Origin of the sequence: Klebsiella planticola, from assembly GCF_000783935.2 — a bacterium.
GTDB lineage: Bacteria > Pseudomonadota > Gammaproteobacteria > Enterobacterales > Enterobacteriaceae > Klebsiella > Klebsiella planticola.
In genome coordinates, this window is the sequence record NZ_CP026047.1 from 2012136 (window position 1) to 2127478 (window position 115343).

Sequence of the window (115343 nt, forward strand, 5' to 3'; positions counted from 1 at the left end):
GACCGACGAAGAGCTCAAAGAGAACCCGGCGGTTGAGCAAGAATGGGATATTCAGTGGGAAATTTTCCGTCTGCTGGCCGAGTGTGAAGAACGCGATATTGAACTGATCAAAGGGCTGCGCGCAGACCTTCGTGAAGCCGGCGAGAGCAATATTGGTATAAATTTTCAGCAGTGAGACCAGAAAACGTGATTTACCGCCTGAATTGTAGCGTCTGAAGGCTTCCATTCCGCCCCCCGTCTGGTCTACATTTGGAGGGCGAAAAAAAGTGGCTATCGGTGCGTGTATGCAGGAGAGTGCTTTTCAGGCATTTCCGTCGCACTCGGTGCTTAGCAAGCGATAAACACATTGTAAGGATAACTTATGAACAAGACTCAACTGATTGATGTAATTGCGGACAAAGCTGACCTGTCCAAAGCACAGGCAAAAGCTGCCCTGGAATCTACCCTGGCTGCAATTACTGAGTCTCTGAAAGAAGGTGATGCTGTTCAACTGGTTGGTTTCGGTACCTTCAAAGTGAACCACCGCGCTGAGCGTACTGGCCGCAACCCGCAGACCGGTAACGAAATCAAAATTGCCGCTGCTAACGTGCCGGCGTTTGTTTCTGGTAAAGCACTGAAAGACGCAGTTAAGTAAGACCGCGTGGCAGTGTACAGTTTTAACGAAGGGGCCTTAAAGCCCCTTTTGTCTATCTGGCGTCGCGTATTGATGCTGGCAGGCGTCGTGCTGATCTCTGCCTGTAGCCATGATTCTTCTGTCCCGCCTTTTACCGCCAGCGGGTATGCGGACAACCAGGGCGCGATGCGTATCTGGCGTCTGGACTCCAACGGCGAAGTACATCTGCTTGCTGCCTTTAGCCCGTGGCGTCACGGCAATACTTCAACCAGCGAATACCGCTGGCAGGGTGACCGACTCACGCTTATCGAGCTCAACGTCTACGGCAAACCGACGGAACACATTCGCGCCCGTTTTGATGACCAGGGCGAGCTGAGCTTTATGCAGCGCGAAGTGGACGGACAAAAGCAGCAGCTTTCCAGCGATCAGGTGGCGCTTTACCGCTACCGGGCAACGCAAATTCGCCAGACCAGCGATGCATTGCGGCAAGGACGCGTTGTTCTGCGTCAGGGGCGCTGGCATGCCAACCAGACGGTGACGACCTGTGAAGGGCAAACCGTGAAGCCGGATCTGGATGCCCGGGCCTTAGCCCATATTGAACGCCGCCAGAATCACTCCTCCGTTGAGGTGAGCGTGGCGTGGCTGGAAGCCTCAGACGGCGCTCAGCTTTTGCTGGTGGCCAATGAAGACTTCTGTACCTGGCAGCCGCAGGAAAAAAACTTCTGACCTCCGGTCAGAGCCGCTTCGCGCTATCAGCGCGGTTACCATTCCCTCTGTCCTTTTCCACCATACGCTTCTCTGAGGCGCGTAGCCGCATATCCTCCGCGACAGGATGGCGGGCTGACAATAAAAAACGGGCGACTCCAGAATGAAGCCGCCCGTCAATGAGGCCTGTTATGAGGTCTCGCTCAGGCGCTAGCGTTGCTCGCGGGCAATAGCGCGCCAGCCAATATCGCTACGGCTGAAGCTTCCTTCCCAATGAATACCGGTCAGGAGTTCGTAGGCGCGCTGCTGCGCCTGGGCTACGGTGTCGCCCAACGCCGTCACGCACAGTACGCGGCCGCCGTTAGTCACCACGCGCTGGTCGTCGGCAAGCTTCGTCCCGGCATGGAAGACCTTGCCATCCACCGCTTCTTCCTGCGGCAGGCCGAAGATTTCGTCGCCGGTGGCGTAGCTGCCCGGATAGCCGCCTGCGGCAACCACGATGCCCAGCGAGGCGCGATCGTCCCACTCGGAGGTTTTCTCATCCAGCTTACCGTCACAGGCGGCGAGGCACAGCTCCACCATGTCGGATTTCATACGCAGCATAATGGGCTGCGTTTCCGGATCGCCGAAACGACAGTTGAACTCGATGACTTTTGGATTGCCCTGTTTGTCGATCATCAGACCGGCGTACAGGAAGCCGGTATAGGTATTGCCTTCCGCCGCCATGCCTTTGACCGTTGGCCAAATGATGCGATCCATGGTGCGCTGATGCACCTCATCCGTGACCACCGGGGCGGGTGAATAGGCGCCCATACCACCGGTGTTCGGTCCGGTATCGCCATTGCCTACGCGTTTGTGGTCCTGGCTGGTGGCCATCGGCAGAACGTGCTCGCCGTCGACCATGACGATAAAGCTGGCCTCTTCACCATCGAGGAACTCTTCAATCACGATCCGATGGCCCGCGTCGCCAAAGGCGTTGCCGGCCAGCATATCCTGAACCGCCTCTTCCGCTTCTTGCAGCGTCATCGCGACAATCACGCCTTTACCGGCCGCCAGACCGTCCGCCTTGATAACAATCGGGGCGCCTTTTTCGCGCAGATAGGCCAGTGCAGGTTCGACTTCGGTAAAGTTCTGATATTCCGCGGTCGGAATGTTATGCCGCGCGAGGAAATCTTTGGTAAAGGCTTTTGAGCCTTCCAGCTGGGCGGCGCCTTCGGTCGGGCCGAAGATTTTCAGGCCCGCAGCGCGGAACGCATCGACAATGCCAATCACCAGCGGCGCTTCCGGGCCGACGATGGTCAGATCGATCTTCTCGCGCTGGGCAAAGTCCAGCAGCGCCGGAATATCGGTCACGCCGATATTGACGTTTTGCAGCGCAGGTTCCAGGGCTGTGCCGGCGTTACCCGGCGCCACGTAGACGGTATCAACCAGCGGAGACTGTGCCGCTTTCCATCCCAGCGCGTGCTCGCGGCCGCCGTTGCCAATCACTAATACTTTCATGTTCTGCTCCGTGAATTAATGGCGGAAGTGACGCATGTCGGTGAAGATCATCGCAATGCCGTGTTCGTCAGCTGCGGCAATGACTTCGTCGTCACGGATAGAGCCGCCAGGCTGGATAACACAGGTAATGCCCACTGCAGCAGCAGCGTCGATACCGTCACGGAACGGGAAGAAGGCGTCAGAAGCCATTGCCGAGCCTTTCACTTCCAGACCTTCATCGCCCGCTTTGATACCGGCAATTTTCGCCGAGTAAACGCGGCTCATCTGGCCTGCACCTATCCCGATGGTCATGTTCTCTTTTGCATAGACAATGGCGTTGGATTTCACGAACTTCGCCACTTTCCAGCAGAACAGCGCGTCACGCAGTTCCTGCTCGGTAGGCTGGCGTTTCGTCACCACGCGCAGATCGCCCCCGGTGACCATGCCCAGGTCGCGATCCTGAACCAGCAGGCCGCCGTTAACGCGTTTGAAATCGAGCCCCGGAACGCGTGCCGCCCACTCGCCGCAGGTCAGAACGCGGACGTTCTGCTTGGCCGCAGTAATCTTCAGGGCCTCTTCGCTGGCGGATGGCGCAATGATCACTTCAACAAACTGGCGAGAAATGATGGCCTGTGCGGTTTCCGCATCCAGTTCGCGGTTGAAGGCGATAATGCCGCCGAATGCGGAGGTCGGGTCGGTTTTGTAGGCGCGATCGTAAGCATCCAGAATTGAGTCGCTGACCGCAACGCCGCACGGGTTGGCGTGTTTAACAATCACGCAGGCCGGTTCGCTGAACTCTTTCACGCACTCCAGCGCCGCATCGGTATCCGCGATGTTGTTATAAGAAAGGGCTTTGCCTTGAACCTGAGTGGCGGTCGCCACCGACGCTTCTTTAATGTCTTCTTCTATATAGAAGGCAGCCTGCTGATGGCTGTTCTCGCCGTAGCGCATATCCTGCTTCTTAATGAAGTTCAGGTTCAGCGTACGCGGGAAGCGGCCGGAGGCTTCCTGAGTCTCACCATGATAGGCCGGAACCATGCTGCCGAAGTAGTTGGCAATCATGCTGTCGTAGGCAGCGGTGTGCTCAAAAGCTTTAATGGCGAGATCGAAGCGGGTTTCCAGAGTCAGGGAACCGTCGTTCGCATCCATCTCTTTAATAATGGCGTGGTAGTCATGGCTCTTCACGACGATAGCCACGTCTTTATGGTTCTTGGCTGCGGAGCGCACCATGGTCGGGCCGCCGATATCGATATTCTCCACCGCATCTTCCAGCGAGCACCCTTCGCGGGCGACGGTCTGGGCAAACGGATAAAGGTTAACAACAACCATATCGATAGGAGAGATCGCGTGCTGGGCCATGATCTCGTCATCCTGGCCGCGACGGCCGAGAATGCCGCCGTGTACTTTTGGATGCAGGGTCTTAACGCGTCCATCCATCATTTCCGGGAAACCGGTGTAGTCAGAGACTTCGGTTACCGGCAGACCTTTCTCAGCCAGCAGGCGTGCGGTACCACCCGTAGACAGTAGCTCAACACCACGAGCGGAAAGAGCCTGCGCGAATTCGACGATACCGGCCTTGTCAGAAACACTGAGCAGAGCGCGGCGGACTGGACGACGTTGTTGCATGGTATTAAATCCCCAGGATTTGAACATTACAGAGAGCGTTAGGTGAGTTTTTGTCTAAAAACTCACCTAACGCACCCAACCGGGCATCCTTGTCATAGCGCGGCATTGTAACGAAAACGTTTGCGCAACGCTCGCGAATTTTTATCTTTCTCTTTTTGCCGATCTCTTCTCTATATAGAAGGGGCTTTTGACGGCCTTTATCAGCTAAGAACAGGCGTGGTCTGTGGATAATTCTGTGTGTAACAGGGTATAAAGCGGGGTTTTGCTGGGGAATGCAGCAGTCAGTCATTTTTCTGCAATTTTTCTATTGCGGGCGCTCGAGAACTCCCTATAATGCGCCTCCATCGACACGGAACAACGGCAAACAAGCCGCCGGGTTGAAAGAGAAAACTTCTGAAATTCAGGGTTGACTCTGAAAGAGGAAAGCGTAATATACGCCACCTCGCGACAGAGCGCTCAGCGCCGTCGCACTGCTCTTTAACAATTTATCAGACAATCTGTGTGGGCACTCAAAGTGACATGGATTCTTAACGTCCTCGGACGAAAAATGAATACCAAGTCTCTGAGTGAACACGTAATTCATTACGAAGTTTAATTCACGAGCATCAAACTTAAATTGAAGAGTTTGATCATGGCTCAGATTGAACGCTGGCGGCAGGCCTAACACATGCAAGTCGAGCGGTAGCACAGAGAGCTTGCTCTCGGGTGACGAGCGGCGGACGGGTGAGTAATGTCTGGGAAACTGCCTGATGGAGGGGGATAACTACTGGAAACGGTAGCTAATACCGCATAACGTCGCAAGACCAAAGTGGGGGACCTTCGGGCCTCATGCCATCAGATGTGCCCAGATGGGATTAGCTAGTAGGTGGGGTAATGGCTCACCTAGGCGACGATCCCTAGCTGGTCTGAGAGGATGACCAGCCACACTGGAACTGAGACACGGTCCAGACTCCTACGGGAGGCAGCAGTGGGGAATATTGCACAATGGGCGCAAGCCTGATGCAGCCATGCCGCGTGTATGAAGAAGGCCTTCGGGTTGTAAAGTACTTTCAGCGAGGAGGAAGGCATTAAGGTTAATAACCTTAGTGATTGACGTTACTCGCAGAAGAAGCACCGGCTAACTCCGTGCCAGCAGCCGCGGTAATACGGAGGGTGCAAGCGTTAATCGGAATTACTGGGCGTAAAGCGCACGCAGGCGGTTTGTTAAGTCAGATGTGAAATCCCCGGGCTCAACCTGGGAACTGCATTTGAAACTGGCAAGCTTGAGTCTTGTAGAGGGGGGTAGAATTCCAGGTGTAGCGGTGAAATGCGTAGAGATCTGGAGGAATACCGGTGGCGAAGGCGGCCCCCTGGACAAAGACTGACGCTCAGGTGCGAAAGCGTGGGGAGCAAACAGGATTAGATACCCTGGTAGTCCACGCTGTAAACGATGTCGACTTGGAGGTTGTTCCCTTGAGGAGTGGCTTCCGGAGCTAACGCGTTAAGTCGACCGCCTGGGGAGTACGGCCGCAAGGTTAAAACTCAAATGAATTGACGGGGCCCGCACAAGCGGTGGAGCATGTGGTTTAATTCGATGCAACGCGAAGAACCTTACCTACTCTTGACATCCAGAGAACTTAGCAGAGATGCTTTGGTGCCTTCGGGAACTCTGAGACAGGTGCTGCATGGCTGTCGTCAGCTCGTGTTGTGAAATGTTGGGTTAAGTCCCGCAACGAGCGCAACCCTTATCCTTTGTTGCCAGCGGTTCGGCCGGGAACTCAAAGGAGACTGCCAGTGATAAACTGGAGGAAGGTGGGGATGACGTCAAGTCATCATGGCCCTTACGAGTAGGGCTACACACGTGCTACAATGGCATATACAAAGAGAAGCGACCTCGCGAGAGCAAGCGGACCTCATAAAGTATGTCGTAGTCCGGATTGGAGTCTGCAACTCGACTCCATGAAGTCGGAATCGCTAGTAATCGTAGATCAGAATGCTACGGTGAATACGTTCCCGGGCCTTGTACACACCGCCCGTCACACCATGGGAGTGGGTTGCAAAAGAAGTAGGTAGCTTAACCTTCGGGAGGGCGCTTACCACTTTGTGATTCATGACTGGGGTGAAGTCGTAACAAGGTAACCGTAGGGGAACCTGCGGTTGGATCACCTCCTTACCTGAAAGAACCTGCCTTTGTAGTGTCCACACAGATTGTCTGATGAAAAGTAAATAGCAAGGCGTCTTGCGATTGAGACTTCAGTGTCCCCTTCGTCTAGAGGCCCAGGACACCGCCCTTTCACGGCGGTAACAGGGGTTCGAATCCCCTAGGGGACGCCACTTGCTGGTTTGTGAGTGAAAGTCACCGGCCTTAATATCTCAAAACTGATTCTCAGGAATCACGTTTGAGATATTTGCTCTTTAAAAATCTGGATCAAGCTGAAAATTGAAACGACACACTGTTTCCTTTCTCCGTAAACAAGAAAGGAAAAATGGTGTGTTCGAGTCTCTCAAATTTTCGCAACGCGACTGTTTTACGAAACAGTTTCGGGTTGTGAGGTTAAGCGACTAAGCGTACACGGTGGATGCCCTGGCAGTCAGAGGCGATGAAGGACGTGCTAATCTGCGATAAGCGTCGGTAAGGTGATATGAACCGTTATAACCGGCGATTTCCGAATGGGGAAACCCAGTGTGTTTCGACACACTATCGTTAAGTGAATACATAGCTTAACGAAGCGAACCGGGGGAACTGAAACATCTAAGTACCCCGAGGAAAAGAAATCAACCGAGATTCCCCCAGTAGCGGCGAGCGAACGGGGAGGAGCCCAGAGTCTGAATCAGCGCGTGTGTTAGTGGAACGGTCTGGAAAGTCCGGCGGTACAGGGTGATAGCCCCGTACACTAAAATGCACACGTTGTGAACTCGAAGAGTAGGGCGGGACACGTGGTATCCTGTCTGAATATGGGGGGACCATCCTCCAAGGCTAAATACTCCTGACTGACCGATAGTGAACCAGTACCGTGAGGGAAAGGCGAAAAGAACCCCGGCGAGGGGAGTGAAAAAGAACCTGAAACCGTGTACGTACAAGCAGTGGGAGCCTCTTTATGGGGTGACTGCGTACCTTTTGTATAATGGGTCAGCGACTTATATTCTGTAGCAAGGTTAACCGTATAGGGGAGCCGCAGGGAAACCGAGTCTTAACTGGGCGTTAAGTTGCAGGGTATAGACCCGAAACCCGGTGATCTAGCCATGGGCAGGTTGAAGGTTGGGTAACACTAACTGGAGGACCGAACCGACTAATGTTGAAAAATTAGCGGATGACTTGTGGCTGGGGGTGAAAGGCCAATCAAACCGGGAGATAGCTGGTTCTCCCCGAAAGCTATTTAGGTAGCGCCTCGTGAATTCATCTTCGGGGGTAGAGCACTGTTTCGGCTAGGGGGTCATCCCGACTTACCAACCCGATGCAAACTACGAATACCGAAGAATGTTATCACGGGAGACACACGGCGGGTGCTAACGTCCGTCGTGAAGAGGGAAACAACCCAGACCGCCAGCTAAGGTCCCAAAGTCATGGTTAAGTGGGAAACGATGTGGGAAGGCACAGACAGCCAGGATGTTGGCTTAGAAGCAGCCATCATTTAAAGAAAGCGTAATAGCTCACTGGTCGAGTCGGCCTGCGCGGAAGATGTAACGGGGCTAAACCATGCACCGAAGCTGCGGCAGCGACATTATGTGTTGTTGGGTAGGGGAGCGTTCTGTAAGCCGTTGAAGGTGGCCTGTGAGGGTTGCTGGAGGTATCAGAAGTGCGAATGCTGACATAAGTAACGATAAAGCGGGTGAAAAGCCCGCTCGCCGGAAGACCAAGGGTTCCTGTCCAACGTTAATCGGGGCAGGGTGAGTCGACCCCTAAGGCGAGGCCGAAAGGCGTAGTCGATGGGAAACAGGTTAATATTCCTGTACTCGGTGTTACTGCGAAGGGGGGACGGAGAAGGCTATGTTAGCCGGGCGACGGTTGTCCCGGTTTAAGCATGTAGGCGGGAAGTTTAGGTAAATCCGGACTTCTTTTAACGCTGAGGTGTGATGACGAGGCACTACGGTGCTGAAGTAACAAATGCCCTGCTTCCAGGAAAAGCCTCTAAGCATCAGGTAACAACGAATCGTACCCCAAACCGACACAGGTGGTCAGGTAGAGAATACCAAGGCGCTTGAGAGAACTCGGGTGAAGGAACTAGGCAAAATGGTGCCGTAACTTCGGGAGAAGGCACGCTGATGGTAGGTGAAGTGACTTGCTCATGGAGCCGAAATCAGTCGAAGATACCAGCTGGCTGCAACTGTTTATTAAAAACACAGCACTGTGCAAACACGAAAGTGGACGTATACGGTGTGACGCCTGCCCGGTGCCGGAAGGTTAATTGATGGGGTTATCCGTAAGGAGAAGCTCTTGATCGAAGCCCCGGTAAACGGCGGCCGTAACTATAACGGTCCTAAGGTAGCGAAATTCCTTGTCGGGTAAGTTCCGACCTGCACGAATGGCGTAATGATGGCCAGGCTGTCTCCACCCGAGACTCAGTGAAATTGAACTCGCTGTGAAGATGCAGTGTACCCGCGGCAAGACGGAAAGACCCCGTGAACCTTTACTATAGCTTGACACTGAACATTGAGCCTTGATGTGTAGGATAGGTGGGAGGCTTTGAAGCGTGGACGCCAGTCTGCGTGGAGCCAACCTTGAAATACCACCCTTTAATGTTTGATGTTCTAACGTAGACCCGTGATCCGGGTTGCGGACAGTGTCTGGTGGGTAGTTTGACTGGGGCGGTCTCCTCCCAAAGAGTAACGGAGGAGCACGAAGGTTAGCTAATCCTGGTCGGACATCAGGAGGTTAGTGCAATGGCATAAGCTAGCTTGACTGCGAGCGTGACGGCGCGAGCAGGTGCGAAAGCAGGTCATAGTGATCCGGTGGTTCTGAATGGAAGGGCCATCGCTCAACGGATAAAAGGTACTCCGGGGATAACAGGCTGATACCGCCCAAGAGTTCATATCGACGGCGGTGTTTGGCACCTCGATGTCGGCTCATCACATCCTGGGGCTGAAGTAGGTCCCAAGGGTATGGCTGTTCGCCATTTAAAGTGGTACGCGAGCTGGGTTTAGAACGTCGTGAGACAGTTCGGTCCCTATCTGCCGTGGGCGCTGGAGAATTGAGGGGGGCTGCTCCTAGTACGAGAGGACCGGAGTGGACGCATCACTGGTGTTCGGGTTGTCATGCCAATGGCATTGCCCGGTAGCTAAATGCGGAAAAGATAAGTGCTGAAAGCATCTAAGCACGAAACTTGCCCCGAGATGAGTTCTCCCTGACTCCTTGAGAGTCCTGAAGGAACGTTGAAGACGACGACGTTGATAGGTCGGGTGTGTAAGCGTAGCGATACGTTGAGCTAACCGATACTAATGAACCGTGAGGCTTAACCTTACAACGCCGAAGCTGTTTTGGCGAAGAGAGAAGATTTTCAGCCTGATACAGATTATGTCGCTGCGCAGAAATGCGGGGTGATAACAGAATTTGCCTGGCGGCGATAGCGCGGTGGTCCCACCTGACCCCATGCCGAACTCAGAAGTGAAACGCCGTAGCGCCGATGGTAGTGTGGGGTCTCCCCATGTGAGAGTAGGGAACTGCCAGGCATTAAATAAAAGCGAAAGGCTCAGTCGAAAGACTGGGCCTTTTGTTTTATCTGTTGTTTGTCGGGAAACGCTCACCGGGAGCAGGACAACATCGCCGGCAACGCTGTTGAACCGCCGGAGGCCGGCCCCGGAGGGGGGAGCATCAGTGATACGACGACGCATGCACCGCGGCCAGCCATCAGTTCAGTAAGAAGCCCGTCCTCACCGACGGGCTTTTTGCGTTTCAACGCGCGTCATAACGCAAATGCAGCAGCGGGTAGGGGCGGCCATGGTCATCATGAGCGGATCGCCCGCTAACCACAAACCCCATATTCGCGTAAAACCCTACCGCCTGCGCGTTCTGCTCATTCACATCGGTTGTGAGTCGGGGGATCAATTCCAGAGCATACATGACTAACTGGCGACCCACGCCCATACCGCGAAAGTCAGGATCAACAAAAAGGGCTTCCAGATGCCGTTCAGACAGCAGCATCAATGCGCAGGGCTTGTCCTCATTCGTGACCGCAACCCATAGCGGCGCCTGAGGAAAAAATGCGCACACCTGCCGCTCAATTTCCCTTCGGTCCTGCGCTGAAAGAAAGTGATGCGTTGCATCGACGGAACGACGCCAGATTTCAATCAGTTGTTCGCTCTCATCACTGCGCGAACGTCGAATCACTATATTCATGATATTTCCTTGCGATTAACCGCTGTATTCTATCCTGGAGATGGTTGAAACTTTCTCACCTTCCGCTTGCAGACTCGACATTTTCATTATTCCTGGTTATTGTTAGCTGTCTGGATGTCTAAACGTTTATACGTATGCTATGAGGTAATCAAGTTATGCCGATTCGGGTGCAGGACGAGCTACCAGCCGTCAATTTCTTGCGTAGTGAGAACGTCTTTGTGATGACCACTACGCGTGCAACAACTCAGGAAATTCGTCCGCTGAAGGTACTTATCCTTAACCTGATGCCGAAAAAAATCGAGACGGAGAATCAGTTCCTGCGCCTGCTTTCGAACTCTCCGCTGCAGCTTGATATCCAGCTTCTACGTATCGATGCGCGTGAATCCCGCAATACGCCAAGTGAACACCTGAATAACTTCTACTGTAACTTCGACGATATTTGCGACCAGAACTTTGACGGCCTGATCGTCACCGGCGCCCCGCTGGGGCTGGTTGAATTTAACGATGTTGCCTACTGGCCGCAGATCAAGCAGGTGCTGGAGTGGGCGAAAGATCACGTCACCTCTACGCTTTTTGTCTGTTGGGCGGTACAGGCCGCACTCAATATTCTGTACGGCATTCCTAAGCAGACCCGCGCAGAAAAAATTTCCGGCGTCTATGAGCATCATATTCTGCATCCTCACGCGCTGCTGACCCGCGGTTTTGATGACTCTTTCCTCGCCCCGCACTCTCGCTATGCGGATTTCCCGGCGGCGCTGATTCGCGACTATACCGATTTAGAGATCCTGGCAGAAACGGAAGAGGGTGATGCCTACCTGTTTGCCAGCAAAGATAAGCGAATCGCCTTTGTGACCGGCCACCCGGAATACGACGCCCACACCCTGGCCAGCGAATTTTTCCGCGATGTGGAAGCCGGCCTGAGTCCGGACATTCCGTATAATTATTTTCCGCAAAACGATCCGCAAAACAAACCGCGGGCCACCTGGCGCAGCCATGGAAATCTGCTGTTTGCAAACTGGCTTAACTATTACGTCTACCAGATCACTCCATACGATCTGCGGAATATGAATCCGACTTTGGATTAATCCTCCAGATAACGCGATCCTAAAGCGTTTCAGCATTTTGCCTCTGGCACCTTCGGGTGCCTTTTTTGTTTCCGAAATTCAACTCACGATAAAGAATAACTTTAACTTCAATGTTATCAATATGTTGATTGTATATTAAATTAAAAATGGAAATTGTTTTTGATTTTGTAATTTTATTGAGTAGTCTTAATTGTGTTGAGCGAAAACCAGACAACGATCGTTCACTCGCGCCAACTGGATCAACCAATAGGAGCTACAAAATGACGCAACAGGCGACAATAACTGACGAACTGGCCTTCAGCCGGCCTTATGGCGAGCAGGAAAAGCAGATTTTAACGCCTGAGGCGGTAGAGTTTCTGACGGAACTGGTGAGCCGCTTTACGCCTGAGCGCAATAAACTACTGGCGGCACGTATTCAGCAACAGCAGGCGATTGACGCAGGAAGACTGCCTGATTTTATTTCGGAAACGGATTCCATTAGAAATGATGACTGGACGATTCGCGGTATTCCCGCCGATTTACAGGATCGTCGGGTGGAAATCACCGGACCGGTAGAGCGCAAAATGGTGATTAACGCCCTCAACGCCAATGTGAAAGTCTTTATGGCAGATTTTGAGGACTCGCTGGCCCCGGACTGGAACAAAGTCATTGATGGCCAGATTAATCTGCGCGATGCGGTGAATGGCACCATCAGCTACACCAATGAATCCGGCAAGATTTACCAGCTGAAGCCCAATCCCGCGGTACTGGTATGCCGCGTGCGCGGCCTGCATCTGCCGGAAAAGCATGTGACGTGGCGCGGCGAGTCGATTCCCGGCAGCCTGTTTGATTTCGCGCTCTATTTTTTTCACAACTACAAAAACCTGCTGGCAAAAGGCAGCGGTCCTTACTTCTACCTGCCGAAAACCCAGGCCTGGCAGGAAGCGGCATGGTGGGGCGATGTCTTTAGCTATACCGAAGACCGGTTTGGACTGCCGCGCGGCACGATTAAGGCCACGCTGTTAATTGAAACCCTGCCAGCGGTGTTCCAGATGGATGAGATTCTGCATGCGCTGCGGGACCATATCGTCGGTCTGAACTGCGGACGCTGGGATTACATTTTCAGCTATATCAAAACATTAAAAAATCATGGCGACCGCGTCTTACCCGACCGTCAGGTTGTCACGATGGATAAGCCGTTCCTCAGCGCCTATTCGCGTCTGTTGATTAAGACCTGCCATAAACGCGGCGCGTTCGCGATGGGGGGAATGGCGGCGTTTATCCCCAGCAAAGATGCCGACCGTAACCGCCAGGTCCTCGCCAAAGTTACCGCAGATAAAGAGCTGGAAGCGAAAAATGGCCACGACGGCACCTGGATCGCGCATCCGGGGCTGGCGGATACCGCCATGGCCGTCTTCAACCAGGTCCTGGGCGAACGCCCTAACCAGCTGTTCGTCAGCCGGGAAGACGATGCTCCGATAACCGCCGACCAGCTGCTGGCGCCCTGTGAGGGCGAACGTACGGAGGCGGGGATGCGCGCCAATATTCGTGTTGCGGTGCAGTATATCGAAGCCTGGATCTCCGGTAATGGCTGCGTCCCGATTTACGGTCTGATGGAAGATGCGGCGACCGCCGAAATTTCGCGGACCTCCATCTGGCAATGGATTCACCATCAGAAAACCCTCAGTGACGGCACGCCGGTCACCAAGACGCTGTTTCGTCAGTGGTTAGCGGAAGAGCTGATGGTCATTCAGGAGGAGCTCGGCGAACACCGCTACAGCAGCGGACGTTTTGACGATGCCGCACGCCTGATGGAACAGATTACCACCTCAGAGGAGTTAATCGACTTCCTGACGCTGCCGGGCTACCGCCTGCTGGCGTAACCAGCGGGCAACTTGGTTTGTCTTTTTGGCCGCGGCCAAACTGCTTTCACCGATAACGCCTGGGAAGCCAGGAGAAAATAATGGAGCATCTGCACATGAAAACCCGTACCCAACAAATCGAAGAATTAAACAAAGAGTGGACACAACCGCGTTGGGAAGGCATTACCCGCCCCTATAGCGCTGAGGACGTGGTGAAATTGCGTGGCTCAGTCAATCCGGAATGCACGCTGGCGCAGCTTGGCGCGGCCAAAATGTGGCGGCTGCTGCATGGCGAAGCGAAAAAAGGCTACATCAACAGCCTCGGCGCGCTGACCGGCGGGCAGGCATTGCAGCAGGCGAAAGCCGGGATTGAGGCGATTTATCTCTCCGGCTGGCAGGTGGCGGCGGACGCCAACCTCGCCTCCAGCATGTACCCGGATCAATCGCTGTATCCTGCAAACTCGGTACCTGCGGTGGTCGATCGGATCAACAACACCTTCCGTCGCGCGGATCAGATCCAGTGGTCGGCGGGGATTGAACCGGGCGATCCGCGCTATACCGACTATTTTCTGCCGATCGTGGCGGATGCCGAAGCGGGTTTTGGCGGTGTGCTTAACGCGTTCGAGCTGATGAAATCGATGATTGAGGCCGGTGCAGCGGCCGTTCATTTTGAAGATCAGCTGGCTTCGGTGAAGAAGTGCGGCCATATGGGCGGCAAAGTGCTGGTGCCGACGCAGGAAGCCATTCAGAAACTGGTCGCGGCGCGTCTGGCCGCGGACGTGACGGGCGTACCGACGCTGGTGATTGCGCGAACGGATGCCGATGCTGCCGATCTGATTACGTCTGATTGCGATCCGTACGATCGCGAGTTTGTCACCGGCGAACGCACCAGCGAAGGATTTTTCCGTACTCATGCCGGTATCGAACAAGCAATCAGTCGCGGTCTGGCCTATGCGCCGTACGCGGACCTGGTGTGGTGTGAAACTTCGAAACCCGATCTGGAGCAGGCGCGCCGATTTGCCGAGGCGATTCACGCGCGTTTCCCGGGCAAGCTGCTGGCCTACAACTGTTCGCCGTCGTTCAACTGGAAGAAAAATCTTGATGACAACACCATCGCTCACTTCCAGCAGTCGCTGTCTGATATGGGTTACAAATACCAGTTCATCACGCTGGCGGGGATCCACAGCATGTGGTTCAACATGTTCGACCTGGCCCATGCCTATGCGCAGGGCGAAGGCATGAAGCACTACGTTGAGAAAGTGCAGCAGCCAGAGTTTGCCGCGGCTAAAGATGGCTACACCTTTGTCTCTCATCAGCAGGAAGTGGGCACCGGCTACTTTGATAAAGTGACCACTATTATCCAGGGCGGGGCTTCCTCGGTAACGGCGTTGACCGGTTCAACGGAAGAAGAGCAGTTCTGATTGCTGCCCGGTGGCGCTGCGCTTACCGGGCCTACGAAAGCGGTAGGCCGGATAAGCGAACGCGCCATCCGGCATGAGCGGATGCCGGATGGGGAAAAGCGATGACGCGTGGCCTGGAATTATTGATTGCACAAACGATTTTACAGGGTTTCGACGCGCAGTACGGGCGTTTTCTGGAAGTGACTTCAGGCGCGCAGCAGCGGTTTGAACATGCCGACTGGCATGCGGTTCAGCAGGCCATGAAGCAGCGAATTCACCTTTATGATCATCACGTCGGGCTGGTGGTGGAACAGCTGCGCTGTATTACCGAAGGTAAAAGCACCGACGTGGATTTTTTACTGCGGGTGAAAGAGCAGTACACGCACCTGCTGCCGGATTACCCTCGCTTTGAGATTGCGGAGAGCTTTTTTAATTCTGTCTATTGCCGGTTGTTTGACCACCGCTCGCTGACACCCGAGCGGCTTTTTATTTTCAGTTCTCAGCCGGAGCGCAGCTTTCGTTCCCTGCCACGACCGCTGGCGAAAAACTTCTTTCCCGATCGCGGCTGGGAGACGCTGTTAAGCAAGGTTCTCACCGACTTACCCCTGCGTCTGCCGTGGCAAAACAAGGCGCGCGACATCGGCTACATTAGCGCCAGTCTGCAGGAGGCGCTGGGAAGCGAGATGTTATCCCGCTCCCACTTGCAGATCGCGAACGAACTCTTTTACCGCAATAAAGCCGCCTGGCTGGTGGGTAAGCTGGTTACGCCGGTGGCAACCCTGCCGTTTTTGCTGCCTGTCCATCGCAGCGAGGAGGGCGAACTGTTTATTGATACCTGTCTGACGACTCACGCCGAAGCCAGCATCGTGTTTGGCTTCGCCCGTTCTTATTTTATGGTCTACGCGCCGCTGCCCGGTGCGCTGGTGGAATGGCTGCGCGACATTCTGCCGGGTAAAACTACCGCCGAACTGTATATGGCGATTGGCTGTCAGAAGCATGCGAAGACGGAAAGCTATCGCGAATACCTGCACTATATTGCCCGCAGCGATGAGCAGTTTATTGAGGCGCCGGGCATCCGCGGCATGGTGATGCTGGTCTTTACTCTGCCGGGATTTGACCGGGTATTTAAGGTGATCAAAGACCGCTTTGCGCCGCAAAAGGAGATGACCGCGGCCCACGTCCGTGCCTGCTATCAGCTGGTAAAAGAACATGACCGCGTCGGGAGAATGGCCGATACCCAGGAGTTTGAAAACTTCGTGCTGGAAAAACGGCAGATTGCCCCGGCGCTGATGGCATTACTGCAGACGGAAGCCGGCGCAAAAATCACCGATCTAGGCGATCGCATTGTCATCAGCCATCTCTATATCGAACGCCGGATGGTCCCGCTGAATATCTGGCTGGAGCAGGTGAGTGGCCAGGCGCTGCGCGATGCGGTGGAGGAGTATGGCAACGCGATTCGCCAGCTTGCCGCCGCCAATATTTTCCCCGGCGATATGCTGTTTAAAAATTTCGGCGTGACCCGCCATGGCCGGGTGGTGTTCTATGATTACGATGAAATTTGCTACATGACCGAAGTAAATTTCCGCGACATTCCGCCGCCGCGCTATCCGGAAGATGAGCTGGCGAGCGAACCGTGGTACAGCGTGTCGCCGGGAGATGTCTTCCCGGAAGAGTTTCGCCACTGGCTGTGCGCTGATCCGGGTATCGGGCCGCTGCTTGAAGAGATGCATGCCGATCTGCTGCGGGCAGACTACTGGCGAGAGCTGCAGACGCGCATTCGTCACGGCCATGTAGAGGATGTCTATGCCTACCGGCGCCGTCAGCGTTTTTGCGTGCGCTACGGCGCGTTGCAGCAGGCGGGGTAGGCGTGCTGTTCAGGCCGCCTCGATCACGGCAAACTCTTCGTACACCAGCTCCATATCCGGCGCCCAGCTGCCCTCTCGTTCAAAGAAGGCCCGATGTGCCGATTGCCAGTAAGCCAGGCTCAAATCGCCTTCGCCTTCCAGCGCGGCGAGCTCCGGGCTCATTTCGTTAAAACGGATGAGCCTGAGCGCCAGGGTACGTATCACACATACCGCTTTTCCTTTGCCATCCAGCACAATGTGGTATGCCCCTGGCGTCACGGGCGGCTGCTCTTGCTGATAGCTGAAAAGCGAGCTGCAGGTGCCTCGCTTTTTCCCCGCGACGACCAGGGCCGCCAGTTCGTCGGCCAGCTCAGGTGAATCGCCGAAAGACCAGCAGAAAGCAGAAGGGTATTTATCCTGCCAGTATGACTTCAGATCGCTCATTTATCGCATCCCGCCGTAGGCCAGCGTCACTTCTTTCGCCGCTTTAATCACCAGCGCCCCCAGTTCGGTGACGCGATCGTCGGTCATCCGGGAAATCGGCCCGGAAATAGAGATAGCGGCAAACGGTTCGCGGTGTTCGTCATAAATACATGAGGCGACGCAGCGTAAACCGAGGGCATGTTCTTCATCATCAAATGAGTAGCCGCGCTTGCGCGTCTGGGCTAAATCCTCTTTCAGATGGACCGGGGAGACCAGCGTGGCGTGAGTATAAGCATGTAGCCCTTTGCGATGCAGCAGACCGGTGACCTGCTCTTCGCTGAGCTGTGACAGGAATGCTTTACCCGCGCCGGAGGCGTGCATCGGGAGCTTGCCGCCAATCGGCGCCGACATGCGCATCAGCTGCGTACACTGCACCTGATCAATAATAATCGCCTGGTGATCGCTTTGATCCAGCACCGCCAGATTGACGGTTTCACCGGAGTCTTCCATCAGCTGGCGCAGGATCGGGTGGACGATTGCCAGCAGGTTGCGGCTTTGCAGGAAGCTGCTGCCGACCACAAAGGCATGTGCGCCCACGGACCAGTGGCCCAGCTCACCCACCTGGCGGACAAAGCCCAGCTGCTGCATGGTCGTCAGCAGACGATGGGTGGTGGAGTTGGGCAGCCCGGCCTGCTGGGCCAGTTCAGTCAGCGCCACGCTGCTGTGAGACTCAGCAATCCATTCAAGCAATTTTAATCCACGGGTGAGCGACTGAACCTGGCCGCCAGCCTGGGGGGCGGCGGGCGTCGCGGGTTTTCTGCCGCGCTTAGCGGGAACGGGAGTAGCCATCGCAGATTCCTTTTTTCTGTATCGTGGAAATAGTTTTCATTTTATTTTTCGGATTTGCAATCACAACCGGACTGATCGGAGGAGTGAAGCTGAACATGTCTCATATTGCCCGTCGTTCTCTTTTCCGCTCTGGTGCTTTATGCCAGTATGGTCCGTTGAGTTTTTTCGGTCTGGTTGAGCGTTGTCGGGAGCGAGTGTGAGCAGCAAAGTTGAACAACTGCATCAGCAGTTAAAAAAACGTATTTTGGTTCTGGATGGGGGCATGGGCACCATGATCCAGGGCTATCGTCTGAGTGAAGAGGACTTCCGCGGCGAACGCTTTGCCGACTGGCCATGCGATCTGAAAGGCAATAACGATCTGCTGGTGCTCAGTAAGCCGGATGTGATAACCGCTATCCATGACGCCTACTTTGAGGCGGGGGCGGATATCATTGAAACCAACACCTTTAACTCGACCACTATCGCGATGGCGGATTACCAGATGGAATCCCTGTCGGCGGAAATCAATTTTGTCGCGGCAAAGCTGGCGCGCGCCTGCGCCGATGAGTGGACTTCCCGCACGCCGGAAAAACCGCGCTACGTCGCGGGCGTGCTCGGCCCGACCAACCGCACCGCCTCTATTTCCCCTGATGTTAACGACCCAGCCTACCGCAATATTACCTTTGATGGGCTGGTGGAGGCTTACCGCGAGTCCACCAAAGCGCTGGTGGAAGGGGGCGTTGACCTGATTCTGATCGAGACCGTGTTCGATACCCTGAATGCCAAAGCGGCGATCTTCGCCGTGAAAGAGGAGTTTGAGGCGCTGGGCGTTGAACTGCCGATCATGATCTCCGGTACCATCACCGACGCCTCCGGGCGTACGCTCTCCGGGCAAACCACCGAAGCCTTTTATAACTCCCTGCGTCATGCCGATGCGCTCACCTTCGGCCTGAACTGCGCGCTGGGGCCAGATGAGCTGCGCCAGTACGTGCAGGAGCTGTCGCGCATTGCCGAATGCTATGTCACTGCGCACCCCAATGCCGGGCTGCCGAACGCCTTTGGTGAATACGATCTGGACGCTGACACCATGGCGGCGCAGATTCGCGAATGGGCGGAGTCTGGCTTCCTGAACATCGTCGGCGGCTGCTGCGGCACTACGCCGGAACATATCGCCGCCATGACGCGCGCCGTTACGGGCCTCGCGCCGCGCGCGCTGCCGGAGATCCCGGTCGCCTGCCGTCTGGCCGGCCTGGAACCGCTGAATATCGGCGACGACAGCCTGTTTGTTAACGTCGGTGAGCGGACCAACGTGACCGGCTCAGCCAAATTCAAGCGCCTGATTAAAGAAGAAAAATATAACGAAGCGCTGGACGTTGCCCGCCAGCAGGTGGAAAGCGGCGCGCAGATTATCGATATCAACATGGATGAGGGGATGCTCGACGCGGAAGCGGCGATGGTGCGTTTCCTTAATCTGATCGCCGGCGAGCCCGACATTGCCCGGGTGCCGATTATGATCGACTCCTCGAAATGGGATGTCATCGAAAAGGGTCTGAAATGTATTCAGGGCAAAGGTATCGTCAACTCCATCTCAATGAAAGAGGGCGTAGAGGCCTTCGTTGAGCATGCGAAGAAGGTGCGTCGCTACGGTGCTGCCGTGGTGGTGATGGCCTTTGATGAAATGGGCCAGGCCGATACCCGGGCGCGGAAAATTGAAATTTGCCGCCGGGCATACAAGATTCTGACCGAAGAGGTGGGATTCCCGCCGGAAGATATTATTTTTGACCCCAATATCTTCGCTGTCGCCACCGGTATTGAAGAGCACAACAACTATGCGCAGGACTTTATCGGCGCCTGTGAAGACATTAAACGCGAACTGCCCCACGCGCTGATTTCCGGCGGCGTCTCAAACGTCTCCTTCTCGTTCCGCGGCAACGATCCGGTTCGCGAAGCGATTCACGCCGTCTTCCTCTACTACGCCATCCGTAACGGCATGGATATGGGGATCGTTAACGCCGGTCAGTTGGCGATTTATGACGATCTGCCGGCTGAGCTGCGCGATGCCGTCGAAGACGTGATCCTTAACCGTCATGCTGACGGCACCGAGCGTCTGCTGGAGCTGGCGGAAAAATACCGCGGCAGCAAAACGGACGACTCCGCCAACGCCCAGCAGGCGGAATGGCGCAGCTGGGACGTGAAAAAACGGCTTGAATACTCGCTGGTAAAAGGCATTACCGAGTTTATCGAGCTGGATACCGAAGAGGCGCGCCAGCAGGCCGCTCGGCCGATAGAAGTGATTGAAGGCCCGCTGATGGACGGGATGAACGTGGTCGGCGACCTGTTCGGCGAAGGTAAAATGTTCCTGCCGCAGGTGGTGAAGTCGGCCCGGGTGATGAAACAGGCGGTCGCCTATCTGGAGCCGTATATTGAAGCCAGCAAGGAAAAGGGCTCCAGCAACGGCAAGATGGTCATTGCGACCGTGAAAGGCGACGTCCACGACATCGGTAAAAATATCGTTGGCGTGGTGCTGCAGTGCAATAACTACGAAATTATCGATCTTGGCGTGATGGTGCCGGCGGATAAAATCCTCAAAACCGCCCGCGAAGTGAATGCCGATCTGATTGGCCTCTCCGGGCTGATTACCCCGTCGCTGGACGAGATGGTTAACGTGGCGAAAGAGATGGAACGCCAGGGCTTTACCATTCCGCTGCTGATTGGCGGGGCCACGACGTCGAAGGCCCATACGGCGGTCAAAATCGAGCAGAACTACAGCGGCCCGACGGTCTATGTTCAGAACGCCTCGCGCACCGTGGGCGTGGTCTCGGCTCTGCTCTCCGATACACAGCACGATGATTTTGTTGCGCGCACGCGTCGCGAGTATGAAACCGTGCGTATCCAGCACGCGCGCAAGAAACCACGCACGCCGCCGGTGACCCTGGCTACCGCTCGTGAGAACGATCTGGCCTTTGACTGGGCCAGCTACACGCCACCGGTTGCCCATCGTCTGGGCGTGCAGAGCGTGGAAGCCAGCATCGAAACCCTGCGCAACTACATCGACTGGACGCCATTCTTTATGACCTGGTCGCTGGCCGGGAAGTATCCACGCATTCTGGAAGACGAGGTAGTCGGCGAAGAGGCGAAGCGGTTGTTCCACGATGCTAACGAGATGCTGGATAAACTGAGCGCAGAGAAGACGCTGAATCCGCGCGGCGTGGTGGGGTTATTCCCGGCCAACCGGGTGGGGGATGACATTGAAATCTACCGCGATGAAACCCGTACCCATGTGCTGACGGTCAGCCACCATCTGCGTCAGCAGACGGAGAAAGTCGGCTTTGCCAACTACTGCCTTGCCGATTTTGTGGCGCCGAAGCTCAGCGGCAAAGCTGACTACCTCGGCGCATTTGCGGTGACCGGCGGTCTGGAAGAGGACGCGCTGGCGGAAGCGTTTGATGCGCAGCACGATGATTACAACAAGATTATGGTCAAAGCCATCGCCGACCGTCTGGCGGAAGCGTTTGCCGAATACCTGCATGAACGCGTGCGTAAGGTCTACTGGGGCTATGCGGCGAATGAGAACCTCAGTAACGAGGAGCTGATCCGCGAAAACTACCAGGGGATTCGTCCCGCGCCGGGCTACCCGGCCTGTCCAGAGCACACGGAAAAAGCGGTGATCTGGGAACTGCTGGATGTCGAGGCGCATACCGGTATGAAGCTGACCGAGTCGTTCGCCATGTGGCCGGGCGCATCGGTTTCCGGCTGGTACTTCAGCCATCCGGACAGCAAGTATTACGCGGTGGCGCAAATTCAGCGCGATCAGGTGGAAGATTATGCCCAGCGGAAAGGGATGACGCCTGCGGAAGTTGAACGCTGGCTGGCGCCAAACCTGGGATATGACGCGGACTAGAACGCGACCTGTCACAAATCCGTCATCTTAGCTTACAACTTACAGGGCGCCATCAGGGCGCCCTGTCTCTTTATTGTGGTTAAACCCTTATACTGGAGTATTGATCCACAACGGCCGGCATCGCCTGATATCGCTCCGGACGATATCGCCCGGATAAGTCCGGCGCGTTCAGGACGGGTTATCGGTATATATCCGTCGGGTAATAAGGAGAATAAGAATCCGTGTTAACTCTGCTGCATCTGCTGTCTGCTGTTGCCCTGCTGGTCTGGGGCACCCACATCGTTCGTACCGGCGTGATGCGCGTATTTGGCGCGCGCCTGCGTTCCGTCCTCAGTAGTAGCGTTGAGAAAAAACCGCTCGCCTTCTGCGCGGGGATTGGCGTCACGGCTCTGGTCCAGAGCAGTAATGCCACCACCATGCTGGTGACCTCATTTGTCGCTCAGGATCTGGTCGCGCTGACGCCCGCGCTGGTGATTGTGCTGGGGGCCGATGTGGGGACCGCATTGATGGCGAGGGTGCTGACCTTCGATCTGTCGTGGCTGTCGCCGCTGCTGATTTTTATCGGCGTGATTTTTTTCCTCGGACGCAAACAAACGCGTGCCGGCCAGCTCGGACGGGTGGGGATCGGCCTGGGGCTGATTCTGCTAGCGCTGGAACTGATTGTGCAGGCGGTTCATCCCATCACCCAGGCAAATGGCGTGCAGGTGATTTTCGCCTCGCTGACCGGCGACATTATGCTCGACGCGCTGATTGGCGCCATGTTTGCCATCATCAGCTACTCCAGCCTGGCGGCCGTGCTGTTAACGGCAACCCTGACTTCCACCGGGGTGATTTCGTTTCCGGTGGCGCTGTGCCTGGTGATTGGCGCCAACCTCGGTTCGGGGATTCTGGCGATGATCAACAACAGCGCCGCCAACGCTTCTGCGCGCCGCGTGGCGCTCGGCAGTCTGTTGTTCAAGCTGGTGGGGAGTCTGATTATTCTGCCGTTTGTGCATGTGCTGGCCAATACGATGCACCGTATGCCGCTGCCGGAATCGGAACTGGTTATCTACTTCCACGTCTTCTACAACCTGATTCGCTGCGTGGCGATGGTGCCCTTTGCCGAGCCCATGGCCAGACTCTGCAAACGGATGATTCGTGAGGATCCCGAGCAGGACCTCCATCTCAAACCAAAACATCTGGATACCACGGCGCTGGATACGCCGGCGCTGGCGTTGGCGAATGCCGCACGCGAAACGTTGCGCATTGGCGACGCGATGGAGCAGATGCTCGAGGGGCTGCACAAGGTGATGCACGGCGAGCCGCGGGAGGAGAAAGAGTTGCGCAGGCTGGCGGACGATATCAACGTGCTCTACACCGCGATCAAGCTCTATCTGGCCCGCATGCCGAAAGATGAGCTGGCCGAAGAAGAGTCCCGCCGCTGGGCGGAGATCATCGAAATGGCGCTCAATCTGGAGCAGGCTTCCGATATCGTCGAGAGAATGGGCAGCGAAATCGCCGATAAATCGCTGGCGGCGCGCCGCGCCTTTTCGGTGGAAGGGCTGAAGGAGCTGGACGGGCTGTACGAGCAGCTGCTCAGCAACCTACAACTGGCGATGTCGGTCTTTTTCTCCAGCGATGTCCCGAGCGCCCGACGCCTGCGCCGCAACAAGCATCGTTTCCGCATCCTGAACCGCCGCTACTCGCACGCGCACGTCGACCGTCTGCATCAGCAGAACGTGCAGAGTATCGAGACCAGCTCGCTGCATCTGGGGTTACTGGGGGATATGAAACGCCTGAACTCGCTGTTCTGCTCGGTGGCTTATAGCGTGATGGAGCAGCCGGATGAAGATGACGATCGGGATGAATACTAAGTCGTTCTCCTGCCGTCGGCGGATTAACCGGTCACGGGGGCGATATCCCGGCGACGACGCTGACGCCGCAAGCCGGGAACCGTCATCTTAAAAGCGGTGACCGGCCTGCAGAGGCACCGCTTCCTCACCGGCTTTAAACAGCAGCGTCGGGTTCGGGCCGCCGAGGGTGGCCTGCCCCTGTGTCACCTGAATCCAGTTGCCTTCCGGTAGGCCGACGATCGTCAGCTCCGGGGCCACGACCAGCAGTTCGCGAATACGCTGCTCACGGGTTTCGCCCTGATGTCCTTCCGGCAGCGCGTTGGTAAAGTGCGGGTTAATCTGCAGCGGGAACAGCCCCAGCGCGTCAAAACCCTGCGGATCGACAATCGGCATATCGTTGGTGGTGCGGATGGTCGGGCAGGCGAGATTTGCCCCCGCGCTCCAGCCGATGTACAGCGCGCCACGCTTCACAACCTCCACAACTGGCGCCAAAAGCCCGCGTCCACGGCACTCTTTCAGCAGCTGAAAAGTATTACCGCCGCCGACAATCACCACTTCAGCGGCGGCAATCGCCGCCACCGGGTCGGCGACGCGGTGAATACCGGTGACGGAAACGCCAAGCGGGGCGAGCACCCCGGCGGCTTTGGCCGTGTAGTCATCCCAGGTTTGCGTCACCCCGGCAAAGGGGATAAACACCGCGGAACGGCGTCCGTTTAGCTGTCCGGCAATCAGCGGCAGCGCATGTTCCAGCCATGCTTTGCCGGGTAGCGACGAGTTACTCAATAACAGCAGTTCCATCTTTTCTCCATTTAGCCAGGTTACAGAGTCGCAGGCGATCCTACCACCGGTTGCCCGCAGGCTCACTGATATGGCTCACGATGTTGCAAGGTGGCGGCGCGACACCGGGTCTCTTGCTGTTGTGACGAGTGAGAAGAGGGGAACGGTGAAGGGGAGGCAAAGAGTATGAAACCAGGACACCGGGTAAGAGCGCCCTCCCTGGCGCTCAGGCTTACCCCGCCCGCGCAAATGCCGCAGCCTCGTTGACGAGATCGGCATCCGGACGTACGCCGGTATAAAGCGCGAATTGTTCCACCGCCTGCAGCGCAATCACCTCCGCGCCGCTGATAATCTGCTTATCCAGCCTCTGCGCCAGACGAATCAGCGGTGTTTGCGACGGCAGGGCCACCACGTCGAACACGACCTGAGCCTGCCCAACCATCGACTGGCTGAATGCCAGGGCGTCGCTTTGCGTACCGCCGGCCATGCCGAGCGGTGTGACGTTGACCAGAATATCGGCCCTGATCCCTTCAGGCTGCGGCTGCCACTGAAAACCGTACTGTTTCGCCAGCGCCAGGCCGCTGTCGCGATTGCGGGCGGCGATAACCACATCGCGAAAGCCGGCGTCGCGAAAGGCGGCGATAACCGCTTTCCCCATGCCGCCGCTGCCCTGAATCATCACGCTGGCATGGGTATCCAGCTGGTGGCTGTCGATCAGGCTCTTCACCGCGATATAGTCGGTGTTGAGTCCGGTCAATCTGCCGTTGTCGTTAACGATGGTATTGACGGAATCAATTACCCTGGCCGAAGGATCGATGGCGTCAAGGAAGGGCATGCAGCTCTCTTTAAACGGCATCGAGACCGCGCAACCGCGAATCCCCAGCGCCCGTACCCCTCCCACCGCGGCGGCGATATCCTGCGTGGTAAAGGCTTTATAGATAAAATTCAGCCCCAGCTTCTCATACAGATAGTTGTGAAAACGGGTACCGAAGTTGCCTGGCCGGCCGGCCAGCGACATGCAGAGCTGAGTTTCGCGATTAATCATGAGCAATGTCCGGTGCGTGGGCCAGCAGGTACCGTTCCGCTTCGGCGGACCAGATCCCGTGATGACGCGCCATAATGGCCGCCAGTTCAGGGTCAGCAATGGCGCCAAGAGGGGTCAGGGGAAGCGATTTTTCGGTATACACCAGCTTTTTGCCGCCGCCGACGGCCGGTAAATCGAGGGTAGTTTCACCCGCCGCATTGAGTCCGAGAATATGGGTCACCACTTTCGCCGCCTGGACTTTTTTCGCCTGCATCAGCGCCACGGCGGCCCGCATATCGTCAGTATTGCCGCCGGAAGTACCGACGTAATGCGTAAAGGCATAATGCACGTCGTAAAAGTTTACCGGAGCGCTGAACTGCTTATCCTGCGGGCCGGCAAAGAAGTTCAGACAGCCGTCGGGGGCCAGCAGCGAAGAGGCCATGGTAATCAACTCCTCTTTCGGCACGAAGACGAAAATATCGTCAAAGCCGTGGCCGCCGCTCAGCGCCATCAGCGTCTCGCGTCCGGCATCGTGCCCGTCGAGGTAATGGATCAGCGTTTGCGGTTCTGACGGATAATGCTGGCGGGCATAGCTCAGCTTCGGTTTGTTGGTATCGGTCACCACCAACAGGGAAGGGTTGACCGGCCCATGCAGGGCGTAGTCGATCGCCAGCAGCCCCATGGGGCCGGTACCGCCGAGGATCAGCGTGCGGCCCTGAGGTCGGATCCCCATCACATGGTTATAGCTCCCTTCCTGCAGATGATAGTTGGCGTTGAATGCACCGATCACGCAGGAGAGCGGTTCGACCAGCGAGCCTTCAAACCAGGTATCGCCTTCCCAGGTGAGCAGACAATCTTGCGTCATGACCTCATCCGGGATCACCACGTGAGTCGCTTCGCCACCGATCCACGGGAAGGAGTAGCCGGGGCAATCGGGGCGATCCGGCAGCTGCAGGTTGGCCTGAATCACATAGCGCTGACCGGCCTGGAATTTATGCTGCCACTTTTTCCCGACCGCGAGGATTTCACCGCAGAATTCATGGCCGATAATGATCGGGTTCACCGCCACGTCGTCCGGCACCTTTTTATGGTTTTCCCCCTGGTTGGCCTCTTTCCAGGAAGAGAGGCACAGGCTATCGGTGACCACGCGGGCCAGGATCTCGTCATCCTGCATTTCCGGGAGTGCAAAGGTTTCCAGACGCAGGTCGCGTTTACCGTAAAGGCGTAGAGCTGTCGTTTTCATGTTTACCACCTCATCCCCTTTTACTACGGGGTTAGCTTATTGAAGTGGCCCCGGTGCGACCGGGGCCGAATAATCAGGACAAGAAGCCCAGCGCGTTACCGATAATCCCCAGACCAAACAGGGCAAAGATCAGCCATACCGGGTTAACTTTTTTATTGAGCAGACGCACCATCAGCAGCGTCAGGCCCAGCGCCAGCAGGCCGGGACAAAGCTGGTCGAGGATGTTTTGTACGGTCATGGTGACGGTGGTGCCGTCGGCGCCTGGCGTTTGCGACACCACCAACGGCACGTGGATGGTGGTCCACCTGGTGACCAGCACGCCCATCACGAAGAGACCCAAAATAGAGGCCCCTTCGGTCAGTTTTTGCAGCAGGTTACCGCCCATATCGCTGACGATATTGACCCCCTTACGGAAACCGAGCTGCAGGCCGTACCATTTCATTGCCAGGCGTACTGCATTGAAAATAAAGAAAAAGAGAAGTGGCCCAAGAAGATTCCCGGAGAGCGCGAGCGACGCGCCGAGCGCCGCGGTAATCGGGCGCAACGTGCCCCAGACCAGCGGATCGCCGACCCCGGCCAGCGGCCCCATCAGGCCAACTTTGATGCCGTTAATCGCCCCATCGTCGATGGCCGCGCCGTTGGCTCGCGCTTCCTCCATCGCCGCCGTTACGCCCAGCACCGGGCCGCAGACGGCGGGGGTGGTATTGAAGAACACCAGATGGCGTTTTAGCGCCGCCACCTGATCCTCTTTTAGCGGATAGAGACGCTTGATCGCCGGGATCATGTCGTAGCAAAAGCCGAGACCATGAATGCGTTCAAAGTTGAAGGAGGCCTGCTGCAGGTTGGAGCGCAGAAAGATGTTAACCAGGTCGCCTTGGGTGAGTTTTTTCGGTTCCATAACGGGCTCCATCAGTCGTCAAGTTGGTCAAGGGCGGTGGAAGAGGCGGCGGTCTGCTGGGGCTCGGCCTTGCGCCATTGCGGGTTCAGCTGGATATAAATCAGCGCGATAATGACGCCCACGCCGCCGAAGGCCAGCAGGCTGAAATCGAGATAGCCTCCCGCCAGAAAACCGAGGAAAAAGAATGGCATCAGGTATTTGACGCCCATCATGCGCAGCACCATGGCGTAGCCCACCACCACAATAAAACCACCGGCGATTTGCAGGCCGCGGGTGACAAATTCCGGGATGGCGTTCAGCATGTTGCTGACCATGTCGGCGCTGACAAACAGCGAGATGACCAGTGCCGGAATTGCGACGCGGAGCGCCTGTACGCCCAGCGCCGAGATATGCAGCATGTCGATAGTGCGAAAACGCGCGTCCTCCGCCGCTTTGTCCGCTGCGTGTTGAAAGACCACCGTAATGGTACGGGCGAAAACGGTGAGCACCTGCCCGGCCGCGGCCACCGGCAGCGCGATGGCGATCCCTGTGGCGATACTTTGATGGCCGACGATAACCAGAATTGCGGAGATAATGCTGGCCAGCGCCGAATCCGGCGATTGCGCGGCGCCGACGTTCATCCAGCCGAGTGCGATCAGTTCCAATGTACCGCCGAGCATAACCCCGGTTTTTAAATCACCGAGAATTAAGCCGATGACCGTGCAGGCAATTAACGGGCGGTGCGTCTGAAATTCATCCAGCACGCTGCCCATTCCGGCAATACAGGAAAAAATAAATATGGCGATTATTTGTAGGGTACTGATTTCCATAATGTGTCACCTTGAGGGTATGCAAATCCCTGCCTGTTACGGCATTAACACGGTATTATGCTGACGGTCACGGTATGGGTTTTATATTTTTAAACCTGTCACTAAAAATTGTGCTAAGTCTATTTCCAGGGTGTGCCATTCAGAATAACGATGTGCAAAATACAGGCGCTGTTTTATTCTGTAACAGAGTGCTCGGCTATTTTGTCGAGGATATTGACGGACGGATCTGATGCCACCACACGTAAGTCCAGTTTTACGCCCAGTTTATCCAGTTCATGAAACGCATGAATATCCTGGTCGTCTAAAGATACCGCCTTGGTTAATTGTTTTTTACCCGGTCGCCAGGCCATGCCGCCGATATTTAAGGTGGCAATATTGACCCCCTGTCTGACCATCGTTAAAACATCCTGGGGGTTGGTGAATAAATAAAAAACGGTCTCGTGTTGATATTGCGGGTTGTGATAAACGGCGACCGCCTTTTCGAGGTTAACGACATTGACCTTCATGCCCGGAGGCGCGGCCTGGCGGAGTAAGGTCCGACGTACCTCATCGTTATAGACCTCGTCGTTGCAGATAATAATGCGCCCGGCGTTGGCCACTTTTGACCACACGGTGGTCACCTGGCCATGGATCAGGCGGTCATCAATGCGAGCAAGCGTAATGTTCATCAGAAATCCTCCTCAATGGTTTCCGGCTGTCGCCACACCACGCAGCACTGGCTGGCGATGGTGGTCAGGTGTGCGCACAGGGCGTCTGCGGTCAGGGTCTGCTGGTTATCCACCAGTTCCAGCGCCAGCGGTAAAGAGAGACCGCTGATGACCCGCAGTCGCGGGTTTTTCATCGCCAGCCCGGCGGCGGCATTCCATGGGCTGCCGCACTGTAAATCGACGGCGATCAGCCACTCACTATCATTGTGAGCACTTACTAACTCATCGAGCCGGGTGGCGATGTCGCTGGCGTTTTCGCCGGGCATAAATGCCACCGCGCTGGCCTTCACGTCACCATAGACCATGCGCACCGAATCCAGCATGGCGCAGGCCAGCTGACCGTGGGCGCAGAAAATAACATTCACCATATCGACTCCTTATCCGCGGGTTTTTCCGCCGGCGATGTTAGTGGTTACTCCGGTTATATAGCTTGCCCGCTCTGACAGCAGGTAGCAGACATAGTCGGCCACTTCGCTCAGACGACCGGAGCGACCAAGCGGAATCGCGTTTTTGCTGTAGCCCGCGCGCAGCTGCTCGACGGTGATATTGCGCGTCCAGGCCAGCGCTTCTTCGTATTCCGGCGTGCGCAGCCCGGTTTTTTCGAGGATGCCTGGCGCAACGCCCACGACGCGAATACCGTGTTTCCCCAGCTCTTTGGACCATGAACGCGTGAAGCTATTCAGCGCGGCCTTGGTTGCGGCATAGCAGCTCTGACCTTCAGAGCCTTCCAGCCCGCTTTCCGACGAGACGTTAACAATGACGCCTGCGCGCTGTTTCACCATCTGCCGGGCCACCGCCTGCGACATCAGAAAGACCCCTTTTTGGTTGATGTTCACCATCTTTTCAAAAGCGGCCTCATTGAGTTCGTAGCGTCCTGCCGGGGCTTTCTCATCGACGAGGAGACGCGGAAAATTCACCCCGGCATTATTCACCAGGCCATCGATACGGCCGTATTGTTGAATAATCTGCTCGACGGTGTGATTCACCTCGCTGGCGCTGGAAATATCCGTGGGCCAGAACCTGTAACGGTCATTGTGGTGATGCTTGTCACCGCCGTGAATATCGCTCATCTGGACATTTGCGCCGAGATTTAATAACTCATCAACAATTGCCAGACCAATTCCCGAAGCGCCGCCGGTAACAATAATGATTTTATCTTGCAGATTTAGCCATGTTTGCATAATCGTTATCTCATTTTCAGGTAAAGGGATCCCACGCCGCGCGAGCTGCGGCAAAAGAAAACGTCTTTTATTTCAGTAACAGTTCTGCGGTTTCTCTATTCGTCACCAGGCAGTTAATATAACCCCCGCGTAATGCGCCAATGATTCCGGTATATTTTTCTTCGCCGATGGCGATACCCACGGAATAACGCACCTGTTTTAATCTGGCAATATCGATGGAGAGCGTTTTTTCATTCATATTGGTTTCAACGGCGATACCGTTGATATCATAAAAGCGTGAACAAATATCGCCGGCGACGTGCCGCGCGTTGAGATCATCGCTCTCTTCGCTACCATAAAACGCATGCCAGTTGGCGCCATCGCGAATCGCCGGGGAACCGATACCCACCAGCGCCACATCGAGATTCTCCCAGTAGGATGAAATCGTTTTAAAATGCTGGGACTGCATAATACCGTTGCGAATCAATGTGTTTTCCAGCAGCGCCGGGAAGTCAGCAAGATGCGATTCGGCTTTCAGCCTGGCGGCGGCGCCGTAGGTCAGCGTGTTCACATGATACCGGCTCTCCAGCTTGCCCGAGGGACCGCCGATAATCGGCACGCAAATCACCTGCCGCGACTGACTTGCCTGCGGAAGGGTTTCGACCAGCGCACGGACCGCACGCCCCCAGGAAAAGCCAATAATATCGCCAGGCTCAAGCAGGCGATCGACCAGCTGAGCGCCATGCTGCCCGATGGTGCTCAGCTGGTCCTCTTCCTGTGATGACTCGCAGGAAGCGACCACCGCCTCTTTGAGAGCGAACTTTTGCTTCAGCTGCTGTTCCAGCCACAGATTTTCGTTGTAGTCGTAGTTGATGGCGATGGTGACAATACCCTGCTCACGACCGCGTTTTAGCAGGCGGCTGATCGTGGTGCGGTAAATACCCAGCTCACGGGCAATCTGCGCCTGGGTCAGGTCCTGCTCATAATAGAGCTGGGCAACTTTAACTATTAAGCGGATATCATCGCTATTTTCGATCGCCATCTTTGGGCTCCTGCACATTTGTGCAAACGACACTCTTGCTCTCTTGATCTGATATAACCCCAACTATCGCCGGCGACAAAGCAATTTTCCGCTATATCATCACCATAAGGTGGCGGTTTGTTTTGCACATTTGATTACTGACCTGCCTGGAGATGGCACTTTTGTGCAGGGTGAGCTAATGGTTTGATTCTGCTTATTTTCGCCGGGCAGAATTGCACGGCACGGGGTGGAACACTTTTGTGTCGAAAGGTGTGACGGATCACATTTAGCGGCGAGCCGTGGAGACGCGATTATTTTTGATTGTCCGCGGCCTGAGGTATATTTCGCTTTTACAGGAGAATTTATGCTGCCAGACTCATCAACCCGACTCAATAAATACATCAGTGAAAGCGGAATTTGCTCGCGTCGCGAAGCCGATCGCTACATTGAACAAGGCAATGTTTTTATCAATGGCAAGCGTGCGACCATTGGCGATCAGGTCAACCCTGGCGATGTCGTGAAGGTCAACGGTCAATTGATCGAGCCGCGCGAGGCCGAAGATCTGGTTTTCATCGCCCTGAATAAACCGGTCGGTATTGTCAGCACAACGGAAGACAGCGAGCGCGATAACATTGTGGACTTTGTTAACCACAGCAAGCGCGTCTTCCCGATTGGTCGACTGGACAAAGACTCTCAGGGGCTGATCTTTCTGACCAACCACGGCGATCTGGTGAATAAGATCCTGCGTGCCGGCAACGATCACGAAAAAGAGTATCTGGTGACGGTGGACAAGCCGGTGACCGACGAGTTTATCCGCGGTATGGGAGCCGGCGTACCGATTCTTGGCACGGTGACGAAGAAGTGCAAAGTCAGGAAGGAAGCGCCGTTCGTGTTCCGCATAACCCTGGTTCAGGGCCTGAACCGGCAGATTCGCCGGATGTGTGAGCACTTTGGCTATGAGGTCATGAAGCTTGAACGAACGCGAATTATGAACGTCGGGCTGTCGGGACTGCCGCTGGGCGAGTGGCGCGACCTGACGGATGATGAGCTGGTGGCACTGTTTAAGCTGATTGAGAATTCGTCCTCTGAGGCCAAACCGAAGGCGAAAGCCAAACCGAAAACCACCGGGATCAAACGTCCGGTAGTGAAGGTTGAAAAGAGCAATGAGAAAAACGAGAAAGGGCGCCCGGCGTCTAACGGAAAACGTTTTACTCAGCCGGGGCGGAAAAAGAAAGGGCGTTAACGCCTGCCGCGCGTCGGCGTGCTCGCCGACCATGAAAATGAAGCTTCGCTATCGGGTTTGTAGGCCTGCTTTTTCTTTAACTGGCGGGCCTTTTTCGCTTCGGCTTCTCGCAGCACCATCAGCTTGTCGATGTACTCTTTCTTGACCGCGTTGGTCTCGGCGTTGGTCAGCGGACGGCCGTGTGCTATTCGGGCCCGGTCAAGCAGCGTTTTGAGTTCGCGTTGCTCGCGCTCTGTCATCTCTTTTTGCGTAATGCGGGGAAGTGCCATTGTGGTGCCCTCAGTCTGCCGGATAACCCAGTGTACGGTAATCGCGGGCCGACGGACAGCGGGTTAGTCTCGTTGAGGAGGGCGCAAACGGGGAAAATACCCGGGCCGTTGGCCCGGGTGAGGGAATATTAGCGTTTGTTCACGTTTTTGGCGGTCGGTTTCCCGGACCAGTAACCCGCCAGCAGCGAACCGGACAGGTTGTGCCAGACTGAAAACAGCGCACCGGGCAGCGCGGCGAGCGGGCCGAAGTAGATTTTCCCCAGCGCGGCAGCCAGACCAGAGTTTTGCATCCCCACTTCAATCGCCAGCGTCCGACAGGTTGACTCGTCAAAGCCAAACAGCCGCCCGCCCCAGTAGCCACCGAGCAGGCCAATGGCGTTATGCAGGATAACCGCGACAATCACCACCAGGCCCACCGAGGCGATATGCGAGGCGGAACCGGCGACGACGGCGCTGATGATCGCCAGGATGCAGATCATTGAGAAGGCGGGCAGAAAAGGCTCAACCGCTTTCACCACTTTGGGCAGCGTATGGTGAATCACCAGCCCCAGCGCAATCGGGATCACCACGATCTGCAGGATGCTGAGCAGCATCCCCATGACGTCGACCTGAATGTGCGCATCCACATACAGCCGCGTCAGCAGCGGCGTGGCAACCACGCCGACCAGCGTAGAAACCGATGAGATGGTGACAGACAGCGCCACATCGCCTTTCGCGAGATAGATCATCACGTTCGATGCGGTCCCACTGGCGACGCTCCCGACCAGTACCATGCCGGCTGAAAGCTCGGGCGGCATATGGAACAGCAGCGCCAGCGCCCAGGCGGCGAGAGGCATCACCAGATAGTGAAGAAAAATACCTGCAGCCACCGGCGCCGGGCGCGACAGCACGCGCTTAAAGTCATCCAGTTTCAGATGTACTCCCATTCCGAACATGATTAGCATCAGCAGCGTGGTGACCCATGGCCCGACGGGGGTAAAGGTCGACGGAGTGTAATAAGCCAGAACAGAGAGCAGCAGCGCCCATAACGGGAACAGCCTCGTCAGAGTAGCGAGCATGTTGTTTTCCTTGCGATTAACGCCTCATTCTTCGGGCAACGCGTGCGCAGGCGGTGTCTGTTTCCCCGGGCACGTTGTCTGCTGTGCATCAGGGAGCGTCGCACCGTCCAGTCGCCTGAACGATTGAGGGGGTGTTGTGTTGGTATAGTTATAAAAAAGCCGGGTTCGAGCCCGGCTATAGGTAATATTTATCGCGTGAAGAAATATTATTCAAACAAATTATGATGTAATTTCTGCACGACTTTCTCGGCATCTGCGCCAGGCACCAGGAAGCAGAGGTTATGGCTGGATGCGCCGTAGCAAATCATACGAATATTGAACGGCTCAAGGACGCCGAAAACTTCTTTGCCCACGCCACAGGCGCGCGACAACTCGTTACCGATTAACGCCACCAGCGCCAGATCCTGCTCCACTTCTACGCGGCACAGGGAGGAGAGCTCGGTCAGCAGCGCCTGCGTCAGCAGAGTATCGGTGGCGGAGGTCGAACCGGTGGTATCCATGGTCAACGCAATGCTGACTTCGGAGGTGGTGATCAGATCCACGGAAATATTGTGGCGCGCGAGGATCCCGAACACTTCCGCCAGGAAGCCGCGAGAGTGCAGCATATTCAGGCTATGCAGCGTCAGCAGCGTCTGACGACGGCGCAGGGCCAGCGCCCGGAACAGCGGCGGATTTTCGGTTTTATTGCACACCAGCGTTCCGCCGGCGGTGGGTTCTTTGCTGGAGCCCACAAAGACCGGAATATCGCTACGCACGGCGGGCAACAGGGTGGCCGGATGAAGCACTTTGGCCCCAAAGGTGGCCATTTCTGCCGCTTCGGCAAAGGCGATGACATCAATGCGTTTTGCCGCCGGCGCGACGCGCGGGTCGGTGGTGTAGATACCCGGGACATCGGTCCAGATATCGACACGGCTGGCGTTCAGCGCTTCGCCCAGCAGAGCCGCGGTATAGTCGCTGCCGCCGCGACCCAGGGTTGTCGTACGCCCTTTCGCTTCGCTGCCGATAAAGCCCTGAGTGACCACCAGACCTTCAGCCAGGCGCGGAGTCAGCTGCAGCTGCGTCAGTTCGGCCAGTGCGGCAATGTCTGGCTCGGCGCGGCCGAAGCGATCGTTGGTGCGCATAATTTTACGCACATCGAACCACTGTGACGCGATACCGCGCTCGCGGAGAATTTCGACAAACAGCAGGGTGGACATCAGTTCACCATGGCTGACCAGCTCGTCGGTCAGCGCAGCGGAACTTGCCAGCGCAGCGGCTTCTGCCAGGGTGGTGATATTTTCCAGCAGACGCTCGATCTCTTCGCGAATCACGTTGGGATAGCGCAGACGCTCCAGGATATTGAATTGAATCTGGCGCAGTGACTCGAGCTTTTCAAAACGCTCAGCGGGTTCCAGCCCTTCAGCCAAAGCAACCAAAAGATTGGTCACACCCGCAGAGGCCGATAACACCACGACGCGCGTGTTCTCATCAAGTCGCGCAACATCAACGCTGCGATTCATGGCATCGAAATCGGCAACGCTGGTGCCGCCGAATTTGGCTACAACTAAATCTGTCATAACAACCTCGTGTCAGGGGGGGCCTGACTTATTAAAACGATTCCTGAGTGGGGCTGGGCTGGACACCAACTTACAGTAATAAAATGTCTTAATAAGCCAGGCCAAATTATTCAGCCATGGCACAAGGGAAGAGCGAAAAACAGGGTGGGCGCAGAGCAATAAACAGCTACGATGTCACCCAGAAGTGCTCCACCTTGTAGACCCGCTCCCCGACGTCTTGCGTCAGTTCCTGGGTATGAAACGCCCGACTGCGAACGTTTCTGGTGACAACCCAGGGGATTCAGCCCCTGTGGCCGGTGATGTGCGTACCAGACGCTTTATCACCTCGGCGTTGCTCCCCCTCACGTATTTTCGCCGGACTGGTTCCTCCAATACGGTTACCTGGGCAACGCACCTCTTCTGGCAATTACCGACGTCTTTCACTTTGCCTGGGGGCGCTGGTGATAATCCCCCTGCAATACCCTTTCGCTGTAGCGTGAAATGCGCGAGCAATACAAACCTGCGTAAATGCAGGCAGTGCAGTTATATAAAGGCTTCGGAGTAGGTATGTCAACGTTGCGGTTATGCGGATTTTTCATGCGGGGATGATTAACAGAAAAAAGCCTTATGATGGCTATACTAGTAGAGGCTTTTTGCCCCGAACTGACCCTGTTCCTGACGCGTGTCATAGGCATAACATAAAAATCATCACAATTTTTTGCCGCCGGCGCTACAATCGACCGCAGTCACAATTCTCAAATCAGAAGAGTATTGCTAATGAAAAACATCAACCCAACGCAGACCTCTGCCTGGCAGGCATTACAGAAACACTTTGATGAAATGAAAGACGTCACTATCAGCGAGCTTTTCGCGCAAGACAGCGACCGTTTTTCTAAGTTTTCCGCAACGTTCGACGATCTGATGCTGGTGGATTTTTCCAAAAACCGCATCACCGAAGAGACGCTGAGCAAACTGCAGGATCTGGCGAAAGAGACCGATCTGGCAGGGGCGATCAAGTCCATGTTCTCCGGTGAAAAGATCAACCGCACTGAAGATCGCGCTGTTCTGCACGTTGCTCTGCGCAACCGTAGCAATACTCCGATTATTGTTGATGGCAAAGATGTGATGCCGGAAGTTAATGCTGTTCTCGAAAAGATGAAGCATTTCTCTGAAGCGATCATCTCCGGTAGCTGGAAAGGCTATACCGGTAAAGCGATTACTGACGTAGTGAATATCGGTATCGGCGGTTCTGACCTCGGCCCGTTCATGGTGACCGAAGCGCTGCGTCCGTATAAAAACCACCTCAATATGCACTTTGTATCTAACGTCGATGGCACCCATATCGCCGAAGTGCTGAAAACGGTGAACCCGGAAACCACCCTGTTCCTGGTCGCGTCGAAAACCTTCACCACCCAGGAAACCATGACCAACGCCCACAGCGCGCGCGACTGGTTCCTGGCGACCGCGGGCGATGAGAAGCACGTGGCGAAACACTTCGCCGCACTCTCCACCAATGGCAAAGCGGTGGGCGAGTTCGGTATTGATACTGCCAATATGTTTGAGTTCTGGGACTGGGTTGGCGGCCGTTACTCCCTGTGGTCAGCCATCGGCCTGTCCATTATCCTGTCCGTGGGCTTCGACAACTTTGTTGAGCTGCTCTCCGGCGCGCATGCGATGGATAAACACTTCTCCACCACCGCGCCAGAGAAAAACCTGCCGGTGCTGCTGGCGCTGATCGGTATCTGGTACAACAACTTCTTCGGCGCTGAAACCGAAGCCATTCTGCCCTACGACCAGTACATGCACCGCTTTGCGGCCTACTTCCAGCAGGGCAACATGGAGTCTAACGGCAAATACGTTGACCGTAACGGCAACGCCGTAGATTACCAGACCGGCCCTATCATCTGGGGTGAGCCGGGTACCAACGGCCAGCACGCGTTCTATCAGCTGATCCACCAGGGCACCAAAATGGTACCGTGCGATTTTATCGCCCCGGCCATTACCCATAACCCGCTCTCCGATCACCATCCGAAGCTGCTGTCTAACTTCTTTGCACAGACCGAAGCGCTGGCGTTCGGTAAATCCCGTGAAGCGGTTGAGCAGGAATATCGTGATCAGGGTAAAGATCCGGCAACCCTGGATCACGTGGTGCCGTTCAAAGTGTTCGAAGGCAACCGCCCGACCAACTCCATCCTGCTGCGTGAAATCACCCCGTTCAGCCTGGGCGCGCTGATTGCCCTGTATGAACATAAGATCTTCACCCAGGGCGCGATCCTCAACATCTTCACCTTCGACCAGTGGGGCGTTGAGTTAGGTAAACAGCTGGCAAACCGCATTCTGCCAGAGCTGAAAGATGGCGAAGAAATCAGCAGCCACGACAGCTCGACGAACGGCCTGATTAACCGTTACAAAGCCTGGCGCGCATAATCATGCCCCCGGTCACGGAGCGTTAATCCGCCGCAATAATGCCGACCCCAGGGTCGGCATTTTTTATGGCAGACGGCGCAACAATTTCGCCGGATTACCCGCCCAGACGCCTTTTTCTGTTATCGATTTCGTGACCACGCTGCCCGCGCCAATCACCGCGCCATCGCAGATGCTGACCGCCAGAATGGCCGCGCCGCTGCCGATAGAAACATCGTTCCCAATCGTAATTCGCCCCCAGTTTTCCCGGTTGGCATCGGGACGCCCCTCGCGAAACATATCGTTGGCAAACATCACGCCGTGGCCGATAAAGCAACGCTCGCCGATCGTGACATACTCGCAAATAAAGGTATGGGACTGGATTTTACTGTCGGCGCCGATGCGCGTATTGCCCTGAATTTCGACGAATGGCCCGACGAAGACGTTATCGCCAAGCGTGCAGTCATAGAGGTTGGCAGGTTGATAAATCACCACGTTCTCACCACTGGTGACGTTGCGGATGCCGGTTTCACGAAGAGTGTGCATAGCGCCTCTCAGATAGGTTTGGCCAGAATATGCAGCGTGCTCATCTGGGTAGCGGAGCGGAATACGCTGTCTTTCACATATTGCATACCTGAGCGCTCATAAAAACGCCTGGCGCCGGGATTGCTGGCGAGGACTTCTAACCACAGCCAGTCATCGCCCGCCGCCTTTGCCCGCGCTTCAACGGCGCTAAAAATCTGCTCACCGTAGCCATGTCCTGTTTCAGTTGGCAGTAAATAGAGCTTATGCAGCAACGTGCCGCGCGGACCATCGGGCGCCATCGGCTGATGGCAGCTGTATTTTGCGAAGCCGACAGGATGCCGGGCTTCGGCAATCAGCCAGCAGCTGCGCTCATCGCTGAGGCTGTGGTGAAGGGCGGGCAGGGAGTACTCCTGCTGGAGGAAGTGCGCCAGCTCGCTGGCGCTGTGCCAGAGGTGGGCGAAGTGGTGGCGATAGCTGGCGTTCCCCATTTCACTCAGCAGGGGAGCGTCTTCCCGTTGCGCCGTACGTATTGTCAGCATTGCTGTATCCTTTTTAACCCGCCAGTCTGGCAAGTGATTGTTACATTTGACGCAACAGACGCAAAAAGTTAACGAATAATATCGATCTGGATCACGTTTTTGCGTTATACAGATCGGCAGGAATAACGAATATAAGAGGTGTGCCTATGCCGTCGGTCTATCGTCCGTTGGTCAATTTTGTGGCGACCGCCATGCAGGCGGTTTTGAATCTGGCGCTGCTGTGCCTGGGGGTCATCCTGGTGGTTTTCCTCGGGAAAGAGACGTTCCATCTGGCGCATGTCCTGTTTACTCCGGAACCGGTCAGTAAGTACAAGCTGGTCGAAGGGCTGGTGGTCTATTTTCTCTATTTCGAATTTATCGCGCTGATTGTGAAGTACTTTGAGTCGGGCTTTCACTTTCCGCTGCGCTATTTTGTCTATATCGGTATTACGGCGATTGTGCGTCTGATTATTGTCGATCACGAATCGCCCATGGCGGTGCTTATCTATTCGGCAGCGATCCTGATTCTGGTGATTACGCTGTGGCTGTGTAACTCCAACCGCCTGAAACGCGAATAAAAAAAAGCGGCCTTCAGAGGCCGCTGACCAACAGTCACAAAACTTAATTTATGTAGGGTCCAGTTGAGGATAGCAGTGGCATTTGCCTTACTTTTTCAGCTGAGGGCGGTAGTTGCCGTACCCGGTTGGGGTTCGTGTACAGCAACTAAAGCACCATCCCTCCGCTGAAATTTGGGGCGGGTATAACGATGAAACTTAACCTTTCACCCCGCCTGCCGTCAGGCCGTTAACCAGCCAGCGCTGGGCCAGCAGGAAGACAACCGTAATCGGAATGGCGGAGAGCACCGCCGCGGCGGCAAAGTCGCCCCACAGATAGTTCTGCGGGTTGAGATACTGTTGCATACCGACGGCCAGGGTATAGCTGTTCACATCGCGCAGCAGCAGCGAGGCCACCGGTACTTCGGTAATCGCGGCAATGAACGACAGAATAAATACGACGGCCAGAATCGGTACCGACAGCGGCAGCAGGACCAGACGGAAGGCCTGCCACGGCGTCGCGCCATCCAGCGCCGCCGCTTCTTCCAGCGAGCCATCGATAGTTTCGAAGTAGCCCTTAATCGTCCAGACGTGCAGCGCAATTCCGCCCATATAGGCGAAGATGACGCCGCCATGGGTGTTCAGGCCGACGAACGGTAAATACTGGCCGAGGCGGTCAAACAAGGCGTATAACGCCACCAGCGACAGCACCGCCGGGAACATCTGGAAAATCAACATCCCTTTCAGCAGGGTCGCTTTGCCCGGGAAGCGCATACGGGCGAAGGCATAGGCGCAGGTCGTGGACAGCGCCACGATACCGATGGCGGTGATCCCGGCCACTTTCACCGAGTTCCACAACCACAGCAGAACCGGGAAAGGTGGCGGGGTGACGCGGCCGTCAGCGTGTTCAACGCTGAAGCCCAGCGCCAGCCGCCAGTGCTCCCAGGAGATTTGGTCCGGGATCAGGCTACCGGTGGCGAAGTTACCCTCGCGCAGAGAGATAGCAATAACCATCAGCAGCGGGAACATAATCGCCGCGATGAAAACCAGCAGCAGGAGGTGCGTGGTGAGTAAACGCAGCTTCTGAGATTTGGGTTGTACCATAGCCATGTTCAGAGCCCTCCTTAGTCGAATTTCATTCGTGTGGCTTTCAGGTTAACAATCGCCAGTACGCCCACCAGCAGGAAGATCAGGGTGGCGATAGCTGCCGCCAGACCGAAGTCCTGACCGCCGCCGCCTTCGAAGGCGATACGGTAGGTGTAGCTGACCAGCAGGTCGGTATAGCCGGCCGGCGTGGTGGTGCCGAGACGGTCCGGACCGCCGTTGGTTAACAGCTGAATCAACACGAAGTTGTTAAAGTTGAAGGCGAAGCTGGCGATCATCAGCGGCGTCAGCGGCTTAATCAGCAGCGGCAGCGTAATCTTAAAGAAGTTCTGGAACGGACCGGCGCCGTCCATTGCCGATGCTTCGTACAGGTCGTCAGGGATAGCTTTCAGCAGGCCCATGCACAGAATCATCATGTACGGGTAGCCCAGCCAGGTGTTGACGATAACGATCATCGAACGCGCGGTGGTCGGGTCGCTGAACCAGGCCGGTTTGATGCCGAACAGCGCGCTGAGCATCATATTGATTTCACCAAAGCTCTGGTTGAACAGCCCTTTGAAAATCAGAATCGAGATAAACGACGGTACGGCGTAAGGCAGAATCAGCAGAACACGGTAAATCGCTTTACCTTTCAAAGACTCCCACTGTACGAGGCAGGCGAGGATCATGCCTACGGCCACGGTCAGAATCACCGTCAGAACTGAGAAGACCACCGTCCAGACGAAGATAGCGAAGAACGGTTTCTGAATTCCTTCGTCGGTAAAGACGCGGGTGAAGTTATCCCAGCCGATCCCGACGGTGTAACCCGGGCTCAGCTTCTCAACGCCCCAGCTACCGTCAGCGTTGATGGACTGGTAGAAACCGACGTCATTGTTCGGACGATATTTTACGCCGCTCTGATTGTTGGCCAGCGTGCCATCATTCGCCAGCGTGTACAGCGGCTGGGTACCGGAGAACTGGCGCAGTGAGCTCATGATCACTTTGCTGTCGTCAGGCAGGATGGCGGTCAATTGGTTCAGCGCGGTGCGGTTTTGGGTGATGATACGCAGGTTCGCGCGTTCGCCTTCCGGCAGCGCTTCACCTTCTTTTAAGGCCAGTTTCTGCTCGCCGCCGAGTTTAAAGGCATCGGAGACGTAATTTTTGCCGCTGTCGCCATCGGTCAGCGCCAGTTTCCACTCATCTCCCGCCGGGAACAGCGAGAAGTTGTAGGATTTACCGGCCTGGAAGGAGCGATCCATCAGCACTTCCTGAGCGCGCTCAAAGGTCAGCTGGTTGGTGCTGCTGTAGTTGGTGAAGGCGATGGCGATGGTGCAGACCAGCGGGAACAGGACGAACAGCCCCATCCCGGCGAGACCCGGGTAGACATAGCGCCAGGCATAAGCCTTGCGGTTGGTAAAGATATACAGGCCAGCTGAGCTTAAAATCAGCGTCAGGATGGCAAACAGGTACTCCCCCTGGGCGTACATCAAAACGACAAGGTAACCCACCAGCAGGCACAGCAAGCCAATCACAGACCATGTCAGCTGCGGGCTTTGCCACCAGTGTTTCTTTTTAACGACATCCATGGGGATCATCCTCTACAGCGGTGAAAACTTATTTGTCAGGCCGCGCTTACGCTCGCCTGACCTACGGCCCAGGCCGTAGTGGTAGGGCGGGTAGCTAAGCGCCACCCGCCATTTTCTTATTTAGTGATACGAGACTGTGCGTCTTTCAGCGCGGCATCGACGGTCTGACGACCGCTAGCTGCGTTGATAACCGCGGTACGTACGGCATACCAGAAGGCGGACATCTGCGGGATGTTCGGCATAATTTCGCCTTTCTGGGCGTTCGCCATGGTTGCAGCGATACGCGGATCTTTCTCCAGTTTTTCCTGGAAGGATTTCAGAGCAACGGCGCCCAGCGGTTTGTCCTTGTTCACTTCGTCCAGACCCTGGTCGGTCAGCAGGTAGTTTTCGAGGAACTCTTTCGCCAGTTCTTTGTTCGGGCTGGCGGCGTTGATACCGGCGCTCAGGACGCCGACAAACGGTTTAGACGCTTTGCCTTTGAAGGTTGGCAGCAGCGTGACGCCATAGTTGACCTTGCTCTTATCGATATTCGACCATGCCCACGGACCGTTGATGGTCATCGCGGTTTCGCCTTTGTTGAATGCGGCTTCAGCGATGGAGTAATCGGTATCGGCATTCATGTGTTTATTCTTGATGAGGTCAACCAGGAAGGTCAGACCGGCTTTTGCGCCAGCGCTGTCTACGCCCACGTTTTTGACGTCATACTTGCCGTTTTCAAATTTGAACGCATATCCGCCGTCAGCGGCAATCAGCGGCCAGGTGAAGTACGGTTCTTGCAGGTTGAACATCAGCGCACTCTTACCTTTCGCTTTCAGTTCTTTATCCAGCGCCGGGATCTCTTCCCAGGTTTTCGGCGGATTCGGTACCAGGTCTTTGTTGTAAATCAGCGACAGCGCTTCAACCGCGATAGGGTAGGCGATCAGTTTGCCGTTATAGCGTACGGCGTCCCAGGTAAACGGATAGAGTTTGTCCTGGAAAGCTTTGTCCGGGGAGATTTCAGCCAGCAGGCCAGATTGCGCATAGCCACCGAAACGGTCATGAGCCCAGAAGATGATGTCCGGGCCGTCGCCAGTCGCCGCGACCTGCGGGAATTTCTCTTCCAGCTTATCCGGGTGTTCGATGGAAACTTTAATGCCGGTATCTTTTTCAAACTTCTTACCCACTTCGGCGAGACCGTTATAGCCTTTGTCGCCGTTAATCCAGATGACCAGCTTACCTTCTTCAATTTTGGCGAGGGCAGAGGCGGAAAACATCATCGTAGTCAATGCAGACAACGCGAGGATGCGAGCGCCGGTTTTGATTTTCATATACCAGTCCTTTTTGGTGATGTGCTCGTGGATACACTTAGGTGGCTTAACGGTGATGAGTTTCCTTTTTTAACAACCCCTTTCCATCCTCCCTATGTCTACGCCCCACCCGTGGTTTGTGTGATCTGCATTGCAGAAATGCCCGTATTGGGGTCTGGAGCACATAAAAACGGGGCCATTTTTGCTACCTGCATCACGAAAATGGCTTTGCCACGCCATCCCCCGCAGCGAGGGGCAATCTCTCATCCTCCCGTCTCCTCCCCCATAAAAAAGGCGGGGGTGGAGGATTCACCAGGTTAATGAATGCCGCATAGTCAGCCCATCTTGAATGTGTCTTTTAGTGACAGGTTGTAACGAAGGGAGATGGGGATGGCGAGCGTACAGCTGCGAAATATAACGAAAGCCTGGGGTGACGTGGTGGTGTCGAAAGATATCAATCTCGACATCCAGGAAGGGGAGTTCGTGGTGTTTGTCGGGCCATCGGGCTGCGGCAAATCAACCCTGCTGCGTATGATTGCCGGGCTGGAAACCATAACCAGCGGTGATTTATTTATTGGTGACGCGCGAATGAACGATATCCCTCCGGCCGAACGCGGTATCGGGATGGTGTTCCAGTCTTATGCGCTTTACCCTCATCTGTCCGTTGCGGAAAACATGTCTTTCGGCCTCAAGCTGGCCGGTGCTAAAAAAGATTTAATTAACCAGCGCGTCACTCAGGTTGCGGAAGTTCTGCAGCTGGCGCATCTGCTGGAGCGTAAGCCGAAGGCATTATCCGGTGGACAGCGTCAGCGTGTGGCGATTGGCCGTACCCTGGTTGCTGAACCCCGCGTATTCCTGCTCGACGAACCACTTTCTAACCTCGATGCCGCGCTGCGCGTGCAGATGCGTATCGAAATCTCCCGTCTGCATAAGCGTCTTGGGCGCACGATGATCTACGTTACCCACGATCAGGTCGAAGCGATGACGCTGGCCGACAAAATTGTGGTGCTGGACGCCGGCCGCGTTGCGCAGGTCGGGAAACCGCTGGAACTGTATCACTACCCGGCCGATCGCTTTGTTGCGGGCTTTATTGGTTCGCCAAAGATGAACTTCCTGCCGGTAAAAGTGACTGCAACCGCCATTGAGCAGGTTCAGGTAGAACTGCCGAACCGCCAGCACGTCTGGCTGCCGGTGGACAGCGCCCGCGTTCAGGTTGGCGCCAATATGTCCTTAGGCATCCGCCCGGAACATCTGCTGCCCAGCGATATCGCCGACGTCACTCTGGAAGGGGTCGTTCAGGTGGTTGAGCAGCTTGGTCACGAAACACAAATTCATATCCAGATCCCCGCCATCCGTCAAAACCTGGTTTACCGCCAGAACGACGTGGTGTTGGTAGAAGAGGGAGCCACATTCGCTATCGGTTTGCCACCAGAGCGCTGCCATTTATTCCGTGAGGATGGTACGGCGTGTCGTCGGTTGCATAAAGAGCCGGGCGTGTAAGGCTTCCCATTAAAAAAAACACGAACCCCATAGTGCGCTGCAACCAGGCATAACGACGGGCGAAGTGTTCAAAGAAAAGCAATGATCTCAGGAGATAGAATGATGATTACTCTGCGCAAACTTCCACTGGCGGTCGCCGTCGCGGCAGGCGTTATGTCTGCTCAGGCGCTGGCCGTTGATTTCCACGGTTATGCTCGTTCCGGTATCGGCTGGACCGGTAGCGGCGGTGAACAACAGTGCTTCCAGGCAACCGGTGCTCAAAGTAAATACCGTCTTGGTAACGAATGTGAAACCTATGCGGAATTAAAACTGGGTCAGGAAGTATGGAAAGAAGGTGATAAGAGCTTCTACTTCGATACTAACGTTGCCTACTCCGTATCGCAGCAAAATGACTGGGAATCCACCAGCCCGGCATTCCGTGAAGCCAACGTGCAGGGTAAAAACCTGATCGACTGGCTGCCAGGATCCACCATCTGGGCCGGTAAGCGCTTCTACCAGCGTCATGACGTCCATATGATCGACTTCTACTACTGGGATATCTCCGGTCCTGGTGCGGGTCTTGAAAACATCGATGTTGGCTTCGGTAAACTCTCTCTGGCTGCGACCCGTTCTTCTGAATCTGGCGGCTCTGCGACCTTCGCCGATCGTGATGCGCTGGGTAACCGCGTATATGACAACATCGTTCCGAACGACGTCTTCGACGTGCGTTTAGCACAGATGGAAATCAACCCGGGCGGTACTCTGGAACTGGGTGTTGACTACGGTCATACCAACGTTCCGGATAATTACTACCTGCAGCCAGACGCGTCTAAAGATGGCTGGATGTTCACCGCTGAACACACCCAGAGCATCCTGAAAGGCTACAACAAGTTTGTTCTGCAGTACGCCACCGACGCGATGACCTCTAACGGTAAAGGCGTTCCGCAGGGCGGCAGCATCAACAACGACGGTTCCATGTGGCGCGTGCTTGACCACGGTGCAGTCTCTCTGGCTGACGATTGGGACATGATGTACGTGGCGATGTACCAGGATATCAACCTGGACAACAACAACGGCACCAAATGGTGGACCGTCGGCGTACGTCCTATGTACAAATGGACGCCGATCATGAGCACCCTGCTGGAAGTCGGCTACGACAACGTGAAGTCGCAGAAAACTGGCGACAGCAACAACCAGTACAAAATTACCCTGGCGCAACAGTGGCAGGCGGGCGACAGCATCTGGTCCCGTCCGGCAATTCGTCTGTTCGCAACCTACGCCAAGTGGGATGAGAAATGGGGCTACGCGAACGGTGATTCCGGTGCGGGCTACACCTCCGGCGTTGCGTACAACGACACTTCTGCGAAGACCTTCAGCCGTGGCGATAGCGACGAGTGGACCTTCGGTGCCCAGATGGAAATCTGGTGGTAATCCAACCTGACGTGTGATGACCAAAAAAGAGGGGCGCAAGCCCCTCTATCTTCGGCTCAGCGGGCTATTGCCTGGCTACCGCTTGGCCATCGGAATTGAGGTGATAACAATGAAAATGAAGAAAAGTCTCGTTGCCCTCTGCCTGTCCGCCGGCCTGCTGGCCAGCGTACCCGCAGTCAGTTTTGCCGATGTGAATTTCGTGCCGCAGAATACTTCTGCCGCACCGACCATTCCTGCTTCCGCGTTACAACAGCTAACCTGGACGCCGGTCGACCAATCGAAAACGCAAACCACAAAGTTAGCGACGGCTGGCCAGTCGCTGAATATCCCCGGCATCGTCGGCCCCGTGGCGGCCTACAGCGTCCCGGCAAATATCGGTGAGCTGACCCTGACCCTGACCAGTGAAGTGAATAAGCAAACCAGCGTTTATGCGCCAAATGTGCTGATTCTTGACCAGAATATGACGCCATCGGCGTTTTTCCCAAGCAGCTACTTCACCTATCTGGAGCCGGGCGTGATGAGCTCGGATCGCCTGGAAGGGGTGATGCGCCTGACTCCGGCTTTAGGTCAGCAAAAAATCTATGTGCTGGTCTTTACTACCCCGCAGGATTTGCAGCAGACCACCAAATTAATCGATCCGGCGAAGGCCTACGCCAAAGGCACAGGTAATGCGGTGCCGGATATTCCGGACCCGATTGCCAAACATACCACCGAAGGTACCCTGGGTCTGAAGGTGAAAACTTCTTCCGGCTCCAGCGTGCTGGTTGGGCCGCTGTTTGGCTCCTCCGGCCCGGGCCCAGTGACCGTCGGTAATACCGCGGCTCCGGTCTACAACGCGCCAGCCGCCGCGCCGGCCGTTGCTCCAGCTGCGGCGCCAGCGCCGGCTGCGAAGAGCGAACCGATGCTTGACGATACGGAAACTTACTTTAACAACGGCATCAAGCAGGCGGTTGCGAAAGGTGATATCGATAAAGCCCTTAAACTGATGAACGAAGCTGAGCGCCTCGGCTCGAAATCTGCTCGTTCCACCTTTATCAGCAGTGTAAAAGGCAAGGGGTGATCGTCTCCCCACAATGCTGATGTTTAGGCACAGCCTTTAGGTGCGTCCGCCTGGACGCACCTTTTTTTATCGCGTGGCGGCTGCTGTTGCATGGCTGTTACGCCGATGATCGTATCTTGACGCTTTGCCCGCCCTGACTGGCTTATTCTGCGATACAATGCTGCTACGTTATGTAACGGAGAATCAGGCATGTCACATCCTGCGCTTACGCAACTGCGTGCGCTGCGCTATTTTGCCGCGATACCCCCGCTGGAACCGCACCTGCGCGACTGGCTGTTGCTGGAAGACTCAATGACTCAACGCTTTGAGCAACAAGGGAAAAAGGTCAGTGTTAATCGAGTCAACGAGGGTTTCGTCGGCCGGGAAGCGCTGGTGGGTGAAGAGGCGTTGCTGCCGGATGAAGCGCGTTACTGGCTGCGGGAAATCATACTTTGCGCCAATGGTGAACCCTGGCTCGCTGGCCGAACGGTCGTGCCTGAGTCGACGCTGTGCGGCCCGGAACTGGCCCTGCAGCAGTTGGGGCAGACGCCGCTGGGGCGTTATTTGTTCACGTCATCGACATTAACCCGCGATTTTATTGAAATTGGGCGCACAGCAGAGCTGTGGGGGCGTCGTTCTCGCCTGCGGCTGAGCGGTAAACCGCTGCTGCTGACAGAACTTTTTCTGCCTGCGTCGCCGCTGTATTAAGAGGAAAAGAAAATGGAGAGGAGTCTGGCGCAGAATAAGCTGTTGGCGTTTCATCGCCTGATGCGTACTGACAAACCCATTGGCGCGCTGCTGTTGCTGTGGCCGACGCTGTGGGCACTGTGGGTGGCGACGCCGGGGATTCCGCCGCTGTGGATTCTGGCCGTTTTTGTCGCCGGCGTCTGGCTGATGCGCGCCGCCGGTTGCGTGGTGAATGATTACGCCGACCGAAAGTTTGACGGCCATGTTAAACGCACCGCCCGCCGCCCGCTGCCCAGCGGCGATGTCTCGGAGAAAGAGGCCCGGATTCTGTTTGCCGTGCTGGTTGTGCTTTCGTTCCTGCTGGTGCTGACCTTAAACACCATGACCATCCTGCTGTCGGTGGCGGCGCTGGCGCTGGCGTGGGTGTATCCGTTTATGAAACGCTATACCCACTTGCCGCAGGTGGTGCTGGGCGCGGCGTTCGGCTGGTCGATTCCGATGGCCTTCTCGGCGGTGAGCGAAGCGTTGCCGTTAAGCTGCTGGCTGATGTTCCTCGCCAATATTTTGTGGGCGGTGGCTTACGATACCCAGTACGCGATGGTCGACAGGGACGATGACGTCAAAATCGGGATTAAATCAACGGCGATCTTGTTCGGCGAACATGACCGTACCATTATCGGTATATTGCAGATTGGGGTGCTGGTACTGCTGGCCGCCATCGGCTGGCTGAACGGGCTGCACTGGGAATATTACTGGTCGCTGTTTATCGCCGCAGGGCTGTTTTTCTGGCAGCAGAAGCTGATTTTCCGTCGCGAACGGGACGACTGCTTTAAAGCGTTTTTAAATAATAACTACGTCGGACTGGTGGTGTTTCTCGGTCTGGCGATGAGCTATCTGCAGTAGTCTCTTCCTTTCCCCCGGCATGCGGCGCAAACGCCATAGCCGGGGGAGAGGAAAGCCTGTCTCAGTCGTTACGCTTCATCCTGCGTGACGCTTTCAATCGTCAAGCGCACATCCGACGTAATCAGATCGGCCAGCATCTGGTAGACCTTCAGCGTCTCTGCCGGCTCAGCATCGCCGGTGTCGCTGATATAGCCCTCATCGCGCAGCGTCAGCACTAACGTACTGAATACCGCTTTATCGAAGAACTCCGGCGCGTTGATACCGTGCAGCACCGACAGACGCTGCGCCACCGTGCGGCTCTCTTTCTCCAGAGAACTGCGGTTGATGGACGGGTTCGCGCTCAGCAGCCAGAAGGTAATGGCGTAGCGCTGGAGCGTCTCGCGCGCGCCTGCGGCCAGCAGCTGCAAGGAACGGGAGTGGGACGGATTGATGCTGATTGCCTCATCGCTCAGGACAATCAGCCCCTGACGCTGCATTTCCGCCGCCAGGGCATCGATGACGCCAGCCAGCTCTGCTTTTTCCCAGCGCAGGAATAGCTCGGCCTTCAGCAGCGGATAGAACATCTCAACGTGACGCAGCACTTCCGCGCGGGTGATACGACGATGCTGGGTAATGATCGCCGCCAGCAGCGACGGCAGCATCAGCATATGGGCGATGTTGTTGCGGTAGTAGGTCATCAGCACCGCCTGCTCGCGCGGCAGAATGATGATATCGCCGATGGTATCTTTCTCGACCTCGAACTTATTCATCTTCAGCGCGTGGTCAATCAGCTCGCTGGCGGAGGCCGTCGGCGTGGTCGCATCCGGGGAGTACGGTACGTTGCGCAGCAGATCGAGGTAGCACTCCAGCTGTTGCGTCAGCTGTTCGCGGGTCAACGAGCGCTGACGAGAGGCCAGCAGCGCGGTGCAGCACAGGTTCATGGCGTTGGCCGCGCCGGCGTTGTTGATGCGCACCATCAGGTCGGAAGCAATATTGTTGACCGTCGGCGTCAGCCACGATGGGCGAACCGCTTCGATCGGATCGATAGACTCACGCCATTCCGGAACATGCTGGTTCAGGTAAGTCATCAGCGGCAGAGGTTCGCCAAAGTTAACATAGCCCTGACCGAGGTTACGCAGCTTGCTCAGGCCGCGCAGCATCTGCGGCAGACTCTCTTTTTCTTTCGTCGCACCGCGCAGCTCTTTGGCGTAGGTGCCCACTTCCATCACGTGCTCGTAACCGATGTAGATAGGCACCAGCGTGATCGGTCGGGTCCCGCCGCGCAGCATGGCCTGGATGGTCATCGACAGGGTACCGGTTTTCGGATCCAGCAGACGGCCGGTACGCGAGCGGCCCCCTTCAACGAAGTACTCCACGGAGTAACCCCGGCTGAACAACTCGCCGAGATATTCGCGGAACACCGTTGAATAGAGCTTATTGCCCTTAAAGGTACGACGAATAAAGAATGCGCCACCGCGGCGGAAAATGGGGCCTGCTGGCCAGAAGTTCAGGTTGATACCGGCGGCAATATGCGGCGGCACCAGCCCCTGGTGATACAGCACGTAGGAGAGCAGCAGGTAGTCCATATGGCTACGATGGCACGGTACGTAGACAATCTCGTGCCCTTCATGGGCCAACTGACGTACGCGCTCGGCGTTGTGGACGTTGATCCCCTGATAGAGACGGTTCCAGGTAAAACCGAGAACGCGGTCGGTCAGGCGAATCATCTCATAAGAGAAGTTCGCGGCGATCTCTTCCATCAGCGCGATGGCGTTTTGCTGCGCCTTCTCATGGGAGATTTTCTTGCTGCGCGCTTCATCTTCTACCGCGCGGGCGATGGCTTTGGATGCCAGCAGCTTATTGAACAGGTCCTGACGCGCCGGCAGACGTGGGCCGACGGCTGCCAGACGCTGGCGGGCGAAGTGCATACGCGCGACGCGGGCCAGCTTCTGGGCGATAATTTTATCGGTGCCGTGTTCGGTGGCCATTCTGCGCAGAGAAACCGGCGGCGAGAAACGGACAAAGCTGTCGCGTCCCAGCCACAGAACGGCGAAGAACTTCTGAATGCCATTCAGCATGCGCAGCGGCGGGTTAACTTCGCCTTTTTCGCGCCCAGGCGCACGCCCAAACATCACCGACACCGGCACCATTTGCACGTCCAGGTCAGGATGGTTGCGGTGCAGATCCAGGTAGTCGTGGAACAGCTTAATCGACTCTTCTTTCGGCGCGTAGTAGGTAAAGACGCGCGGGCCGCCGTGGATAAAGACGTAGCGCGGCAGCAGCGCGCCGTCGATTTCCAGCGGTTCAAGCGGATCGGGTAAATCGTGCTCCAGGCACTGAGCGCGCAGGGTCAGCAGGTCCGCCTTTGAATTATAAGGCAGGACGTACATGATAGGACGCGAGGTATCCAGCCCTAATTCCTGAGCAGGTTCTGCGGGAATAGACTTGCTTTTTACCAGCACCCGTAATGGTAAATTCAGTAATTTATAGTAAATTCGTTGCCAGCCGGACATAAACGATGTGAAGCCTCTGGTTAATCATGCAAATGCGCGGCAAGAATAACAGAAAGCGCGCAAAATTTCCGTTGCCACGCGGCAAACGCGTACACTCATTGACGTCATTTACATAAAAAGGTTCTTTTGATGGCCAATAATACCACTGGGTTAACCCGAATCATTAAAGCGGCAGGTTATTCCTGGAAAGGGTTCCGTGCGGCATGGATAAATGAGGCCGCATTTCGTCAAGAAGGCATCGCCGCCATTGTTGCTGTAGCGATCGCCTGCTGGCTGGACGTCGACGCCATCACGCGTGTGCTGCTGATAGGCTCGGTCCTGATAGTGATGATAGTCGAAATTCTTAATAGCGCGATTGAGGCGGTGGTGGACCGTATTGGCCCGGAACATCATGAGCTGTCCGGTCGGGCGAAAGATATGGGGTCTGCGGCGGTGCTGCTGGCCATTGCGATCGCGCTGATCACCTGGGCGCTCTTACTGTGGGCTCGCTATCACTGAGCGGCCACGTGGTGAGATATTCCGCTTTGCGATGTCTTCCCGGCGATCGGGCGAACCCGATGAGCTTTTGCCCGGCCGGCGACAATCACCCCTGGCGCCATGGGCTATCGGGGACGCAAAATGGAAAGAATCTCCTGATTTTTGTGTGAAATTTGATTCCAAAATCACCGTTAGCTGTATATACTCACAGCATAACTGTATATACACCCAGGGGGCGGGATGAAAGCGTTAACGACCAGGCAGCAAGAGGTGTTTGATCTCATTCGGGATCACATCAGCCAGACGGGCATGCCGCCGACGCGTGCGGAAATTGCTCAGCGCTTGGGGTTCCGTTCCCCAAACGCGGCGGAAGAACACCTGAAAGCGCTGGCGCGTAAGGGCGCGATCGAGATTATCTCCGGCGCCTCCCGGGGGATTCGCCTGCTGACGGAAGAAGAACCAGGTCTACCGTTGATTGGACGCGTGGCGGCCGGTGAGCCGCTGCTGGCTCAGCAGCATATCGAAGGCCACTTCCAGGTCGATCCGGCGATGTTCAAGCCGAATGCCGACTTTTTGCTGCGGGTTAGCGGTATGTCAATGAAAGATATCGGTATTCTCGATGGCGATCTGCTGGCGGTCCATAAAACTCAGGATGTACGCAACGGCCAGGTTGTCGTGGCGCGTATTGACGAAGAGGTCACCGTTAAGCGTCTTAAAAAGCAGGGCAACATCGTCGAACTCCTGCCAGAAAACAGCGAATTTTCCCCTATCGTGGTGAATCTACGCGAGCAAAATTTCACTATTGAAGGGCTGGCCGTTGGCGTGATTCGTAACGGTGAGTGGCTGTAACACCTTCCCCACGCAGCATCGTCTGATGCATGATGCTGCGCTGTCTCCTCCCGGTCAGGCTCTTTCTCATGTTCTTTAACGCCGCTGATAAGGCCCTGTGGCGCCTGGCGCTACCCATGATTTTCTCCAATATCACCGTTCCGCTGCTGGGACTGGTGGATACCGCCGTGATTGGTCATCTCGACAGCCCGGTTTACCTCGGCGGTGTCGCGGTCGGCGCGACGGCCACCAGTTTTCTCTTTATGCTGCTGCTTTTCCTGCGGATGAGTACCACCGGACTGACGGCACAGGCCTTTGGCGCAAAAGATCCTCTCCGCCTGGCGCGGGCGCTGGTGCAGCCGCTGGGGCTGGCAACAGGTGCCGGCCTGCTGATTGTGCTTTTCCGAACCCCGCTTATCGATCTGGCGTTGCATATTGTTGGCGGCAATGAAGCGGTGCTGGAGCAGGCGCGGCGCTTTCTCGACATCCGCTGGCTGAGCGCGCCGGCATCGCTGGCAAACCTGGTGCTGCTCGGTTGGCTGTTGGGCGTACAGTATGCCCGGGCGCCGGTGATTTTGCTGATTGTCGGCAACCTGCTGAATATCGTGCTCGATCTGTGGCTGGTGATGGGCCTGCATCTGAACGTGCAGGGTGCCGCGCTGGCGACGGTCACCGCCGAATATGTCACCTTTATCATCGGGCTGCTGATGGCAAGACGCGTGCTGGCGCTACGCGGTGTGTCATTTGCCCTGCTCAAGCGCGCGTGGCGCGGAGATATGCGCCGCTTGCTGGCGCTCAATCGCGATATCATGCTGCGCTCTCTGCTGCTTCAGCTCTGCTTTGGTGCGGTGACCGTTTTCGGCGCTCGTCTTGGCGGCGAGATCGTTGCCGTCAACGCGCTCCTGATGACCATGTTGACCTTTACCGCCTATGCCCTGGATGGTTTTGCTTATGCCGTGGAAGCGCACTCCGGGCAGGCTTACGGCGCGCGTGACGGTAGCCAGCTGCTTGAGGTCTGGCGAGCGGCCTGCCGTCAGTCGGGAATGGTGGCGCTGGCCTTTGCGGCGACCTATGCCGTGGCGGGACAGCAGATTGTCGCCCTGTTGACCTCGCTGCCCTCGCTTCAGCTGCTTGCCGATCGCTACCTGATCTGGCAGATCGTGCTGCCGGTGATTGGCGTGTGGTGTTATTTGCTGGATGGCATGTTCATCGGCGCGACGCGCGGGGCTGAGATGCGCAACAGCATGGCGGTGGCGGCGGCGGGGTTTGCCCTGACGCTACTGACGCTACCGGTCCTCGGCAACCACGCGCTATGGCTGGCGCTGGCGGTTTTCCTCGCGCTGCGCGGTCTGTCGCTGGCGGTCATCTGGCGGCGACACTGGCGGCGTGGCACCTGGTTTTCGTAGTGATTTTTGATATGTAATTGGTTAAAGATTCCGAATAATAAATTCAACTCAGAATTCTTATCTATAGTTAATACTATGTCCGGCACACAGCGGGCTGTTAACTCACCGAACGATGAGGATTGAATTATGAACAAAGACGAAATCGGCGGTAACTGGAAACAGTTGAAAGGTAAAGCGAAAGAGAAATGGGGCAAGCTGACCGATGACGATATGACCGTCATTGAGGGTAAGCGTGACCAGCTGGTCGGTAAAATCCAGGAGCGTTATGGATACGCCAAAGATCAGGCGGAGAAAGAAGTGTCTGACTGGGAACGAAAAAACGATCACCGCTGGTAGCGGTGAGTGTTAACGAATTAACCCTTTGTTATTGCCTGCCTGATGGTACACGGAGGTACCGGCAACCTCGATTCCCGCTGCGGCGATAGCCTCAGCGGGCTTTCTTTTTAATCTGAATGGTATGGTCGTGATGGCAGTGTCCCGGGGTGCTACAGGCTTCGACCTCGACACAACCTGCGCACAGGCCGTGCGCCTCAATCACATTGTGGCGTAGCGCAAAACCCATTCTCGCCGCCAGCGTATGCATGATGTCTTCAACGCCTTCGGCACACTCTTCCGTGACCACGCCGCAGCGGTCGCAGATAAACATGGCTGAGCTATGGGTCGGCTGATCGAAAAGATGGCACAGTACGTAGCTGTTGGTCGATTCCACCTTGTGCACGAACCCCTGTTCCAGCAGAAACTCCAGCGCCCGGTAGACCGTCGGCGGTTTTGCCTGCGGCTCTTTCTCACGCAGCAGGTCGAGCAGATCATACGCGCTAATCGCCCCTTGCTGGAGGCTCATCAAACGCAACACTTCCAGGCGCTGCGGAGTCAGGCGCACGCCGCGCTGTGCGCAGAGCTTTTCAGCATGCGCTAACATTTCTTGCGAAGTGGTCTTATTCATGAGCATCCTCTGGTTGCGTGAGTCTGAAGTTGTTACTTTATCACGATCCAGGCAAAACGCCGAGAACCGGCGGCTTGTGCTATACCTGATGCATCTCATTTTCGGGAGAAAACGATGAAAAGACCTGATTGCATTCGACATTGGCGCGAACTGGAAGGTCCAGATGATGCCACTTATCCCAATAACCCGGAGCGTTTTTCCATCGGCGCGCCGCTGGCACGGGGGTTAAGGCTCAACCGGCTGGGTATTCATCATGAACGTTTGCCCCCGGGCCGCCGCACCTCTTATCCCCACGCTGAAAGTGATGAGGAGGAGTTTATCTATGTGCTGGATGGCTACCCTGAAGTCTGGATTAACGGCTATCTGTGGAAGCTTGAGCCGGGCGACAGCGTCGGTTTTCCGGCCGGAACCGGAGTGTGTCACACTTTTTTGAATAATACCGACCAGGAAGTTCGCTTATTAGTGGTGGGGGAGTCGAACAAGAAATTTAACCGCATCTACTATCCGCTGAACCCGGAATATGCCGCCACGCGTCAGGATCGCTGGGTCGATCATCCGCCGCAATTTTTCGGCCCGCACGATGGTAAACCGCGCAGGCGCTAGTCTGTCCGGCAGAGGCACAGCACCCGTCGCGCTGCTATGCCTCTGTGATTTATCTTTGTGCTATAGTAGCGCCCCTTTTTACCCGGATGCCTGTTTATCGCCATGATGCCAGAATCAACATCTCACGCTTTTGCCGCCCATCGTTTTTCCATCGCGCCGATGCTCGACTGGACAGACCGGCACTGTCGCTATTTCCTGCGCCTGCTGTCGCGCCATACGCTGCTGTATACCGAAATGGTGACGACCGGAGCGATTATTCATGGCAAAGGCGACTATCTGGCCTATAGCGAAGAAGAGCATCCGCTGGCTCTGCAGCTGGGCGGCAGCGATCCTGCTGCGCTCGCCCAGTGTGCGAAACTGGCGGAGGCGCGCGGTTACGATGAGATCAACCTCAACGTCGGCTGTCCGTCCGACCGCGTGCAAAACGGGATGTTCGGCGCCTGCCTGATGGGCAATGCGCAGCTGGTAGCTGACTGTATCAAAGCGATGCGCGACGTGGTGTCCATCCCGGTAACGGTAAAAACCCGTATCGGCATCGATGACCAGGATAGCTATGAATTTCTGTGTGATTTCATCAATACCGTCTCCGGAAACGGTGAGTGCGAGATGTTTATCATCCACGCTCGCAAAGCCTGGCTCTCCGGCCTGAGCCCAAAAGAAAATCGTGAAATTCCACCGCTGGATTATCCGCGCGTTTATCAGCTGAAACGCGACTTCCCACACCTGACGATGGCGATCAACGGCGGAATTAAGTCGCTGGAAGAGGCGAAATTGCATCTGCAGCATATGGACGGCGTGATGGTGGGGCGCGAGGCCTATCAGAACCCGGGGCTCCTGACCTCGGTCGACAGGGAGATCTTTGCGGTAGAGGGGGCTGATAGCGACCCGGTCGCCGTGGTGCGCGCGATGTACCCGTATATCGAGCGTGAGCTGTCCAACGGCACCTATCTGGGCCATATCACGCGCCATATGCTGGGCCTGTTTCAGGGTATCCCAGGCGCGCGGCAGTGGCGTCGCTATCTGAGTGAAAATGCGCACAAGGCGGGGGCGGATATTAACGTGCTGGAACATGCGCTGAAGCTGGTTGCCGATAAGCGTTAATGTTGCGCTAAAATTTAGTCAAATACGCCACGCTCTGATTTAATCGTCAGGGCGTTTTTCTTTAAATTCAATGTATTAAGTTTGGCACGTTTCTTGTAATACCTGGAGAGTCATTCGATTATTTCTTTGGGGAGAAGACGATGCTGGAACTCTTATTTGTCATTGGATTTTTTGTCATGTTGCTGGTCACCGGCGTGTCGATTCTGGGGATTCTTGCCGCGATTGTCGTTGCCACGGTGCTGATGTTCGTCGGCGGGCTGTTTGCGATGATGATTAAGCTGCTGCCGTGGTTGCTGTTAGCCATTGCGGTCGTGTGGGTGATTCGGTCGATAAATACGCCAAAAACGACAGACTACCGCAGTAACAACCGCTGGCGTTATTAAGGGAGTGAGCGGTCGGTCACAACCTGAAGAATTTTGCATAGAACAGCGTAGGTTTTGCTTATTAAATCTGTCACTATTAGCGCGTTAACGAATTCATCGCGCTGTACCCTACATACAGCCGAACTAAAAAAAGTAAGGGCTTCCCAGGTGGAAGCCCTAAACTTTTCTGCTCTCCCGTCATACTTCAGGCTACAGAAGCGTTGGCAGCGTTAATCTTGCCTGGGCACCCGTTACGGCAGCAGCAGGCTTGAGCCTTCAGTGGCACGGCTCTCCAGTACTTCATGCGCGCGTCGGGCATCGGTCAGGGCATATTTCTGGCTCTCCGCCACGTCAACGTTAATCGCGCCGCTGGCAATCAACGAAAACAGTTCGCCGCTGGCTTCCGCCAGCTCCTGACGGTTGGTGATATAGCCTTGCAGTGAAGGGCGGGTGACGTACAGCGATCCTTTCTGGTTGAGGATCCCCAGGTTGACGCCGGTGACCGGGCCGGAAGAGTTACCGAAGCTGACCATCAGCCCCCGGCGCTGCAGGCAATCAAGCGACGCTTCCCAGGTATCTTTGCCCACGGAATCATAGACCACGTGGACTTTTTTCCCTTCGGTTATCTCTTTCAAGCGTTCAACGATATTCTCTTCGCGATAGTTGATGACCTGCCAGGCGCCGGCCTGCTTTGCCCGCTGCGCTTTTTGCGCGCTGCCGACGGTACCGATCAACTTAGCGCCCAGCGCCTTCGCCCACTGGCAGGCAATCAGCCCGACGCCACCGGCCGCCGCATGAAACAGGAACGGTTCACCGGGCTTGATTTGGTAAGTTTTTCGCAGCAGGTAATAGACCGTCAGCCCTTTCAGGAACGATGCGGCAGCCTGTTCAAAGGAGATAGCGTCCGGCAAAAGAGCGGCCTTATCGGCAACCACGTTATGGACTGAACTGTAGGCGCCCAGCGCTGACTGAGCGTAGACGACGCGGTCGCCAGCTTTAATGTGCTGCACGCTGCGCCCGACTTTCGTCACCACGCCCGCGGCTTCGGTTCCCAGGCCGCTTGGCAGAGACGGCGGCGGGTAGAGGCCGCTGCGAATATAGGTGTCGATATAGTTAATGCCGATGGCCTTATTCTCTACCTGGATCTCGTTTTCTAGCGGATCCGCAGGGGTAAATTCTACGGCCTTGAGTACATCCGGCCCACCGTGTTGATGAAATTCTATTCGTGTTGCCATGATTATCTCCAGTTTCATTTGGGTGGGTCAAAACAGAGACCTGTGCTAATATTTCGACCCCATCTCTATCCCGGTATCTGTATTCAATATGGCAGGAAATAAACCCTTCAACAAACCGCAGACTGAACCCCGTGAGCGCGATCCGCAGGTCGCCGGGTTAAAAGTCCCGCCGCACTCGATTGAAGCGGAACAGTCGGTGTTGGGCGGTTTAATGCTGGACAACGAACGCTGGGACGACGTCGCCGAGCGCGTTGTGGCGGAAGATTTTTATACGCGTCCGCACCGCCATATCTTTGTGGAAATGGCCCGTCTGCAGGAGACGGGTAGCCCGATCGACTTGATCACGCTGGCGGAATCGCTGGAGCGTCAGGGGCAGCTGGACAGCGTTGGCGGATTCGCGTATCTGGCGGAACTCTCAAAAAATACGCCAAGTGCGGCGAACATCAGCGCCTATGCGGATATCGTACGTGAACGCGCCGTTGTCCGTGAGATGATCTCGGTGGCCAATGAAATCGCCGAGGCGGGTTTCGACCCGCAGGGGCGTACCAGCGAAGATCTGCTCGACCTGGCCGAATCCCGGGTATTCAAGATTGCGGAAAGCCGTGCCAACAAAGATGAAGGCCCGAAAAATATCGCCGACGTCCTCGATGCGACCGTTGCGCGTATCGAGCAGCTGTTCCAGCAGCCGCATGACGGCGTCACCGGGGTCAATACCGGCTATGACGATCTGAACAAAAAGACCGCCGGCCTGCAGCCGTCGGATCTGATTATTGTCGCCGCGCGTCCATCGATGGGTAAGACCACATTTGCAATGAACCTCGTCGAAAATGCGGCGATGTTGCAGGATAAGCCGGTGCTTATCTTCAGCCTTGAGATGCCATCAGAACAGATTATGATGCGTTCTCTGGCCTCGCTGTCGCGCGTCGACCAAACCCGTATCCGTACCGGCCAGCTGGACGATGAAGACTGGGCGCGCATTTCCGGCACCATGGGTATCCTGCTGGAAAAACGCAATATCTATATCGATGACTCCTCCGGCCTGACGCCGACGGAAGTGCGCTCCCGCGCGCGGCGTATCGCCCGCGAGCACGGCGGTATCGGTCTTATCATGATCGACTACCTGCAGCTGATGCGCGTACCGTCGCTTTCCGATAATCGTACGTTGGAAATTGCGGAAATTTCCCGTTCGTTAAAAGCGCTGGCGAAAGAGCTTCAGGTACCGGTGGTGGCGCTGTCGCAGCTTAACCGCTCGCTGGAACAACGTGCCGATAAGCGCCCGGTCAACTCCGACCTGCGTGAATCTGGCTCCATTGAGCAGGACGCCGACTTGATCATGTTTATCTATCGTGACGAGGTCTATCACGAGAACAGTGATTTAAAAGGCATCGCGGAAATTATTATTGGTAAACAGCGTAACGGACCCATCGGTACGGTACGTCTGACCTTTAACGGGCAGTGGTCGCGCTTTGATAATTATGCGGGGCCGCAGTACGACGACGAATAAATCCTCGTCATCCTTTGATTCACCGCTGCGTTGGCTGCTCGCGGTCACTTAGTGTACTTAGCTCCCGGTGATTCCCTGGCTTAGCGCCTTGCGGTGACTCAAATGATTGAGTGGATTCGGCTTATTTTATTTAAGGCAAGGAATGTAAATGCAAGCGGCAACTGTTGTGATTAACCGCCGCGCTCTGCGACACAACCTGCAACGTCTGCGTGAACTGGCGCCTGCCAGTAAACTGGTTGCAGTGGTGAAAGCGAACGCTTACGGACACGGTCTTCTCGAGACCGCGCGAACGCTCCCTGATGCCGATGCCTTTGGCGTCGCCCGTCTCGAAGAAGCCCTGCGCCTGCGCGCTGGCGGTATCACGAAACCGATCCTGCTGCTGGAGGGTTTCTTTGATGCGGCCGATCTGCCGGTTATTTCCGCGCAGCAACTGCATACGGCGGTACACAGCCCGGAGCAGCTGGAAGCGCTGGAGCAGGCTGAGCTGCCTGAGCCTGTCACCGTCTGGATGAAACTGGACACCGGAATGCATCGCCTGGGCGTGCTGCCGGAACAGGCGGACGCCTTCTGGCAGCGCCTGAGCCAGTGTAAAAACGTGCGCCAGCCGGTCAATATCGTCAGCCACTTCGCGCGGGCGGATGAGCCTGAATGCGGCGCCACCGAACGCCAGCTGGATATTTTTACCACCTTCAGTGAAGGCAAGCCTGGCCTGCGTTCCATCGCGGCATCGGGCGGAATTTTGCTGTGGCCGCAGTCGCATTTTGACTGGGTTCGCCCGGGCATCATCCTGTACGGCGTATCTCCGCTGGATTACCCCTCCACCGGCGCAGATTTCGGTTGTCAGCCGGTGATGTCGCTGACGTCGAGCCTGATTGCCGTACGCGAACATAAAGCGGGCGAGCCGGTAGGCTATGGCGGTACCTGGGTCAGCGAGCGAGACACCCGGCTAGGCGTGGTGGCGATGGGCTACGGCGACGGCTATCCGCGCGCGGCGCCCAGCGGTACGCCGGTGCTGGTTAACGGCCGGGAAGTGCCGATTGTTGGTCGTGTCGCGATGGATATGATTTGCGTCGATCTTGGGCCTGAGGCGCAGGATAAATCCGGCGACCCGGTGGTGCTCTGGGGGGAAGACCTGCCCGTCGAGCGTATTGCCGCACTGACGAATGTGAGTGCTTACGAACTTATTACGCGGCTGACGTCGCGGGTCGCCATGCAGTACGTGGATTAAGCGCGGTTTTTCCGTTGCTGTGCGACAAGACAACCCCGGTGGCGCGATGCTTGCCGGGGCTATGGTTACACTGCCAGGCCCGGCGAAGGCGTTTACGCCGCGAGCCGGGATATTCCCTGAGGGCAAGCGGGACAGGTGCGATCTTCGCCGACTTTCCGCCAACTATCCGCCAACATCCTCTCGATCTTCTCCTGCTTCCGGTTTATTGTGTTACGACCTGCCTCTCGTAAACCCGGAGAAACATCACGTGTTTCAAAAAGTTGACGCCTACGCTGGCGATCCTATTCTCTCCTTGATGGAGCGTTTCAAAGAAGATCCGCGTAGTGACAAAGTAAACCTTAGCATCGGCCTCTATTACAACGAAGACGGGATTATCCCGCAGCTACAGGCGGTTGCTGAAGCGGAAGCGCGTCTTAACGCTCAGCCGCACGGCGCCTCGTTGTATCTCCCGATGGAAGGGCTGAATGCTTATCGCAACGCGATTGCCCCGCTGTTGTTCGGTGCAGAACACCCGGTGCTGGTGCAAAAGCGCGTCGCCTCTATTCAGACGCTGGGCGGTTCCGGCGCATTGAAAGTGGGCGCCGATTTTCTGAAACGCTACTTCCCGGGTTCTCGCGTTTGGGTCAGTGACCCGACCTGGGAGAACCACATCGCCATATTTGAAGGTGCTGGCTTCGAAGTAAGTACTTACCCTTGGTTTGATAACGAGACCAACGGCGTGCGTTTTGATGCGCTGCTGGCGAAACTGCAGACGCTGCCTGAACGCGACATTGTGCTGCTGCATCCGTGCTGCCATAACCCGACGGGCGCCGATCTGAATCCTGCCCAGTGGGATCAAATCACCGAGGTACTGAAAGCGCGCAACCTGATTCCGTTCCTTGATATCGCCTATCAGGGCTTTGGGGCGGGAATGGATGATGATGCTTACGCGATTCGCGCGATCGCCCGCGCCGGCATACCGATGCTGGTCAGCAACTCCTTCTCGAAAATTTTCTCACTGTACGGTGAGCGCGTGGGCGGCCTGTCGATCGTTTGCGAAGACACCGAAACCGCAAACCGTGTGCTGGGGCAACTGAAGGCGACCGTCCGTCGCAATTACTCCAGCCCGCCGAACTTTGGCGCTCAGGTTGTCGCGACCGTATTGAATGATGCGCAGCTGAAAGCCAGCTGGCTGGCGGAAGTGGAAGAGATGCGTACGCGTATTCTGGCGATGCGTCAGGAGCTGGTGAACGTTCTGAAAGACGCGGTACCGGGCGTCAATTTTGACTACCTGCTCAAACAGCGTGGGATGTTCAGCTACACCGGCCTGAGTGCGGCGCAGGTTGATCGTCTGCGTGAAGAGTTTGGCGTGTATCTGATTTCCAGCGGCCGGATGTGCGTGGCGGGTCTCAATTCACGCAACGTCCAGCGCGTCGCGCAGGCGTTTTCTGCCGTTATTTAATTCCCTGCGAATATCATGTCCTTTCCCGTTTGCGGGAAAGGACTATTCCCTTCCGAAGTGTGATCATTCTCTTTTTCTATGACATCTGAGCAGAAAATTCTTTTCATCGGCGAGGGCCGGAGTTAAGGTCATGGTCCAGTAATAAGCAGCCACATTATTGAAAATTATAACGATTCGACGACTTATACGCACCGTCATCCGCGCCGTATCGCGGCGGTTGCCCCAGGCGCCTTGCGGCCAGCAAAGCGGCAGTTGGCAGGATGACGCTTAAAAGGGATAACTATGCGCAAGATAACTTTGGCCTTTAGCGCCTTCTGTTTACTTTTCACGTTAAATCACTCAGCAATCGCCCTGGAGTCTTCTCCGTCACTAAATCCGGGTACCAACGTCGCCAGACTGGCTGAGCAGGCGCCTGTTCACTGGGTTTCCGTCGCACAGATTGAAAACAGCCTGTTGGGTCGTCAGCCGTTTGCCGTAGGTTTTGATATCGATGACACCGTGCTATTTTCCAGCCCGGGCTTCTGGCGCGGCCAAAAGACCTTCTCTCCCGGCAGCGATGCTTACCTGAAAAACCCGGAATTCTGGGAAAAAATGAATAACGGCTGGGACGAATTCAGCATGCCTAAAGAGGTGGCGCGTCAGCTGATTGCAATGCATGTGAAGCGCGGCGATAGCATTTATTTTGTCACCGGACGCAGCCAGACCAAAACGGAAACGGTCTCGAAAACGCTGCAGGATGATTTCCTGATCCCGGCGGCAAACATGAATCCGGTCATTTTTGCCGGTGACAAGCCGGGGCAGAATACGAAAGTCCAGTGGCTGAAAGAGAAGAATATTAAGGTCTTCTACGGCGATTCCGATAACGACATCTCTGCCGCGCATGATGCCGGGGCTCGCGGCATTCGCGTACTGCGCGCGTCAAACTCGTCATATAAACCTCTGCCGATGGCCGGAGCGCTGGGTGAAGAAGTGATCGTCAATTCCGAATACTAATTTCACCTTCTGTGGAAATGAGTCAGAAGCGAAAGCGGCAGCCTCCGGGCTGCCGCTTTTTTGTACGAAAAAGCGTGTAGGGAGGTTTTACCTTTTCGCTTATTGCTGCACACTTAGAAAGATTCATTCGCAACAGGGGTCGTTTATGTGGCATCAACAAACGCTGACGTTAGGCGCAAAATCTCGCGGTTTTCATCTGGTCACCGACGAGATCCTGGGACAGCTCCACGCGCTGTCGCGCGTCAAAGTCGGGATGTTGCATCTGCTGCTCCAGCACACTTCCGCTTCCCTGACGCTTAACGAAAACTGCGATCCAACCGTCCGTTACGATATGGAGCAGTATTTTCTCAACGCGGTGCCGGATAATGCGCCGTATGAACATGATTATGAAGGTCCTGATGATATGCCGTCGCATATCAAGTCGTCGATGCTTGGCGTCTCCCTGCTGCTGCCGGTGCAGGACGGGCGCGTCAGGCTGGGGACCTGGCAAGGAATCTGGTTAGGGGAACATCGTATTCACGGCGGTTCGCGGCATATCGTTGCGACGCTCACGGGGGAATAACAGATGACAATTTCGGAGTTATTGCTGTACTGCATGGCAAAACCGGGCGCAGAGCAAAGCGTGCACAGCGACTGGAAGGCCACGCAGATTAAAGTGGCGGACGTGCTCTTTGCATTGGTGAAAGAAGTGGAAGATAAGCGGCCAGCCGTGTCGCTGAAAGCCAGTCCGGAGCTTGCCGAACTGCTGCGGGAACAGCATGTGGATATCCGCCCCAGCAGACATCTGAATAAAGCCCACTGGAGTACGGTCTTTCTTGATGGATCCTTGCCGGATTCGCAGATTTACTACCTGGTGGATGCTTCCTACCAGCAGGCGGTACGGCTGCTGTCGGAACCGACCCGACAGCAGCTTTCCCGGTGATTAGCTCAGCAAGGGTTTGAGGAAGCGTGCGGTGTGCGAGGCTTCGCACTCTGCAACGGTCTCTGGCGTACCGGAGACGAGGATTTCACCGCCGCCGCTGCCGCCTTCCGGCCCAAGGTCAACGATCCAGTCCGCAGTTTTGATGACATCCAGGTTGTGCTCAATGACCACGATGGTGTTGCCCTGATCGCGCAGCTGATGCAGAACGTCCAGCAGCTGCTGGATATCGGCGAAGTGCAGCCCCGTCGTCGGCTCATCGAGAATATAGAGCGTCTGGCCGGTACCGCGTTTTGACAGCTCGCGCGCCAGCTTCACGCGCTGGGCCTCACCGCCGGACAGCGTCGTAGCGGACTGGCCGAGACGAATATAGGTCAGGCCGACGTCCATCAGCGTTTGTAGCTTACGCGCCAGCGCCGGCACGGCATCAAAGAACTCACGCGCTTCTTCAATGGTCATATCCAGCACTTCATGAATGGTCTTGCCTTTGTACTTAATCTCCAGCGTTTCGCGGTTATAGCGCTTGCCTTTGCACTGGTCGCACGGCACATAAATATCCGGCAAGAAGTGCATTTCGACTTTAATCACGCCATCACCCTGACAGGCTTCGCAGCGGCCGCCGCGGACGTTAAAGCTGAAGCGCCCTGGCGTATAGCCACGTGAGCGCGATTCCGGCACGCCGGCAAACAGTTCGCGTACCGGTGTGAAAACGCCGGTATAGGTTGCCGGGTTTGAACGCGGCGTACGGCCAATCGGGCTCTGGTCGATATCGATGACCTTATCGAAGTGTTCCAGCCCCTGCACATCGCGATATGGCGCAGGTTCGGCGATGGTGGCGCCGTTGAGCTGACGCTGGGCAATCGGGAACAGCGTATCGTTAATCAGCGTGGATTTACCTGAACCGGAGACCCCGGTGATACAGGTAAACAGGCCGACCGGCAGCGTCAGCGTCACATCCTTCAGGTTGTTGCCGCGCGCACCGGTGAGCCTGAGCACTTTTTCCGCGTCGGCAGGCACGCGCTGCTTCGGTACTTCAATCTTGCGTTTGCCGCTCATGTACTGCCCGGTCAGGGATTCAGGCACCGCCATGATCGCCTCCAGCGTCCCTTCAGCCACCACCTGGCCGCCGTGTACCCCGGCGCCAGGACCGATGTCGATCACGTGGTCGGCGGCGCGGATGGCGTCTTCATCATGCTCGACGACAATCACCGTATTGCCCAGATTGCGCAGATGAACCAGCGTGCCGAGCAGACGTTCGTTATCGCGCTGATGCAGACCGATGGACGGCTCATCCAGCACGTACATCACGCCGACCAGTCCGGCACCAATCTGGCTTGCCAGACGAATACGCTGGGCTTCACCGCCGGAGAGGGTTTCTGCCGAACGGGAGAGCGTCAGGTAGTTCAGGCCGACGTTGACGAGGAATTTCAGGCGATCGCCAATCTCTTTCAGCACTTTTTCCGCAATTTGCGCCCGCTGGCCGGACAGCTTCAGATTGGTGAAGAAATCCATCGCGTGGCCAATGCTCATGTCAGAGATGGTTGGCAGCGGCGTATTTTCGACAAATACGTGGCGGGCTTCGCGGCGCAGACGGGTACCGTCACAGCTGGCGCACGGACGATTGCTGATAAACTTCGCCAGCTCTTCGCGCACCGCGCTGGATTCCGTCTCTTTGTAGCGGCGTTCCATATTGTGCAGCACGCCTTCGAACGGGTGACGGCGCACTGAAGTATCGCCACGGTCGTTCATGTATTTGAATTCAATATTCTCTTTGCCTGAGCCGTACAAAATGACCTTCTGCACGTCGGCGTTCAGGGTGCCCCACGGCGCCTCGATATCGAACTGATAATGCTCCGCCAGCGACTTCAGCATCTGGAAGTAGTAGAAGTTGCGGCGATCCCAGCCGCGAATGGCGCCGCCCGCCAGCGACAGCTCCGTATTCTGGATGACCCTGTCGGGATCGAAGTACTGCTGAACGCCCAGACCGTCACAGGTCGGGCAGGCGCCTGCCGGGTTGTTGAACGAAAACAGGCGAGGCTCCAGCTCACGCATGCTGTAGCCGCAAATCGGACAGGCGAAATTGGCGGAGAACAGCAGCTCTTCCGCTTTTTCATCGTCCATATTGGCGACAACGGCGGTACCGCCGGAAAGATCCAGAGCGGTTTCAAAGGATTCGGCCAGACGCTGGGACAGATCGTCACGCACCTTGAAGCGATCGATCACCACCTCAATGGTGTGTTTCTTTTGCAGTTCCAGCTTCGGCGGATCGGAAAGATCGCAGACCTCGCCGTCGATCCTCGCGCGGATATAGCCCTGGCTGGCCAGGTTCTCCAGCGTTTTGGTGTGCTCGCCTTTACGTTCTTTAATGATCGGCGCCAGCAGCATCAGGCGCTGACCTTCCGGTTGTGAGAGCACGTTGTCGACCATCTGGCTGACGGTCTGTGCGGCCAGAGGAACATCATGGTCCGGGCAGCGCGGCTCGCCGACGCGCGCGTACAGCAGGCGCAGATAGTCGTGAATTTCGGTAATGGTCCCAACCGTAGAGCGAGGGTTATGGGACGTTGATTTCTGTTCAATGGAAATCGCCGGCGACAGTCCTTCGATATGATCGACGTCCGGCTTCTCCATTAGCGACAGGAACTGGCGCGCATAGGCAGAGAGTGATTCAACGTAGCGACGTTGCCCTTCGGCATACAGTGTGTCGAAAGCCAATGAGGATTTGCCTGACCCTGACAGCCCGGTGACGACAATCAGTTTGTCGCGTGGGATGACGAGGTTGATGTTTTTGAGATTATGGGTGCGGGCGCCCCGAACTTCGATCTTATCCATTCACCTTTCCCGGTAGATACGCGGATTGCCTGGTTTGTTAGAAGGACAAACGGCAGAAACGGCTAATTATGACACAATTTAACCTGTTTGAATATACAGTATTGGAATGCATTTTCGCGTGGGGTATGCAAAAATGGCGTACCGCGAGAGTTATCTGGAACATACTTCCCAGCTATCAACATAGCGCCTGGAAATGGTACACTCGCGCGTTTACACTATTAAGAAACGCATTCAGGAGACACAAACATGGCCAGCAGAGGCGTAAACAAGGTGATTCTCGTCGGTAATCTGGGCCAGGACCCGGAAGTACGCTACATGCCGAGTGGTGGCGCAGTTGCCAACATTACGCTGGCTACTTCCGAATCCTGGCGTGATAAAGCGACCGGTGAGATGAAAGAGCAGACTGAATGGCACCGCGTTGTGCTGTTCGGCAAACTGGCGGAAGTGGCCGGCGAGTATCTGCGTAAAGGTTCTCAGGTCTACATTGAAGGCCAGCTGCGTACCCGTAAATGGACTGACCAGTCTGGTCAGGAAAAATACACCACCGAGATCGTGGTTAACGTTGGCGGCACGATGCAAATGCTCGGCGGTCGTCAGCAGGGCGCGGGCGCTCCGGCAGGCGGCGGTCAGCAGCAGGGCGGTTGGGGTCAGCCTCAGCAGCCGCAGGGCGGCAACCAGTTTAGCGGCGGCGCGCAGTCTCGCCCGCAGCAGCAGGCACCGGCAGCACCTTCTAACGAACCGCCGATGGATTTCGATGACGATATCCCGTTCTAAGATCATCCTTAGACACTGTCGTTAAAGCAGAAGAAAAAGCCCCGTTTTCGGGGCTTTTTTATATCTGCTCTCTCCGCGTATCCAGCGATGATACTGCCTCACGGCGTAGCGGGAGCGGCCTGTTCCCCGGCGGGCGTTGCCGGGCTGTTCGACTGGGTGGTGGCTTTTTGTTTGCGCGCCATTTCATCGACAATTAGCCGATAGGCAATGTAGTACTTATAGATATTGCTGACGTAGGTGACGGTCTCGGAACCGATCTTCTCAGCGGCCAGATACTCCACATTGCCAAACCAGATATCAGGGTTAAAACCGCGCTTGCTGGTTTCTGTCCGCAGGCGGGCGATACGGGCGGGCCCGGCGTTATAGGACGCGAAGGAAAAGAGCGCTTTGTCGAGCCGGGTCATCGGCTCATCGCCATAGTAATGGTCGATCATCCAGCGCATATATTTCACCCCGGCATGGATATTCGGATCCAGCTTGCTGATATCTCCGACCTTCAGCTCTTTGCCCGTCCGCGGCATCACCTGCATAACGCCGATGGCGCCCACGTGGCTACGAACCGACTGATTGAGGCGTGATTCCTGATAACCCTGGGCCGCCATTAACAGCCAGTCAACGTCATACCGAGCGCCGTATTTACGGAAGATATCCACCATCGCCAGAAATTTTCGCCGTTCCTTCTGCGCGGCGGCATTTTTGACATACTTCGCGTTCTTCAGATAGCGCAACAGGATGGTATTTCCCAGCTTACTGCCCTGGCCGTTAGCCTTCACAAAGCGGTTTAGCGAGGCGAGAAGCTGCGGACTGTTCTTACGTACCGCCCAGCCGATGCTGGCATCTTTACGCAGGACAATATCCTGATGGACTTCAATTTTGGGGAAAACTTGTTTCCAGAATAGCGCTTTATGACGATCGACGACGGTCAACGGAATAAGGCCGGCGCTGAGCATTTCTATCAGGTCCTCATCTTCGAGTGATTCCGGAGCGGCTTCGATAATAACCGGCGGACGAGATTCTTTCGCAAAATGCGCATTCAGGGCGACCAGGCTTTGGTAATAGCTTGATGACTGGCGAACAAATACCTCTTTGCCAGAAAGTTGTTCCAGGTTGGCGACTTCCGGTGAACCAGGACCGGAGAGCAGAAGCTCCTGAACATTGGAATAGAGCGGTATCGTGAAGTCAGCCTGCTGCTGACGATCCTCGGTAACCGTAAGATTTGCGGCGACGATATCTCCTTTGCCGGCAACGAGTGCGCTGAAGAGCTGGTCGCGGGCCACCGGGACGAAAACTATCCGTACCTTCAGATGGCGATGTTTGAGCTTTTTCTCCTTCATCAACTGTTGATTAAGGTTGCGTTCGTACTCAATGAAGATGTCATGCGTTGCCCCGCGCTGGGTACCTTTGTCGATAAAGAAAAAGGTCTTGCTGTAGGTGGTTAAGACTCTGATGACGCGTCTGTCGAGCATACCGGGGAGATCGCCTTGCCAGGGCTTCTGCATCTCTTGCGTATTGAGTTCCAGCGCCTGTCGTTTTTCCTGAGGCGGAGGTTGCTTTTCCCCGACTGCCGCATAAACGGAACCGGCAAACAGCAGGGCAACAAGGCAGGCAAAGCTGGCGATAGCGGGTCGTTGAAATGAGAGGATGTTCATGGAGAGAAGCTCCGCAGGTGCATCCCTATATTTTAGTCAACTCTGGGGGGGTTAGCCTGTTCGTTTGCCCGCCTGCGCGGGGAAACATCGCCGGTTGTGTCAGAGGCGAGAGCCACTTTTTGTGCTGCCAAAAGAGAGGCTATCTGCCTCGATTCTGGCAGGCATATTGCCGGGCTAACCAGGCTCTCTGTTTTGGGGCATTCATTTTATTGTGATAAAGGAATGAGCGGCCACAAATGATTATGGAGATAATATGATTGAATAATGTTTTTTTTATGTTGTTGTAAGTGTTGGTATTAATTATTTGAGTGACTTGAGAATATTATTTGTTATTTATCCCGTTGTTTTATTTGTTGTATTTTAATCTGTTTCCGCTATTTTACATTATCAACTTGATAATGAATCTCATTTCTAATAACGTGATAACGCACAATAATCATCTCTAAGGCTGATCGAAAAACGCTATCTAAGAATAGTGCTGACGCGTATTTTTCATTTTTGACAGGGTGAGACTTTATATTTTGGCCACAGGCTATTTATATCCCGTTCATTTTCCGGGAGGGCCTTGCTATGCCAAAACCAGGCACTAAGTTGTTCGCATGGAAATGATTGCCGCTGTTTATCTAAGGATGAAGGAGGCGCGCCCCGACAGCAAAAAAAGAAAACAGGGCATACTCCATGAAACGAAACTCACACTACTCGCTGGCCGCGCTGATTCATCTGGCTATCTGGGGCGCGGCGCTACCCGCGCAGGCCGCCGACATCAGCAAACCGGAAGAGGCAAAGGACGCCGATACCGCTGCGGCCAAAACCGAAGAGACGATGGTAGTGACTGCTGCCAGACAGACCTTACAGGCGCCGGGCGTATCAACGCTCACGGCTGACGAAATTCGCAAACATCCGCCGGCACGCGATATCTCAGAACTGATTCGCACTCAGCCGGGGGTGAACCTGACTGGCAACTCGACCAGCGGCCAGCGCGGGAATAACCGGCAAATTGATATCCGCGGTATGGGGCCAGAGAATACGCTGATTCTGATCGATGGAAAGCCGGTGACCAGTCGCAATTCGGTACGCTATGGCTGGCGCGGCGATCGCGATACGCGTGGCGACACCGGTTGGGTTCCTGCGGAGATGATCGACCACATTGATGTGATTCGCGGCCCTGCGGCGGCGCGCTATGGCAACGGCGCAATGGGTGGCGTCGTGAATATCATCACTAAGCCTGTGAATAACGAATGGCACGGCTCCTGGAATACCTACATGAACGCGCCGCAGCACCGAAAAGAGGGGGCGACGAAGCGGACGAACTTCAGCCTTGAGGGGCCGATGTCGGACAGCGTGAGTTTTAATTTATGGGGCAACCTGAGTAAAACCCAGGCTGATGCCCAGGATATTAACGCCGGCCACGAGGCGGAGCGGACCGGCAGCTATGCCGGATCTTATCCGGCCGGGCGTGAAGGGGTGGTGAACAAAGATATCCACGGTAAGCTGCGCTGGGAATTTGCTCCCATGCAGGCGCTGGAGTTTGAAACTGGCTATAGCCGCCAGGGCAACCTCTACGCTGGCGATACCCAGAACACCAATACCAGTACGCTCGTGAAAAGCATGTATGGTAAAGAGACCAACCGAATTTACCGTCAGACCTACGGCCTGACCTGGACCGGAGGCTGGGACAACGGTGTCACCAGCAACAGCTATGCGCAGTATGAACATACCCGTAACTCCCGTATGAATGAAGGTCTGGCCGGCGGGACCGAGGGCATCTTCTCCAGCAGCGAATTCTCGGATATCGATCTGGCGGACGTTCTGCTGCACAGCGAGGTCAATATCCCGTTTACGCTGGGCGTTGAGCAGAACCTGACGTTGGGCACCGAATGGAATCAGCAGCGGATGAAAGATGGCGTGTCGACCACCCAGGCACTCTCTTACGGCTCGATTGACGGTATTTCGACCTCCGGCCGAACGCCTTACAGCAGCGCCGAAATTTTCTCGCTGTTTACCGAAGATAATATCGCGCTAACCGATAGTACGATGCTGACGCCGGCCCTGCGTTTTGACCATCACAGCATCGTCGGTAATAACTGGAGTCCGTCGCTGAACCTGTCGCAGGGACTGAGCGACGACTGGACCCTGAAGCTAGGCATTGCCCGCGCCTATAAAGCGCCGAACCTCTATCAGCTCAACCCCAACTATATTCTCTACAGTAACGGCCAGGGGTGCTACGCCAGCAGTTCGGCCTGTTATCTGATGGGAAATAGCGACCTGAAGGCGGAAACCAGCGTTAACAAAGAGATTGGTCTGGAATACAAGCACGAAGGCTATCAGGCGGGGATAACCTGGTTCCGTAACGACTACCGCAATAAAATTGAGTCCGGGTATTCAGCTGTCGGTACGGCAAGCAATGGAACCACGAATATTTATCAGTGGGAGAACGTCCCCAAAGCGCTGGTGGAGGGGCTGGAAGGTTCGCTTAACCTGCCGGTGAGTGAAACGGTCAACTGGAGTAATAACCTGACCTGGATGTTGCAAAGTAAGAACAAGACGACCGGCGATCGCCTGTCGGTGATTCCGCAGTTTACCCTTAACTCTACGCTCGGCTGGCAGGTCCGCGACGATCTCTCGTTGCAAAGCACCTTTACCTGGTACGGGCGGCAGAAACCTAAGCGTTTCAATTACAAAGGCGAGGCGGTATCCGGTAGTGAGCTGAACGAAGTGAGTCCGTACAGCATCGTCGGGCTGAGCGCGACCTGGGATGTGAACAAAAATCTGAGCTTGACCAGCGGTGTGGATAATCTCTTTGATATACGCCACTACCGTGCTGGAAATGCCTAAACGACCGGGAACGCGACCACCGGCGCCTATTTATACGGTGCCGGTGCGGAGACCTATAATGAGTCAGGGCGGACCTTCTATGTCAGCGTAAATACCCATTTCTGATCCTGTTCTGCCTGGCCGGGAGCATAAGTCTGTTCCCGGCCTTTTATTTTTAACTCCAGGAAGGATTATCCGGATTGTTCATTAATACGCTGGCGAAACTGCGTGGGGGTGAGAGAATAATACCTCTTAAATGTCCGGTTAAATGCACTGATATCTTCATATCCGGCCATAATGCAAATATCGACGATACGGAAAGCCGGTTGCATCTGTAATAAATCACGACATAGCGACATACGCTGTTGCCTGATATATTCCATCGGCGACATATTAAAATGATGACGGAACAGACGAAAGAGGTGCCACTCGGAATACCCGGAAAACACGCTGAGTGCATTGACCGTGAGTTTTTTCTCGAGGTTGTTTTTTATCCAGCGTACCAGTTCGTTGAGAACGGACTGCTGGATCTCATTTCTACGCATGATTCATGCTCATTCCAGGACCGGGCCTCTCCATCGCGTGGCGGGAGGGCTGCAGGCGGCCAGGTAAATGCCTCACCCTCCATGGTAAGGCGCCACTACTTTACTTTTGCGATATAACGCTTGATGTGCTTTGATGTTCCCATAAGCCTCTCATACTCTATTCTGCTATTTTGAGGAAAAGATGAAGAATTCATACAAATTAACGCCCGGAACCCTTGCGGGTATTACGGGGCGTTACTGCATAATTTATTCAATATCTCTTCATTTTAAGTTCGGTATTTCAGGGTAAATTGCCGGTGTTCCTGGTTTATCCCAGAGAGCATCATTCCTGACAAGATCATTCCCCCTTTCACCCCATTAGAAAGGGGGCTTTTTGTTTTATACCTTAAAGTCATTGTGCGCTTTCATTCGGTTGCTAGGTTGCTGCTCAGACTGAATTATTAGAACGAAGTTCCGTTAAATTTTATTTTTTTCTCCAGCCAATAACATCCATTTTTTCTCCATTGTTTCGCCATAATGAAGTGTAATTCTGCGCGTTGCTTACGCAAATCCCAGCAGAATTCTGCTATCGCCAAATATCTCTTAGACGAAACGTCCATGCTAAAGAAAACAAATATCATTGCCGGGTTATTAATTTCTCCCTTAACGCTTTATGCATCAACAACGTACAAAATTGATGATATTCGCTTTGAGGGGTTGCAGCGTGTTACCGTAGGGGCCGCGCTATTAAGCATGCCGATCCATACCGGAGAACGGGTGTCTAATGATGATATTAGCGAGTCGCTACGCGCTTTATATGCCAGCGGTAACTTTGAAAATGTCCAGATCCTGCGCGATGGAACGACGCTGGTGGTACAGCTTAAAGAGCGGCCGACCATCGCCAAATTAAGTTTTTCGGGGAATAAAGCGGTGAAAGATGACGCCCTGAAAGACAATCTGGCGGCCAGCGGCGTCGAAGAAGGGAGCGCGTTAGATCGTAATGCCCTCAGTGAAATAGAAAAAGGATTACAGGATTTCTATTATAGCGTCGGGAAATACAGTGCGCAGGTCCATGCTGTGGTCACGCCGCTACCGCGAAACCGCGTCGATTTAAAGTTTGTTTTTCAGGAAGGGATCGCCGCGACGATTGCCCAGATTAATATTATCGGCAATAAAGCCTTCCGCGAGGAAACTCTGCTGGACCAGCTGCAGCTGCGTGACCATGTTCCATGGTGGAACGTGATTGGCGACAAGAAATATCAGAAACAAAAAATGGAAGCCGACCTGGAAACCCTGCGTAGTTATTACCTCGATCGTGGCTATGCGCGCTTTACCATTAACTCCAGTCAGGTCAGCATCACGCCGGATAAAAAGTCGCTGTATCTGACGGTCAATCTCTCTGAAGGCGATCGCTATAAAGTCACCAGCACGCTGGTGAGCGGCGAGATGGCCGGGCATGCGCAAGAGACAGAAGCGCTGGCGCAGTCTCTGTCGGGCAAATGGTACAGCGGAGCCGACATTACCGCCGTTGAAAACAGCATCAAAAAACGCTTTGGTAAATATGGCTATGCCTGGCCCCAGGTGAATACCCGTACGGAAATCGATGAGACCAACAAAAGTGTGACCCTGCATATCAATGTTGATGCCGGACGTCGGTATTCCGTGCGCCAGATCCGGTTTACCGGGAATGATACTTCGCGTGACGCCGTCTTGCGTCGTGAAATGCGGCAAATGGAGGGGGCGTGGCTCAACGACGAAAAAGTACAGCAAGGGAAAGAGCGGCTGGATCGTACGGGCTTTTTTGAAACGGTGGATAAAGAAATCACCCCGGTTGCCGGGAGCCAGGATCAGGTCGACGTGGTGTATAAAGTGAAAGAACGTAACACCGGTTCGTTTAACGTGGGCCTGGGATTCGGGACAGACAGCGGCATCAGCTATCAGCTTGGCGTCACTCAGGATAACTGGCTAGGCACCGGCAACAGCGTGAGTTTTAACGGCACCCGTAACAGCTACCAGTCCTATGTTGAACTGGGCGCAACCGATCCCTATTTTACCGTTGATGGCGTCAGCCTCGGCGGGAAAATTTTCTACAACAGCTACGATGCTGCCGATGCAGATGCCGGGAGCTATAACCAGCAAAGCTACGGGCTGGGGAGCAATCTTGGTTTCCCGATTAGTGAGAATAACTCACTGAATGTGGGCATTGATTACGTCCATAACTACCTGACGAACATGGATCCGGAGCTGACGACGTGGAATTACCTTAATTCGCGAGGGATTTATCCGAACGTGGTCACCAAAGATGGCGACAGCGGGGCGACGTATAGCGCCAACGACGTTTTCGCCAGTCTCGGCTGGAGCTATAACAATCTCGACCGCGGGTTTTTCCCTCGTTCCGGGAATAAAAGCAGCCTGAGCGGTAAAGTGACCGTGCCGGGATCAGACAACAGCTATTACAAACTCACCCTGGATACCACGCAATATCTCCCTCTGAATGAAGGGAAAAGCTGGGTCTGGATGGAGCATCTGAAAGCAGGTTATGCCGGCGGCCTGAACGGGAATTCGGTTCCGTTTTACGATAACTTCTATGCCGGAGGGTCGTCGTCAGTGCGGGGGTTCTCTTCCAATACGATTGGTCCAAAAGCGGCCTATTATCGCTGTAACGGGACTGAAAGCAGCTACAGTAACTGCCCGGTTGAAAGCTCTTCGGATGCGGTGGGCGGCAACGCCATGGCGGTACTGAATAGTGAATTTATTATTCCGACGCCGTTTATTAATGATAAATATGCCGACAGTTTACGCACCTCGCTGTTCGTCGATGCGGGGACGGTATGGAGTACATCATGGCAAAATAGCGCTCAGACGCAGGCCGCCGGGATCCCTGACTACGGCGATCCGCTGCATATTCGTATGTCGGCAGGGATTGCGGTGCAGTGGATGTCGCCGCTGGGGCCGCTGGTCTTTTCCTGGGCCGAACCATTTAAAAAATATGATGGCGATAAAGCGGAGCAGTTTCAGTTTAATATTGGCAAAACCTGGTAAATTATTCATCAATAACGCGATGGGTTGATGACAATCCGTCGCGTCCTCTTTAACTGTAGTCGGCACATCAATCATCCGCGTATTGTAAATTTATACCCGGCGTAATGTAGAATTATGTCGCTATATTTTCATGTCTACGTATTTTATATTACTCCGCTACTAACTGTTTATCAATTTACTGGCAGAATATCGTGATTTTACCTCACAATATCGAGGAGAGGGCTTGCGGATAATTATAATCTTTGCTATGACTAGCTATGTGGCTGTTTCTCATAAAGCACAAGGACGCGACATGAAATGGATAATTCAGAACACAATTATTTGCCCACATTCCGGTGTGGCATTTTCAAGTATATCGAGATTGCGCTTTTTAAAATTTATTATATGGTATGAAGCCGATATCCTGTTACTTCCCGGAGAATCCATGAAACTGTATTCCTCGAAGGTATTAGTTAATGGAAAATATCATTATATTAAGGTCTACAATATGTCAACCTACAGCCATGAGCAATGGGAAATCCTAAGGGAAAGACCATCCTGCCCCTATGATTTCGGGGCCACGACGATAGAGGGTTGCTGTTATCAGCCACATTGTGCGATTAAACGTTGCCCTGGCAATTTCAAGCACCATGCGCTGTGTTAACGAAGTTGGCGCTAACTATTGGTATTTTCACAAATAAAATAGGGGGTATTTGTTGACATAAATACCCACGAGTCATGTTTTATCTTTAATATTTTGATAATGAATCGATCTTCTTTTCTGATCCCCGTAAAGAACGGCGGTAGAATCTCATCGAATTTATCAGGGAGCGCTGTGGAATTTGAGCGAATGTTCGTGTCGCTACTTCTGAAAATATAAATATTATTTTTATTTTTTACATAGGTTATATATTTTCTGATGCTGATGTCATCCTTTGTGTTTCTGGAATTACCGGTGAATGTAATTAACCCATCCCCATCGCTGGCAAAGAAAGTGACAGAGAAAGAATATTCCTCACCGTCATTAACTATTGAAAAAGCGGATGTGCAGTTAATGCTCTCATCGTCATCAAATGAACTGATGTAATAAAAGACAAGACTTATCGTGATAATAATGAAAGTATATGCAATGACTTTGTTTATTTTTCGTGTTTTCATATTGTGTTATTTTAAGTAATAAGATGAGGTACAGAATGATTTTTTATGAGATTTTATTGGGTATCGACAGGAGATCAGTGAGGTCCTGCTCGATGGGTAATGATTCGTTATATAAATAGTCCGTCCATTTGAGCAGGTGATATTATGCTCTTTAAGAAAATTAATATAGTACTCATCAAATCTTAGATCATCATTTCTGAAAACCTTGCAGCTATTGATCGTCGTGATCAGCGTATACGACGCGAAAGGTGAATCGATCGTGGCTGACGGGTTAAGGTAGATAATATGCAACAGAATAATCAACAGACTGGTAATACCGGCGACAAGCCATCCTGTCTTTCTTTTTCTCACGGCCTCGATGATTCTCGTCGACAGGACGTCACCTTTGTCTTGCGCTGTCGGTGGGTCGGCGTGAAGTTGCTGGCTCCCTTCATGATGAGCGCCATTTCCTTCCGTCACAACTCTGTTCAGCTGATTTATTTCTGGAGTGGCAATATCATTATCCTTCTCCGCAGGGGCGCCGGGAGTATCAATCCGGATATTCGCTTCATCCGCAATCATGAAACCCCGTTTAGGGATCGTTTGAATCAGTGTTCCATTCACATTGAAGTAATTTAAAGACTTACGCAGCAAAGAGATATTTTGATGTAGAGTATTCGGCGTAACACTCATCCCCCTTTCTCCCCACGCATTTTGCAGTAGCTCTGCCTGAGTGACGATTCTTCCTTGATTTTTTATTAACAAATCAAAGCAAAGGCTTGCTGGTATTGCCAGGGCCATACGTTCATTACTTTTTATGGAATGGAGAGTATGCGCTTCTGAGTTAAATCGCAGCGTGTTCTCTATAACGTAAATAGTAGCCATATATGATTTCTTATTGTGAGAATAGTTACCACTGTGTCATTTATCTGGGATTTGATGCCGCGATACTAGCACCAAAGAGTAAACCTGACATTCACTCATAACTAAGAATACTCTTAATCCCCAGGTGAGGTTTTGCCTGAATTGCTTTTTATTTGTTAAATTTACTAATTATTCTTATGTTTATCAATGATTTGAGTTTTAACAAATACTCAACAGATGTGATTTTTTTGCCCTTCATAACTTTATGAGTAATAAATTCTGCTTATTAAGCTTACTATTTGTGCATGAAATGTGGCGGTGTTACCGTAACAAAAATAATAGTGATGTTTTGTCACCTTTCATAAAAGAAAAGTAAAAAGCTGAGGCGAACTTCATTATAGGTGTTTGTCTCAGCCAACGGATGGGGGTCAACAGACTCAATGGAATGGAGGTTCTGTTATCATGGCGGTATTGATCGTAACAGATAATTATTTCTATATGCAGGGTCTGGTCAGCATGGCTGACGATGATTGCAACATTACCTGGGTCGATAACATTGACAGTGAGTATGCGTACCAGCAGTGCCAGGTACTGAGTGCCGAAGATTACGTCATTATCCATTTTGCACAGATAGATAAAATGCTTTGTTCATATCAGTATTATTTGATGAACAGTCCGGCGAAAGTGATCGTGGCTCCGGATGCCAAATTTGTCAGTGATGTTTCTGACATCAATAATATCTGTTTTCTGTCTGCTGACGCGAGTGTTAAAACGGTTGAAAACATCCTTAAGCTGAAGAGGTTTAAAGCCAGAAAAAGAAACCTCACGGTTCGTGAAGAGAAAATTATGTCATTAATGATTATTGGGAACTTAATTAATGATATTTCTAAAACTCTTGGTCTGAGTATCAAGACGGTGAGTTTACATAAAAGTAATACCAGTAATAAGGTCGGCTTGTTAAATAACAACAACATTACCATGCTTGCCTTAATGCGTTTTATCTTGCCGGCATCAGGGACCGACATGATCCTTATTTAATGTTGTATCACTGGCAGCATTATTGCGTTTTATTTTCGCGGAAATTTATTGAGTTTTATCGATTTTATTCAAGTTTTGCATTTAAGAACATCAGGTTCTTAAGGGTAATGGCTCCATAAATAACTATGGAACAGCACGGGCGATAAAAAGCCTATTATTTTTATCAGGTGATGAATATGAAATTGAAAATGTTAGCAGCAGCTCTTGTGACGACTTTCTGTGTGGGCGCTGTTCAGGCAGCAGACGTTACGGCTCAGGCCGTCGCAACCTGGTCGGCAACGGCAAAAAAAGACACTACCAGCAAACTGGTTGTGACCCCTCTGGGTAGCCTGGCTTTCCAGTATGCAGAAGGGATTAAAGGCTTTAACTCTCAGAAAGGTCTGTTTGATGTTGCAATTGAAGGGGATGCGACTGCGACAGCATTTAAACTGACCTCCCGTCTGATTACCAATACCCTGACCCAGCTGGATACCTCCGGTTCGACGCTGAATGTGGGTGTGGATTATAACGGCGTTGCCGTCGAAAAATCGGCTGATACCGTCATGATCGACACCGCGAATGGCGTTCTGGGCGGCAACCTTAGCGCACTGTCTAACGGTTATAACCAGGCTGGCCGCGCGACCGCACAGGATGGTTTCAACTTCTCTATCATCAGTGGCACCACCGATGGTACGGCTGCAGTGACCGATTACAGCACGCTGCCGGAAGGGATCTGGAGCGGTGACGTCAGCGTCCAGTTCGACGCGACATGGACCAGCTGATTTCTCTGTAGCACGAGCAGGGGGGATTCCCCCTGCTTTCTTCCACGGACCGAATTCATATGAAAAACCGCATTCTGGCTATCAGCCTGTATTTTTGCGCCATCATGCCGGCCCTGGCACTGGATGTTGGCGATATTTCTTCATTTATGAACAGCGACGCCAGCGTGCTCAGTAAAGAGATTAAAAACACCACCGAGAGTGGACGCTTAATCAATATCCATGTTGAACGCCTTTCCTCACCGCTTGAAGGCGGCAGCGTGATTCCGATGGACAGTCAGGATGAAGTGCTGCTGACACCAGCCAGCCTGCTACTGCCCGCGAAGAGTAGAGATGTCATTCGCTTTTTCTACAAAGGACCGGCGGATAATAAAGAGCGCTACTACCGCATCGTCTGGTTCGATCAGGCGTTGAGCGATGCGCAGCGCGATAGTGCCAGGCGCAGTGCGGTGGCTACCGCATCGGCCCGCATCGGCACCATCCTGGTCGTTGCCCCACGCAAGGCGGATTACCGCTATCAGTATGCCAATGGAACGCTGGTGAATACCGGCAATGCCACGCTACGTATCCTGGCTTACGGCCCCTGCCTGAAGCCCGCAGATGGCAAAGAATGCAAAGAAAACTATTACCTCATGCCCGGCAAAGAGCGCCGTTTCACCCGCGTGAATGTTGCCGATAAAAAAGGGCGGGTCGCACTCTGGCAGGGCGAGCAGTTTGTTCCCGTAAAATAACAATTGTGCTGACGGAATCAGGTTATGCCTTTACGACGGATTTCACCTGAGCTGAAAACGCTCCTTGCCTGTGGTATGGCCATTTTTACTCTTCCGCTTAGTGTGAATGCCGCTCCTCAGCAGGTGCAGCAAATTGGCGGCGTAGTGATTCCCCAGGCCTTCAGCCAGGCGCTACAGGATGGAATGAGTATCCCACTGTTTCTTCACCTGGAAGGCAGCGCGGGGACGCAGGATGACCAGCGGCTTGGCAGTGCGTTTATTTGGCTGGACGCCGGTACGCTTCGCGTCCGTCATATTCAGCTGGAAGAGCGCGGGGACAACGCCAGCGTGAGTGAACAAACCCGAAAAACGCTGACTGAACTGGCGAATGAACCTTTCAACAGCGATTTACACATCATGCTCACCCGCGATGCGCAGCTGCAGCTCAGTCTGCGGCAGCTGCTGCTGCAACTGGTCGTGAAACGAGAGGCGCTGGGTACCGTTCTGCGTTCGCGCAGCGAAGATATCGGCCAGTCCAGCGTTAACAGCATCAGCAGCAGTCTGAACTATAACCTCGGCGTGTATAACAACCAGATGCGTAACGCTGGCAACAGTACGTCCAGCTATCTGTCGTTGAACAGCGTCAGCTCACTGCGCGAGCACCATATTGTGTTGGACGGGTCGCTCTACGGCACCGGAACCAGCAATCAGGATAGCGAAATTTATAAGGCCATGTATGAGCGTGATTTCGCCGGGCATCGCTTTGCCGGCGGGATGCTGGATACGTGGAATTTACAGTCGCTTGGACCGATGACCGCCATTTCTGCCGGGAAAATCTACGGCGCATCCTGGGGAAACCAGGCCAGCTCAACGGTGTTTGATAATTCACAATCGGTCACGCCAATCGTGGCTTTCTTACCGGCAGCAGGTGAAGTGCATTTATCGCGCGACGGACGTCTGCTGAGCGTACAGAACTTCGTAATGGGTAACCACGAAGTGGACACCCGAGGCCTGCCATACGGCATTTATGATGTGGACGTTGAGGTGATCGTCAATGGCCGGGTGGTCAGCAAGCGCACTCAGCGGGTGAACAAACTTTTCAGTCGCGGGCGCGGAGCGGGTGCTCCGCTGGCCTGGCAGGTGTGGGGCGGCAGCTTTCATATGGATCGCTGGTCAGAGAGCGGCAAGAAGAGCAAACCGGCGAAAGAGAGCTGGCTGGCGGGGGCGTCGACATCCGGATCCGTGGGCACGTTCAGCTGGGCGGCAACCGGCTACGGTTATGATAGCAATGCCGTCGCCGAGACGCGTCTGACCGTACCGCTGACGGAGTCTGTCAACGTCAACCTGCAAAATATGCTGGCCAGCGATAGCTCCTGGAGCAGCATTGGCAGCATCAGCGCCACCTTACCCGGAGGTTTTAGCACCGTCTGGGTTAACCAGGAAAAAACCATTATTGGCGCCCGGTTACGGCGCAGCGATGCCGACAACCGGGCGATTGGCGGAACCCTTAATCTGAACCCGCTGTGGTCAAAGCTGGGGACCTTTAGCATTAGCTACAACGACGACCGTCGCTACAACAGCCATTACTACACGGCGGATTATTATCAGACTCTCTTTAGCGGGGCCTTCGGCTCGCTGGGCCTGCGTGCCGGTATTCAGCGCTTCAATAATGGTGGCAGTGGTAGCAGTAGCAGTACCGGGAAATATGTTGCGCTCGATTTCTCACTCCCCCTGGGAAACTGGTTCAGCGCCGGTATGACCCACCAGAACGGCTATACCATGGCAAACCTTTCCGCCCGTAAACAGTTTGATGAGGGCGTGGTACGTACTCTTGGGGCCAATATTTCGCGGGCGATCTCCGGTGATACCGGCGATGACAAAACGCTGAGCGGCGGAGGCTATGCCCAGTTCGATACCCGCTATGCCAATGGCACGCTCAATATTAACAGCGGCGCTGACGGCTATGTGAATACCAACCTGACCGCCAGCGGTAGCGTCGGCTGGCAGGGGCGGAATATCGCCGCCAGCGGGCGCACCGACGGTAACGCCGGCGTGATTTTTAACACCGATCTCGATGATGACGGCAAGCTGAGCGCCAGGGTCAACGGACGGGTCATCCAGCTGACCGGCAAACGCAACTATCTGCCGCTCTCGCCGTACAGCCGTTACGAAGTCGAGCTGCAAAACAGTAAGAACTCCCTCGACAGCTACGACATTGTCAGCAACCGCAAGAGCAGCCTGACGCTCTACCCGGGCAACGTGGCGGTTATCGAACCGGAAGTGAAACAGATGGTGACCGTTTCCGGGCGCATCCGCGCCGAAGATGGAACGCTGCTGGCCAATGCACACATCAATAACCATATTGGCCGCACCCGTACCGATAACACGGGAGGATTCGTGATGGACGTGGATAAAAAATACCCCACCATCGATTTCACTTACGGCAATAACCAAAGCTGTGAAGTCGGGCTTGAGATAAGTCAGGCGCGCGGGGCGGTGTGGGTCGGCGATGTCGTCTGCACGGGTCTGAAAACTTACGCCAGCGCGCAGCAGGCAGGAGAAGGTCATGAAAGCTAAGTGGTTCCCGTTGGTAAGCCTGTTTATTGTCGCACTGTGTGCGGTGCGGGCAGAGGCGGCGGTAACGAAAACAACCTGGCCGGACGCAGCAGCGGTGCAGTTTGTTTTCGTGGAAAACAACTCCGATGATAACTTTTTCGCCACTCCAGGCGGCGTGCTGGATCCGCGCATGACCGGCGCCAGTCGCTGGACCGGGCTGAAATATACCGGTAGCGGCACTATCTACCAGCAGAGTCTGGGCTATATCGATAACGGCTATAACACCGGGCTGAATGCCAACTGGAAGTTTGACATGTGGCTGGAAAACTCGCCGGTGTCGAACCCCCTGAGCGGGCTGCGCTGCATCAACTGGTACGCCGGTTGCGATATGGCGACCAGTCTGATTTTGCCCCAGGTCACGGATACAAACGGCTTTTACGGTGCGACGGTGACCTCCGGTGGCCAAAAATGGATGCACGGCATGATGTCGGACGCTTTCTACCAGTATCTGCAGCAGATGCCGGTTGGTGGCAGCATGTCGATGACGATCAATGCCTGCCAGACTTCCGTCTCCTACGATGCAAGCAGCGGGGCGCGCTGCAAAGATCAGACCTCCGGCGCCTGGTACGTGCGTAAAGTGACCCATACTAAAGCGGCAAACTTAAAGCTGATTAACACCCATTCTCTGACCGAAGTCTTTATCAATAGCGATGGGATCCCGACGCTGGGGGAGGGCAGCTCGAACTGTCGCGCCCAGACGATTGGTACCCGTAGCGGTCTGAGCTGCAAGATGGTCAACTATGCGTTGCAGCATAATGGCCTGAGCAACACCTCGATTCATATTTTCCCGGCGATTAACAACACGTCGCTGACGTCGGCGGTGAATATCTATGATATGCAGTTCAGCCTCGATGGTAACAGCTGGAAACCGGTCAGCGGCAATGCCTACTACTATACGTTTAACGAGATGAAATCCTCGGATTCGGTCTACATCTTCTTTTCCAGTAACTTCTTTAAGCAGATGGTGGCGCTGGGCATCAGTGATATTAATACCAAGGATCTGTTTAACTTCCGCTTCCAGAACACCACCTCGCCGGAGTCCGGCTGGTATGAATTTTCTACCTCCAACTCGCTGATTATCAAACCGCGTGATTTCAGTATCAGCATTATTTCCGATGAGTACAGCAGTTCACCGTCGCGCGAAGGGTATGTCGGTGCCGGACAGCCGTCACTGGATTTTGGCTATATCGTCACCACCAGCGGAAAAACCGCGGCCGATGAAGTCCTGATCAAAGTGACCGGCCCGTCGCAGTCGATCGCCGGGCGTTCATATTGCTTGTTCAGTTCGCCAGACGGGGTGACAAAAGTGCCTTTCCCGGCGCTGCTGACGTTTACCACCCAGACCGGAACGAGCAAAAATTATGACGCCGGCTGCGATGACAACTGGCGCGATATGACGGATGCGCTGTGGCTGACGACGCCGTGGACAGATGCTTCCGGCGATATTGGCGTGATGAACAAGACGACGGTGAAATTTTCCATACCGATGAACGACAATATTTCGTTGAGAACGGTAGATGACGATGGCTGGTTTGGTGAAGTGAGTGCTTCAGGAGAGATTCATGTTCAGGCGACATGGCGCAATATTAATTAATCTGCTCCAGGCCGTCGCGTGGTTGCTGCTTCTGGGTCTGCCAATGGCGGGCCGGGCGATTTCCGTCGGCAATTTAACTTTTTCGCTGGGTGCTGAAGAGAACTTTGTCGCCAAACGGGTACTGAATAACAACCCGAGCGCGCGGCTCTATCAGATTTCCGTCGTCGGGATAGACCGGCCGGGAGGTCACGAGGTCCGTTCGCGTCCGGCAGACGGCGAACTGCTCTTTGCCCCGCGTCAGCTCACCTTGCAGGCCGGGCAAGGGGAATACTTTAAATTTTATTATCATGGCCCGCAGGATAATCGTGAACGTTATTACCGGGTTTCGTTTCGCGAAATTCCCACCCGAAACCGCATTGGCCGTACTGCGGCCGGCGGGTCAATCGGTATTGATCCGGTGGTCGTGATGGAAACGATTCTGGTGGTACGCCCGCGGCAGGTGCAGTTCAAATGGGCCTTCGATCGGCAGGCGGGAAGCGTCAGCAACAGCGGCAATACCTGGTTTAAACTGCTGATCAAGCCGGGATGCGATGCAACGGAAGAAGAGGGCGAGGCCTGGTACTTACGGCCAGGAGATGTGGTTCGCCAGGCGGCGCTGCGCCAGCCTGGGAATAAATACATTATCTATAATGATAAATTTATTAAAATATCAAAGGATTGCGAGTAGTGTTTGCCGGTAAATAAAAAAGCCTCCCGTAGGAAGCTTTTTTATTATCAGGTCATGACCATTGGCCATTGTGGTGGCGTCTGACTCATGACTTCGATCATGACGTCTTTGATATTGCCCCAGATTTTCGCGATATCCAGCAGCGTGATCCCCAACAAGCCGGTGGCGAACCAGCAGGCCGCCACCAGGCCGATGCAGCTACAAATAACGGCTAAACCGGCATAATCACTTTTGCGTAGCTGAATGTTCATCGAACTGGCCAAAAACATCAGAACCGCGCTCACCAGCGGCCAGCGCAAAAGTATGACACTGGTAGTTATGGAAGCCATCAACCTCATCCTCAAAGAAAATCGGGTGCCTTTGACAACCTGGCGAGACTGACGATGACGTGGCGCTCTGGCTATCTACGGGCAATCAGGAGAATAATGAAACATTGTTCTTGTTTCATCAAGTTGTGTGAACTATATCACATTTGCTGTTTTATTCACCAGCCCCAAATGCGCGTTTTTGGCGGTTTTTAAAGCCGTATTTTTGTTGTGGATAATGGTGGCGGGGCATCTTCCCACCACGTCAAACGGGTAAGTTGCTCTTCCCGGCGTCTGATTGCTTTTTTTGAGCTCGTTATCTGCGGCTTTTATTACATATTCTTGCCGATCGTACGGATAAACCGAATTAGATAACGACTCTGTTTTTAGAATACCGAGAGTGTTTCTCGATTTTCTGCGAAATTAGTATTATTCATCATTATTGAGGATGGGGTTTTTACATCAAACGACCGGTTGCTGAAAATAGTCTCTGTTGTATAACAACGAGTGTGATCTTTTACCGTGATAAGGCATATCGCATGGATAAAAAACGGAAATGAATCGTCGCACATTGCGCAACGCGTTGAGAATATTGGGAGTGACGCTGGTGGTTCTGCTCCCCGTCGTGCTGGCACTGTGGTTTGCGCAAATCAGAGCCAAAGCCGAAACCTCCGATCGGCTCCGCGCATTTTCACAGCTGGCGCTGCAGAAAACGGAAATGGTGGTTTATGAAGCCGATCGGGCGCGTGAAAAGGCCTTGCAGTTTAAAGGGGAAATGTGCTCTGCCGGACATCAGCAATATATGTTGTCGATTGTACGCAGCCTGCTTTATGTTGACGATTTAATTTATGCCGACGGTCCCCGTTTGTTTTGCTCGACTGCGGTCCGCCCCGATAGCGCATGGCGTATTCCGCCGGCGAATTATACCAAAAAGCCGGATATCGCTATCTACTATTACCGCGATACGCCTTTCTATCCCGGCTTTGCGATGAACTATATGCAGCGAGGGCACTACATTGCGGTGATTAATCCGCTCTCCTACAGTTCGTTAATATCGAGTGATAAAGATTTATCCTACGGTTTGTACGATACAAAAACGAATCAGTTTTTTTCCACCAGTAGAAATGCCGACCCCGCGGTACTGCATGGCCTGATTCGTCAGGAAGATGCCTTTTTTCGCCAGGGTAACCGGGTGTACACCGTGGCTCATTCCGCCATCCGCCCGATCGCCGTGATTATGTCTACCTCGTACGCCAGTTATTACCAGAGCTTTTATGATCAGGTGACGCTCACCCTCCCGCTGGGGGGGATTTGCAGCATTTTGATCTTACTGGTGTGGTTGCGCACCCGGCAGCAATACCATTCACCGCGCAATATGTTGCAACGTGCGCTCAATCGGCGTCAGCTGCGTCTGCATTATCAGCCGATTATTGATATCGAAAATAACCGCTGCGTCGGAGCCGAAGCGCTGCTGCGCTGGCCAGGATTTGACGGGCCGGTGATGACGCCGGCGGAGTTTATTCCACTAGCGGAAAATGAAGGGATGATTGCGCAGGTCACCGATTACGTGGTGGATGAGTTATTTTCCGAACTCGGGGAATTTTTGGCCGGGCATCCGCATCTGTATATTGCGATTAACCTGTCGGCCACCGATTTCCACTCTTCGCGGCTCATTGCCCAAATCGGTGAAAAGGCGCGGAGCTCCGCGGTGAATATCGATCAAATTAAAATTGAAGTCACCGAGCGCGGATTTATTGACGTGCAGAAAACGATGCCGGTCATCCAGGCATTCCGCGCAGCCGGATATGAAATTGCTATTGATGACTTCGGTACCGGCTATTCCAATCTGCATAATCTCCACTCGCTTAACGTGGATATCCTGAAGATCGATAAATCGTTTATCGATACGCTCACCACCAATAGCACCAGCTACACGATCGCCGAGCATATTATTGAAATCGCCCGCAGCCTGGGCTTAAAGACCGTTGCCGAAGGCGTCGAAACGGCGGACCAGGTTAACTGGCTGCGAAAACGCGGGGTCCGGTATTGTCAGGGCTGGTACTTTGCGAAAGCGATGCCGCCACAGGAGTTCAGGCAGTGGCTGGCCAACGCGCCCAGGCTGCTCAGCCCTTGCATGTGAACGCTCAGGCGGAAATTTGATGACGATAATCGCTGGGGGTGCGGTCGAACTCCCGGCGAAATACCCGTGAGAACGTCTGCTGCGACACGTAGCCCAGATCCATCGCAATATCAAAGATGGGTCGCTGGGTGGTCCGCAGCGCCTCTGCGGCCAGCAACAGCCGGCGCTGGCGGATGTAATCGCCCAGCGTTTGATGCATCACGGCGCGGAACATCCGCTGGAGGTACCATTTTGAGTACCCGGATTTTCTGGCGACTACATCAATGTTAAGTGGTTGATCGATATGTTCATCAATCCATTCAATAAGCGTTTGGATAATATCCTGATGGGACATAAAGCGGCCTCTCTCAATTCTCGATTCGTCGTTTTGTCTGCGGGCGAGTATAATTCCTCAAGTTAACTTGAGGTAAAGCGCTTTTATGGAAAAGAAATCCCCCCGTATTAAAATGCTGTTGACCCCCGGCGAGGTGGCAAAGCGTACCGGCGTTGCCGTCTCTGCCCTGCATTTCTATGAAAGCAAAGGGTTAATTCACAGCCAGCGTAATGCCGGTAATCAGCGGCGCTATCGCCGCGATGTGCTGCGCGCGGTGGCGATCATCAAGATTGCCCAGCGAATCGGCATTCCGCTGTCGACCATTGGTGATGCGTTCGGCGTGTTGCCGGAAGGGCATAACCTCAGCGCGAAGGAGTGGAAACAGCTCTCATCGCAGTGGCGGGAGGAGCTTGATCGGCGTATTCATACCCTGACCGCACTGCGCGACCAGCTGGATGGTTGTATCGGCTGCGGCTGTCTGTCGCGACGCGACTGCCCGCTGCGCAACCCGGGAGATAAGCTGGGTGAAGAGGGGACCGGCGCGCGACTGCTGGAGGATGACGTATAAAACTAAAGCGCCACAACAGGGCGCTTTAGTTGTTTTCCGGTCTTGGTCTTTAACACTATCCTGGTCGTTCGCAGGAGGGTTTCCCCCGACGTCGGCTCACCTCGGTATTGCGCAAGATGTTGCTGGAGGTTCCGGTTTGCGCCGACAACTTAATTGTGGCACAGCCCGGCTTTTTCACCCGTTTATTTCGGCGAAATTTTTCCGCCAATCGCCGTCAGTTCCTATAGTTAATTCGAACGAATTACGGGAGAACCTCCATGCTGACGGTACATCATCTCAATCAATCACGATCCCAGCGCGTGCTGTGGGCGCTTGAAGAACTCCAGTTGCCTTATCGCATTGTCAGCTACCAGCGGGAAAAAAATATGCTGGCGCCGCCGGCGTTAAAGCAGATCCACCCGCTGGGGAAATCTCCGGTGGTGGAAGATAACGGCCACGTGCTGGCGGAATCGGGCGCCATCCTCGAGTACCTGCAGGAAACCTACGATAGCGACCACCGGTTCAGACCGCAGGCGATGGCGGATAAGCTGCAATACCGTTTCTGGCTGCACTATGCCGAGGGCTCACTGATGCCGCTGATGGTGATGAAACTGGTGTTTGCCAGTCTCGGTAAACCGCCCATTCCGCTCGGGATGCGAACGCTGGGCAATGCCCTGGGTAAAGGGGTACAGAAGGCCTGGCTGGACCGGCAAATCGCCACGCACGCTCGCTATATTGAGGATCATCTCTCCCGTCAGCCGTGGTTTGCCGGCGCGCAGCTCAGCATGGCCGATATCCAGATGAGCTTTCCGGTCATGGCGCTGCTGGTGCGCGGTGGCATCACGGATGTGCCGCGGATCGCACAGTGGGTGCAGCGAATAGAGCAGCTTCCGGCCTGGCAGAAAGCGATTGAACGCGGCGGCCCGTTCACCCTGCCGGAGTGAGGCGGTGATTTTTGTGATGGCCGCGGTGAATTGCTATCAACGCAATACAAAAATGTTACCGGATTGCGCATAGACGACAACGTTTGCGCATCGACTGGTTATTTCATGAACGCCATAAGCAAAATTTAGCGAATTAACACAAACTTCAGTTGAAAAGGCCCGTCTAAAGGCTGGATAATCGTTTGCCTTTGTATTTTGCTCGCTATTTATCCCTGTTCTGGGGGGAGCAAATTCATTCTGACCACCGTATTGTATGCGCGGAGTTAAACGTTTGCTTTTTTGCAGCCCCCCTGGCGCTGCGAGGAAGCACAAGGAGATCGCGTTTAGCTGGCAGTGGATGGTCCACCACGCATACGGACGAACGATTAAAATTTTCAGGGGAAGTTTTCTATGTCTACGCCTTCAGCGCGTACCGGCGGTTCATTAGACGCCTGGTTTAAAATTTCAGCTCGTGGCAGCTCCGTTCGTCAGGAGATTGTTGCCGGTTTAACCACCTTCCTGGCAATGGTGTACTCGGTCATTGTTGTCCCGGGCATGTTGGGTAAAGCCGGGTTCCCTCCGGCAGCCGTGTTCGTCTCGACTTGTCTGGTCGCCGGCGTAGGCTCTCTGGTGATGGGGCTGTGGGCAAACCTGCCGCTGGCCATCGGCTGTGCGATTTCGCTGACCGCGTTCACCGCCTTCAGCCTGGTGCTGGGGCAGCACATCAGTATTCCGGTTGCGCTGGGCGCCGTGTTCCTGATGGGCGTGCTGTTTACCGTTATCTCTGCCACCGGTATTCGTAGCTGGATCCTGCGCAATTTACCGCAGGGCGTTGCGCACGGCACCGGGATAGGTATCGGCCTGTTTCTGCTGCTGATCGCCGCCAACGGCGTGGGCCTGGTGATTAAAAACCCGCTGGACGGTTTGCCGGTCGCGCTGGGTCACTTCAACAGCTTCCCGGTGATTATGTCGCTGGTGGGGCTGGCGGTGATTATTGGCCTCGAAAAAATGAAAGTGCCGGGCGGTATTCTGCTGACCATTATCGGCATTTCGATCGTCGGGCTGATTTTTGACCCGAGCGTTCATTTCTCCGGTATTTTCGCGATGCCGTCGCTGAGCGACGACAAAGGCAACTCGCTGATTGGCAGCCTCGATATCATCGGCGCGCTAAACCCGGTGGTTCTGCCAAGCGTCCTGGCGCTGGTGATGACGGCGGTATTTGATGCCACCGGCACGATTCGCGCCGTGGCGGGGCAGGCAAACCTGCTGGATAAAGACGGGCAGATTATCAACGGCGGTAAAGCCTTGACCACCGACTCCCTGAGCAGCGTCTTCTCCGGCGTGGTCGGGGCGGCGCCGGCGGCGGTGTACATCGAATCTGCGGCAGGTACTGCGGCGGGCGGTAAAACCGGCCTCACCGCGGTGACCGTTGGCGTGCTGTTCCTGCTGATTCTGTTCCTCTCTCCGCTCTCTTATCTGGTACCTGCGTATGCCACGGCGCCAGCGCTGATGTATGTTGGTCTGCTGATGCTGAGCAACGTGGCGAAAATCGACTTTAATGATTTCGTCGATGCGATGGCCGGGCTTATCACGGCGGTCTTTATCGTGCTGACCTGTAACATCGTCACCGGCATCATGATTGGCTTTGCCGCCCTGGTCATTGGCCGTCTGGTGTCCGGCGAGTGGCGCAAGCTGAACCTGGGGACCGTCATCATCGCGGCCGCGCTGGTTATCTTCTACGCCGGTGGTTGGGCCATTTAAGCTTTTCCTGCCAATAGCGGGCGGCTCAGGCCGCCCGTTTTATTTTTAAGCCACATCCTGTTTCCTTTTGCGTTAATCTGAGTAGCGTATTATCCAGAGACATGACGCCTCCGGTGTAAAAAAAAGAAAACGCAGCAAACAGGGAACACATGGAAATATTCTTCACCATACTCATCATGACCCTCGTGGTCTCTCTCTCCGGGGTGGTTACACGCGTACTGCCCTTTCAGGTTCCACTACCACTGATGCAAATCGCCATTGGCGCGCTGTTGGCGTGGCCGACGTTTGGTTTGCATGTTGAATTCGACCCCGAGCTGTTCCTGGTCTTGTTTATCCCGCCGCTGCTTTTTGCCGACGGCTGGAAGACGCCGACCCGCGAATTTATTGAGCACGGACGAGAAATCCTCGGGCTGGCGCTGGCGCTGGTGCTGGTCACGGTGGTGGGTATTGGCTTCCTCATCTACTGGATCGTGCCGGGTATTCCGCTGATTCCCGCCTTTGCGCTGGCGGCGGTGCTGTCACCGACCGATGCCGTGGCGCTGTCAGGCATCGTGGGCGAAGGGCGCATTCCGAAAAAAATTATGGGGATTTTGCAGGGCGAGGCGCTGATGAATGATGCCTCCGGCCTGGTCTCGCTGAAGTTTGCCGTCGCCGTGGCGATGGGCACGATGGTCTTTACCGTCGGCGGTGCCACGGTCGAGTTCCTCAAAGTCGCCATCGGCGGTATCCTGGCCGGGTTTGTGGTGAGCTGGCTGTATGGTCGTTCGATGCGCTTCCTCAGCCGCTGGGGCGGCGACGAGCCGGCGACGCAGATTGTTCTGCTGTTCCTGCTGCCGTTTGCCTCCTACCTGATCGCGGAACATATCGGTGTTTCCGGGATTCTGGCGGCGGTGGCGGCGGGGATGACCATCACCCGTTCCGGCGTGATGCGCACCGCGCCGCTGGCCATGCGTCTGCGTGCGAACAGTACCTGGGCGATGCTGGAATTTGTCTTTAACGGCATGGTCTTTCTGCTGTTGGGTCTGCAGCTGCCGGACATTCTGTCGACATCGCTGGTGGCGGCGGAAGCGGATCCTAATGTTGAAACCTGGATGTTGTTTACCGACATTATCCTGATCTACGCCGCGCTGATGCTGGTACGTTTTGGCTGGCTGTGGACGATGCGCAAGTTAAGCCAGCGTTTCCTGAAGAGGAAACCGATGGAGTTTGGCTCGTGGACCACCCGTGAACTGCTGATCTCCTCCGTTGCCGGGGTACGCGGGGCGATAACCCTCGCCGGTGTGCTGTCGATTCCACTGCTGCTGCCTGACGGCAACGTCTTCCCGGCCCGCTATGAGCTGATCTTTTTGGCCGCCGGGGTGATTCTGTTCTCGCTGTTTGTCGGGGTGATCGCGCTGCCAATTTTGCTACGTCACATTGAGTCGAGCGACCATGTTCAGCAGCGTAAAGAAGAGCGGCTGGCGCGCGCGGCGACGGCAGATGTGGCGATTGTCGCGATTCAGAAAATGGAGGAGCGTCTGGCGGCCGACACCAAAGAGAATATTGATAACCAGCTGCTGACCGAGGTCAGTTCGCGGGTGATTGGTAATCTGCGCCGCCGCGTCGACGGGCGCAACGATGTGGAAACCTCCATACTCGAAGAGCAGCTTGAGCGCCGGTTCCGTCTGGCGGCGCTGCGTTCAGAACGCGGAGAGCTGTATCATCTTCGTGCGACCCGGCAGATCAGCAATGAAACGCTGCAGAAGCTGCTCCACGACCTTGACCTGCTGGAAGCGCTGCTCATCGAAGATCAGTAGCGCCGCACCGCTTCCCCGGCGGCGCTACGCTGGCCGGGCGATGAATTCAGAATGACTGTTTTTGTCGCCCGGACAGGCGCAACGCGCCGCCTCCGGGACTTACTCCAGCCAGAACGCCTTACTGCATTCCAGCCACGCCTGCGCGCTGTGCGACAGATAAACGCCTTCCCGCCAGATCATCCCCAGCTCCCAGTGCAGCTCACTCTGCAGCGGTATCCAGCAAAAATTCTGCGCGTCGAGACGTTCGCAGATCGGCTGCGGCAGTATGGCCACGCCGATTCCCGCCTGCACCATGGCCGCGAGGAAGTCCCACTGGCCGCTGCGCACCGCGATGCGGGGCTTCACATCATGACAGGTAAACAGTGCCATCAGCTGCCGGCTCAGCGCGAAATCTTCGTTATAAATGACCAGCGGATGGGCCGCGAGGGCTTCCGGCGAGAGCGACTGAACGCTTTCCCACTCCTCGGTTCTCGGCGTCAGCACGCACAGCGGATGGTTGAACAGCGGCAGCGTGCTCAGGCCGCTGTCCTCATCTACCGGCAGCGCCGTCATGGCGAGATCCAGCTCGCCGTTGCTCACCGCCTGCTGAACCGTCAGCCCACCGAACTCGGCAATTTTCAGCTCCACGCCCGGGTAGCGCTGGCGAAACAGGCCGATCGGTTCTGCCATCAGCATCCCGACCATCGGCGGGATCCCCAGTCTCAGGACCCCTTTGTGCAGGTGGTTAATATCGCTCAGCTCCGATTCCAGCTGATGAAACTCGCCCAGAATCGCCTGCCCACGCTCAAAAACAACCCGACCGGTATCGGTCAACAGGAGCCGGCGGCCATCGCGAATCAACAGGGTGCAGTTCAGCTCATCTTCCAGATTTTTGAGCATTTTGCTGATCGTGGGCTGTGTGACGAACAGTTTTTCCGCAGCGCGCGTAAAACTCTGCTGACGCACCACTTCGACAAAATAGCGCAGCGTTCGGATATCCATAATTATTCCCAGAGACTATACCTGTGATGATTTTAATTCATTTCTGTCCGCTCAGGCGGCTCTCTATACTGCATACCTTGCTTCTTTTCAGGAATTTCGCTCATGGCCTTCGCGCCAGCTCGTGTGACCCCCTTCGTTGTACAGCGCCTCCAGGTCCCGGTTCAGGTGCTGATTTATGCCGGATTGTTCGTCTGCGCTGAATATTTGGTTAACTGGCTGCATCTGCCGCTGCCGGCGAACCTGGTCGGCATGTTGATGCTGCTGGCGCTGATTATCTGTCGGGTTATCCCGCTGAACTGGGTGCGGGCCGGCGCGCGCTGGCTGTTGGCGGAAATGCTGCTGTTTTTCGTCCCGGCGGTGGTGGCGGTGGTGAATTATACCCAGCTGCTGATGGTCGACGGCTGGCGCATTTTTCTGGTGATTGCGCTGAGTACCCTGATGGTGCTGGGGGCGACGGCATGGGTGGTGGATAAAGTGTATCGTTATGAAGTCAGCCGGATGAAGCATGAGTGATTTTCAACTGAGCGTCCTGTGCCTGGTTGTGACGCTGGCACTCTATTTCGCCAATAAGCGCCTGTATCGCCGCTTCCACAGGCTGCCGCTGATGCCGCTGGTGTTTACCCCGATACTGCTGGTGCTGATTCTGGTGTTTGGCCACATTTCATATCAGAACTATATGGGCGAGGCCCACTGGTTGTTATGGCTGTTGGGGCCTGCAACCATCGCGTTTGCCGTCCCGGTATATGACAACCTCGCGGTCATTAAACGGCACTGGATGTCGCTGACCGCAGGGGTGACGACGGCAGTGGTTGTCGCCGTGACCAGCTCGGTGTGGCTGGCACGACTGTTTACGCTGCCGGATGAGATTCAGCGTAGTCTGGCGGTGCGTTCGGTCACGACGCCGTTTGCGCTGGCCGCGGCAAAACCGATCGGCGGCCAGCCGGAGCTGGTGGCGCTGTTTGTGGTGATCACCGGCGTGTTTGGCATGGCGGTGGGTGATGCGCTGTTTATGCGGCTCGCCATTCGCGAAGGGATGGCAAAAGGCGCTGGATTTGGCGCCGCCTCGCACGGCGCAGGCACCGCCCGTTCATATGAGCTGGGGCCGCAGGAAGGGGTGGTGGCCAGTCTGGTGATGATGTTGTCGGGCGTGGTAATGGTACTGGCAGCGCCGCTGGTGCGCCTGCTGATGTTTTAATGTTCCCCGGCCGGGCGGCCGGGGAGAGTCAGGTTAGTGCGCCTGGCCGCGTTCGATACCGATCCCGGTTTGCGAACGAATAAACTGAGCGCGGAACTGCTCACGCTCGCGCATCCCTTCCGCCGAATTGTCGGTGGCGGAGAAGAGCCAGATACCGATAAAGGCGATAGCGATAGAGAACAGCGCCGGATATTCATACGGGAATATCGCCTTTTCATGGCCGAGGATTTGCACCCAAATCGTCGGGCCAAGGATCATCAGAATCACGGCGGTCAGCAGCCCAAGCCAGCCGCCCACCATGGCTCCGCGAGTGGTCAGCTTCGACCAGTACATCGACAGCAGTATGATCGGGAAGTTACAGCTGGCGGCGATGGAGAAGGCCAGACCCACCATGAAGGCGATATTCTGATTTTCAAACAAAATCCCCAGCAGAATCGCCACCACGCCCAGCACCAGAACGGTGATTTTCGACACCCGCAGCTCATCGCGCTCGCTGGCGCCCTTGCGGAAGACGTTAGCATACAGGTCGTGAGAAACCGCCGAGGCGCCGGCCAGCGTCAAGCCGGCGACCACCGCCAGAATAGTGGCGAAGGCGACCGCTGAAATAAAGCCGAGGAACAGGTTGCCGCCCACCGCATCGGCCAGGTGTACCGCCGCCATATTATTGCCGCCAATCAGCACGCCCGCGGAATCTTTGAACGCAGGATTCGCGCCCACCAGCATGATCGCGCCGAAGCCGATGATAAAGGTCAGGATATAGAAATAGCCCATAAACCCGGTGGCGTAGAACACGCTCTTACGCGCTTCTTTCGCATCGCTCACGGTGAAGAAACGCATCAGAATGTGCGGCAGACCGGCGGTTCCGAACATCAGACCGAGACCGAGCGATAGCGCCGATATCGGGTCTTTCACCAGCCCGCCCGGGCTCATAATCGCTGCGCCTTTCGGATGCACCGCCATGGCTTCACTGAACAGGTTGTTGAAGCTGAAGCCGACGTGCTTCATGACCATAAAGGCCATAAAGCTGGCGCCGCACAGCAGCAGGACGGCCTTGATAATCTGCACCCAGGTGGTGGCGAGCATACCGCCGAAGAGGACGTAGAGCACCATCAGCACGCCGACCAGCACCACCGCGACGTGGTAGTTCAGGCCGAACAGCAGCTGAATCAGCTTGCCTGCGCCGACCATCTGAGCAATCAGATACAGCGCCACCACCACCAGCGAACCGCAGGCGGAGAGGGTACGAATCGGCCCTTGCTTAAGGCGATAAGAGGCGACGTCAGCGAAGGTGTAGCGCCCGAGGTTACGCAGGCGTTCGGCGATCAGGAACAGAATAATCGGCCAGCCGACCAGGAAACCGAGGGAGTAAATCAGTCCGTCGTAGCCGGAGGTGTAGACCAGCGCAGAAATACCGAGGAAGGAGGCGGCCGACATAAAGTCTCCGGCAATCGCCAGCCCGTTCTGAAAGCCGGTAATATTTCCGCCCGCGGTATAGTAATCGCTGCGTGAGCGAACGCGTTTTGACGCCCAGTAGGTGATATACAGCGTCAGGGCGACAAAGATCAGGAACATGATGATCGCCTGCCAGTTGGTCGGCTGGCGCTGTACCGCGCCGGAGATGGCGTCAGCGGCACTCGCGGAAAAAGGGAGCGTGGCGGCAATCGCCGTCAGGACTTTCTTCATGATGAGTGCACCTCGTTGATAACGCTTTTCGTCAGACGGTCAAATTCTCCGTTAGCCCGCCAGACATAAATCCCGGTCAGGACAAAAGAGATAACGATAACACCGATGCCGATCGGGATTCCTCGGGTGACGCTGGTGCCGGCATGCAGCGGCGTGCCCAGCCAGCCAGGGGCGAAAGCGATGAGTAGAATAAAGCCCACGTAGATCACTAACATAATCAGTGACAGGATGGCGGCAAACCTTTGCCGGGTTGCAACTAACTCCCTGAAATGCGCACTATCTTCTATCCGCTGACAAATTTGCTCATTCATCACAGCGTCTCCAGAGGTACCCTTTTCGTCATCCGCGCGCTGACCGTCGGCAGCACTTATCCGCCCGGCAACATACTGTCGGGAAGAGAGGGTGCTTCCTGCTGTCCTGCTACGTGGAATCCTTAGGGCGTATGATTTATGTCCTCTCCCCTGACGGGGAGAGGGTGTAGGGAATGAGTCCGTTTACGACGGCATCGCAATGGCCTGCTTCTCTTCGAGCAGTTTTTCCACGACGCCAGGATCCGCCAGTGTTGACGTATCGCCGAGGTTGCTGGTATCGCCCGCGGCAATCTTGCGCAGAATACGGCGCATGATCTTGCCCGAGCGGGTTTTCGGTAAGGAATCGGTCCAGTGGAGCACGTCCGGCGTGGCCAGCGGGCCAATCTCTTTGCGTACCCAGTTGCGTACCTCCGCATACAGCTCCGGCGTCGGCTCTTCACCGTGATTGAGCGTGACGTAAGCGTAAATCGCCTGACCTTTGATGTTATGCGGAATACCGACCACGGCCGCTTCGGCGATTTTCGGATGCGACACCAGCGCCGATTCGATTTCTGCGGTCCCCAGGCGGTGGCCAGATACGTTCAGAACGTCGTCCACGCGGCCGGTGATCCAGAAGTAACCATCTTCATCACGACGAGCGCCGTCGCCGCTGAAATACATATTTTTGAAGGTGGAGAAGTAGGTCTGTTCAAAGCGCTCGTGGTCGCCGAACAGGGTTCGCGCCTGTCCCGGCCAGGAGTCGGCGATGGCCAGGTTACCTTCGGTCGCGCCCTCCAGCGGAGTGCCTTCATTGTCGACCAGTACCGGCTGCACGCCGAAGAACGGACGCGTGGCGGAGCCGGCTTTCAGCTCAATGGCGCCCGGCAGCGGAGTAATCATGAAGCCGCCGGTTTCAGTTTGCCACCAGGTATCCATCACCGGGCATTTCTCGTTGCCAATCTTCTTCCAGTACCACTCCCAGGCTTCCGGGTTAATCGGCTCGCCGACCGAGCCCAGAATACGCAGGGAAGAGCGGTCGGTGCCTTCGATGGCCTTATCGCCTTCCGCCATCAGCGCGCGGATCGCCGTCGGCGCGGTGTAGAGAATGTTGACCTTGTGCTTATCGACGACCTGACACATCCGCGCCGGCGTCGGCCAGTTCGGCACGCCTTCAAACATCAGCGTGGTGGCGCCACAGGCCAGCGGGCCGTACAGCAGATAGCTGTGGCCGGTCACCCAGCCCACGTCAGCGGTACACCAGTAGATGTCGCCCGGATGGTAGTCGAAGACATATTTGAAGGTGGTGGCGGCATAGACCAGGTAGCCGCCGGTGGTGTGCAGCACCCCTTTGGGCTTACCGGTTGAACCGGAGGTATAGAGGATGAACAGCGGGTCTTCCGCATTCATCTCTTCCGGCTGATGCTGGTCGCTGGCTTGCGCAATCAGGTCGCTCCACCACAGGTCGCGACCTTCCTGCCAGTCGATTTTGCCGCCGGTACGTTGGAGCACCACCACGTGCTCGATGCTTTTCACGTTCGGATTTTTTAACGCGTCGTCAACGTTCTTCTTCAGCGGAATCGCACGTCCGGCGCGCAACCCTTCATCGGAAGTAATGACCAGACGAGAATTCGAGTCAATGATACGTCCGGCAACCGCTTCGGGAGAAAAACCGCCGAAGATCACCGAGTGGATAGCGCCGATACGGGCGCAGGCCAGCATAGCGACGGCGGCTTCCGGCACCATTGGCATATAGATAGCGACGACATCGCCCTTTTTAATGCCGAGGTCGAGCAGGACGTTAGCAAAACGGCAGACGTCGTGATGGAGCTCGCGATAAGTGATGTGTTTGCTCTGGCTGGCGTCGTCGCCTTCCCAGATAATCGCAGTCTGGTCGCCGCGTTCGGCCAGGTGGCGATCGAGGCAGTTAGCGGCAAGATTCAGCGTGCCGTCTTCATACCATTTAATAGAGACGTTGCCCGGTGCGAATGAGGTGTTCTTCACGCGCGTATAGGGCCGCATCCAGTCAAGGATTTTGCCTTGCTCACCCCAGAACGCATCCGGGTCGGTGACAGATTGGTGATACTGCGCCTTGTACTGTTCCGGGTTAATCAGGCAGCTGTCCGCAATGTTAGCGGGAATAGAGTGCTTATGTATTTGGCTCATGGCTTTTTTTCTCCTGTAGGTTGTTAAATATATGTCAAGTAAACGTTAAGAGTAGGGGCTTTCGCGGCTTTGTTTGCTATTTGGGGGACAGATCACGCATTGATTCAACTGAATGAAAATCCATCAAATGAAACTTTGAAGTGAAATAATTTCAGAAATGTATTTATAGAAATGGAAGCTATGAAATTTTTTTTATAACAGATACTTATGCATCAGAAGTGGGGAAAGTTAGCGAATTTATGCAGAAACCCAGAGAAAAGCCCTGTTCTTAAACGCTTGCGTAGCATGCCGTGCAGATGATACTGATACCGCGCGTTAAAAAACCCCATAGAGCAACGCAACACAATTCATATCCCTTTCAGTGGGCATCATGACTTCCGGGAATGGTGCCTCTCATTGAGGAAGTCAGTAGTGAAGAAAAAAACAAAAGTCAGCCTGGCCTGGCAGATTTTGCTGGCCCTGGTGCTGGGTATTCTGCTGGGCAGCTATCTGCATTACCATGCCGACGGTCGTGATTGGTTAATTGCGAATTTCCTGACGCCGGCAGGCGATATCTTTATCCACCTGATCAAGATGATCGTCGTTCCGATTGTTATCTCGACGCTGATTGTCGGGATTGCGGGCGTTGGCGACGCGAAGCAACTGGGCCGTATCGGCGCGAAAACCATTATCTATTTTGAAGTGATCACCACCGTGGCGATCGTGCTGGGGATTACCCTGGCCAACGTCTTCCAGCCGGGTAGCGGTATTGATATGTCGCAGCTGGCCGCGGTGGATATTTCGAAATATCAAAGCACAACGGCAGAGGTGCAAAGTCACGCTCACGGCCTGATGGGAACGATACTGTCGCTGGTGCCGACCAACATTGTCGCGTCGATGGCGAAAGGCGATATGTTGCCGATTATCTTCTTCTCGGTACTGTTCGGTCTGGGACTCTCTTCGCTGCCGGCTACCCATCGTGAACCGCTGGTGACCGTTTTCCGCTCCATTTCCGAAACCATGTTCAAAGTGACCCACATGGTGATGCGCTATGCGCCGGTCGGGGTGTTTGCGCTGATTTCGGTGACCGTTGCCACCTTTGGCTTCGCCTCGCTGTGGCCGCTGGCCAAACTGGTTATCCTGGTCTACTTCGCGATTCTGTTCTTCGCGCTGGTGGTGCTGGGGATCGTGGCGCGGGTATGCGGATTAAGTATCTGGATTCTGATCCGTATCCTGAAAGACGAGCTGATTCTGGCCTACTCTACCGCCAGCTCCGAGAGCGTATTGCCGCGTATTATTGAGAAGATGGAAGCCTATGGCGCGCCGGCTTCTATTACCAGCTTTGTCGTGCCGACCGGCTACTCGTTTAACCTCGATGGCTCAACGCTGTATCAGAGCATCGCGGCGATCTTTATTGCCCAGCTGTACGGTATTGACCTGTCGCTGTGGCAGGAGATAACCCTGGTGCTGACGCTGATGGTAACTTCGAAAGGGATTGCCGGCGTGCCGGGCGTCTCCTTCGTGGTGCTGCTGGCGACGCTGGGGAGCGTAGGGATTCCGCTGGAAGGGCTGGCCTTTATTGCTGGCGTTGACCGTATCCTCGATATGGCGCGTACCGCGCTGAACGTGGTGGGGAATGCGCTGGCGGTACTGGTGATTGCCAAGTGGGAGCACAAGTTTGACCGCAAAAAAGCGCTGGCCTATGAGCGTGAAGTGCTGGGCAAATTTGATAAAACGGCGCAGTAAAATGCAAAACCCGGCGCTATCGCGTCGGGCTCAGATTGTAGACAAAGAGTCAGCGTCTTAAATTGCCCGGCGGCGCTGCGCTTGCGCGGGCCTACTGAAATTGTGCAAGCGTTGAGATTGCGGGTTTCGTAGGCCGGGTGAGGCGTCAGCCGCCACCCGGCAAAACGCGGGCTCAATGTTCGGGCAGGTTTGTCAGGCCATCTTAAAGCCCGGCGCTATCGCGTCGGGCTCAGATTGTAGACAAAGAGTCAGCGTCTTAAATTGCCCGGCGGCGCTGCGCTTGCGCGGGCCGACTGAAATTGTGCAAGCGTTGAGATTGCGCGGGCCTACTGAAATTGTGCAATCGTTGAGATTGCGGGTTTCGTAGGCCGGGTCAGGCGTCAGCCGCCACCCGGCGAAACGCGGGCTTAATGTTCAGGCAGGTTTGTCAGCCATCTTAAAGCCCGGCGCTATCGCGTCGGGCTCAGATTGTAGACAAAGAGTCAGCGTCTTAAATTGCCCGGCGGCGCTGCGCTTGCGCGGGCCGACTGAAATTGCGCAAGCGTTGAGATTGCGGGTTTCGTAGGCCGGGTCAGGCGTCAGCCGCCACCTGGCGAAACGCGGGCTTAATGTTCAGGCAGGTTTGTCAGGCCGTCTTAAAACCTGGCGCTATCGCGTCGGGCTCAGATTGTAGACAAAGAGTAAGCATCTTAAAGCCCGGCGCTATCGCCGGGCTTTTTCTTATCTTTTACTTATCCTGTCGAACTCTTCGCAGCCGGTATCAAACCCCTCCTGACAGCTGACATTGAGCCAGTGCAGCGCTTTCTGCTGGTTGGGTTCGATAAAGCCTTGTTCTCCCTGCAGGAACATCATCCCGGCCCAGTATTCGGCATAACCGGTACGGGACAGCGAGGAGCTGCGTTTAAAATAGTCCGTTGCCCTGGCGTCATCCTCTGTCATCTGGACGCCGCTGGCGTAAATCAAACCTAACAGCATCTGGGCGTCGACGGCGGAGTCGCTTTCCGGATCCTGGGCGGCATCCTGTAGCAGGGTGATGGCATGTGAATAGTCCGTCGGCCCGGCCTGATGGTTGACCAACACGCGGGCCAGGATAATTTCTCCTGCCTTGCTGCCAACCTGTACCGCCTTCTCAGCCAGGTCTCTGGCCTGTTTATAATCGGCCTGCTGCGGGTTGCGAATTTTCAGCTGGGCCAGCAGCGCCAGCGCATCCCCGTCACCGTTATCGGCCGATTTTTGCGCCCAGTATTCGGCCTGCTGATAATCACCGTAACTGACGTAGGTATCGGCAAGATAGTACTGCGCCCGCGGATCGCCGGCTTCCGCCTGTTGTTGGTACTGGCTGCCGGGATCGGTAGCGCCCGCGGCAAGAGAGAACAGCATCAGAAGTAAAGAGAGGTATTTCATTTTTTATTATCGGTCAGGAACACAGCGCGCAGTATAAAGGGAGGCGAAAAAGAAGAAAATGGCGGCGGTTGCCAGGTTCGATAAAAGTGGGCTGCGTCAGCTATCCCGCAACCCGGATGGTGAAAATCCCCCCCGGCCAGCGTCATGTAGCCGGGGGGGCCTTCTGTCTTAACCCAACGCGCTTTCGCGCAGACGGGCTTTCAGCCTGGTGTACTCATCAATCACATACTGCTCGGCGGCGCGCTGGTCGGCGATGCGCTCAACGTTCACGGCACAGTACTTGTACTCCGGCGTTTTGGTTATCGGGCTTAAGTTCTCCGCGACCAGCTCGTTACAGGCGCCAATCCACCACTGATAGGTCATATAGACCGCCCCTTTATTCGGACGATCGCTGACCTGCGCGCGGGTGATAATGCGGCCTTTCCGCGAGTTCACCCACACCAGCGCCTCATCCTCAATGCCCAGTCGCGCGGCATCGGCGGTATTGATTTGCGCATACCCCGGTTCATCCGCCAGCGCGGCCAGCGCCGCGCAGTTGCCGGTCATCGAGCGGCACGAATAGTGGCCCACTTCCCGCACCGTGGAGAGCACCATCGGATACTCGTCGGTGAGTTTATCGATCGGCGCAACCCAGTCGCAGGTGAAGAACTGCGCCAGGCCGTTCGGGGTGTCGAACTTCTCTTTAAACAGATAAGAGGTCCCCTGGTCGGCGTCGGACTCATCGCGGCACGGCCACATGACGTAGCCCAGCTCGCCCATTTTCTCGTAGGTGGCGCCGTAAAAGTCCGGGCACAGATGCCGCAACTCGTCCCAGATCTCCTGGGTGTTGTTGTAGTGCATCGGATAGCCCATCCGGGTGGCGATTTCGCTGATGATCTGCCAGTCGGTTTTCAGGTCCCACTTCGGCTCCACCGCTTTAAAGAAGCGCTGGAAGCCGCGGTCCGCTGCGGTATAGACGCCTTCGTGCTCGCCCCACGAGGTGGACGGCAGGATAACGTCGGCCGCCGCAGCGGTTTTGGTCATGAAAATATCCTGGACAATCACCAGCTCCAGCTCTTCAAACGCTTTACGCACCGCAGAGAGCTCGGCGTCGGTCTGCAGCGGATCTTCGCCCATAATGTACGCCGCCCGCACTTCACCGTGCGCCGCGCGGTGCGGCAGCTCGCTGATGCGATAGCCGGTATGCGCCGGCAGGCTCTCTACGCCCCAGGCCCGGGCGAACTTCTCGCGGTGCTCCGGAAACTTCACGTATTGATAGCCCGGATAGGTGTCCGGCAGCGCCCCCATATCGCAGGCGCCCTGCACGTTGTTCTGGCCGCGCACCGGGTTGACGCCGACGCTCGGCTTGCCGAGGTTACCGGTGAGGATCGCCAGGCTGGTCAGCGAGCGCACGGTCTCCACGCCCTGATAGAACTGGGTCACGCCCATGCCCCACAGGATGGCGGCGGATTTCGCGCCGGCGTACATCCGGGCACAGGCGCGGATCTCCTGCGCGCTGACGCCGGTGATGGTTTCCACCGACTCCGGCGTATAGCCTTCGACGATTTTGCGATACTCGTCGAAGCCCTCGGAACGGCTGGCGACGAAGGATTTATCGTAGAGATCTTCTGCGATAATCACCTGCCCGATGGCGTTGAGCAGCGCGATGTTCGAGCCGTTCTTCAGCGCAATGTGCATATCGGCGATACGCGCGGTTTCGATTTTACGCGGATCGCAGACGATAATTTTCGCCCCATTGCGTTTGGCGTTGATCACGTGATTCGCCACAATAGGGTGTGAATCTGCCGGGTTGTACCCGAAGATAAACACGAGATCGGTGTTATCAATCTCTGTGATGGCATTACTCATGGCGCCATTACCGACCGACTGGTGCAGACCTGCAACCGAAGGGCCGTGTCAGACGCGAGCGCAGCAGTCGACGTTATTGGTACCAATAACGGCGCGCGCGAACTTTTGCATCACATAGTTGGTTTCGTTCCCCGTCCCGCGGGAGGAGCCGGTGGTCTGAATGGCGTCCGGACCGTACTTCTCCTTAATGGCGCTGAGACGGGTCGCGACGTAGTCGAGCGCTTCCTGCCAGGAGACGGATTCCAGTTTGCCGCCACGCTGACGGCGGATCATAGGGGTTTTCAGGCGCGGGGTGAGGATCTGGGTATCGTTAATGAAATCCCAGCCATAATAGCCTTTCAGGCACAGGGTTCCCTGGTTGGTTTTCCCCTGTGCCGCCTCAGCCCGGACGATTTTGCCGTTATCGACCACCAGGTTGATTTTGCAACCTGATGCGCAATACGGGCAAACCGTGACGACTTTTTTCATCGGTCTTGCTCCAGTTGATCAATGGGCGCATATGCGCTATCACGCCGTCAATATGCATCTTCTATGCCATGTTTTCATTGTGGGTATTGACTGATGATACGTCGATTTTTTGGGCTAAATGCTGACGAAAAGCAGGGCGTCGTCAGTTTTGACGTGTCGAAGGGAGGTGAGATGTGACATGGATTGAAGAAACGCGATCCGGTAATGGATTTGTCGTGGGGGCTTTGCTGAATTAATCAGACAGAGATCGTTCCGTGCGGGCAGAGGCAAGTAATGAAACCGGTCATTTTGGTTGTGGATGACGACAGCGCGATTGGCGAGCTGCTTAGCGATGTGCTCAGCGCGCATGTTTTTGACGTGCTGCTGTGCCAGACCGGCAGCGATGCGCTGGCGGTGGCGGCCCAGCGGACGGATATCTCGCTGGTGCTGCTGGATATGATTCTCCCTGACACCAACGGGCTGCTGGTACTGCAACAGCTGCAGCGCAGCCGACCTGATTTACCGGTCGTGATGCTGACCGGCCTCGGCAGCGAATCCGACGTAGTGGTAGGGCTGGAAATGGGTGCCGATGATTATATTGCCAAGCCGTTTAACTCCCGGGTGGTGGTGGCGCGGGTGAAGGCGGTGCTCAGGCGTAGCGGCGCGCTGGGCGCTGAAGGCGCGAGCGGCGGCACGGGATTGCTCTTTAACGGCTGGCGGCTGGATACGTTTCGTTGCGAGTTGTTTAACTCGCAACAGCAAGCGGTGCCGCTGACCCAGGGAGAGTACAGCCTGCTGCTGGCGCTGGCGCAAAACGCCCGCCGGGTGCTTAACCGTGAGCAGCTGTTGGCTCTGACCCATAGCGAAAGCACCGAAGTCTTTGACCGGACGATTGACGTGCTGATCATGCGCCTGCGGCGCAAAATCGAACCGAATCCGCATCAGCCGACGCTGATCAAAACCCTGCGCGGTCTGGGCTATGTGTTCGCCGCAGATGTTATCCACGGCGACAGGGCGGCGTAGCCCCGGCAGACGCGGGGCCAGCGGGGAGATAGTGCTCTTACTTCACGGTCCAGCCTTTGTAACTACCGATATTGTTTTTATCGATCAGGGTCACCGGGATCAGCACCGGTGCGGACGGGGCCGGTTTACCCTGCAGAATGTCATAACCGATCTCGACCGCTTTCGCCGCCATCACCTGCGGGTCCTGCGCCGGCGTCGCCACAAACAGCGAGTTTTTACGTTTCAACGCCTCTTCACCGTCCGGACTGCCGTCGACGCCAACGATAAAGAACTCATGACGTTGCGCCTGTTTTGCCGCCAGATCGGCACCAATCGCGGTCGGATCGTTGATGGCAAAGACGCCATCGATCTTCGGATTCGCGGCCAGCAGTGAGGTCATAATTTCCAGACCGCCCTCACGGCTGCCTTTCGCGTTCTGGTTGTAGGAGAGCACTTTGATATCCGGGTGGCGTGCAAACTCGGCCTGGCAGCCTTCAACGCGGTTCTGCACGGCGGAAACCGGCGGCCCGTTGATAATCACCACATTCCCTTTGCCTTTCAGGCGGTCGGTGATGTATTTACAGGCCATTTCTCCCGCCTGAGTGTTATCAGAGGTGATAGTGGCATTGGCGCCTTCGGCGGCCACGTCCACCGCAACCACCACGATCCCGGCATCTTTCGCGCGTTTTACCGCCGGGCCAATCCCTTTTGAGTCGGCGGCGTTGAGGATAATCATGTCGACTTTGGCGGCAATAAAGTTATCGATCTGCGCCACCTGCTGACCCAGATCGTAACCGCTGGAGACCAGCGTCACTTTCACATTGTCTCCGGCCAGCTTACGGGCTTCCAGCTCCGCGCCTTTGGTGATTTGTACAAAGAACGGGTTGGCTAAATCCCCCACCGTGACGCCGATTGATTTCAGCTCTTTGGCCTGGGTAAAGGGCGCTGCGGCAAGCAGCGCGCCGGCACAGAGTGCGGTTACTATGGGTTTCAAACGCATGCTGTTTTCCTCTGTCTGTAGGGTATTGTTGTTATGCACTTTGATGGTGTCGGGTACGGTATTTGTCGATCAGCACCGCAATGATGATCACCGCCCCTTTGATCACCAGTTGCCAGAAATAGGAGACGCCCATCAGCGTCATACCGTTATTGAGCGTGGCGATAATCAGCGCCCCCACTAGCGTGCCGGTGATAGTGCCGATGCCGCCAACGAAGCTGGTCCCGCCGAGAATAACGGCGGCGATGGCATCCAGCTCATAACCTACGCCGAGGTTGCCGTTGGCGCTGTACAGCCGCGAGGCGCTCATGACGCCGCCCAGCCCGGAGAGCAAGCCGCTCATGCCGTAAACGAACAGCAGCACCAGCCACACTTTGATCCCCGTGAGCCTTGCCGCCTGCATATTGCCGCCCACGGCGTAGATATGAACGCCGAGGGTGGTACGGCGCAGAATGAACCAGCACACCGCCACCACCAGCAGCGCGATCACCACCAGCCACGGAACTGGCCCGAGGTAATCGTTGCCGATCCATTCGAAGCTGATATCGGAGTTAATCACCGTGGTGCCGTCGGCCAGCAGATAGGCGGCCCCGCGCAGGGCCGTATAGGTCCCGAGCGTGACGATAAACGGCGGTAGCCCGGCGAAGGCGACCAGCGCGCCGTTAAACAAACCGAGCAGCAGGCCGAGCATCAGCGCCGCCGGAATCGACAGCAGCGACAGCTCCGGGGTCAGCGATACCACCATGGCCGCCACCGCGGTCGTGCCGAGAATCGAGCCGACGGACAGATCGATCCCCCCGGTCAAAATGATGAAGGTCATCCCGGCGGCGAGCACGATGTTGATCGACGCCTGACGGGTAATATTCAACAGATTGCTTTCGGTAAAGAAATTTGGGGCGATAAAGCCAAATACCGCCACAATCAGGATTAAAATCGGCAGGATACCGACCGTTTGTAGCAGATCGCCCATCAGGATTTTCTTCGCCGATACCGATTTTGCCACCGGCTGCGCGGCGGTCTCTTTCTGTGTTGTCATGGTGATACCGCCTTAAGGTGAGAGTCGTTTACGCCGGTGGCCAGCGTCATAATGCTTTCCTGGCTGATGTCGCCGGCCTGGAGTTCGCCGGCGATGCTGCCTTCGCGCATGACGTACACCCGGTCGCTCATGCCGACCACTTCGGGGAGTTCGCTGGAGATCATCAGAATGGCCACCCCCTGGCGCGCCATCTGGGTCATGATGCGGTAAATCTCGCTTTTGGCGCCGACGTCAACGCCGCGCGTCGGTTCATCAAGCAGCAAAATGCGCGGACCGATGGCGACCCAGCGGGAGATCAGCAGCTTTTGCTGATTGCCGCCGGAAAGGCCGCCGGCCCGCACCTGCGCGTGCGGTACGCGAATATTGAGCAGGGAGATCGCATCGTCGGAGACGGTCTGCGCCTTTTTGCGATTGAGCATGCCCCAGCGGGCATCCCGTTCGAGGGTGGCCATGGTGATGTTCTCCTGCGCCGCCATTTCGAGGAACAGCCCCTGCTCCTTGCGATTTTCGGTGAGAAAGCCGATTCCCAGCTCGATGGCTGCGCGCGGAGAGTGAATGACCACCGGCTCGCCGTCGATCTCGATGACGCCGCCGGTGGCCCGACGCACGCCGAAAATCAGCTGCGCCAGTTCCGAGCGGCCGGCGCCGACCAGACCGGCCAGGCCGACGATTTCCCCAGCCCGTACCACCAGACTGCTGGCTTTCACTTTGCCGCCGTCGGTCAAATCCTGTATCCGCAGGCGCGGCTGGCCGGGTGGAATATCACGCTCTTTATTGAACAGGTCGCTTAACGGACGGCCGACCATCATGCGCACCAGCCCGGAGGCGTTGAGCTTGTCGCGGGTCAGGCTGCCGACGTACTGGCCGTCGCGCAATACGCTGACGCGGTCGGAGAGTTCATAAACCTCCGCCATCCGGTGGCTGATGTAGATAATTGCCATCCCTTCGTCGCGCAGGCGCAGAATCAGCTCAAACAGGCGCTGGGTCTCACGGGAGGAGAGGGCGGCGGTGGGTTCGTCCATCACCAGGACCCGGCTGTTGCGATGCAGGGCGCGGGCGATCTCCACCTGCTGCTGTTCGGCAATGGTCAGGGTCATCACCCGGTCGCCGGCCTTAAACTGAGCGCCGAGACGATCTATCACCGCCTGGGCCTGATGAATCATCTCTTTGCGCTGTACCAGTCCGCCGCGCGCCAGCTCGCTGCCGAGGAAAATGTTCTCAGCGACGGTTAAATTCGGCGCCAGCTGCATCTCCTGGTAAATCAGCGTGATCCCGGCGGCCAGCGCATCTTTTGGCCCTTTAATGGCGTGCGGCCGTCCGTCGATCAGGATCTCGCCGCTGGTAGCGGTATACGCTCCCGCGAGGATCTTCATCAACGTGCTTTTGCCGGCGCCGTTCTCCCCCATTAAGGCGTGGATCTCACCGGGCCAGACCGTCAGATCGACGCCTTTCAGCGCATAAAACTTGCCAAAGGCTTTGGCAATATTGCGCATGGATAGTACCGGTGTCCCCTGCATGGCGGCTCTCCTGCGAGTGTGATCGAGAATCGCAGTGCACCACAGGACGATAAATACAAAATGTCAGACGCCGTTCATATTTGTCATATTGATGAATAGTTAACCTGGCTCACAATTACGCGATGCGGCTCTCCCGGTCCGGGTCAGCAACCGCCAGGATAAATAAAAAGATCGTGGAGCTGACCATGCCATCCCATCGCTACCCGTTTTTCACCAGCGCTCGCGGGCGTCTGCTGTCGTTTAATTTGCTGATGGTGGCGGTGACGCTGATGGTGGCCGGCGTGGCGCTGCTGGGCTTTCGCCATGCCAGCCTGCTACAAGAACAGGTGCAGCGGCAGACGCTGGATGATATGACCGGCAGTATGAATCTGGCGCGCGACACCGCGAACGTTGCCACCGCGGCGGTTCGCCTCTCCCAGGTGGTCGGTGCGCTGGAGTATAAAAGCGAGGCTGAACGCCTGCTGGAGACCCAGCAGGCCCTGAAATATTCCCTCTCTCACCTCGCCGCCGCGCCGCTGGCGCAACAGGAGCTGGCGCTGGTGGCCAGTATTATTCGCCGCAGCAATGAGCTGCAGCAGAGCGTGGGCGGCATGCTGGAACGCGGTCAGCGTCGTCATCTGCAGCGTAATGAACTGCTCAGCTCGCTGTATCAGAACCAGAGCTATCTCCGGCATATTCAGGATCTTAACGATCGGTATGGCGCAGACGCGATCGATCCCCGGCCGCTGGCAGAGATGGATCGGCTGATCGTTGCGGCCATCCATACTTCGACGCCGCGATCGATCGTCCAGCAGCTGGATAAGGTGCGAGGTTTTCTGCCGGTAACCAGCCGCGATCCTACGCTGGCCGCGATTCTGCAGGATTTCAACGGCGAGCTGGCCAGGCTGGAGCCGCTCTCGGCGCAGCTGGAGGAGAGCGATTTGGCCATCGGCTGGTATATGTTTCACATCAAGGCGCTGGTGGCGCTGCTCAACAGCGATATTAATCAGTACGTTGCCCGGGTCGCGCAGGCGTCTGAGCTGCGGGCGGCGCAGAGCCATCGGGAGCTACGTTCCATCAGTATGTTTATTTTGCTGTCGGCGCTGCTGGCGCTGGTGATAACCGGCTTCGCCGGCTGGTATATCTACCGTAACCTCGGCTCCAGTCTGACCGCCATCTCCCGCGCGATGTCGCGTCTGGCCCACGGCGAGCAGGAGGTCTCTGTCCCGGGGCTTCAGCGACGCGATGAGCTGGGAGAGCTGGCGCGCGCCTTCAACGTCTTTGCCCGCAATACCGCGTCGTTGGCCCATACCTCCCAGCTGCTGAAAGAAAAAAGTACCCTGCTGGAGACCACCTTTCATGCCATGCGCGACGGCTTCGCGCTGTTTGATAACCAGGGGCTGCTGGTGGTGTGGAATCCGCAGTATCCGCTGCTGTTAGGGCTGGCGGCCAATGATCTGCAGCGCGGTATTCACTATCAGCAGCTGCTGGGCCAGGCCGCTCCGCTGGCGGAACATATTCGTGACAACCTGTCCCGTCCGCTACCCAAACCCCAGGAGCTACAGCTGGCGGGCGATCGTACCATTGAGCTGCGCTTTAGTCCGGTTCCCGGGCGCGGGCTGGTGAACGTGGTACTCGACAGAACCGAACGCAAAGGGCTGGAGCAGGCGCTGGTTCACAGCCAGAAAATGAAAGCGGTCGGCCAGCTGACCGGCGGTCTGGCGCATGATTTTAATAACCTGCTGGCGGTGATTATCGGCAGTCTTGAACTGGTTCAGCCGCAGGACGCGGACGTGCCGCGGATCTCCCGGGCGCGAAAAGCCGCAGAACGCGGCGCGCTGCTCACCCAGCGGCTGCTGGCCTTCTCGCGTAAGCAGTCGCTGCACCCCAATGCCGTGGCGATGAAACCGCTGCTGGAGAACCTGGGCGAACTGATGCGCCATTCTCTGCCGACGACGCTGACTCTGCAGATTGAGGCACAGTCACCCGCGTGGCCTGCGTGGATTGACATCGGCCAGCTGGAAAACGCCATTATCAATCTGGTGATGAACGCTCGCGATGCAATGGAAGGGCGCTCAGGGGTGATTAAGCTGCGCACCTGGAACCAGCGCGTGGCCCGCAGCGACGGGCGGCGGCAGGATATGGTGGCGCTGGAGGTGATTGACCACGGTAGCGGGATGTCACAGGAGGTCAAAGCCCAGGTGTTCGAACCGTTCTTTACCACCAAACAGACCGGCAGCGGCAGCGGTCTGGGGCTGTCGATGGTCTATGGTTTTGTCCGCCAGTCCGGCGGGCGGGTGGCTATTGAGAGCGCGCCGGGCCAGGGGACCACGGTGCGTTTACAGCTGCCGCGCGCGGCGGTGCAGGCGCCGAGCGGCGGCACGTTACCGGAAGTAGAGCAGACGGTGAGCGGTGAACGGCTGGCGCTGGTGCTGGAGGATGAGGCCGATGTGCGTCAGACTCTTTGTGAGCAGCTTCATCAGCTCGGCTGGTTAACCCTGGAGGCCGGGAACGGGGAGCAGGCGCTGCAGTTACTTGAGGCTTCGACGGAAATTGCGCTGCTGATTAGCGACCTGATGCTGCCGGGCAGATTGAGCGGAGCCGAGGTGATCAACGAAACCCAGCGCCGTTTCCCGACGGTGGCGGTGCTGCTGATCAGCGGCCAGGATCTGCGTCCGGCGCACAATCCTGCGCTGCCGGACGTCGAGCTGCTGCGTAAACCCTTCAGTCGGACACAGCTGATGCAGGCGCTGCGACAGGTTGTGGTAAATAACGGCTGCGGGCCAGTGCCGCAGCCCCTTGAGCACCATTAAATGTTGAGGACGATGCGGCAACAAACTGCACTGCCTGATAAGGCAACGGGCGGCGAATATGCGCTTTGATCATGGTGAGCAGCGCCTCGCGTGGAAAGCCGGACATGTCCATCACGCCGCCGCCGAGGATCACTGCATCGGGGTCGAACAGGTTGATGCTGGTGGCGATTGCGCGGGCGGCGTGGTGCAGGAGAGCCTGTACAAACGGCTCCTCAGCGGCGTGCAAAAACAGCTCATCCAGCGCATAGTCGCGCGGTTGTTGTTCATACCAGCGTTTGAGCGCGATGCCGGAGCAGACGGTTTCCAGACAACCGGGATTACCGCAACCGCAGATGAGCGCGTTGTCGCCCTGCGGGATATGACCCAGCTCTCCCGCCACGCCGTGCGCGCCTGTCCACGGCCCGCCGTTTAACCAGATGGCGAAGCCCATGCCGGTGCCGAGATAAGCGGCTAGCACCTGTTGCTCTTGCAAACCATTTTCCTGCACGTCAAATGAGAGCTGAAGATTGACATCGCGGGAAAATTCGACCGGACAGGCCAGCGAATGCTCCAGCTCATCGGCGAGCGTACGCAGGGTTTCCGGCGGTAACGATAGGTTGGGGGTGGAGATAATCGTCCGTTTATCTCTGCTTACCAATGCCGGAAAGCCCATCACCAGGCCGCAGCAACGGGCCTGAAAGCGGTCAAGCTGCTGCTGAATCAACATGGTTATCCCGCTGACCAGACCGTCAGGCGCGATCGCTTCAGCAGTGCGCAGCTTCTCGCAATGCAGAGTCTCGCCCTGCGCGGTTTGCAGGCAAAAGCGGATATGGGTTGCGCCCATGTCCACACCTGCGACGACCTTACGCTGTTTTTGCATGAGGGAATACCTCGTTTTTGGCCGCCAGAATCTGCTCTGCCATGACCTGCCACGCGTCGTGAATATTGTCGCCATGGTTAAACAGACCGGAGGTACCGACGATAAAGACGTCCGCGCCTGCCGCCATCAGTTTTTGATAGGTCGCTTTATTGCATGAGCCGTCGATCTCAATCTCGTAGGCCAGTCCTTCTCGTTCTCGCCACGCTTTTAGTTCGCCGATCTTCTCCAGCATTTCAGGAATAAAGGGTTGGCCGGCGAAACCCGGATCGACGGTCATCACCGTAATTTTGTCCGCCTTGTGGATGTAATATTTCATCGTTTCAACCGGCGTTTCCGGATTGAGAATGAGCCCGACCTTCATGCCGTGGCGACGAATCTCCTCTATCAGGCGGAAAGCCTGACCGTTAATCGTTTCCGGATGCAGGGTGATAAAGTCCGCGCCTGCCTGCGCCAGCTGGCTGATGTAATCCTGTGGCCGGGTGACCATCAGATGGCAGTCCAGCGGTTTACTGGCCAGCTTCTTCACCTGACTGACGAAAAACGGCGATAGTGTCAGGTTAGGGACAAAATGACCGTCCATGATGTCGATGTGGAAGTAATCTGCATGCCGATCGATAAACTCGATCTGTTCTTTGAATTTCAGCAGGTCCATACACATTAAAGAGGGGGAAATTTTCATCATAAATTCCTTACTTACTGATAAGACGGTCGAGGGCGACAGCCGCGATAATTAATCCACCCATCACCACCAGCTGGTAGTAGGTTTGTACCTGGAGAATATTCAGGCCGTTGTTGATGGTGCCGATGATCAGGCCGCCAATCACCACAGAAAAAATGCGTCCCTTACCACCAAAGAAGCTGGTGCCGCCGATAATGGCGCTGGCAATGGCGTAGGTTTCAAAGCCCATTCCGGCCAGAGGCTCCGCGGCGCCGAGACGTGCCGTCGAGACCACCCCCGCCAGCCCGGCGCAGATGCCGGAGATAATGAACACCAGCAACATGTGGAATTTGACATCAATGCCAGAGTAAAAGGCGGAGTTTTTATTGCCGCCGAGGGCGTAGATATTGCGGCCCAACCGCATCCGGGTGGTCAGGAACCATAGAATCACGGCCACAATAAGCGAGAAGATGACCGGTACCGGGATCCCCAATACGCTGGCGGCAAAGAAATTGACGAACTCGAAAGAGAAGCCATAGACCGAGTTGGCGTCGGAGATAACCAGGGTGATACCGCGAAAAATCGCGTTAGTGCCGAGGGTAATAATGAACGGGTGCAAGCCGGTCCAGTTGACCAGGCAGCCGTTAATCGCGCCTAGCGCGCCGCCGACCAGCACGCCGCCAATCAGCGCCGCGAGGAACGGATCGACTCCTGCCAGCATGAGTTTGGCGGTCACCATGCCGGAAAGCGCCAGAATCGCCCCCACCGACAGGTCGATGCCTGCTACCAGAATAGCGAAGAATTCTCCCATTCCGATGAGCACCGTCACCGAGCTCTGAACAAATATTTGCGTGATGTTATTGGTCGTCAGAAAGTATTCCGACGACAGCGAGCCGAAAATCGCGACAATAACTGCGAGGATAAAAAAGGTGCCGTATTTATCCCAGAACAGTGCGAAGTTGAACGGCTTTTTGCCATCGGACTCCCCTTTTACTCTTGCGGCAGTGCCCATACCATAATCTCCTCTTCGCTCATGTCGTCGCGATTGGTCAGAATTTTCGTCAGCCGCCCTTCGCAGAACACGGCGATGCGGTCACAGACGGCGATAATTTCAGGAAGCTCGGATGACACCATCAGAATGACTTTTCCGTCATCCGCCAGCTGGCGCATCACTTTATAAATTTCGGCTTTCGCGCCGACGTCGATCCCGCGCGTCGGCTCATCGAAAATAATGACGTCGGGGTTGCAGCATAACCATTTGGATATCAGGACCTTTTGTTGGTTACCGCCGGAAAGTTCGGTGATG

The 115343-nt window shown here is 55.5% G+C and carries 93 protein-coding genes, 1 tRNA gene, 3 rRNA genes, 1 pseudogene and 1 riboswitch (2 of these 99 cut by a window edge); of the genes and pseudogenes, 54 read left to right on the forward strand and 44 right to left on the reverse strand.

The window, feature by feature from the left end:
• The 3 genes from MC50_RS09750 to MC50_RS09760 all read left to right on the forward strand — a co-directional run.
• A protein-coding gene (locus MC50_RS09750; protein ID WP_032689989.1) for a YjaG family protein crosses the window boundary here: on the forward strand, nucleotides 1–175 show its 3' portion. 416 nt of this gene lie to the left of the window's left edge; 175 of the gene's 591 nt are visible here — the last part of the coding sequence; its start codon lies beyond the left edge, outside the window; it ends in the stop codon at nucleotides 173–175.
• A 186-nt stretch (nucleotides 176–361) separates the two neighbouring features.
• Nucleotides 362–634 carry a nucleoid-associated protein HU-alpha gene (gene hupA, locus MC50_RS09755; protein ID WP_004097675.1) on the forward strand — a complete coding sequence of 91 codons (273 nt, stop codon included), beginning with the start codon at nucleotides 362–364 and terminating at the stop codon, nucleotides 632–634.
• 12 nt (nucleotides 635–646) lie between these two features.
• The gene (locus tag MC50_RS09760) at nucleotides 647–1339 is read left to right on the forward strand and encodes a DUF1481 domain-containing protein (RefSeq protein ID WP_047663742.1); all 693 of its coding nucleotides are present in this window, start codon (nucleotides 647–649) and stop codon (nucleotides 1337–1339) included.
• A 189-nt stretch (nucleotides 1340–1528) separates the two neighbouring features.
• Here MC50_RS09760 and purD read toward each other — a convergent pair whose 3' ends face one another.
• Nucleotides 1529–2818: a phosphoribosylamine--glycine ligase gene (gene purD, locus MC50_RS09765; protein ID WP_032695569.1), complete on the reverse strand. Its 1290-nt coding sequence runs from the start codon at nucleotides 2816–2818 to the stop codon at nucleotides 1529–1531.
• A gap of 15 nt (nucleotides 2819–2833) precedes the next feature.
• Nucleotides 2834–4423 carry a bifunctional phosphoribosylaminoimidazolecarboxamide formyltransferase/IMP cyclohydrolase gene (gene purH / locus MC50_RS09770; protein ID WP_047663743.1) on the reverse strand — a complete coding sequence of 530 codons (1590 nt, stop codon included), beginning with the start codon at nucleotides 4421–4423 and terminating at the stop codon, nucleotides 2834–2836.
• Nucleotides 4424–5036: 613 nt separating this feature from the next.
• Between purH and MC50_RS09780 the strand changes: the two genes are divergently transcribed.
• The 4 genes from MC50_RS09780 to rrf all read left to right on the forward strand — a co-directional run bounded on the left by MC50_RS09780 (nucleotide 5037) and on the right by rrf (nucleotide 10069).
• Nucleotides 5037–6575: ribosomal RNA gene (locus MC50_RS09780) — 16S ribosomal RNA — on the forward strand.
• 85 nt (nucleotides 6576–6660) lie between these two features.
• Nucleotides 6661–6736 (forward strand) — tRNA-Glu (locus MC50_RS09785).
• Nucleotides 6737–6954: 218 nt separating this feature from the next.
• A 23S ribosomal RNA gene (locus MC50_RS09790) occupies nucleotides 6955–9860 on the forward strand.
• A gap of 93 nt (nucleotides 9861–9953) precedes the next feature.
• Nucleotides 9954–10069, forward strand: a 5S ribosomal RNA gene (gene rrf, locus MC50_RS09795).
• Together the 16S, 23S and 5S rRNA genes with 1 tRNA gene alongside form the textbook arrangement of a ribosomal RNA operon.
• A gap of 223 nt (nucleotides 10070–10292) precedes the next feature.
• On the opposite strand, the gene MC50_RS09800 is transcribed toward rrf, so the two are convergent.
• The gene (locus MC50_RS09800) at nucleotides 10293–10736 is read right to left on the reverse strand and encodes an acetyltransferase (protein ID WP_032698403.1); all 444 of its coding nucleotides are present in this window, start codon (nucleotides 10734–10736) and stop codon (nucleotides 10293–10295) included.
• A 155-nt stretch (nucleotides 10737–10891) separates the two neighbouring features.
• Between MC50_RS09800 and metA the strand changes: the two genes are divergently transcribed.
• From metA to aceK, 4 genes are all read left to right on the forward strand, one after another.
• Entirely contained in the window at nucleotides 10892–11821 is a 930-nt protein-coding gene (gene metA / locus MC50_RS09805; RefSeq protein WP_032689974.1) for a homoserine O-acetyltransferase MetA, read from the forward strand.
• 260 nt (nucleotides 11822–12081) lie between these two features.
• The gene (gene aceB / locus MC50_RS09810; RefSeq protein WP_047663746.1) at nucleotides 12082–13683 is read left to right on the forward strand and encodes a malate synthase A; all 1602 of its coding nucleotides are present in this window, start codon (nucleotides 12082–12084) and stop codon (nucleotides 13681–13683) included.
• Between the two features lie 95 nt (nucleotides 13684–13778).
• Nucleotides 13779–15083 carry an isocitrate lyase gene (gene aceA / locus MC50_RS09815; protein WP_032689983.1) on the forward strand — a complete coding sequence of 435 codons (1305 nt, stop codon included), beginning with the start codon at nucleotides 13779–13781 and terminating at the stop codon, nucleotides 15081–15083.
• Nucleotides 15084–15184: 101 nt separating this feature from the next.
• Entirely contained in the window at nucleotides 15185–16927 is a 1743-nt protein-coding gene (gene aceK / locus MC50_RS09820) for a bifunctional isocitrate dehydrogenase kinase/phosphatase (protein ID WP_047663748.1), read from the forward strand.
• A 9-nt stretch (nucleotides 16928–16936) separates the two neighbouring features.
• Here the strand turns inward: aceK and MC50_RS09825 are convergent, their stop codons facing one another.
• Complete coding sequence (locus tag MC50_RS09825; RefSeq protein WP_102047559.1) at nucleotides 16937–17341, reverse strand: ASCH domain-containing protein; 405 nt, start codon at nucleotides 17339–17341, stop codon at nucleotides 16937–16939.
• 9 nt (nucleotides 17342–17350) lie between these two features.
• Nucleotides 17351–18178, reverse strand: a complete 828-nt coding sequence (iclR, locus tag MC50_RS09830) for a glyoxylate bypass operon transcriptional repressor IclR (RefSeq protein WP_032689970.1) — start codon at nucleotides 18176–18178, stop codon at nucleotides 17351–17353.
• A 196-nt stretch (nucleotides 18179–18374) separates the two neighbouring features.
• Between iclR and metH the strand changes: the two genes are divergently transcribed.
• Both metH and MC50_RS09840 read left to right on the forward strand, forming a co-directional pair.
• Complete coding sequence (gene metH / locus MC50_RS09835) at nucleotides 18375–22058, forward strand: methionine synthase (protein ID WP_047663751.1); 3684 nt, start codon at nucleotides 18375–18377, stop codon at nucleotides 22056–22058.
• A gap of 221 nt (nucleotides 22059–22279) precedes the next feature.
• On the forward strand, nucleotides 22280–23911 hold the full coding sequence (locus MC50_RS09840; protein ID WP_047663753.1) for a Na/Pi cotransporter family protein: 1632 nt from the start codon (nucleotides 22280–22282) through the stop codon (nucleotides 23909–23911).
• 87 nt (nucleotides 23912–23998) lie between these two features.
• Here the strand turns inward: MC50_RS09840 and pepE are convergent, their stop codons facing one another.
• From pepE to MC50_RS09885, 9 genes are all read right to left on the reverse strand, one after another.
• On the reverse strand, nucleotides 23999–24688 hold the full coding sequence (gene pepE / locus MC50_RS09845; protein ID WP_032689967.1) for a dipeptidase PepE: 690 nt from the start codon (nucleotides 24686–24688) through the stop codon (nucleotides 23999–24001).
• A 211-nt stretch (nucleotides 24689–24899) separates the two neighbouring features.
• Nucleotides 24900–25712, reverse strand: a complete 813-nt coding sequence (locus MC50_RS09850; protein WP_047663754.1) for a shikimate 5-dehydrogenase — start codon at nucleotides 25710–25712, stop codon at nucleotides 24900–24902.
• Nucleotides 25705–26934 (reverse strand): L-sorbose 1-phosphate reductase, encoded by a 1230-nt coding sequence (gene sorE / locus MC50_RS09855; protein WP_047663757.1) that lies wholly within the window; start codon nucleotides 26932–26934, stop codon nucleotides 25705–25707. The genes MC50_RS09850 and sorE overlap by 8 nt, the downstream gene beginning before the upstream one ends.
• Before the next feature lie 73 nt (nucleotides 26935–27007).
• Entirely contained in the window at nucleotides 27008–27832 is an 825-nt protein-coding gene (locus MC50_RS09860; RefSeq protein WP_032689963.1) for a PTS system mannose/fructose/sorbose family transporter subunit IID, read from the reverse strand.
• A gap of 11 nt (nucleotides 27833–27843) precedes the next feature.
• Nucleotides 27844–28641, reverse strand: a complete 798-nt coding sequence (locus MC50_RS09865; RefSeq protein WP_047663760.1) for a PTS mannose/fructose/sorbose transporter subunit IIC — start codon at nucleotides 28639–28641, stop codon at nucleotides 27844–27846.
• A 173-nt stretch (nucleotides 28642–28814) separates the two neighbouring features.
• Nucleotides 28815–29309 carry a mannose/fructose/sorbose PTS transporter subunit IIB gene (locus MC50_RS09870; RefSeq protein WP_032689961.1) on the reverse strand — a complete coding sequence of 165 codons (495 nt, stop codon included), beginning with the start codon at nucleotides 29307–29309 and terminating at the stop codon, nucleotides 28815–28817.
• Nucleotides 29309–29716 (reverse strand): mannose/fructose/sorbose PTS transporter subunit IIA, encoded by a 408-nt coding sequence (locus tag MC50_RS09875; protein ID WP_032689960.1) that lies wholly within the window; start codon nucleotides 29714–29716, stop codon nucleotides 29309–29311. The genes MC50_RS09870 and MC50_RS09875 overlap by 1 nt, the downstream gene beginning before the upstream one ends.
• Before the next feature lie 9 nt (nucleotides 29717–29725).
• Nucleotides 29726–30529 carry an SDR family oxidoreductase gene (locus MC50_RS09880; RefSeq protein ID WP_047663762.1) on the reverse strand — a complete coding sequence of 268 codons (804 nt, stop codon included), beginning with the start codon at nucleotides 30527–30529 and terminating at the stop codon, nucleotides 29726–29728.
• A gap of 67 nt (nucleotides 30530–30596) precedes the next feature.
• A complete protein-coding gene (locus tag MC50_RS09885; protein ID WP_032697088.1) occupies nucleotides 30597–31550 on the reverse strand; it encodes a sugar-binding transcriptional regulator in 954 nt (317 codons plus the stop codon).
• 343 nt (nucleotides 31551–31893) lie between these two features.
• Here MC50_RS09885 and rluF point away from each other — a divergent pair, with 343 nt between their 5' ends.
• Complete coding sequence (gene rluF / locus MC50_RS09890; protein ID WP_032689958.1) at nucleotides 31894–32772, forward strand: 23S rRNA pseudouridine(2604) synthase RluF; 879 nt, start codon at nucleotides 31894–31896, stop codon at nucleotides 32770–32772.
• On the opposite strand, the gene MC50_RS09895 is transcribed toward rluF, so the two are convergent.
• The 3 genes from MC50_RS09895 to lysC all read right to left on the reverse strand — a co-directional run bounded on the left by MC50_RS09895 (nucleotide 32769) and on the right by lysC (nucleotide 35655).
• Nucleotides 32769–33041 carry a DUF3811 domain-containing protein gene (locus MC50_RS09895; RefSeq protein WP_004856415.1) on the reverse strand — a complete coding sequence of 91 codons (273 nt, stop codon included), beginning with the start codon at nucleotides 33039–33041 and terminating at the stop codon, nucleotides 32769–32771. The two genes, rluF and MC50_RS09895, sit on opposite strands and share 4 nt — an antisense overlap.
• Nucleotides 33042–33169: 128 nt before the next feature.
• On the reverse strand, nucleotides 33170–34099 hold the full coding sequence (panS, locus tag MC50_RS09900) for a ketopantoate/pantoate/pantothenate transporter PanS (protein ID WP_004856416.1): 930 nt from the start codon (nucleotides 34097–34099) through the stop codon (nucleotides 33170–33172).
• Nucleotides 34100–34305: 206 nt separating this feature from the next.
• Nucleotides 34306–35655 (reverse strand): lysine-sensitive aspartokinase 3, encoded by a 1350-nt coding sequence (lysC, locus tag MC50_RS09905; protein WP_004856417.1) that lies wholly within the window; start codon nucleotides 35653–35655, stop codon nucleotides 34306–34308.
• Nucleotides 35656–35829: 174 nt separating this feature from the next.
• Nucleotides 35830–36062, reverse strand: a riboswitch (Lysine riboswitch).
• Nucleotides 36063–36411: 349 nt separating this feature from the next.
• On the opposite strand from lysC, the gene pgi reads away from it, so the two are divergent.
• Nucleotides 36412–38061 (forward strand): glucose-6-phosphate isomerase, encoded by a 1650-nt coding sequence (pgi, locus tag MC50_RS09915; protein WP_032689957.1) that lies wholly within the window; start codon nucleotides 36412–36414, stop codon nucleotides 38059–38061.
• A 63-nt stretch (nucleotides 38062–38124) separates the two neighbouring features.
• Here the strand turns inward: pgi and MC50_RS09920 are convergent, their stop codons facing one another.
• Nucleotides 38125–38583, reverse strand: coding sequence for an acyltransferase (locus MC50_RS09920; protein ID WP_032689956.1), 459 nt, complete (start codon nucleotides 38581–38583; stop codon nucleotides 38125–38127).
• An 8-nt stretch (nucleotides 38584–38591) separates the two neighbouring features.
• Complete coding sequence (locus MC50_RS09925) at nucleotides 38592–39101, reverse strand: GNAT family N-acetyltransferase (RefSeq protein WP_032698391.1); 510 nt, start codon at nucleotides 39099–39101, stop codon at nucleotides 38592–38594.
• A gap of 146 nt (nucleotides 39102–39247) precedes the next feature.
• On the opposite strand from MC50_RS09925, the gene psiE reads away from it, so the two are divergent.
• Complete coding sequence (psiE, locus tag MC50_RS09930) at nucleotides 39248–39658, forward strand: phosphate-starvation-inducible protein PsiE (protein ID WP_004856423.1); 411 nt, start codon at nucleotides 39248–39250, stop codon at nucleotides 39656–39658.
• Between the two features lie 195 nt (nucleotides 39659–39853).
• On the opposite strand, the gene malG is transcribed toward psiE, so the two are convergent.
• The 3 genes from malG to malE all read right to left on the reverse strand — a co-directional run bounded on the left by malG (nucleotide 39854) and on the right by malE (nucleotide 43610).
• Nucleotides 39854–40744, reverse strand: a complete 891-nt coding sequence (malG, locus tag MC50_RS09935; RefSeq protein WP_015585370.1) for a maltose ABC transporter permease MalG — start codon at nucleotides 40742–40744, stop codon at nucleotides 39854–39856.
• 14 nt (nucleotides 40745–40758) lie between these two features.
• The gene (gene malF / locus MC50_RS09940; RefSeq protein WP_047663766.1) at nucleotides 40759–42303 is read right to left on the reverse strand and encodes a maltose ABC transporter permease MalF; all 1545 of its coding nucleotides are present in this window, start codon (nucleotides 42301–42303) and stop codon (nucleotides 40759–40761) included.
• 116 nt (nucleotides 42304–42419) lie between these two features.
• Nucleotides 42420–43610, reverse strand: coding sequence for a maltose/maltodextrin ABC transporter substrate-binding protein MalE (malE, locus tag MC50_RS09945; RefSeq protein ID WP_032689953.1), 1191 nt, complete (start codon nucleotides 43608–43610; stop codon nucleotides 42420–42422).
• A 369-nt stretch (nucleotides 43611–43979) separates the two neighbouring features.
• Between malE and malK the strand changes: the two genes are divergently transcribed.
• The 5 genes from malK (at nucleotide 43980) to ubiA (ending at nucleotide 49128) form a co-directional block, all read left to right on the forward strand.
• A complete protein-coding gene (gene malK, locus MC50_RS09955) occupies nucleotides 43980–45089 on the forward strand; it encodes a maltose/maltodextrin ABC transporter ATP-binding protein MalK (protein ID WP_032689952.1) in 1110 nt (369 codons plus the stop codon).
• Between the two features lie 99 nt (nucleotides 45090–45188).
• Nucleotides 45189–46499 (forward strand): maltoporin, encoded by a 1311-nt coding sequence (locus MC50_RS09960; RefSeq protein WP_004856433.1) that lies wholly within the window; start codon nucleotides 45189–45191, stop codon nucleotides 46497–46499.
• Between the two features lie 109 nt (nucleotides 46500–46608).
• Entirely contained in the window at nucleotides 46609–47559 is a 951-nt protein-coding gene (gene malM / locus MC50_RS09965; RefSeq protein WP_032698389.1) for a maltose operon protein MalM, read from the forward strand.
• Nucleotides 47560–47748: 189 nt separating this feature from the next.
• On the forward strand, nucleotides 47749–48246 hold the full coding sequence (ubiC, locus tag MC50_RS09970) for a chorismate lyase (RefSeq protein WP_004856438.1): 498 nt from the start codon (nucleotides 47749–47751) through the stop codon (nucleotides 48244–48246).
• A gap of 12 nt (nucleotides 48247–48258) precedes the next feature.
• The gene (gene ubiA / locus MC50_RS09975; RefSeq protein ID WP_032689950.1) at nucleotides 48259–49128 is read left to right on the forward strand and encodes a 4-hydroxybenzoate octaprenyltransferase; all 870 of its coding nucleotides are present in this window, start codon (nucleotides 48259–48261) and stop codon (nucleotides 49126–49128) included.
• Between the two features lie 68 nt (nucleotides 49129–49196).
• Here ubiA and plsB read toward each other — a convergent pair whose 3' ends face one another.
• Nucleotides 49197–51620 (reverse strand): glycerol-3-phosphate 1-O-acyltransferase PlsB, encoded by a 2424-nt coding sequence (gene plsB / locus MC50_RS09980; RefSeq protein ID WP_032689949.1) that lies wholly within the window; start codon nucleotides 51618–51620, stop codon nucleotides 49197–49199.
• 129 nt (nucleotides 51621–51749) lie between these two features.
• On the opposite strand from plsB, the gene MC50_RS09985 reads away from it, so the two are divergent.
• The 4 genes from MC50_RS09985 to MC50_RS10005 all read left to right on the forward strand — a co-directional run bounded on the left by MC50_RS09985 (nucleotide 51750) and on the right by MC50_RS10005 (nucleotide 54667).
• Nucleotides 51750–52118, forward strand: a complete 369-nt coding sequence (locus MC50_RS09985; RefSeq protein ID WP_032689948.1) for a diacylglycerol kinase — start codon at nucleotides 51750–51752, stop codon at nucleotides 52116–52118.
• Nucleotides 52119–52337: 219 nt separating this feature from the next.
• Nucleotides 52338–52946 carry a transcriptional repressor LexA gene (lexA, locus tag MC50_RS09995; RefSeq protein WP_004856448.1) on the forward strand — a complete coding sequence of 203 codons (609 nt, stop codon included), beginning with the start codon at nucleotides 52338–52340 and terminating at the stop codon, nucleotides 52944–52946.
• A 68-nt stretch (nucleotides 52947–53014) separates the two neighbouring features.
• Nucleotides 53015–54331, forward strand: a complete 1317-nt coding sequence (dinF, locus tag MC50_RS10000) for an MATE family efflux transporter DinF (protein WP_032697091.1) — start codon at nucleotides 53015–53017, stop codon at nucleotides 54329–54331.
• Between the two features lie 126 nt (nucleotides 54332–54457).
• Nucleotides 54458–54667: a CsbD family protein gene (locus tag MC50_RS10005; protein WP_004856456.1), complete on the forward strand. Its 210-nt coding sequence runs from the start codon at nucleotides 54458–54460 to the stop codon at nucleotides 54665–54667.
• Between the two features lie 91 nt (nucleotides 54668–54758).
• Here the strand turns inward: MC50_RS10005 and zur are convergent, their stop codons facing one another.
• Complete coding sequence (gene zur, locus MC50_RS10010) at nucleotides 54759–55274, reverse strand: zinc uptake transcriptional repressor Zur (protein ID WP_032689946.1); 516 nt, start codon at nucleotides 55272–55274, stop codon at nucleotides 54759–54761.
• 114 nt (nucleotides 55275–55388) lie between these two features.
• Here zur and MC50_RS10015 point away from each other — a divergent pair, with 114 nt between their 5' ends.
• From MC50_RS10015 to pspG, 3 genes are all read left to right on the forward strand, one after another.
• Nucleotides 55389–55877, forward strand: a complete 489-nt coding sequence (locus MC50_RS10015; protein WP_004856461.1) for a cupin domain-containing protein — start codon at nucleotides 55389–55391, stop codon at nucleotides 55875–55877.
• Nucleotides 55878–55979: 102 nt separating this feature from the next.
• Nucleotides 55980–56978 (forward strand): tRNA dihydrouridine(20/20a) synthase DusA, encoded by a 999-nt coding sequence (dusA, locus tag MC50_RS10020; RefSeq protein ID WP_032689945.1) that lies wholly within the window; start codon nucleotides 55980–55982, stop codon nucleotides 56976–56978.
• Between the two features lie 140 nt (nucleotides 56979–57118).
• Entirely contained in the window at nucleotides 57119–57361 is a 243-nt protein-coding gene (gene pspG, locus MC50_RS10025) for an envelope stress response protein PspG (RefSeq protein ID WP_032689944.1), read from the forward strand.
• A 230-nt stretch (nucleotides 57362–57591) separates the two neighbouring features.
• On the opposite strand, the gene MC50_RS10030 is transcribed toward pspG, so the two are convergent.
• Nucleotides 57592–58575: a quinone oxidoreductase gene (locus MC50_RS10030; protein ID WP_032689943.1), complete on the reverse strand. Its 984-nt coding sequence runs from the start codon at nucleotides 58573–58575 to the stop codon at nucleotides 57592–57594.
• Nucleotides 58576–58663: 88 nt separating this feature from the next.
• On the opposite strand from MC50_RS10030, the gene dnaB reads away from it, so the two are divergent.
• From dnaB to MC50_RS10060, 6 genes are all read left to right on the forward strand, one after another.
• Nucleotides 58664–60079 (forward strand): replicative DNA helicase, encoded by a 1416-nt coding sequence (gene dnaB / locus MC50_RS10035; protein WP_004856470.1) that lies wholly within the window; start codon nucleotides 58664–58666, stop codon nucleotides 60077–60079.
• Nucleotides 60080–60227: 148 nt separating this feature from the next.
• Nucleotides 60228–61307 carry an alanine racemase gene (alr, locus tag MC50_RS10040; protein ID WP_032689941.1) on the forward strand — a complete coding sequence of 360 codons (1080 nt, stop codon included), beginning with the start codon at nucleotides 60228–60230 and terminating at the stop codon, nucleotides 61305–61307.
• A 247-nt stretch (nucleotides 61308–61554) separates the two neighbouring features.
• Complete coding sequence (gene tyrB, locus MC50_RS10045) at nucleotides 61555–62748, forward strand: aromatic amino acid transaminase (protein WP_047663768.1); 1194 nt, start codon at nucleotides 61555–61557, stop codon at nucleotides 62746–62748.
• A gap of 282 nt (nucleotides 62749–63030) precedes the next feature.
• Nucleotides 63031–63741, forward strand: coding sequence for an acid phosphatase AphA (gene aphA, locus MC50_RS10050; RefSeq protein WP_032689939.1), 711 nt, complete (start codon nucleotides 63031–63033; stop codon nucleotides 63739–63741).
• 145 nt (nucleotides 63742–63886) lie between these two features.
• Entirely contained in the window at nucleotides 63887–64303 is a 417-nt protein-coding gene (locus MC50_RS10055) for a secondary thiamine-phosphate synthase enzyme YjbQ (protein ID WP_032689937.1), read from the forward strand.
• Nucleotides 64304–64306: 3 nt separating this feature from the next.
• Nucleotides 64307–64663: an MmcQ/YjbR family DNA-binding protein gene (locus MC50_RS10060; RefSeq protein ID WP_032689936.1), complete on the forward strand. Its 357-nt coding sequence runs from the start codon at nucleotides 64307–64309 to the stop codon at nucleotides 64661–64663.
• On the opposite strand, the gene uvrA is transcribed toward MC50_RS10060, so the two are convergent.
• Nucleotides 64664–67489: an excinuclease ABC subunit UvrA gene (gene uvrA, locus MC50_RS10065; protein WP_032689935.1), complete on the reverse strand. Its 2826-nt coding sequence runs from the start codon at nucleotides 67487–67489 to the stop codon at nucleotides 64664–64666.
• A gap of 246 nt (nucleotides 67490–67735) precedes the next feature.
• Here uvrA and ssb1 point away from each other — a divergent pair, with 246 nt between their 5' ends.
• Nucleotides 67736–68263: a single-stranded DNA-binding protein SSB1 gene (gene ssb1, locus MC50_RS10075; protein WP_004856483.1), complete on the forward strand. Its 528-nt coding sequence runs from the start codon at nucleotides 67736–67738 to the stop codon at nucleotides 68261–68263.
• Nucleotides 68264–68361: 98 nt separating this feature from the next.
• On the opposite strand, the gene MC50_RS10080 is transcribed toward ssb1, so the two are convergent.
• On the reverse strand, nucleotides 68362–69912 hold the full coding sequence (locus MC50_RS10080) for an MltF family protein (RefSeq protein WP_047663770.1): 1551 nt from the start codon (nucleotides 69910–69912) through the stop codon (nucleotides 68362–68364).
• A 678-nt stretch (nucleotides 69913–70590) separates the two neighbouring features.
• Between MC50_RS10080 and MC50_RS10085 the strand changes: the two are divergent.
• Nucleotides 70591–72852, forward strand: a pseudogene (locus MC50_RS10085) (TonB-dependent siderophore receptor).
• Nucleotides 72853–72917: 65 nt separating this feature from the next.
• Here MC50_RS10085 and MC50_RS10090 read toward each other — a convergent pair.
• Entirely contained in the window at nucleotides 72918–73271 is a 354-nt protein-coding gene (locus tag MC50_RS10090; RefSeq protein ID WP_032689930.1) for a helix-turn-helix transcriptional regulator, read from the reverse strand.
• A gap of 597 nt (nucleotides 73272–73868) precedes the next feature.
• On the opposite strand from MC50_RS10090, the gene bamA reads away from it, so the two are divergent.
• Entirely contained in the window at nucleotides 73869–76292 is a 2424-nt protein-coding gene (bamA, locus tag MC50_RS10095) for an outer membrane protein assembly factor BamA (protein WP_047663771.1), read from the forward strand.
• 292 nt (nucleotides 76293–76584) lie between these two features.
• Nucleotides 76585–76935, forward strand: a complete 351-nt coding sequence (gene iraM / locus MC50_RS10100) for an anti-adapter protein IraM (protein ID WP_072000053.1) — start codon at nucleotides 76585–76587, stop codon at nucleotides 76933–76935.
• A gap of 500 nt (nucleotides 76936–77435) precedes the next feature.
• Here the strand turns inward: iraM and MC50_RS10110 are convergent, their stop codons facing one another.
• Entirely contained in the window at nucleotides 77436–78293 is an 858-nt protein-coding gene (locus MC50_RS10110; RefSeq protein ID WP_046853250.1) for a winged helix-turn-helix domain-containing protein, read from the reverse strand.
• Nucleotides 78294–78734: 441 nt separating this feature from the next.
• On the opposite strand from MC50_RS10110, the gene MC50_RS10115 reads away from it, so the two are divergent.
• The 6 genes from MC50_RS10115 to MC50_RS10140 all read left to right on the forward strand — a co-directional run bounded on the left by MC50_RS10115 (nucleotide 78735) and on the right by MC50_RS10140 (nucleotide 85655).
• Entirely contained in the window at nucleotides 78735–79310 is a 576-nt protein-coding gene (locus tag MC50_RS10115) for a LuxR C-terminal-related transcriptional regulator (protein ID WP_032697103.1), read from the forward strand.
• Nucleotides 79311–79486: 176 nt separating this feature from the next.
• The gene (ecpA, locus tag MC50_RS10120) at nucleotides 79487–80071 is read left to right on the forward strand and encodes a common pilus major fimbrillin subunit EcpA (RefSeq protein WP_032697105.1); all 585 of its coding nucleotides are present in this window, start codon (nucleotides 79487–79489) and stop codon (nucleotides 80069–80071) included.
• A gap of 59 nt (nucleotides 80072–80130) precedes the next feature.
• A complete protein-coding gene (locus tag MC50_RS10125; protein ID WP_047663774.1) occupies nucleotides 80131–80799 on the forward strand; it encodes an EcpB family pilus assembly chaperone in 669 nt (222 codons plus the stop codon).
• Nucleotides 80800–80823: 24 nt separating this feature from the next.
• Nucleotides 80824–83355, forward strand: coding sequence for a fimbrial biogenesis outer membrane usher protein (locus MC50_RS10130; RefSeq protein ID WP_046853249.1), 2532 nt, complete (start codon nucleotides 80824–80826; stop codon nucleotides 83353–83355).
• The gene (ecpD, locus tag MC50_RS10135; protein WP_046853248.1) at nucleotides 83345–84988 is read left to right on the forward strand and encodes a fimbrial adhesin EcpD; all 1644 of its coding nucleotides are present in this window, start codon (nucleotides 83345–83347) and stop codon (nucleotides 84986–84988) included. The genes MC50_RS10130 and ecpD overlap by 11 nt, the downstream gene beginning before the upstream one ends.
• On the forward strand, nucleotides 84957–85655 hold the full coding sequence (locus MC50_RS10140) for a fimbrial biogenesis chaperone (protein ID WP_032697108.1): 699 nt from the start codon (nucleotides 84957–84959) through the stop codon (nucleotides 85653–85655). Before ecpD ends, MC50_RS10140 begins: the two co-directional genes overlap by 32 nt.
• Before the next feature lie 47 nt (nucleotides 85656–85702).
• On the opposite strand, the gene MC50_RS10145 is transcribed toward MC50_RS10140, so the two are convergent.
• Complete coding sequence (locus tag MC50_RS10145; protein ID WP_004856511.1) at nucleotides 85703–85984, reverse strand: YjcB family protein; 282 nt, start codon at nucleotides 85982–85984, stop codon at nucleotides 85703–85705.
• 532 nt (nucleotides 85985–86516) lie between these two features.
• Between MC50_RS10145 and MC50_RS10150 the strand changes: the two genes are divergently transcribed.
• Nucleotides 86517–88100 (forward strand): EAL domain-containing protein, encoded by a 1584-nt coding sequence (locus MC50_RS10150; protein WP_047663776.1) that lies wholly within the window; start codon nucleotides 86517–86519, stop codon nucleotides 88098–88100.
• A gap of 4 nt (nucleotides 88101–88104) precedes the next feature.
• Here the strand turns inward: MC50_RS10150 and soxS are convergent, their stop codons facing one another.
• A complete protein-coding gene (soxS, locus tag MC50_RS10155) occupies nucleotides 88105–88434 on the reverse strand; it encodes a superoxide response transcriptional regulator SoxS (RefSeq protein WP_004856516.1) in 330 nt (109 codons plus the stop codon).
• A gap of 85 nt (nucleotides 88435–88519) precedes the next feature.
• Here soxS and soxR point away from each other — a divergent pair, with 85 nt between their 5' ends.
• From soxR to MC50_RS10180, 4 genes are all read left to right on the forward strand, one after another.
• Nucleotides 88520–88981 carry a redox-sensitive transcriptional activator SoxR gene (gene soxR / locus MC50_RS10160; RefSeq protein ID WP_004856518.1) on the forward strand — a complete coding sequence of 154 codons (462 nt, stop codon included), beginning with the start codon at nucleotides 88520–88522 and terminating at the stop codon, nucleotides 88979–88981.
• A gap of 257 nt (nucleotides 88982–89238) precedes the next feature.
• Nucleotides 89239–89904, forward strand: a complete 666-nt coding sequence (locus MC50_RS10165; protein WP_047663779.1) for a glutathione S-transferase family protein — start codon at nucleotides 89239–89241, stop codon at nucleotides 89902–89904.
• A gap of 390 nt (nucleotides 89905–90294) precedes the next feature.
• Nucleotides 90295–91644 (forward strand): NCS2 family permease, encoded by a 1350-nt coding sequence (locus MC50_RS10175; RefSeq protein WP_032689921.1) that lies wholly within the window; start codon nucleotides 90295–90297, stop codon nucleotides 91642–91644.
• Between the two features lie 149 nt (nucleotides 91645–91793).
• The gene (locus MC50_RS10180) at nucleotides 91794–93440 is read left to right on the forward strand and encodes a Na+/H+ antiporter (RefSeq protein ID WP_004856523.1); all 1647 of its coding nucleotides are present in this window, start codon (nucleotides 91794–91796) and stop codon (nucleotides 93438–93440) included.
• Nucleotides 93441–93539: 99 nt separating this feature from the next.
• Here the strand turns inward: MC50_RS10180 and MC50_RS10185 are convergent, their stop codons facing one another.
• Nucleotides 93540–94421, reverse strand: coding sequence for a LysR family transcriptional regulator (locus MC50_RS10185; RefSeq protein WP_032689920.1), 882 nt, complete (start codon nucleotides 94419–94421; stop codon nucleotides 93540–93542).
• A gap of 102 nt (nucleotides 94422–94523) precedes the next feature.
• Between MC50_RS10185 and MC50_RS10190 the strand changes: the two genes are divergently transcribed.
• The gene (locus MC50_RS10190) at nucleotides 94524–94934 is read left to right on the forward strand and encodes a CidA/LrgA family protein (protein ID WP_032689919.1); all 411 of its coding nucleotides are present in this window, start codon (nucleotides 94524–94526) and stop codon (nucleotides 94932–94934) included.
• Nucleotides 94927–95616 (forward strand): LrgB family protein, encoded by a 690-nt coding sequence (locus MC50_RS10195; RefSeq protein WP_032689918.1) that lies wholly within the window; start codon nucleotides 94927–94929, stop codon nucleotides 95614–95616. Before MC50_RS10190 ends, MC50_RS10195 begins: the two co-directional genes overlap by 8 nt.
• Nucleotides 95617–95649: 33 nt before the next feature.
• Here MC50_RS10195 and actP read toward each other — a convergent pair whose 3' ends face one another.
• The 3 genes from actP to acs form a co-directional block, all read right to left on the reverse strand.
• Nucleotides 95650–97299, reverse strand: a complete 1650-nt coding sequence (gene actP, locus MC50_RS10200; protein WP_032689917.1) for a cation/acetate symporter ActP — start codon at nucleotides 97297–97299, stop codon at nucleotides 95650–95652.
• Nucleotides 97296–97610 carry a DUF485 domain-containing protein gene (locus MC50_RS10205; RefSeq protein ID WP_032689916.1) on the reverse strand — a complete coding sequence of 105 codons (315 nt, stop codon included), beginning with the start codon at nucleotides 97608–97610 and terminating at the stop codon, nucleotides 97296–97298. Before MC50_RS10205 ends, actP begins: the two co-directional genes overlap by 4 nt.
• 183 nt (nucleotides 97611–97793) lie before the next feature.
• Nucleotides 97794–99752, reverse strand: a complete 1959-nt coding sequence (acs, locus tag MC50_RS10210) for an acetate--CoA ligase (protein ID WP_032689915.1) — start codon at nucleotides 99750–99752, stop codon at nucleotides 97794–97796.
• Between the two features lie 411 nt (nucleotides 99753–100163).
• Between acs and gltP the strand changes: the two genes are divergently transcribed.
• Nucleotides 100164–101477 carry a glutamate/aspartate:proton symporter GltP gene (gene gltP, locus MC50_RS10220; protein WP_032689914.1) on the forward strand — a complete coding sequence of 438 codons (1314 nt, stop codon included), beginning with the start codon at nucleotides 100164–100166 and terminating at the stop codon, nucleotides 101475–101477.
• A gap of 720 nt (nucleotides 101478–102197) precedes the next feature.
• Here the strand turns inward: gltP and MC50_RS10230 are convergent.
• Together MC50_RS10230 and fdhF are read right to left on the reverse strand one after the other, a co-directional pair.
• Entirely contained in the window at nucleotides 102198–102881 is a 684-nt protein-coding gene (locus MC50_RS10230; protein ID WP_032689910.1) for a tetratricopeptide repeat protein, read from the reverse strand.
• Between the two features lie 168 nt (nucleotides 102882–103049).
• Nucleotides 103050–105197 (reverse strand): formate dehydrogenase subunit alpha, encoded by a 2148-nt coding sequence (gene fdhF, locus MC50_RS10235; RefSeq protein ID WP_080748442.1) that lies wholly within the window; start codon nucleotides 105195–105197, stop codon nucleotides 103050–103052.
• Between the two features lie 273 nt (nucleotides 105198–105470).
• On the opposite strand from fdhF, the gene MC50_RS10240 reads away from it, so the two are divergent.
• A complete protein-coding gene (locus MC50_RS10240; protein WP_015585352.1) occupies nucleotides 105471–106199 on the forward strand; it encodes a response regulator in 729 nt (242 codons plus the stop codon).
• A gap of 37 nt (nucleotides 106200–106236) precedes the next feature.
• On the opposite strand, the gene MC50_RS10245 is transcribed toward MC50_RS10240, so the two are convergent.
• From MC50_RS10245 to MC50_RS10255, 3 genes are read right to left on the reverse strand one after another with little or no spacing between them, the layout of a single operon-like run.
• Nucleotides 106237–107178 carry an ABC transporter substrate-binding protein gene (locus tag MC50_RS10245; RefSeq protein ID WP_032689907.1) on the reverse strand — a complete coding sequence of 314 codons (942 nt, stop codon included), beginning with the start codon at nucleotides 107176–107178 and terminating at the stop codon, nucleotides 106237–106239.
• Nucleotides 107179–107209: 31 nt separating this feature from the next.
• Nucleotides 107210–108211, reverse strand: a complete 1002-nt coding sequence (locus tag MC50_RS10250; protein WP_032689906.1) for an ABC transporter permease subunit — start codon at nucleotides 108209–108211, stop codon at nucleotides 107210–107212.
• The gene (locus MC50_RS10255; RefSeq protein WP_046853238.1) at nucleotides 108208–109728 is read right to left on the reverse strand and encodes a sugar ABC transporter ATP-binding protein; all 1521 of its coding nucleotides are present in this window, start codon (nucleotides 109726–109728) and stop codon (nucleotides 108208–108210) included. The genes MC50_RS10250 and MC50_RS10255 overlap by 4 nt, the downstream gene beginning before the upstream one ends.
• A gap of 185 nt (nucleotides 109729–109913) precedes the next feature.
• Here MC50_RS10255 and MC50_RS10260 point away from each other — a divergent pair, with 185 nt between their 5' ends.
• Nucleotides 109914–112520, forward strand: a complete 2607-nt coding sequence (locus tag MC50_RS10260) for an ATP-binding protein (RefSeq protein WP_047663784.1) — start codon at nucleotides 109914–109916, stop codon at nucleotides 112518–112520.
• Here the strand turns inward: MC50_RS10260 and alsK are convergent.
• The 4 genes in view from alsK to alsA are tightly spaced (at most 10 nt apart) and all read right to left on the reverse strand, a layout consistent with a single transcriptional unit that may run on beyond the window.
• A complete protein-coding gene (gene alsK / locus MC50_RS10265) occupies nucleotides 112432–113379 on the reverse strand; it encodes an allose kinase (RefSeq protein ID WP_032697116.1) in 948 nt (315 codons plus the stop codon). The two genes, MC50_RS10260 and alsK, sit on opposite strands and share 89 nt — an antisense overlap.
• Nucleotides 113363–114058, reverse strand: coding sequence for a D-allulose 6-phosphate 3-epimerase (alsE, locus tag MC50_RS10270; protein WP_032689903.1), 696 nt, complete (start codon nucleotides 114056–114058; stop codon nucleotides 113363–113365). Before alsE ends, alsK begins: the two co-directional genes overlap by 17 nt.
• Nucleotides 114059–114068: 10 nt before the next feature.
• Nucleotides 114069–115049, reverse strand: a complete 981-nt coding sequence (gene alsC, locus MC50_RS10275) for a D-allose ABC transporter permease (RefSeq protein ID WP_047663785.1) — start codon at nucleotides 115047–115049, stop codon at nucleotides 114069–114071.
• A protein-coding gene (gene alsA, locus MC50_RS10280) for a D-allose ABC transporter ATP-binding protein AlsA (protein WP_032689902.1) crosses the window boundary here: on the reverse strand, nucleotides 115028–115343 show its 3' portion. Its footprint extends 1217 nt past the window's final position; only the last 316 of its 1533 coding nucleotides appear in the window; the start codon falls outside the window, past its right edge; its stop codon occupies nucleotides 115028–115030. Before alsA ends, alsC begins: the two co-directional genes overlap by 22 nt.

What these genes read in the sequence shown, in the direction of transcription:
- lexA (WP_004856448.1), top strand. Translation starts at nt 52,338, where the DNA reads ATGAAAGCGTTAACGACCAGGCAGCAAGAGGTGTTTGATCTCATTCGG.
- alsC (WP_047663785.1), bottom strand. Translation starts at nt 115,049, where the DNA reads ATGGGCACTGCCGCAAGAGTAAAAGGGGAGTCCGATGGCAAAAAGCCG.
- MC50_RS10180 (WP_004856523.1), top strand. Translation starts at nt 91,794, where the DNA reads ATGGAAATATTCTTCACCATACTCATCATGACCCTCGTGGTCTCTCTC.
- plsB (WP_032689949.1), bottom strand. Translation starts at nt 51,620, where the DNA reads ATGTCCGGCTGGCAACGAATTTACTATAAATTACTGAATTTACCATTA.
- MC50_RS10055 (WP_032689937.1), top strand. Translation starts at nt 63,887, where the DNA reads ATGTGGCATCAACAAACGCTGACGTTAGGCGCAAAATCTCGCGGTTTT.
- MC50_RS09880 (WP_047663762.1), bottom strand. Translation starts at nt 30,529, where the DNA reads ATGCAAACATGGCTAAATCTGCAAGATAAAATCATTATTGTTACCGGC.
- MC50_RS10260 (WP_047663784.1), top strand. Translation starts at nt 109,914, where the DNA reads ATGCCATCCCATCGCTACCCGTTTTTCACCAGCGCTCGCGGGCGTCTG.
- purH (WP_047663743.1), bottom strand. Translation starts at nt 4,423, where the DNA reads ATGCAACAACGTCGTCCAGTCCGCCGCGCTCTGCTCAGTGTTTCTGAC.
- rluF (WP_032689958.1), top strand. Translation starts at nt 31,894, where the DNA reads ATGCTGCCAGACTCATCAACCCGACTCAATAAATACATCAGTGAAAGC.
- MC50_RS09920 (WP_032689956.1), bottom strand. Translation starts at nt 38,583, where the DNA reads ATGCACACTCTTCGTGAAACCGGCATCCGCAACGTCACCAGTGGTGAG.
- MC50_RS10230 (WP_032689910.1), bottom strand. Translation starts at nt 102,881, where the DNA reads ATGAAATACCTCTCTTTACTTCTGATGCTGTTCTCTCTTGCCGCGGGC.
- actP (WP_032689917.1), bottom strand. Translation starts at nt 97,299, where the DNA reads ATGAAGAAAGTCCTGACGGCGATTGCCGCCACGCTCCCTTTTTCCGCG.
- MC50_RS10255 (WP_046853238.1), bottom strand. Translation starts at nt 109,728, where the DNA reads ATGCAGGGGACACCGGTACTATCCATGCGCAATATTGCCAAAGCCTTT.
- MC50_RS10130 (WP_046853249.1), top strand. Translation starts at nt 80,824, where the DNA reads ATGCCTTTACGACGGATTTCACCTGAGCTGAAAACGCTCCTTGCCTGT.
- MC50_RS10125 (WP_047663774.1), top strand. Translation starts at nt 80,131, where the DNA reads ATGAAAAACCGCATTCTGGCTATCAGCCTGTATTTTTGCGCCATCATG.
- MC50_RS09925 (WP_032698391.1), bottom strand. Translation starts at nt 39,101, where the DNA reads ATGCTGACAATACGTACGGCGCAACGGGAAGACGCTCCCCTGCTGAGT.
- MC50_RS10015 (WP_004856461.1), top strand. Translation starts at nt 55,389, where the DNA reads ATGAAAAGACCTGATTGCATTCGACATTGGCGCGAACTGGAAGGTCCA.
- MC50_RS09875 (WP_032689960.1), bottom strand. Translation starts at nt 29,716, where the DNA reads ATGGTGAATGTTATTTTCTGCGCCCACGGTCAGCTGGCCTGCGCCATG.
- iclR (WP_032689970.1), bottom strand. Translation starts at nt 18,178, where the DNA reads ATGGCTACTCCCGTTCCCGCTAAGCGCGGCAGAAAACCCGCGACGCCC.
- ubiA (WP_032689950.1), top strand. Translation starts at nt 48,259, where the DNA reads ATGGAGAGGAGTCTGGCGCAGAATAAGCTGTTGGCGTTTCATCGCCTG.
- MC50_RS09885 (WP_032697088.1), bottom strand. Translation starts at nt 31,550, where the DNA reads ATGGCGATCGAAAATAGCGATGATATCCGCTTAATAGTTAAAGTTGCC.
- ssb1 (WP_004856483.1), top strand. Translation starts at nt 67,736, where the DNA reads ATGGCCAGCAGAGGCGTAAACAAGGTGATTCTCGTCGGTAATCTGGGC.
- MC50_RS09960 (WP_004856433.1), top strand. Translation starts at nt 45,189, where the DNA reads ATGATGATTACTCTGCGCAAACTTCCACTGGCGGTCGCCGTCGCGGCA.
- MC50_RS10240 (WP_015585352.1), top strand. Translation starts at nt 105,471, where the DNA reads ATGAAACCGGTCATTTTGGTTGTGGATGACGACAGCGCGATTGGCGAG.
- hupA (WP_004097675.1), top strand. Translation starts at nt 362, where the DNA reads ATGAACAAGACTCAACTGATTGATGTAATTGCGGACAAAGCTGACCTG.
- soxS (WP_004856516.1), bottom strand. Translation starts at nt 88,434, where the DNA reads ATGTCCCATCAGGATATTATCCAAACGCTTATTGAATGGATTGATGAA.
- purD (WP_032695569.1), bottom strand. Translation starts at nt 2,818, where the DNA reads ATGAAAGTATTAGTGATTGGCAACGGCGGCCGCGAGCACGCGCTGGGA.
- MC50_RS09800 (WP_032698403.1), bottom strand. Translation starts at nt 10,736, where the DNA reads ATGAATATAGTGATTCGACGTTCGCGCAGTGATGAGAGCGAACAACTG.
- sorE (WP_047663757.1), bottom strand. Translation starts at nt 26,934, where the DNA reads ATGAAAACGACAGCTCTACGCCTTTACGGTAAACGCGACCTGCGTCTG.
- malG (WP_015585370.1), bottom strand. Translation starts at nt 40,744, where the DNA reads ATGGCTATGGTACAACCCAAATCTCAGAAGCTGCGTTTACTCACCACG.
- MC50_RS09985 (WP_032689948.1), top strand. Translation starts at nt 51,750, where the DNA reads ATGGCCAATAATACCACTGGGTTAACCCGAATCATTAAAGCGGCAGGT.
- MC50_RS10060 (WP_032689936.1), top strand. Translation starts at nt 64,307, where the DNA reads ATGACAATTTCGGAGTTATTGCTGTACTGCATGGCAAAACCGGGCGCA.
- MC50_RS10005 (WP_004856456.1), top strand. Translation starts at nt 54,458, where the DNA reads ATGAACAAAGACGAAATCGGCGGTAACTGGAAACAGTTGAAAGGTAAA.
- malM (WP_032698389.1), top strand. Translation starts at nt 46,609, where the DNA reads ATGAAAATGAAGAAAAGTCTCGTTGCCCTCTGCCTGTCCGCCGGCCTG.
- MC50_RS10090 (WP_032689930.1), bottom strand. Translation starts at nt 73,271, where the DNA reads ATGCGTAGAAATGAGATCCAGCAGTCCGTTCTCAACGAACTGGTACGC.
- MC50_RS10145 (WP_004856511.1), bottom strand. Translation starts at nt 85,984, where the DNA reads ATGGCTTCCATAACTACCAGTGTCATACTTTTGCGCTGGCCGCTGGTG.
- MC50_RS10080 (WP_047663770.1), bottom strand. Translation starts at nt 69,912, where the DNA reads ATGAACATCCTCTCATTTCAACGACCCGCTATCGCCAGCTTTGCCTGC.
- pgi (WP_032689957.1), top strand. Translation starts at nt 36,412, where the DNA reads ATGAAAAACATCAACCCAACGCAGACCTCTGCCTGGCAGGCATTACAG.
- MC50_RS10195 (WP_032689918.1), top strand. Translation starts at nt 94,927, where the DNA reads ATGAGTGATTTTCAACTGAGCGTCCTGTGCCTGGTTGTGACGCTGGCA.
- ecpD (WP_046853248.1), top strand. Translation starts at nt 83,345, where the DNA reads ATGAAAGCTAAGTGGTTCCCGTTGGTAAGCCTGTTTATTGTCGCACTG.
- iraM (WP_072000053.1), top strand. Translation starts at nt 76,585, where the DNA reads ATGAAATGGATAATTCAGAACACAATTATTTGCCCACATTCCGGTGTG.
- MC50_RS10115 (WP_032697103.1), top strand. Translation starts at nt 78,735, where the DNA reads ATGGCGGTATTGATCGTAACAGATAATTATTTCTATATGCAGGGTCTG.
- bamA (WP_047663771.1), top strand. Translation starts at nt 73,869, where the DNA reads ATGCTAAAGAAAACAAATATCATTGCCGGGTTATTAATTTCTCCCTTA.
- MC50_RS10165 (WP_047663779.1), top strand. Translation starts at nt 89,239, where the DNA reads ATGCTGACGGTACATCATCTCAATCAATCACGATCCCAGCGCGTGCTG.
- metA (WP_032689974.1), top strand. Translation starts at nt 10,892, where the DNA reads ATGCCGATTCGGGTGCAGGACGAGCTACCAGCCGTCAATTTCTTGCGT.
- MC50_RS09895 (WP_004856415.1), bottom strand. Translation starts at nt 33,041, where the DNA reads ATGGCACTTCCCCGCATTACGCAAAAAGAGATGACAGAGCGCGAGCAA.
- panS (WP_004856416.1), bottom strand. Translation starts at nt 34,099, where the DNA reads ATGCTCGCTACTCTGACGAGGCTGTTCCCGTTATGGGCGCTGCTGCTC.
- MC50_RS10030 (WP_032689943.1), bottom strand. Translation starts at nt 58,575, where the DNA reads ATGGCAACACGAATAGAATTTCATCAACACGGTGGGCCGGATGTACTC.
- aphA (WP_032689939.1), top strand. Translation starts at nt 63,031, where the DNA reads ATGCGCAAGATAACTTTGGCCTTTAGCGCCTTCTGTTTACTTTTCACG.
- MC50_RS10175 (WP_032689921.1), top strand. Translation starts at nt 90,295, where the DNA reads ATGTCTACGCCTTCAGCGCGTACCGGCGGTTCATTAGACGCCTGGTTT.
- MC50_RS10190 (WP_032689919.1), top strand. Translation starts at nt 94,524, where the DNA reads ATGGCCTTCGCGCCAGCTCGTGTGACCCCCTTCGTTGTACAGCGCCTC.
- MC50_RS09860 (WP_032689963.1), bottom strand. Translation starts at nt 27,832, where the DNA reads ATGGAACCGAAAAAACTCACCCAAGGCGACCTGGTTAACATCTTTCTG.
- MC50_RS10245 (WP_032689907.1), bottom strand. Translation starts at nt 107,178, where the DNA reads ATGCGTTTGAAACCCATAGTAACCGCACTCTGTGCCGGCGCGCTGCTT.
- MC50_RS10185 (WP_032689920.1), bottom strand. Translation starts at nt 94,421, where the DNA reads ATGGATATCCGAACGCTGCGCTATTTTGTCGAAGTGGTGCGTCAGCAG.
- MC50_RS10205 (WP_032689916.1), bottom strand. Translation starts at nt 97,610, where the DNA reads ATGAATGAGCAAATTTGTCAGCGGATAGAAGATAGTGCGCATTTCAGG.
- acs (WP_032689915.1), bottom strand. Translation starts at nt 99,752, where the DNA reads ATGAGCCAAATACATAAGCACTCTATTCCCGCTAACATTGCGGACAGC.
- dinF (WP_032697091.1), top strand. Translation starts at nt 53,015, where the DNA reads ATGTTCTTTAACGCCGCTGATAAGGCCCTGTGGCGCCTGGCGCTACCC.
- alr (WP_032689941.1), top strand. Translation starts at nt 60,228, where the DNA reads ATGCAAGCGGCAACTGTTGTGATTAACCGCCGCGCTCTGCGACACAAC.
- MC50_RS10250 (WP_032689906.1), bottom strand. Translation starts at nt 108,211, where the DNA reads ATGACAACACAGAAAGAGACCGCCGCGCAGCCGGTGGCAAAATCGGTA.
- MC50_RS10140 (WP_032697108.1), top strand. Translation starts at nt 84,957, where the DNA reads ATGTTCAGGCGACATGGCGCAATATTAATTAATCTGCTCCAGGCCGTC.
- malF (WP_047663766.1), bottom strand. Translation starts at nt 42,303, where the DNA reads ATGGATGTCGTTAAAAAGAAACACTGGTGGCAAAGCCCGCAGCTGACA.
- alsK (WP_032697116.1), bottom strand. Translation starts at nt 113,379, where the DNA reads ATGCAAAAACAGCGTAAGGTCGTCGCAGGTGTGGACATGGGCGCAACC.
- psiE (WP_004856423.1), top strand. Translation starts at nt 39,248, where the DNA reads ATGCCGTCGGTCTATCGTCCGTTGGTCAATTTTGTGGCGACCGCCATG.
- malK (WP_032689952.1), top strand. Translation starts at nt 43,980, where the DNA reads ATGGCGAGCGTACAGCTGCGAAATATAACGAAAGCCTGGGGTGACGTG.
- pepE (WP_032689967.1), bottom strand. Translation starts at nt 24,688, where the DNA reads ATGGAACTGCTGTTATTGAGTAACTCGTCGCTACCCGGCAAAGCATGG.
- dusA (WP_032689945.1), top strand. Translation starts at nt 55,980, where the DNA reads ATGATGCCAGAATCAACATCTCACGCTTTTGCCGCCCATCGTTTTTCC.
- uvrA (WP_032689935.1), bottom strand. Translation starts at nt 67,489, where the DNA reads ATGGATAAGATCGAAGTTCGGGGCGCCCGCACCCATAATCTCAAAAAC.
- pspG (WP_032689944.1), top strand. Translation starts at nt 57,119, where the DNA reads ATGCTGGAACTCTTATTTGTCATTGGATTTTTTGTCATGTTGCTGGTC.
- MC50_RS09870 (WP_032689961.1), bottom strand. Translation starts at nt 29,309, where the DNA reads ATGAACATTACGCTTGCTCGCATTGATGACCGCCTGATCCATGGCCAG.
- ecpA (WP_032697105.1), top strand. Translation starts at nt 79,487, where the DNA reads ATGAAATTGAAAATGTTAGCAGCAGCTCTTGTGACGACTTTCTGTGTG.
- aceA (WP_032689983.1), top strand. Translation starts at nt 13,779, where the DNA reads ATGAAAACCCGTACCCAACAAATCGAAGAATTAAACAAAGAGTGGACA.
- soxR (WP_004856518.1), top strand. Translation starts at nt 88,520, where the DNA reads ATGGAAAAGAAATCCCCCCGTATTAAAATGCTGTTGACCCCCGGCGAG.
- aceK (WP_047663748.1), top strand. Translation starts at nt 15,185, where the DNA reads ATGACGCGTGGCCTGGAATTATTGATTGCACAAACGATTTTACAGGGT.
- MC50_RS09850 (WP_047663754.1), bottom strand. Translation starts at nt 25,712, where the DNA reads ATGATTAATCGCGAAACTCAGCTCTGCATGTCGCTGGCCGGCCGGCCA.
- aceB (WP_047663746.1), top strand. Translation starts at nt 12,082, where the DNA reads ATGACGCAACAGGCGACAATAACTGACGAACTGGCCTTCAGCCGGCCT.
- zur (WP_032689946.1), bottom strand. Translation starts at nt 55,274, where the DNA reads ATGAATAAGACCACTTCGCAAGAAATGTTAGCGCATGCTGAAAAGCTC.
- ubiC (WP_004856438.1), top strand. Translation starts at nt 47,749, where the DNA reads ATGTCACATCCTGCGCTTACGCAACTGCGTGCGCTGCGCTATTTTGCC.
- malE (WP_032689953.1), bottom strand. Translation starts at nt 43,610, where the DNA reads ATGAAAATCAAAACCGGCGCTCGCATCCTCGCGTTGTCTGCATTGACT.
- MC50_RS10150 (WP_047663776.1), top strand. Translation starts at nt 86,517, where the DNA reads ATGAATCGTCGCACATTGCGCAACGCGTTGAGAATATTGGGAGTGACG.
- alsE (WP_032689903.1), bottom strand. Translation starts at nt 114,058, where the DNA reads ATGAAAATTTCCCCCTCTTTAATGTGTATGGACCTGCTGAAATTCAAA.
- lysC (WP_004856417.1), bottom strand. Translation starts at nt 35,655, where the DNA reads ATGACAGATTTAGTTGTAGCCAAATTCGGCGGCACCAGCGTTGCCGAT.
- MC50_RS10110 (WP_046853250.1), bottom strand. Translation starts at nt 78,293, where the DNA reads ATGGCTACTATTTACGTTATAGAGAACACGCTGCGATTTAACTCAGAA.
- MC50_RS09865 (WP_047663760.1), bottom strand. Translation starts at nt 28,641, where the DNA reads ATGGAAATCAGTACCCTACAAATAATCGCCATATTTATTTTTTCCTGT.
- dnaB (WP_004856470.1), top strand. Translation starts at nt 58,664, where the DNA reads ATGGCAGGAAATAAACCCTTCAACAAACCGCAGACTGAACCCCGTGAG.